Here is a 115343-nt window from a genome sequence, read left to right on the forward strand (position 1 = left end):
GACCTACCTGAAGCGGGCAGCCGTCAAGCTCGGCTTCGGCGGGCGCCATGGTCTCACGCGCTGGATGCTCGACGAGGCGGCAGGGGCCGCGGGCGAGGCCGCGGCTGGAGCACGCCGAGACGGCACGAGAAGCGTGCGGCGCGACTGCGCATCGCCGTACGTCGGCACCTGAAGCGTCGGCACCCGAAGGCTAGCGGTCCGAAAGCGCGTGCCGGTGCCCGCGGCGCGCCAGCAATCCCGGCACGCCGGCCGGCGACGCTGGTCGCGCGTCGGGTATCGGCGCCCGCACCCGGCGTGACGGCATCACGCCGCCGACGCGCACGGCACGTAATCGTCGATCATCCATTTCGTGAGCCCGTGCCGGCCGCTGATGCCGAGCTTCACCGCGGCGCGCTTGATGTACGTCTCGACCGTACTCTCCTTCACACCGAGCTCGCCGGCCAGTTCTCGCAGCATCTTGCCCGCGAGCAGGCCGAGGCACACTTCGCTTTCGCGCGCCGACAGCACGACCGCCGCGCGCGCAAGCCGCGATTCGAACTCCTGGCGCAGCGCCTCGACGGCGGGCATCGTCGTGCCTTCGAGGTCGCCGTGCCGGCGCGTCGACGCATGCCACTCGACGAGCGGCAGCAGCGTATCGGCGAAATTCTTCAGGAACGACATCTCCTGCAACGAGAAGTCGCAATGCGACACTGTTCGATGCAGCGAGATCACGTAGCGGCGATTCGCCTTGGACGACACGAGATGGCACTGAAATCCCCCCTCCGGTCCACGCGGCGGCGCGACTTCGCCGCCATTGCCGCTCCGCATCAGCGGATTGATGTGAATCAGCTGCCGGTCGCAAGCAGCCACGATCCGGTTCAACAGCGGATGCGCTGCCGGCTGCCGCTCGCCATGCGCGGCCGGCCCGCTGCTGCGCCCGTCGTCACCCGGCGCGCCGAACGCGCCGAGCGATTGCACGTGGACGACTTCGCCCGCCGGCTCGTCGAGCGTCCATTCAGTCATCCGGGTGATCGCGAGCGGAATCGATTCGACCAGCAATGCATGCATGTCGGATGCGAACCGCTCACTGCCGGCGCTCGAAATCACCTTCCCGAGCTTCGAGAACATCGCGAACATCTGACTCTCCTTGTTTCCTTGTTGTGCGTGCTTGAGGACGGCGGCGCAACGCCGGCTCGGGCGAGCCGGCGCGGTTTGCGCGGCGCGCGTTTCGGCGCGCGTCGTCATGCGTTCTCGCGTTGCGTCGCGCGCCGATGTGTCCGGCTCACGCGAAACGGCGGCGCGCCGTGCTCTGTTCAGTTCGATGCGAGATCGCCCCCGCAAGAAGCTGAAACGCCCATTTCAGTCATTGAGCGCTGCTGATTGAAAATGGGCTGCCGCCGGACGCGCTGAAGGCCTGAATCGGAAAACCCTGCGCCGGCCCGGAGCGGGTGCGTTCCCGGCGGATTCAACGAAAAATCATGAACAAAAACCGAGATAATCCCTTCCATTGAATTTGATCCACGAATACCCCAGCTGCGTATGATAGCGACGATTTAAAATATCCGCAGTTAGCATGACATTCGTTTTTTAATCACCGCCGCTTGCAGACAAAAAATCGATCAACTCGCAAGCCACTCATGAGCAAAATTATGGTAGATCAATAGAAATCGATATTTATTTACCCCGAAATTTTGTAATAGTCATCCGGGAACCGCCTACCATGGATTTTCGTCCAAGAGGTCTTATTCGAGAGAAGAATCGGCGAATTTCATCACATCGCTCCCGCTCACCACGCAGCCCAAAGCACTTTTCTCCGAACATTGTTTCGATTCGATCAACGATTGATTCAATCTGCGCGATGGAAAAGCATAATTTTTTTGCTGTCTACTTGAGGCAGCGCTGTCGATTACACCTTCATGCGATAAAAATCGCCGCAATCAACGTACGCAGCACCGTGGATACGGGCGTTGCAAAATATCAACAAATGGCGAAATCATTGTCCGTCACAAAATATCCATATTTAATCGCACGCAATTTACCCGCCCCACCGCTTGCCGACAGAAAAATAAATTGCTACGCTTTTCCAGCGAAATAAACGATAAAACGCTACCCGATTTTGAATGGCAAGCGGGTTTATTTAAAAAAATGAAACATGGAAATTAATATGCACGTGCAATCATCTTTTATCGATCGTCGCGGCTAGCGCTTCGTCACACGCCATTCAGCCGAATCTCCATATCCACCTGCCGGCAGGACAGGCCGACGGCCAGTTGCAAAAATCGCCGGCGGTTTTTCGATTCTCTTCCAGACGTCCGTGATGACGCTCGGCCGCGCATTGTCGAATGCACCGTCCTTTTTTCAATCCCGGCCCGCCAACGCGCAATGCTTCCCGCGCGTCACGCCTGCTCGAATTACCACATTGGCTTCAACACGTCATTTGTCGTCTTTCCAATCTGTAAAACCATTCCGAGAAATTGGAGCACACCATGAGTCACGACTTTCGAGACGAACCTGCGCCGCGTCGCGCCTTCCTGGCCAACATGGCGAAACTCGCGGCGGCCGGCGTCGTCACCGGCTGGACACCGGTCTACCAGATTGCGGCGCACGCGCTGACGGCCGGCGCGACACCGCCCGGCTTCCCGGCCGACATCCCGCTTTACAAGCAGGCGTTCCAGAACTGGAGCGGCGAGATCGCCGTGCAGGACGTATGGACCGCCGCGCCACGCTCCGCCGACGACGTCGTTGCGACGGTCAACTGGGCCCGCGCGAACGGCTATCGGGTACGTCCGCGCGGCTACATGCACAACTGGTCGCCCCTGACGCTGGACCCAAGCGCCGGCGCCGCGAACCTCGTGCTGCTCGATACGACGAAGTCGTTGACGGCCGTCTCCGTCGACACGTCGGCGAGCCCGGCGCGCGTCACCGCGCAGACGGGCGTCTCGCTGGAGTCGCTGCTCGCGACGCTCGAGCAATCTGGCCTCGGCATGGTCGCCGTGCCTGCGCCGGGCGGCATCACGCTCGGCGGTGCGCTTGCGATCGACGCGCACGGCACCGCCGTACCGGCGGCCGGTGAAACCTTGCAACCGGGCCACACCTACGGCTCGCTAAGCAATCTCGTGGTCGCGCTGACCGCCATCGTGTTCGATCCGGCCCGGCAGCAATACGTGCTGCGCCGGTTCGAGCGCAGCGATCCCGAGATCGGCGCGTTCCTCGCGCACATCGGGATGGCGTTCGTCGTCGAAGTGACGCTGACGGCAGGCCCGAACCAGCGGCTGCGCTGCCAGAGCTTCGTCGACATTCCGTCTTCCGAACTATTTGCGCCGGCCGGCACGCCCGGCCGAACGATCGCGTCGTTTCTCGATCGAGCGGGCCGGATGGAAGCGATCTGGTTCCCGTTCACGACGTGCCCGTGGCTCAAGGTCTGGACGCCGACGCCCGGCAAGCCGTTCCTGTCGCGCACCGTCACGCAGCCGTACAACTATCCGTTCTCCGATTCGATCTCGCAGTCCATCTCGGATCTCGTCAAGCGGATCGTGATCAACGGCGAAGGCGCATTGACGCCGTTGTTCGGCCAGACGCAGCTGGCGATCACGACCGCCGGCCTCGCGCTCACGCTCAGCGGGGACATCTGGGGCTGGTCGCGCAACGTACTGCAGTACATTCGGCCGACGACGCTGCGCGTCACCGCGAACGGCTACGCGGTACTGGCGCGGCGTGCCGACGTGCAACGCGTGATCAGCGAATTCGTGCAGTTCTATCAGAATCGCATCGACGCATACAAGGCACGCGGCGAGTACCCGATCAACGGTCCCGTCGAGATCCGGGTCACCGGTCTCGACAAGCCGGCCGATGCCGGCGCCGGCGCGGTCGTTCCCACGCTGTCCGCGCTCAAGCCGCGCCCCGATCACCCGGAATGGGAAATCGCCGTATGGTTCGATATCCTGACGTTACCGGGCACGCCTGGCGCCGATCGCTTCTATCGCGAGATCGAGCAATGGATGCTCGCGAACTACACCGGTTCGTATGCGACGCTGCGTCCCGAATGGTCGAAGGGCTGGGGCTATACCGACACGGCCGCCTGGCAGGATGGCACCATGCTCGCCACCACGATCCCGAATCTGCATCGTGAAGGCCAGCCGCCGTCGAGCAGCTGGGATGCGGCGCGCGCGACCCTCGAACGCTACGACCCGCACCGAATCTTCCGGTCGCCGCTGCTCGATCGGCTGATGCCGTAGCAATCCCGGTGGAAGCCTGCGCGGCGCGCTGCCATGCGCGCCGCGCGCGAGAACTCTTTTGAACATGGCGGAAAGATTCCGAGCCCCTCTCGACCGGTTCAGGTATCTGTCGGTGCATCGTTTCCGTCCCCTACCGGGGTTGCACCGATTCTTTCCGTACCTGTCTTCGCCTTCCCGCGGCAGGCGGACCATCAGCCGCCTCTTCTCCACTTCCTTCGAACCGGCAGCCCGAATTGCCTGAGCAGGCATCCGGGCCGCTCGTCGCAGCAGCACGCCCCCGCGCACCGCCATTTCCTGCCGAACCCGCTCACACACCGCCGACAAACGGCGATTCGTGACTGCGGAGTACAAGTTCTTATGCCGTTTTGTCCGTTTATCGGCCGCTCGCCACACACGATACTGCGCACCATCCGGCGCGTGGCGCCTCACTCGACAATTCGCACGAATATGAACCGATACCCAGGATTGAAGCGCGTCGCTCGACGGGCCGTGCTTGCCGCCGTTCCGATGGCCGCGCTCCTCGCGTTGTCCGGCTGCCAGTCGGACGACAAGGCGGCGGCCGCGACGCCGAGCGTGATCGTCAGCCCGCCCGTCGCCCGCGACGTCAACGACGTCGACGTCTATACCGGACGCTTCGAAGCCGTCGATACCGTCGACGTGCGCCCGCGGGTGAGCGGCTATCTCGACAAGGTAGCGTTCCAGGACGGTGCGAACGTTCGGAAGGGCGACCTTCTGTTCGTCATCGATCCGCGCCCGTATCAGACGGCCGTCACGGCCGCGCAAGGCGCACTCGAACGCGCGCAGTCGCAACTGAAGCTGAGCCGGCAAGATTTCGAACGGGCCAGCGTCCTGATCAGGACCGACACGATCGCACAGAGCCTCTACGACCAACGCCGCCAGGCCGTGCAAAGCGCACAGGCCGAGGTAACGAGCGCACAAGGCGCGCTCGAGCGCGCACGGCTCGACCTGTCCTTCACGCGCATCGTCGCACCGATGTCCGGCCGCATCAGCCGCAAGCTCGTCAGCGAAGGCAACCTCGTGAAAGGCGGCGACAGCGACGCGACCGTGCTGACGACGATCGTGTCGCAGGATCCGATCGATATCTACTTCGACGTCGATGAACAAAGCTACCTGCGCTACACGCGCGAAGCGCAGAAAAGCGGTAGCAATGCGTCGTCGCGGCGAGTTGCGATCGCGCTGCCGGGCGACGCACAACCGTCGCTGACGGGCACGATGGATTTCGTCGACAACCGCCTCGACAATTCGACCGGCACGCTGCGGCAACGCGCGCGCGTCTCGAACCCGGACCGGCGCCTGAGCCCCGGACAGTTCGGCCGCGTCTACCTGTCGAGCCGTGTCGCGCATCATGCGCTGCTGGTACCCGATTCGGCCGTCGCGACCGACGCGACGCATCGCGTGCTGTATTTCGTCGACGCGAAGGGCACGGTCGCGATCCGCCCGGTGACCCCCGGCCGCCTGCACGGCAACCTGCGCGAAATCGACGCCGGGCTGAACGCCGGCGACCGCGTGATCGTCGACGGTTTCCAGCGCGTGCAGGCCGGCGACAAGGTCAAGGCCGTGCCGCGCGCGATCGATGCAACGAATACGGCCACGTTGGCCCAGGCAACCGACAAGGCCAGCGGCACGACCGGGAGCGCGCAATGAACCTCGGCCGCTTGTCCGTCCAGCAGCCGGTGCTCGCGATCGTCCTGTCGATCGTAGTGACGATCGCCGGTGCGTTGGCCTATTTCTCGCTCGCGGTGTCCGAGTACCCGGACATCGCGCCGCCTACCGTCGTCATCCAGGCAACCTATCCTGGCGCGTCTGCGGAAACCGTGTCGCAAACGGTATCGACACCGATCGAGCTCGAAGTGAACGGTGTCGAGGACATGCTGTACATGTACAGTCAGGCAACGTCGGACGGCAGCCTCAACATCACCGCGACGTTCAAGCCGGGCACGGATGTCGACAAGGCGCAGGTGCTCGTGCAGAACCGCGTCGCGCTGGCGACGCCGCGCCTGCCGGAGCCGGTGCAGCGTAGCGGCGTGTCGGTGCGAAAATCGTCGCCGACGCAGCTCGGCACGATCTTCCTGTACTCGCCGGACCAGCGCTACGACCCGCTGTACGTGTCGAACTACGCAATCCGCAACGTCGCGGACGTGCTGAAGCGTATCGACGGCGTCGGCGACATCAACCCGCTCGGCGCGCGCGAATACTCGATGCGCATCTGGCTCGATCCCGAGCGCGTCGCGTCGTTCGGCCTGAGCCCGAGCGACCTGATCGCCGCGGTGCGCGCGCAAAACACTCAACTCGCGGGCGGCGTGATCGCACAGGCGCCGATCACGAACCAGGCATTCCAGCCGAACCTGATCTTCGAAGGGCGGCTCAAGCGCCCCGAGGACTTCAGCAGCATCGTCGTCAAACAAGGCAAGGACGGGCGGCTCGTGCGGCTGAAGGACGTCGCGCGCGTGGAAGTCGGCGCACTCGCATACGCGACCGACAGCTACATGCTGCGCCACCCGACGATCGCGCTGCAAGTGCTGCAGCAGCCCGGCGCGAACGCGGTCGCGACGATGGACGCGGTCGAGAAGAAGATGGCGGAACTGAGCAAGGACTTCCCCAAGGGCATCGTCTACAACATCGGCTACAACCCGACCGCGTTCATCGGCGACAGCATCCACGAACTGGTCAAGACCATCTACGAGGCCGTCGTGCTCGTCGTATTCGTCGTGCTGCTGTTCCTGCAGGGCTGGCGGCCGTCCATCATCCCGATCCTGTCGATTCCGGTGTCGCTCGTCGGCACATTCGCGGCAATGGCCGCGCTCGGTTATTCGATCAACAACCTGACGCTGTTCGGCCTCGTGCTCGCGGTGGGGATCGTCGTCGACAATGCGATCGTCGTCGTCGAGAACGTCGAGCGACACCTGTCGACCGGTGCAGGGCCGCGCGACGCGACGTTGTTGACGATGAAGGAAGTCGGCGGCGCCCTGTTCGCGATCACGCTCGTGCTTTGCGCGGTGTTCGTGCCGACCTCGTTCATTCCCGGCATCTCGGGCCAGTTCTTCCGCCAGTTCGGCGTGACGATTGCCGTGTCGACAGCGATCTCGTTCTTCACATCGGTGACGCTCGCGCCTGCGCTATCGGCCATGATCCTGAAAGCGCATGCCGACGAACACGATTCGGCCGCGCCCGTGTCGCGGATTGCCGCGTTGTTCGCGCCTGCCATGCGCGTCGTGCAGCGCTTCGCGAACGCGTTCAATCGCGTGTTCCAGCGCCTGTCCGATGCGTATGGCAGGCTGGTCCGGAAAGTTGTGCGAATTATCCCTGCGATGGCCGCACTGTACGTCGTACTGATCGCCGCGACCGGCTATCTGCTCGTATCGAGCCCGAAGGGCTTCATTCCGGCTCAGGATCGCGGCTACCTGGTCGTGCTCGTGCGGATGCCCGACGGTGCGACGCTCGAACGCACGAGCGCGGTCGCGCGCAAGATCGAGGACATCGCACTGTCAGTGCCGGGGGTCGCCCGCGTGCCGGTTTTTTCCGGCGTCAATGCGGCGACCGGTACGAATTCGTCGAACAGTGCCGGGTTGTTCCCTGTATTCAAGCCGTGGCCGGAACGCAAGACGCAGGGACTGACGATCGAGAAGATTGCAGCCGAGATGCGTCAACGGCTGGCAAGCGTCACGGAAGCGTCGATCGTCGTCGCGATGCCGCCGCCGGTGCAGGGCCTCGGCAGCACAGGCGGCTTCGCGATGCGACTCGAAGACCGCAACGGCCTCGGCACCGCCGCGCTCGCCAAGGCGACGCAGGAGCTCGTCGCCGCCGCCAACCGCACGCCCGGCATGGTCGGCGTCTATACGCCCTACTCCGCAACGAGCCCGCAGGTGCATGTCGAACTCGATCGCGAGAAGGCCGAGATGCTCGGCGTGCCGAGCCAGGAAATCAACGACGCGGTCGAAACGTATTTCGGCTCGACCTACGTCAACGACTTCAACATCGTCGGGCGCACCTATCGCGTCACCGCGCAGGCCGACCTGCCGTTCCGCGTCGACGCATCCGATCTCGCTCGGCTGAAGGTGCGCAACCGCGACGGTGACATGGTGCCGATCGGCAGCGTGACACGCATCGACGATATGCTCGGCGTCGATCGCGCGCCGCGCTACAACCTGTACCCCGCCACGGAAATCAATGGCGATACGGCACCGGGCCTCGGCTCCGGCTTCGCGATCAAGACGATGGAGACGCTCGCCAAACAGGTGCTGCCGCCCGGCATCTCGTTCGAATGGACCGATCTGTCGTACCAGGAGACCACGGCCGGCAACACGGGGCTGCTCGTGTTTCCGCTGTGCGTGCTGCTCGTGTATCTGGTGCTCGCCGCGCAGTACGGCAGCTGGAGCCTGCCCGCATCGATCCTGCTGATCGTGCCGATGTGCCTGCTTGCCGCATCGCTCGGCGTGCGCGGGCTCGGCCAGGACGTGAACATCCTCACGCAGATCGGCTTCATCGTGCTGGTCGGGCTTGCCGCCAAGAACGCAATCCTGATCGTCGAGGTCGCGCGGCAGCTGGAGGCCGACGGCATCGAACTCGTCGACGCCATCGTCGAAGCGTGCGTGCAGCGGCTGCGCCCGATCGTGATGACGTCGCTTGCGTTCATTCTCGGCGTCCTGCCGCTCGTGATCTCCGAAGGTGCCGGCGCAGAAATGCGGCAGGCGGTCGGCGCGGCCGTGTTCTTCGGCATGATCGGCGTGACGTTCTTCGGGCTGCTGTTTACGCCCGTCTTCTATGTAATGGTTCGCCGGCTCGCGATGCGCAAGACCGCTGTCGCGGCCGTCGCGACGGAGGTGGTGCAATGAAGTTCATTCGACTAGTGGCCGTGCTGTCCGCGGCGGCCGTCCTGACCGCGTGCACCAGCGCGCCGGTCGCCGACGTCACACCGCCGCCGCTGGCTTCGACGTATGCGAATGCGGATCTGTCGGCCGGCGGCCCGGCGGCCGACACCGTCGCATGGTGGCACGGTTTTCACGATCCGATTCTCGACCGGCTGGTCGACATGGCGCTCGCGAACAACCTTGACCTGAAGGTCGCGGTCGCACGCATTGACGCGGCGCGCGCGGTACGGATCGGCGCGGCGTCGCAGTGGCTCCCGTCACTCGACCTGAATGCGAGCGCCGGCCGCCAGCGGCAATCGGCATCGCAAGCGTTCCCGACCGATACGCCGACGATCGGCAACGCGTTCGATCTCAATGCAAGCCTTGCATGGGACATCGATATCTTCGGGCGCATCCGTCAGGGTGTGTCGGCCGCCGACGCGGACATCGCGTCCGCGCAGAACGATGCGGCGGCCGTGCGGATCGCGACGATCGACGAGACCGTGCGTACGTACGTGACGGTGCGCGGCCTCGAGCAGCGCCTGGCACTGGTCGAGGCCAACGCGCTGAGCCAGCGCAGCACCGAGGAATCGACGCGGCGCCTGTTCGACGCGGGCGTCGTACCGATTGCCGACGTCGACCGCGCCGCCGCGCAGACGGAGACGACGCTGGCCGAACTGCCCTCGCTGCAACTGCAGCGACAGGCAGCGATCCACCGGCTGTCGATCATCAGCGCATCGACGGTACAGGACACCTACGCGCAACTCGATCCGCCCGCGCCATGGCCAACATGGTCGGCTCCCGCGCCGGGCATCGGCACGCCAGCCGACCTGCTGCGCCGGCGACCGGACGTCCGCGCAGCCGAGGCGCGCGTCGTCGCGGCCTATGCGCGGATCGGCGTGGCCGAGGCCGACCTGAAACCGCACTTGCAGCTGATCGGCGTGATCGGTGCGGCAATCGATGGCTTCTCGGGTGCCACGCTCGCGCGTTCGCTGGCATGGATGGCCGGCGCCGGCGCCAGCGCGCCGCTGTTCGACGGCGGGCGGCGGCGCAGCGTGGTCGCGTTACGCCGCGCAGAGGCCGATCAAGCGGTCGCCGCCTATCGCACGGCGGTGCTGACGGCAGTCAGCGACGTCGAGACGTCCGTCGCGGCGACCGCCCGCAATCACGGTCGCACCGAACGCCTCGAACGCGCGGTGGCGAATGCGCGCGGTGCTTATACGCAGATCAACCGGTCGTGGCGCAGCGGTGAATCGGCGTTCATCGATACGCTGGAAGTGCAGCGCTCGCTGCTCACGGCCGAGGATGCGCTCGCGCAGGCACGGACCGACGAAATGCTCAGCAAGGTCAGGCTGATGAGCGCGCTGGGGCAATAAGTGCATGCGTCCGGATCGATCGATGCCGCACATTGACCGATATACGCAAAGGGCGACGGATTCGATCGAAGCCGAACCCGTCACCCTTTGTTTCCTGCGTGACCGATCACGCACGGGCCATGCTCAGTCGATGTCGCCGACGTCCTTCAACTGCGCGCTGACGTAGTCGAGAAAGCTGACGATCCGCGACGATAGCGTCGCGTTGCGATAGAAGACTGCATGGATCGGCTGGCGGAATTCGATGGTGTCGTCGGCGAGCAATTCGACGAGGCTACCGTCGCGGCGATGGGCGCCGGTCATGTAGTCTGCCAGGCACACGATACCGGTGCCATTAAGCGCCAGCGTCAGCAGCGTCTCTCCGCTCGATGCCTGCAACGCCGGCTGAACTCGATACACGTTGCCGTCCGCGTTACGCAACGGCCAGTGGTTCAGCACCTCCGGCTGCACGAAACCGAGCACGGTATGGTTCGCGAGGTCAGCCACGCCGGCAGGCACGCCGGCCTTCTCCAGATAGCCCGGGCTGGCGAGAATGCGTAACCGGCTGCCGCCGAGCTTCCGCGCGTGCAGCGTCGAATCGCGCAACTCTCCGATCCGGATCGCGACATCAGTGCGCTGTTCGAGCAGGTCGATGATCTCGTCGCTGGTATGAAGTTCAACCTCGATCGCCGGATACGCGTCGCGAAACCCCGGCATCATCGGTGCGATCACGTGCTGCATGAATGGCATCGCAGCATTGATCCGCAGACGGCCCGCCGGCATTTCGTGCTGCCGCGCGATTTGGTCCTCGGCAAACTCGACCGATGCAATGATGTCTCGCGCATGGTCGAGAAAAACGTTGCCCTCTTCCGTCAATTCCAGCCGGCGTGTCGTGCGTCTGATCAGCGTCGTATCCAGTTTATCTTCGAGGCGCCGCAGGACGCGGCTCATCACAGAGGTCGGCTGATGCAATCGGTCCGCTGCACCTGTCAGCGAACCAATGTCCGCGATCGTCACGAACGCGAGCATTTCGTCTAGTGTGGTCTTCATGGGAACAGAATCAGGCACCAATCGCAAACCGCTACGATAGTGTGGCTTTGTTCCGCTGATAACCATAAGTCGAAGCGAATCACATTTGATTTCCAGTCAACAAACTCGATGAAACCCGGATGTCCGAGGTGTATGGAGTTTGTGATCGGCGTGCATGCCTTCGCGTTCCACCAGGGCGTGCAGGCGGAGGTACCCGTACCGACGACGCTCGTACGCCGGCTCCACCAGACGCGGCGCCAGCAATTCGTTCTCGTGGTCCGGCTGCTTGTTGTCGTGCAATACGCTGCGAGAAAGCCCGGCGGGCCGGCGGCGCGGCGCTCGGAGATGTCGACCTTCTCCCGAATCGCCGCGACCGCCTCCCCTTTGACCTGCGGGCTCGGTGCTTTCCCTTGACGACTCCGGCTGGCCCTGTTTGCCGGGGCCAGGTCACTAGGCGTCCAGCCCCTTCTGTACGTAGCGCGATAACGGGAGTGTCAGCAGAAGGATTGACGCCAAGGCGAGCAGCGCGGTTGGGACACCCGCAATGTCGCCCAGACGGCCGAACAGGACCGGCGACAGAGCGCCACCGCCGATAGTGCCCGTATAGAACAACGCGAACGCCTGCTCGCGCTTGCCGGCCCCCGCCAGTTCAGGCACGACCCCGTAGAGCACCGACGACGTCCCGTTCAGCGCGAGTCCCAGCAGCGGCAGAATCGCCATCATTGCGAAGAGTGGCGAGAACACCGCGACCACGATCAGCAGCGACGTGGCGGACTCCGTGAGCCACACTGTCTTCATCATCCCGATCCGCACGCCCAGATAGCCGCAGAACAGCTTTCCGAATGCACCGCCCACGAACAGCAACGTCAGCGCGAGACCGATACCGGCGGTGCCGGCACCCTTGCTTTTCAGCAGGAACGGCAGGAACGTCAGAAAGCCCATCCGCACGGCACTGTCGAGGGTGCCGGTCGCGAGCAGCGCGCGCAAGCCGCCGGACGAACCGCTGTCGATGGCCGCTTTCGGTATCGTCTCGCGCGCCGCATGCGGCGCGCCGCGCGACGGAATCAGCCACCACAGCAGGCCTGCTGAAACCACGCCAAGCACACCGATCAGCGTCGCGCCTGTGCGCCACGTCACGACCGTCAACAGAAGGCCGATCAGGCCTGGTATCAGCGTCTTGCCGATGTCGCCGGAGAAGTTGTACTGGGCCAGCGCCTCCTTCACGCCCCCGCCTGCCTCGTAAGAATCGGTGACCATCGAGGACGCGAGCGGGTGCTGCGTGCTCGCGCCCAGTCCGCCCAGCAGCAGCGCGACCAGCAGCACCGCCAGCCCGGCGGCCTGACCGGCGATCAGGTAGGCAACGCCTGCGAGCGCGGTCCCCGCCACCAGCATGCGCTCCCGCCCCCATCGCCGCGCTGCCCGACTCGCGAGCAACTGGAAACCCGCCATCACGCCGGAATAGAGCCCGCGTAATAGGCCGATCTGCACGTAATTGATAGCGAACTGCACTTGCCAGATCGGCAGCAGCACGTAGATGACGTCCGTCAATCCGTCGTGTACGGCGTGCGCGACGCATGCGGCCACCAGCGAGCGGCGACGGGACGCATCGGGGTGATGCTGGATCCCCAAAGAGGCTTCGCTTTTCAAATCGCTCATTTCGTCTATTGTTGTGCGCAATGTCGGTTGCGTGCGCTGTAACTCGTGGGGGTGATCTGCTTGAACAATACTGCTGCTTGAACGGGTCGGGCGTCAGGTATGACAGACTCGCATGCCGTCTTGCCTTCGGCGGTCCAGCACAGCACTTCGCGTTCCCGCGCCGTCAGCACGACGCTTGCCGCCGACGCGAGCTTCGGCACCATGAGGCCGCTCATCAGCGAATGTGACAGGTTCGCGAGCCAGTGGGTCTGCAGCGTGAGCACGTTGATTTCGGCAGGCGTGAGGCGATCCGCTTGGCGCGCGATGCTCAGCAGGCCGAACGCGCCGCGCGCGGCCCAGCTCGACTGCGCGATGCCGACCGACAACCCGGCCTCACGCGCATCTTCCCACAAAGGGCATGGCGCGACCTCGTCAACGTCCGGCCAGACGACTTCGACACGGATTCCGTAACAGCAGGACTCGCAAGGGCAACGCCACGCCAAGCGCTCATCGGCAATTATCGCGGAATCCGGCGCGGCGATCGCCAGGCCTGACTGCCTCACATGGATATTCCAGATATCTCGGCGAACGATATTTACCAGCCCATCACTTTCTTACAAAAAATAAATGAAAAATCCTTTAATGGTATAAATTTTACGATACGAAAAGGATAGACGGCGCCTCTCTTTTAAGAGTATCGCGATTTTTTTATAACAAGCAGGTGGCTCATTATGCAGCGCTGCACAACCGTGCAGTTGACCATAAGGAGCTTAAAGTGTACGAACATTACGAAGGGAAATCCAAGTCGAGCGTTGGCGAAGTCTCGCTTCCGGCATTCGTTGCCGAACGTGTCACACGCTATTATCGCGAACGCGTTCAAGGGAACTGGAACGGTGGCCATATTATGCGAGGGCGTATGCCTGGCCCCGACGCGTTGCATTTGTCGAGCAACGATTATTTGTCGATCGCCCGACACCCCGATATCCTCGAATCGATGTGCGCAAGCATAAAGTCGGAGGGCAATGGGATGCTGATGTCCGGCATATTTCTGCACGGGGCATGTCCGTTGCTTGAGCTCGAAGACAGGTTCGCCCGCTTCATGGGCTCGGAATCAGCCATACTTTGTCAATCCGGCTATGCAGCGAATACCGGCTTGCTTCAGTCAATCGCTTCCGCTGAAACACCCGTATACCTCGACATGATGGCCCATATGTCGCTATGGGAAGGCGTGCAAAGTTCAGGCGCGAAAGCTGTCGCCTTTGCCCACAACGATGCTGACCATCTCGCGCGGCAAATCCGTCGTCATGGACCTGGCATCGTAGTCGTCGACTCGATCTACAGTACGAACGGCAGCGTTTGTCCGTTGGCCGACGTCGTCGACGTGGCGACAACGGCCGGCTGCGTGCTAGTCGTCGACGAATCACATTCGCTCGGCACGCATGGGCCGGATGGCGCAGGGCTCGTCGTCGAGTTGGGGCTGACCGATCGTGTGCACTTCCGCACGGCGAGTCTCGCAAAAGCGTTCGCTGGCCGCGCGGGCGTGATCAGTTGCTCGAGCCGATTTCAGGAGTATTTCAAGTTTGAATCGCGTCCGGCGATCTTTAGTTCGACATTGCTTCCGCATGAAGCCGCCGCCCTGGAGGCCACGATCCTCGTGATCGAAAAGGAAGCGTGGCGGCGCACGCAGGTCGCAGAAAATGCACGGTACCTGCGCGAGCAACTCACGCGACTCGGTTATAACCTTAATGGGAGTGAAACTCAAATCATCGCACTCGAGTCCGGCACGGAACAACGGACGATCAAACTACGCGACGCGCTCGAGTCGCATGGCATTTTCGGCTCGGTCTTCTGCGCGCCTGCCACGGCGAAAAACCGCGCGCTAATCCGGCTCTCCGTTCATGCGGCACTTACTCACGACGAGTTGCGGCGGATCGTCCAGGTCTGCGAAGCGATTCGCGATGAGGTCGAGCTCGATGACTGGCCGTCAACACAGCGGATGTACGCCAGCGCACGCGCGATCGACCGGATAGCGGCCGTCAGGCAAGCAGTGTAAGCGACATAAACGCCTAAGCGTCAATCACATTGATGCGGGGGATTCACGCCCGTGAATCCCCTTTTTCATCCATATGTCGATCAAGGCGGTCGAGATAGTCGTCGTAGGAAACGACGGAACCCAGCTCGAGGCCAGGCGGATTCTTGATGACGCTGCACGTATAGACTTGCTGGCCTCGCACGACCGTCGCGGAATGCATGTACGGCTGCCACGACGCGCACCCGATCGGATAGTACCCTTCCGAATCCGGAAAGTAAGGCGCACGATGGCCATTGTCGAGCTCGGCGAGAAACGCGGCGGGCGCGCCGCGCTCGACGGCGATTTCGCGGGTCGCGCGCAGCGCATCCTCGGTGTGCACGAGAAGCAGATAAGGTGTGCCTGCACTATCGAGCATCACGAGCCCCGTCGGGCGCGTTGACAGGTAATGCTCGACAATGCCGAGCTCGCGAAAGATTTCCGTCGCCTTCGCGGCGAATGCCGGATCAGCCAGAAACCGGTACTCGGACAAGCCGAGCGCTTCGATGACCGTGCGTTGCGTCTGGTGCAGATACGCGCGCTTCAGCTCGTCGATCGCTTCATTGAGGACGGGAACGACGTGAACATCCTGTTTGCGAATGAACCGGTCGATGAGGCCTTCGTTGAAGCTCTTGACGGCCAGCTGTTCATTGGCCTTCCCGGTAAGAATGATCTTCTTGATGGCCGGATTGACGATGCGCCGGCAGACTTCCAGGCCGTTCATGCCCGGCATGTCATAGTCGACGACGACAACCGACGTCCTCTCGAATCGTCGCGCGTTGTGCATTTGGCGTCGGATCGAGTCGATCCGAATTGCGATCACCTCGTGGGCGTCACTCTGTTCCATCCGATCGTGATAGCGGCAGAGGAAGTCTTCGGCGGCGAGCGGCTGGATCGCTTCGTCGTTGATAACGCTGATCGCGCGCTTTGCCGAATGGAAGAAGCGAAATGCCAATTGTGTGTCGAGCTGCAAGCTCAGATTGGCGAGAAAGGATGCACTGTCGTCAATGAAGCCGACCGTGGTCGGGAATGCGAAGGGTTCGATCATGATCATTAGGGCAACGGAAAGGTCAGTACAAACTGTGTGTACGCGTTCTTTGTCGACGTGCACTCGATCGTCCCGCCGATTGCCCGCATCACATCACGACAGAAGGCCAATCCGATCCCGGCACCGAGCGAGACATCATCGTTGATCACCGAAGAGGTGCAAAAACGCGTAAAGATGTGGGGCAGCGCGTCGGGCTCGATTCCCGACCCGTTATCGCGAAACACTAGACGGTTCGCTCGCTCCGAGCGGTGGAGCCGAATCGAAATGTTGCCATTGTCGATGCCGCTCAACGAGCGCAGCGCATTTTTGATGAGATTGAACAGCACGTGTACGATCAGCGTCTCCGAACCGTGAAATTCGAAGTCGTCAGCGAGATCACAGCGGATTTGGTCGCGCTCGACTCCGCGGAACGGGTAGCGATGCAGGGTCGTTTCAACACAGCGCGCGATTGAGCAGCGCTCGGCCCCTTGATTGAAGCCGCCGGTAAAACGCGCATTGACGAGTAACATGTCGATCACCGAATTCGACAGCAAAGCCTCTTGTTCGATCCGTTCAAGCACGCCGTGCATCGACGACAGATGCGCGAAGCGGATTTTCGGAATGTGAAGGCCGCTGCGCTGCGCGAGGTCGTAGCTGGCGAGCAGCTGAGGCAGAAAGCGGCTTAGTCCCGCTGCGCCGGCACGGATCGCCAGGAGCGGCGTGCGAAGCTCATGCGCGACGCTGCCCGCGGTGGCGACCATCGCGCGCTCTTGCTCGAATCGAATGCGTGCCGTGTCGTAGTTGGCTACGGCACCGATGAGGATCGCGAACGCAAGGATAGCGAGATGCGAGAAATATGGCGTATCGAGATGAACCGGCGTCGTAGTTAGGCAATAGGCGACGACGGCCAAGCCGACGCCCGCGACGAAGCTAAGCAGCAGCATGAGCCAGTCAAGCAGCAGCACCGCCACGAACGCGGCGATCAAGCTGCTCTCGACCCAAACCTGCGAGCCATCATTTTTCAACAACATGAACGTGAAGAAAAATGGTAGCGCATAGAGAATAATCGCGTACCAATAGTAGGGCAGAAACCCGCGCACGACAGCCGGCCAGCGGTGATGAAACAAGACGGGCAGAAAGAGTATCGATCCGATGAGCCGCAGCGATAGATTCTCGTAGCGTTGCGGAAAGACTTCGTGCCAGATGTAGTAATAGAGCGGGAAGCCGATAATGGCGACGATCGCGAACGGACGCAGGCGCCCCTCGACATATTGCATATTGCGCAATGCCGGTTCAAACGCCTTATGGATGCTGCGCTGCAGCGAATTGCTTCGGCGCTGAACGTGCATGCTGCTTCTCTCTCCAAATTTGTGTTTTTGATATGCCTTCAGCCCCATTCGCCCCTCGTCGAAATTTGAAGAATTCAGGCATTGGCAAATATACTGGCTTCCTGCAGTTCCCTCGCCAGCATGCTATCAGCAAAACCTCGCAACAAACGCCCCTCGCGGCTGATTAGTCGGCACCGGCAGAGCTTCTGCCTCGGCCGACGAGTGTTGTTGCCGATTGATTTTAGAAGCCAGCGGCGTTTTTACCCTTCGACCCATTTTAGCGTGGGTATCTCGATGGTCGACAGGTTACGCCACGGTCCCGGCGAATGCCAAGCTGCGTGAGGATTAGTTAACACACTCGTATTGACATAGATCGGCAGCTTCGCGGCCAGGCTTGCCACACGTGGCCACGATGGCGCTACCCGGTCAGCTTCGTTTCCTTGTCCGCATACTCGCCCGGCAGGCAGGCGCAGCCGCGTTGCGCTTGCCAGTGCGCTTGCCAGTGCGCGTGTCCGCGATCGTCTGCAGGCGCTCATGAATATGCGAAGCTTCGCAGATTGCAGAGGTTTTTTTGGTTAGCGGTCGCGGCAACACTCGAAGTAGCTGAAGGTCGATTCGGTCTGCGTGAAGTGCAGCATCATCAGTCGGATCGTCGTGTCGTCCACATACACCAGCAGCGTGCAGGCAGGCGTCCGTTCCTCGAACCATCGATGATCGCTGCCAGTCGATCTGGCTCAACTCGCCCGGGCACGCCCGGCGCGCCCTCGGCTGGAAACCTTGGATGGACGCTGCCGGCGCGGAATCCACAGGCCGGAAGCCATCACCAGCGTACGAATCGATCATTGCGCATCCAAAGACACTCGCCGTCACAAATGATAAACACATCGCCATTAATCAATGGCATTACAACAAAAACGACAGCAACAATCAAATCGAATATTTAATAAAGTAAATTATGGCCGTCGTTGTCGCTCCGCTCCACATCGCCCGTTCCGCTCGAGCAGCGCTCCGCCCCGTTCCCCCTCTCTCCCCAAGCGCACTCCGCCAGCGCGATGTCACCGATACCGCCCAATCGACCGACAAGATCATTTCATATTTCTCACCAAACCCCGGCTTGATTAACATCGAAATAATAAAAAATTAATCCATCAGAAAATATCTTGTAATTATAAAAACGACCTTCTAGCATGCCCCTGCGGTTCGCGACATGTCTCATATCAAAGTTTGTCCTTGATGCATTCCTCGAAAATCACGCTTTTATTCATAATCTGGGGGATTACATGAAGAAACTGTCTCGTCTGCTGTCCATCACCGCGATTACCCTCGCCAGTCTCAGCGCTTTTGCCCAAGCCGGCGACCAGCCGGCCGCGGTCGACAGGGCGCTGCAACTGATCCAGCAGAACCCGTCCGCCTTCAGCCTGGCTACCGGCAGCGCCGCTCGCACCTTGAAGTTCGCGGCGCCGCAGGCGAGCGCGCCGACGGACGGCGACCAGTTCCAGGTACGCGACGTGATCGTCGATCCCGACGGCACCGAACACGTGCGCTTCGACCGCTTCTACGCGGGTCTGCCCGTGATCGGCGGCGACGTCGTCGTCCATTCGAACCAGGGGCAGCTGAAGCAAGCGAGCCTGACCCAGCCCGCGCCGATCGATCTCGCCGGCAAGATCGGCAAGGTCGGCGACCGCTTCGTGGTGCGCAACGCGCCCGACGTGGGCGCCGCCAGGGTCAAGCGCATCGCGGCCGCGCGTTTCAACTCGGACGTGCGTCGAGTCGATGACGCGGAGCTCGTCGTGTTCGCGCGCGACGTCACGCCGACGCTGGCCTACGCGGTGCGCGTATACGGCAAGGCGACCGACGCGCACGGCGACGCCGTGCTGTACTACGTCGACGCGCGCACGGGCACCGTGCTCGACGCGCAGGACCTGATCAAGACCGCCGCCGCGACCGGCACCGGCCGCTCGCTGTACTACGGCAACCTGACGCTGACCACCGACCAGACCGGCACGAACGCGTACCGGATGCTCGATCCGACCCGCGGCAGCGGCTCCGTCTACGACGGCCGCGGGCTGATCGCGGAGGACGTCGAGCAAGCGACCGACCTGCCGATCTTCACGAGCAGCACGAACGTGTGGGGCAACAGTTCGACCACCGACCGGCAAACCGTCGCCGCCGACATCGACTACGGCCTCGCGTTGACTTGGGACTACTACAGGACTACGCACAACCGTAACGGCATCTTCAACGACGGGCGCGGCGTGAAGAGTTTCGCGCACGTGGTGTTCGACACCGGCAGCGGCACGACCGGCGCGAACGCGGCATGGATGCCGTCGCACATCATGGTGTACGGCGACGGCCAGTCGGGCACGAGCCTGCCGAAGCCGGTCGTATCGGTCGACGTGGCCGGGCACGAGATGAGCCACGGCGTGACCGAGGCCACCGCCAACCTGAACTATTCGAGCGACGCGGGCGGCCTGAACGAATCGACGTCCGACATCTTCGGCACGCTCGTGAAGTTCTACGCGAACAATCCGAACGATCCCGGCAACTACGTGATCGGCGCGCGCGTGGTGAGCGGCGGCCTGCGCAAGATGTACAAGCAGGATCTCGATGGCCGCTCGTTCAGCTGCTATCCGTCCGGCGGTTTCTCGTGGTCGAATCCGCGTCACGATCCGCACTTCACGTCGGGCGTGGGCAACCGCTTCTTCTACCTGCTGTCGGAAGGCCCGGCGGTGCCGTCGACCGACACCGGCCTGTCGAGGACGCAACTGGTCTGCAACGGCGACACGACCTTCAGCGGCCTGGGCCGCGAGAAGGCCGGCAAGATCTGGTACCGGACGCTGACCGTGTACCTGAACGCCAACTCGAGCTACCCGAGCGCGCGGCGCGCGTCGATCCAGGCGGCGAACGACCTGTATGGCGCGAACTCGGCCGAGAGCGCAACGGTCGCGCGCGCATGGAGTGCGGTCGGGGTGAATTGATCGCGCTTGGGTGGGCGTATTGAACGCCGGAAGGTCGCGTGGCGGTCCTTCGCTTCGGAGGAAAGCGAACCGATCGAGTTCACGCGGCGCTCGGGCATGAGCAAGGCACGTGTCGATCAGCCGCCTGCGATTGCAGGCGGCCGATCGGCTTCGGACTCGGCCCGACGCTGATTGCGCTCGTCGCCGATCGCGTGTTCGGCCATCCGATGATGATCGGCAACGCGAGCGGCATCATCTGCATGATCGCGGCCGCGCTCGCCATCGAAGCTGCGGTTGACGAAATTCGGCGCACAAGCCGAAACGGTGCACCGTCGAAGGCAACGCACCCCAAACGGGAAGCCATATAACGAAAAGCTTTCCATCAAACCCTATGCACGGATTCGAACAGGTTCAGTCCAAATTTGCATGCTGTTTGTGAGCGGAATTACGGCTGAATACTTTCGTGTCTGACCGTGCCCCTCGCCGTTGCCGGCGAGCCGCGACCAGGATGCCCGACGTGTCTCCACGCGTCGTGGTCGCAGGTGCCGGTGGGTCCTGATCGTCACGCGATCCGGATGAAAGCGATCACGCAAATGCAAGAGGGTGCAGCCATGGCATCGATTCCTGAACCGTCGCCGACCGGCGAAACCAACAACCGCAGCTGGCTCGAATCCCACGAGGCCGGCTATCACAAGACGCTCGGCAATCGACAGGTACAGATGATCGCGATCGGCGGTGCGATCGGCACGGGGCTTTTCCTCGGGGCCGGCGCGCGACTGCAGGCTGCGGGGCCGTCGCTCGCCATCGTCTACCTGGTGTGCGGCGTGTTTTCGTTCCTGATCCTGCGTGCGCTCGGCGAGCTGGTGATGCACCGGCCGAGCAGCGGCAGCTTCGTGTCGTACGCACGCGAATTCCTCGGCGAGAAAGCGTCTTTCGTCGCGGGCTGGATGTATTTCCTGAACTGGGCAATGACCGGCATCGTCGACATCACCGCGGTCGCGCTCTACATGCATTACTGGACGCCGTTCGCCGGTATTCCGCAATGGATCTTCGCGTTGATCGCGCTCTGCATCGTCGCCACCATGAATCTGATCGGCGTGAAGTGGTTCGCCGAAATGGAGTTCTGGTTTGCGTTGATCAAGGTCGCCGCGATCGTGCTGTTTCTCGGCATCGGCTCCGTGATCCTGGGCACCGGCGGACACGTCGCGGGCCATGACACGGGCATGCACCTGATCACCGACAACGGCGGTTTCTTCCCGCACGGACTGATGCCGGCGCTCGTGCTGGTGCAGGGCGTGGTGTTCGCGTTCGCGGGCGTCGAACTGGTCGGCACGGCCGCAGGCGAATGCAAGGATGCGCGCAAGGTGCTGCCGCGCGCGATCAACAGCGTGATTTGGCGCATTGCGATCTTTTACGTCGCGTCGGTCGTCCTGCTCGTCTGCCTGCTGCCCTGGAGCGCGTACAAGGCAGGGCAAAGCCCGTTCGTCACGTTCTTCGGTGCGCTCGGCGTTCCCGGTATCGGCTCGGTGATGAATCTGGTGGTTTTGACGGCGGCGCTGTCGAGTCTCAACTCGGGGCTGTATTCGACCGGGCGCGTGCTGCGTTCGCTGTCGATGGGCGGCTCGGCGCCTGCGTTCCTCGGGCGGATGAGCGCGCAATCCGTGCCGTACGCGGGCATTCTCGTGACGGTCGCGATCTACGTGATCGGCGTGCTGCTCAACTATCTCGTGCCGTCGAGCGTGTTCGAGATCGTGCTGAACATCGCATCGCTCGGCATCATCAGCACGTGGGGGTTCATCATCGTCTGCCAGATGAAATTCCGGGCAGCCGTCAAACGCGGCGAAGTGGACGACGTGCCGTTCAGGATGCCCGGCGCGCCGGTGACGTCGTGGCTCACGCTGCTGTTCCTGCTCGGCGTGCTGGTATTGATGGCATTCGACTACCCGAACGGCACGTGGACGATCGCGTCGATTCCGCTGGTCGCACTGCTGCTCGTCGCCGGCTGGAAGTGGTTAAGCGGCCGCGCGCGCCGTGCGTCGCTCAAACCGACGATTCCGTCGGTCACGCTCACGCAGAGCGTCCTCGAAAAGGGCGACGACTAGGCGACGCCCGATGCGGAACCGAAACGCGTCGGTGGAGCCCGGCACAGCGACTCCGCCCTCCTGCGACACCAACATTTATTGTCCGCACTACACTGCACTTAGCCCCTGCCGCCGTTCAACGCCGCCATGTCCGCCACCGCCCTGCAATTCGCGCTGCTCGCCAAGCAGCAGGAAATCGCGTCGCTGCGCCGCGTGGCCGAACAGATCGAGCTGATCGACCTGCTCGGCCGCCTGATCCACGCGCTGCAGCGCGAGCGCGGCGCGACCAGCATCTATCTGGCGTCGCTCGGCAAGCGTTTTGTCGCGGAACGCGCGGCGGCACGCGACGAATCCGCACCGCTCGTCGCGCAGCTGCGCGAGCGCCTGGATCTGGAACTCGCGCCCGCGCGCGGCTCGACGTCGCGCCTGCTGTCGCTGATCGCATGGGTGCTGCTCGACCTGGAATCGCTGGATGCGCTGCGGGAACGGATCGACCGCATCGCGCTGTCCGCGCCGGACTCCGTCCAGGCGTTCAGCACCGTGATCGGCGGCCTGGTGGAGCTGATTTTCCAGCTCGCCGACAGCGCGGCGGATCCGTCGGTATCGCGCATGCTGATCGCGCTCGTCCACGTCGTCGAAGGCAAGGAGGAAGCGGGGCAGGAACGCGCCGTCGGCGCGCACATGTTCGCGGCGGGCGCGTTTTCGGCGGACCAGCAGCAGCGCCTGCTGTATCTGATCGCGGCGCAGGAGCGCAGTCTCGAAGTCTTTGCGAATTTCGCGAGCGCCGAGCAAAACGCATGGCGGGAGACGCGCATGACGGGGCCGCACGTGGCGGCGCTCGAGAAGCTGCGACGCATACTGTGCACGGCGCAGGCCGGCGACACGCTCGATGCGGGCCTGAGCGAAGCCTGGTTCGACGCCGCAAGCGCCCGCATCGACGATCTCTGGCACCTTCAGATCGCGCTGACGCTGCAGGTGCAGGAAACGTGCGACGCGCGGATCGACGACGCGCATCGGACGCTGCGCGACTCCGAGCGCCTGATGGCGCAATTGCGGAACAACCCGCCGCCGCATATCCAGGCGCTCGCCCATTTCTTCGCCGGCGATCCGCTGTCGGCGCGCGCGGCGGTTCACGAACTGCCGGAGCGCCTCTCCGGCGCCGATCCGTCGACGCTCGCCAGCCTCAAATCCCTGCTGGAATCGCAATCGGCGCGACTGGCCGGCGCGGAGGTCGAACTCGACGCCGCACGTCGCGCACTATACGAACGCAACCTCGTGCAGCGCGCGAAAAACACGCTGATGACACGCTTCAAGCTGCGGGAGGACGAGGCGTACCGGATGCTGCAGAAAGCGTCGATGGACCGCAACCGGCCGCTTGCCGATATCGCGGAAGACGCGCTGACGTCGCCCGAGCGATTCGTCGACGAGCACGCGCAGCCCGCCGCGCGGCGACGTGCGCAGCGAAGCGCGCCGAAGGCACCGCGCGACGACGGCACGACCTGACCTGTCCGGAGCGCGCGCCGCGCCACGCACCGCGGTAGCGCCCACGGCGCGTGCAGGAGGCGCGAATTGCACCGCGCGAGTGCGATTCGCGGCGATCGGCTCGCGAGCGCCGCCCCCGGCATGTCGCGCCCCGCCTGCCTGCATCGCGATTTCCCCGCCACTGGTATGAAAGTTGCGAACAACACGTTCGTCGGGCTAATGGCGGCCTGACGGTCGCGCCATGTCGAACCATGGCGGACGATCCCGTGGATAACAGCGTCCGCGCCGGGCACTCGCATGTCGAGCGAGTGCCCGGCGCGGTTTTTTTTTGCCCGCCCAACCTTACGAGCGCACACCATGGCCTACCTCACGCCCAACGAGTTCGTCACCAAGATGGTCGACGCCGGCGAATCGAAACTGTCGATGTCGACCCGCGATACGCTGATCCGCGCGTACATGGCGGGCGCGATCCTCGCGCTCGCGGCCGCATTCGCGGTCAGCATCACGATCAACACCGGCAACGCGCTGGTCGGTTCGCTGCTGTTTCCGGTCGGATTCTGCATGCTGTACCTGCTCGGCTTCGACCTGCTTACCGGCGTCTTCACGCTCGCGCCGCTCGCGGTGATCGACCGCCGGCCCGGCGCGACCTGGGGCGGCGTGTTCCGCAACTGGACGCTGGTGTTCTTCGGCAATTTCGCGGGCGCGCTGACGGTCGCGCTGTTCATGGCGATCATCTTCACGTTCGGTTTTTCGGAAGCGCCGAACGCGATCGGACAGAAGATCGGCGGCATCGGCGAAGCGCGCACGCTCGGCTATGCGGCGCATGGCGCCGCCGGCATGCTCACGCTGTTCGTGCGCGGCGTGATGTGCAACTGGATGGTATCGACCGGCGTGGTCGCCGCGATGATGTCGACGTCCGTTCCCGGCAAGGTGATCGCGATGTGGATGCCGATCCTCGTGTTCTTCTACATGGGCTTCGAGCACTCGGTCGTGAACATGTTCCTGTTCCCGTCCGGCCTGATGCTCGGCGCCCACTTCACGATCGTCGACTATCTGCTGTGGAACGAGATCCCGACGGTGCTCGGCAACCTGGTCGGCGGGCTGCTGTTCGTCGGCGCCGCGCTGTACAGCACGCACTACAAGACCGCGCCGAAACGCGTGCCCGCTTCGCCGGTAGGCGTCGTCGCGCGCAAGGCCTGATCCACCCACGGCCCCGCGGCAACCCGTGACAGGCCGCCCCGCTGCGTTCGTCGCGCAGCGGGGCGGCGGACGTCATTCGACGTTGTCCGCGACGTCCGTCATCCGGATCATGTGCGGGCGCACCGCGTCTTCGTCCGGCGCCTCGTCCGTCGGCTCCGGATGGATCAGCGCTTCGAGCCGCGCCTTGGTCGCGATGAATTCCGGCGTGTTGAACTGCGAATAACCACGCGGGCGCGGCACCGGCACCTCGATCAGCTCCTGCACTTTGCCCGGATTGGCCTTCAGCACGAGAATCCGGTCCGCGAGCAAAATCGCCTCGTCGAGATCGTGCGTGATGAACAGCACCGTCACGTCGATGTTGCGCCAGATGTCGAGCAGGTGCGCCTGCATCTTCGCGCGGGTCTGCGCATCGAGCGCGCCGAACGGTTCGTCCATCAGCAGGATGCGCGGCCGGTTCGCGAGCGCGCGGGCAATCGCGACGCGCTGCTTCATGCCGCCCGACAACTGGTGCGGATACACGTCCGCGAAACGCGTGAGCCCGACGAGATCGAGCCACTGCAGCGCCTCGCGCTCCGCCTCGCCGCTGCTGCTGCCGTTGCGCTTCAGGCCGAACATCACGTTCTTCTTCACGGTCAGCCACGGAAACAGCGTATAGCCCTGGAACACCATCCCGCGATCGGCGCCGGGGCCCTGCACGGGCTCGCCGTCGAGCAGCACGTCGCCGCTCGTCTGCGACTCGAGCCCGGCCAGGATGCGGATCAGCGTCGACTTGCCGCAACCGGACGGCCCGATCACGCAGACGAACTCGCGCCGGTGAGTGCGGAAGCTGATGTCGTCGAGCGCGACCACTTCGCCCTGCGGCGACCGGAAGCGCTTGCCGAGATGGCGCACGTCGAGGATCACGTCGCGCGCCTTCAGGCGTGCGAAGCGTTCGCTCACGGCGTCTGACTGGAGCAGGTAGTCGGGAAGGCTGTGCGGATTCTGCATGATCGTTTCTTCCGAAAGGATGCGGTAGGTCATCGTCTTCAGCCGTCACGCCTTCAGCGTGCGGTCCCATGGAAACAGCCTGCGGCCGAGCAGCGCGAGCACGATGTCGGTCCCGAGGCCGATGATCCCGATCATCAGGATCGCTGCATAGACGTTGTCGAAATGCTGGTAGCGCGCCTGCTGGCTGATGTACCACGTGATGCCCGAACTGGTGCCGACCAGCTCGGCGACGATCAGGTAGGTCCACGCCCAGCCGAGCAGGATCCGCTGGTCGCGATACAGGTCGGGCAGGATGCCCGGCACGACGACGTGCGCGATCAGCCCCGGCTTCTTCGTACCGAGCGTCAGCGCCGCCTCGAACAGCCCGTACTCGAGCTTGCGCGTGGTGTTCGCGACGATCAGCACCTGCTGGAAGAACGTCCCGATCACGATGATCGCGATCTTCGGCGCATCGTAGATGCCGAGAATCGCCACCATCAGCGCGCCGAATGCCGGTGCGGGCAGATAGCGGAAGAACTCGAAGAACGGCTCCTGTAGCCGCGCGAGCGCGCTGAAAGTGCCGCACACGATGCCGATCGGCACGCCGATCGCCGACGAAATCACGAAGCCCCAGAAGATGATGCGGATGCTGTGCCACAGGCTTTCGTGAAGCCATACGCCGTCGCGCGAAGCCGGCGGCGTCGTGAACGCCGTGTAGAACGCGCGCAGCACCTGATGCGGCGCGGGCAGGTACACAGGGTTCGCGCGCTCGCCTTCGGGCACGGCCGCATGCGTCGCGCGCGCGTGCGCGAGTTCGTCGTCGAACACGTCGCGGTCGATCTGCATGCCGGGCTGGAAATAATCGACGCTGCCGGGGTTCGTGATGCGCACCTGCGGATGCCAGACGAACGGCACGTAGCTGAGCACGCACCAGACGGCGAGCGGCAGCAGGAAGGACGCGACGCCGAGCGTCCACTTGCCGCGGGTCGACAGCTCGCGGCGCACCGCGAGCCAGTCGGTCGTATTGCGGGTCACTGACATGGTGAATCTCCGTATCGTGTTGCTTGCCGGTCGCGGGCGACCGGGCGTTCAGCGCGGCGCGCCGTTCGCACGGTAGGCACGCCAGCCGCCGAAGCGCGTGATGTCCACGGCGCCGTCGAGCGCAGCGGGTTCGCAGAGAAAGCCCTGCACCTGCGCGCCGTCCGCGAGCGTCAGCGTGCCGATGCCGAGCGGCGCGCCGATGCCGGCGACGAAGCTGCCGTAGGCCGCGACCGGCATCTCCCAGATCTCGACCGCGATCGCCGCGCCGTCTTCCGGCACGCGCACGAGGCCCGGCTTCGCGACGCCGCCCGACACGGCCGCGCTCAGCGCGTAGAGGCGATAGGCGGGCGCGGTGGTCGTCGCGGCGACGAAGCGCGCGCCGCGCTGCGTGAGCTGCCCGTTCAGCGGTTCGCCACGCAGATGCGCGCCGACCACGGCCACGCGCACGACGCCCGCCGGCGCGGCGAGCGGGAGCGTGGTGGTGACGTCGCCCTCGCCAGCCTGCGCAGCACCCCACGCGTCGGCCAGATCGAGCAGCATCGCGTCGTCGTGCGCGCGGCCGACGAACGTGATGCCGAACGGCAAACCCGCATGCGGCCCGGTTTCGCAGACGCCCGCCGGCACCGCGATCGCGGACAGGTCGAGCAGGTTCACGAAGTTCGTGTAATAGCCGAATCGCGCGTTGACGCCGATCGGATCGGCTTCCAGTTCGTCGACGGTCGCGGTCGTCGCCGACGTCGGCATCACGATCGCGTCGATATCGTCCCAGGCGCGGGCCGCGTCGACGCGCAGCGCGGCGAGCCGGTCGAACGCCGCGAACGCGTCGGCGGCGCTGAACCGCGCCGCGCCGCCGACGATCTCGCGTATCACCGGATGCAGCGCGTCGGGCCGCTCCGCGAAGAACGCGCCGATCGCAGCGAGCCGCTCGGCGACCCACGGCCCTTCGTACAGCAGCCGCGCGGTCGCGAGGAATGCATTGAAATCGATCTCGACGATTCGTGCGCCGGTCGCCCGCAGGCGTTCGATGGCCGTCTGCCACGCGGCCCGATACGACGCGTCGCCGAAGAACTCGAGCTGATCGGCGCGCGGCATGCCGAAGCGCATGCCGGCGAGCGGCCGAGCGTGCCGCGCATGGCTGCCGTCCGCGTCGAGCAACGGCTGCCACGCGCGTCCGTACGGATCGCCGTCCGTCACGCCGTGCGCAACGGCGAACACCGCGCGCGCGTCGCCCGGCGCATGCGCGAACAGCGACACGCAGTCGAGCGACCGGCAGGCCGGCACCACGCCGAGCGTGCTCAGCACGCCCTTGGTCGGCTTGAGCCCGACGAGCCCGTGAAACGCGGCCGGCACGCGGCCCGATCCGGCCGTGTCGGTGCCGAGTGCGAACGCGGCGACGCCGAGCGCGACGGCCACGGCCGATCCCGAACTCGATCCGCCCGACGCATAACGCGGGTCGAGCGCATTGCGGCACGCGCCGTACGGCGAGCGCTGCCCGGACAGCCCCGTCGCGAACTGGTCGAGATTGGTCTTGCCGATCGGGATCGCGCCGGCGGCGATCAATCGCTCGACGACCGGCGCGCTGCGCGACGGCACATACGCGTAAGCAGGACACGCCGCCGTCGTCGGGATGCCGGCCAGGTCGATGTTGTCCTTGATCGCGAACGGCACGCCATACAGCGGCAACGCGGCGATGTCGCGTCCAGCCAGCGCATCCGCGTAGCGCGTCATTTCGTCGTGCGTCAGCGGCCGGATCCACGCATGGTGCGGATCGCCCGCGTCGAAGTGCGCGGCGATCGCATCGACGAGCGCATGCGGCGTCAGGCCGCCGGCCTCGTACCGCGCGCGCAGCGCGGCGATCGAGCGCAGGTCGGGTAGCGGATGACGATCGAAGGGCTTCATGCGACCTCCTCGGCCGCGCCGGCCTTCATCACCATCAGCCGCTGCCCGGCGACAACCGCCGCGCCCGGCACGCAATCGACCGTCTCGATCACGCCGTCTTCCATCGCCACCACGGACACCTCCATCTTCATCGATTCGAGAATCGCGACGACCTGCCCCTCGGTCACCCGCGCGCCGGCTTCGACCAGCACCTTCCATACGCTGCCCGACACGTCGGCGGTAATGCCGCGCTGTACGTCGGCGAGCGTGTCGCCGGCCGGCGGCGTACCGGCATCGCCCTGCCCGGCTTCGCCCGCATACTCGGCGTGGCCGGCGGCCCGCCAGCGCTCGCGCTCGTCATCGAACGCGGCCTGCTGCATCGTCTTGAACGCGGCGATCGATTCGGCCTCGTCGCGCAGGAAGCGGTTGTACGCGCCGAGATCGAACACGGATTCCTCGATCTTCAGTTCGGCACGGCCCGCGATGAAATCCGCGCGCAGTTCGGCCAGCTCGGCTTCGCCGACCTCGTAGAAACGGATTTCGTCGAAGAAGCGCAGCAGCCACGGCTTGCCGGGCTCGAACGCGCGCGTCGTCCGGTGACGGCTCCACATCTGCACCGTGCGGCCGACGAACTGATAGCCGCCGGGCCCCTCCATTCCGTACACGCACAGGTACGCGCCGCCGATGCCGACCGCGTTCTCCGGCGTCCACGTGCGCGCCGGGTTGTACTTGGTCGTCACGAGCCGGTGCCGAGGATCGAGCGGCGTCGCGACGGGCGCGCCGAGATAGACGTCGCCGAGCCCCATCACCAGATAACGCGCGTCGAACACGATGCGCTTCACGTCGTCGATGCTGTCGAGGCCGTTGATCCGGCGGATGAACTCGATATTGCTCGGGCACCACGGCGCGTCCGGCCGCACCGACTGCATGTAGCGCTCGATCGCGACGCGCGTCGACGGGTCGTCCCACGACAACGGCAGATGCACGATCCGGTTCGGCACGCGCATGTCGGCGACGTCGGGCAGCTCGCGCTCGGCTGCCTGCAGATGCGCGAGCAGCACATCGAGCGGCAGCGTGTGCGCATCGAAATGCACCTGCAGCGAACGAATGCCGGGCGTGAGGTCGAGCATGCCGGGCAGCCGGTGCGCATCGAGCCAGCACATCAGCGCGTGCACGCGAAAACGCAGATTCAGGTCGAGCACGAGCGGGCCGTATTCGATCAGCACGTTGCGGTCGCCCGAACGCCGGTAGACGACGCCGATGCCGTTGCCGGCCGCCGGATCGCGGTACAGCACGCAGTCGTCCGGCGCAGCCGCGTTCGACGACGCAACCGTTGACGGCAATGTGTGCGCCGGCGATGCAACCACGCGCGCGAACTGCACGGTGTCGCCCGGCCGCAACTGCCCGAGCTTCCACAGCTCGTCGCGCACGACCGTCACCGGGCACACGAAGCCGCCGAGGCTCGGCCCGTCGGGCCCGAGTATCACCGGCATGTCGCCGGTGAAATCGACCGCGCCGATCGCATACGCGTTGTCGTGGATGTTCGACGGATGCAGGCCCGCCTCGCCGCCGTCCGCGCGCGCCCATTGCGGCTTCGGGCCGATCAGCCGCACGCCCGTGCGGCTCGAGTTGTAATGGACCGTCCAGCGCGTGTCGTACAGCATCGCGATGTCGTCCGCCGTGAAGAAATCCGGCGCGCCGTGCGGACCGTCGAGCACGCCGAGCGTCCACGCGTGCGTCAGCGCGGGCCGGTCGGCTTCGGCCAGCGTCTTGCCGGCTTCACCGCGCCCCGCGTCCGCATGAAGGTGCAGCACGTCGCCCTTGCGCAGCGCGCGGCCCGCGTGGCCGCCGAACTGGCCGAGCGTGAAGGTCGCCTTGCTGCCCAGATAGTCGGGCACCTGCAGCCCGCCCTTCACCGCGAGACACGCGCGCACGCCGGCGCCCGTCACGCCGCCCAGCTTCAGCACCGCGCCGGGCGCCGCGCGCAGCACCTGCCAGAACGGCGCGGGTGCGCCGTCGAGCGTCGCCGCGAGCGGCGCGCCGCCGAGCACGAACAGCGTGTCGGCATTGAAGCGCAGCGTCGCGCCGACCATCGTGAACTCGAGGCCGGCGGCGTCGCGCGGATTGCCGAGCAGCGCATTCGCGAGATCAAACGCGCGGTCGTCCATCGGACCGGACGGCGGCACGCCGACGGCCCAGTAGCCGACACGGCCCGGCGTCTGCTGCACGGTCGTCTGCACGCCGCCGTCGAGCACGTCGATCGTGTGCGGCGCGAACGCGAAACGCGACAGGAACGCGGTGGTCTGCGCACCGCGCGCGAACGTGTCGGAACCGGCGATCGCGCGCAGGTAGTCGAGATTGGTCTCGATCCCGTACAACTCGGTGGCGGCCAGCGCGTCGCGCAGTGCCGCGAGCGCGTCGCGGCGCGTGTCGCCGCGCACGATCAGTTTCGCGAGCAGCGGATCGTAATACGCGCTGACCTCGGTGCCCGCATCGATCCACGTATCGACGCGCACCGCGTCCGGAAACGCGACATGCGTGAGCACGCCCGCGCTGGGCCGGAACTGCTGGTGCGGGTCTTCCGCATAGAGCCGCACCTGGATGCTCGCGCCGCGCGGCGCGACGGCGAGCGTATCGAGCGGCGGCAGGTCGCCTTCGGCCTGCAGGATCATCCATTCGACGAGATCGATGCCGGTCACGGCTTCCGTCACGCAATGCTCGACCTGCAGCCGCGTATTCACCTCGAGAAAATAGCAGCGGCGCTCGCGCGCATCGAACACGAACTCGACCGTGCCGGCCGACGCATAGGCGACCGCGCGCGCGAGCCGCACCGCGCTCGCGTGCAGCGCGGCGCGCTCGCCGTCGGCGAGATCCGGCGCGGGCGTTTCCTCGATCACCTTCTGGTTGCGCCGCTGCACCGAGCAGTCGCGCTCGCCGAGCGCAATCACGCCGCCGCGCCCGTCGCCGAAGATCTGCACCTCGATGTGCCGCGCCTGCTCGACGAACTTCTCGAGATAGACGCCCGCATGCGCGAAGTTCGCGCTGCCGAGCCGCACGACGGATTCGAACGCCGCCGCGAGCTGCGCGGCGTCGCGGCACAGCGACATGCCGATGCCGCCGCCGCCCGCCGTGCTCTTCAGCATCACCGGATAGCCGATCGCATCGGCTTCGGCGAGCGCCGTCGAGACGTCCGCGAGCAGCCCGGTGCCCGGCAGCAGCGCGACGTCGTGCTCGCGTGCCAGTTCGCGCGCGGTATGCTTGAGGCCGAACGCGCGCATCTGCGCGCCGCTCGGCCCGATGAAGCGCAGGCCGGCGGCCTCGCATGCGTCGGCAAACTCGGCGTTCTCCGACAGGAAGCCGTAGCCGGGATGCACCGCCTGCGCACCGGTCGCGCGCGCCGCGGCGAGGATCGCGGCGACGTTCAGGTAGCTGTCGGCCGCCGGCGCGGCGCCGACGCAGACGGCTTCGTCGGCGAGCGTCACGTGGCGCGCATCGCGATCGGCATCCGAGTAGATCGCGACCGACGCGATGCCGAGCCGCTTCAGCGTGCGGATCACGCGGCAGGCGATTTCGCCGCGGTTCGCGACGAGGACTTTTGCGAATCTCATTGCGGTCCCCAGATCGTCAGCCGCACCGGCGTCGGGTTATAGCCGTTGCACGGGTTGTTGAGCTGCGGGCAGTTCGAGATCAGCACCGTGACGTCCATCTCCGCGCGCATCTCGACATACTTGCCGGGCGCGGAAATGCCGTCCTCGAACGTCAGCCCGCCGAGCGGCGTGACCGGCACGTTCATGAAGAAATTGACGTTGCCGACGAGATCGCGCTTGGTCAGCCGCGCGCCGGTGCCGCATGCGCAATGCGCGATCGCGTTGAGGAAGCTGTCGCGGCAGTTGTGCATGTGGCGCTTGTCGAGCGCGTAGCGCACCGTGTTGCTCTCGGCCGCGCACGCGCCGCCGAGCGTGTCGTGGCGGCCGCAGGTGTCCGCAACGATCGTCACCATCGGGTTGCCGAGACTGGACAGCAGCACGCTGCCCGCGCTCAGGTACAGGTTGCGCTGCTCGCGGATCGTGTCCTGCGCGCTATAGCGCTCGTCGGGCGCGTCGGTGCGATAGAACAGCGTATCGACGGCCTGGTTGCCTTCGAGATCGAGGATGCGCAGCACCTGCCCGCGCTTCACGTCGTGCAGCCATGGTTCGCCGGCGTTCAGCGTGGTGTCGTAGATCGCGTGCCGCGGGTCGAGGCGGCTTTCGATGATCGGCATGTCGGGCTCCTTACGCGAACAGTCGGTCGGTGTTGACGAAGCCGCGCGTGTTCTCCGCGCACGCGGTGCGGCACGGATCGTCGTCCGGCGCGGCGCCGTCGGCGGGATACGCGCGGTATGCGATCAGCTTCACGGGTTTCGGCGCATAGGCCGGCTGCGGATCGAGCGGATGCGGCGCGGTCGAAAACGCGGCGAGCGTGTTCATCTCGAAGCGCAGGTCGAACGCACTGCCGGCCGGCGAGTGGCCCGCGACGAAGTCGAGCGACCCATCGTCGCGCGGCGCGAGCTTGCTGAAGAAATTGACGTTCGCGACGAGATCGCGCGCGGACAGCCCGTATTTCGCGAGTTCGAGCACGAGGCTGTCGCGGCCGTTGCGGATCATCGCGTTGCGATCGGCCTGATACGACGACGGGCCGTACTTGCGCGCGAACAGCCGCGCATCGCCGATGCCGCCGAGCGGATCGTGCCAGCCGAGCGTATCGGCCGTGATCGATGCGATCACGCGGCCCATGTCCGTATACAGCGCGTGGCCCCGCGTCAGGTGCGCGGTGTGCTGCGCCTTCAGCGTATCGGCCATGTTGTAGCGTTCGAGCGGATCTTCGTGACGATGAAACACGGCGGACAGGTTCGCGCCGCCGTCGAGATCGACGATGCGCAGCGCGAGGCCGCGGCGCAGGATGCCGGACCAGTGGGTTCCGGCGGGAACGACCGTTTCCCACACGACGTGCGGCAACGGGGCAAGCGGGGCTTGGGGGCTCGGCGACATGGCGGCTCCTCGGATCGGTTGGACAAAAGGCGTGAGAGGGCGACCGAACGACATCGCGACCTCCCGGGCTTTTGTCCCTCCGTGGAGCCTCGCCGGATCCTCGCAACAAGGCAGGCGGCAAGACCGGATTGCTCTCGGACCAGGCATCGCACGGCGTGTGACGCCGCGCGACCGGAACCCTAGCGATCCTGAAGATGATGCAAATTGCTTCGCACCTCTCGGACGGTGAATAAGCGAGTTGCATGCCAGCGCGTGCATCCGGGCACGCGCGGCCCCGTTCGGCGGGGCATGGGACGGCGAACGGCACGCCATGCACGCGCTTCGGCCCGCCCTCCCGTTGGGCAGCCTGCGCACCACTCGAACGCGGCCGGCACCAGCGCGGGGCAGCGATACGCACGCGCACCGCGTGCGATCGCAATGGCACGGCCATTGCTGAATACGCACACCGTCACTCTGTCCACCGATCGCTCATGAACAAACTCGACCTGCTTCGGCGCGCGCTGGCCGCGCTCTTCTCAGCGCGTTTCATCGAACTGCAGCGTGCCGCGCGCCGTCGCTGAGGGGTGCGTTTCCGACACACGTCAGCCGCCGGATCACACCGCTGGCATGCTTCTCGCTCGCTCCGGTGCCGAGAGGTGCGGCGGTGTCGCATCTTAGGGATGCTAGGGTTCCGGTTCGTCGAACGTCTGGTCCGAGAGCAGCCCGGCGTCGGGGCGTACGGTCGTCGGACCGCGCGCGCATGGCGCTACACGGCGGGACAAAAGCCCGGGAGATTGGCGATGGCGACGGCCGTCGCGCCTCTCCGTGGCCGGTCGTTCGTCCCGCATCCGCAGGAACCGGTCACGCGGCCGGATCGCGCATGGGCGCGACCCGTGCCGACGATCCCGATCCCGGTCTCCTGGAGAAAACGATGACCCGCCTCGCCTCGCCGTTCCGCCGCCTGCTGTCCTCCCGGCACCTCCGTTCCGTCCGCCATGCGCTCGCCGCCGTCGCCGTCACGACGTCGCTGTTCGCCGCGCCCGCCGCGCATGCGGCCCCGCCGCTGAAAATCGGCTACAGCGACTGGCCCGGCTGGGTCGCGTTCCAGGTCGCGCTCGACAAGGGCTGGTTCAAGGAAGCCGGCGTCGACGTCGATTTCGAATGGTTCGATTACTCGGCGTCGCTCGACGCGTTCTCCGCCGGCAAGCTCGATGCAGTCGCGGTCACCAACGGCGATGCGCTCGTCACGGGCGCATCCGGCGCGAAGAACGTGATGATCCTGCTCACCGACTATTCGGCGGGCAACGACATGATCATCGCGAAACCGCCGCTGCGGACCGTCGAAGGCCTGAAGGGCAGGAAGGTCGGCGTCGAGCTCGGGCTCGTCGATCACCTGCTGCTCGAAACCGCGCTGCAGAAGCACGGACTGAAGGACGGCGACGTCACGCTCGTCAACGCGAAGACCAACGAACTGCCGCAGGTGCTCGGCGCGTCGTCCGACATCGCGGCGGTCGCGGCGTGGCAGCCGAACGCCGGCGAGGCTCTGAAACGCGCGCCGGGTGCGCGCGCGATCTTCACGTCGGCGGATGCGCCGGGGCTGATCTACGACGCGATCACGGTGACGCCGACCAGCCTCGCCGCGCGCCGGGCCGACTGGGCGAAGGTCGTCAAGGTCTGGTATCGCTGCGTGGCCTACATCAACGATCCGAAGACGCAGGCCGACGCGGTGAAGATCATGTCCGCTCGCGTGGGCCTCACGCCGGCGCAATATCTGCCGCTGCTGAAGGGCACGCACCTGCTCGATGCCGCTGCAGCGAAGCAGGCGTTCCGCAAGGGCGACGGGCTCGACTCGATCTACGGATCGACCCGCAACGCGAACGCATTCAACGTGCGCAACGCGGTCTACAAGCAGTCGCAGGATATCGACGCATATATCGATCCGCGTCTCGTCGAATCGCACTGACGGCGGCGGGCGGGACCCGCCCGGAACGATGTCGTTTGTCGATATCGAGCGACAGCCGCCGGGGTTCGAAAGATGCCGAGGATCCCGGCGCAAGCGTGAAGGCGGTGTTCACGCTTGAACGCGGCTTCCGGCCGAATGAAGACACGCTTGTCGCGACGATTCAACGCCCAATGCTTGCGCGTCGACAACGGATTCACCGGATTGAATATCTGCGATACGGGTAACGATGGACAGCGGCAATTGCGCCGCGATCGGATGCCGCACCGTCGCGGCATCCCTCTGTCGAGACTGACGCGGCGATCAATGCCCCTTCTTCGCCTGCTTCCTGACCGCTTCCTTGGCGTCACCGTATTTCTTCTGTACTTCGCCGGCTACCTGCTGGGCATCGCCTTTGATTTCCTGCTTCACGTTACCCGTGGCCCGGCCAATCACCTCGTTGACCTTGCCCTTTGCCTTTTTCGCGACACCCTTGACTTGATCCTTGTTCATGATGAATGCTCCGGTCACACCTGCTGGCTGGATAACCTGCCGCCCGTCGAGATCGGCGCGTTGACCGATGCACGCGATACGGCAGAATCTGAAAAAGCAGCAATCGCTCACCGCATACCGCAGTCACGCTGACGCGTGCATGGCGGAAAGCCGGCCGAGCCTCCTGCTGACGTGTCACTACATCGGCGGCGTGTTACCCGAATGAAGCGCCCACCCCCATTGCGAATCCGCCATCGCAGGCCAATGGTCCTTGTCGAATCCGGAGGCGCTCTTCATCCGCTCTTCCGTGGCGTCGAGCCGGAAGCATTTCTCGTCGGTATCCAAGGTGAACGCTCCCCAAGGCACGGCAAAAAGTTTGTCGCCCATCCCGAGAAAGCCGCCACACGACAGCACGACGTACGCAATCCGGCCGCTGCATACGTCCAGCATGATGTCGATAACCTTTCCGATCTCCTTGCCATCGGACGATAGAACCTTGTCGCCAGTCAGCGTGGTGGCCGCCATGACGTTGGGGCCGGCCCCGCCTGTGCTGGTTGCGTGACCGATGATCCGGGCGCCGCTGCTGTTGCTCGGCGGCTGATTGCTGGGAGAAACGAGTGTCATGACCTGCTCCTGTGTTCATTGACCGAAATGCCGGCGCGCGGCGCCGGCTAGCGTGACGGTGCGACGCTCGCGCCGATCCGGCTCTGTTTCGAGCCAGCGCGCCGCGCGCTTCGCCTGCAATCGCCCGCCGTCATGCGGGCCGAAAGACATGCTCGATTCGAGTGTTTCGTGCCGGCATGCGCGCGGGTTGCCGTGACATGCTCACTGCCTGAGCATCGCTTTGAGCGCCATCGTTTCGCGGCCGCGGTATCCGTTGCTGTCGAGGCGATGACATTGGAAGCGCGGCGCATCAACGATGCTCGTCGAGGTGCCCTGCCGAGGGGGCTCGGCGCCGATGCGTGCTCTGTTCGCATAGCGCGCATGAGGCAGGAGGGCACTTCCGAACGGGCGCGACATGCGTTCCTGTCAGGTCAACCAACCCTATGCGCGACCAGCCCTGAAGTCGGTACGCTGCCGTACCCATGCGGGAGCGGCTGTGAGGCGATCGCGGCCGCCTGTGGCGGGCGCTGTCGCGACCTCAAGCGTCGATTGCAAATGGCAAGCCGATTTTCGAAGCATGCGGGCATCGAGAATGGCGAACACACCTCTGCCCGTCGAATGCCGGAGTCTCTCCAAATATGTCGGGAACGGTAAATCGGTGACTTAACTGAAGCGATTCAGCGATCCGGGGCTGGAAATCGTGTTGCCAGTCAGCCCCTGTCGATGCACATCGCGAGAAATCATGCCGTCCTCCACGACCGCGCACATCGCGACGAACAACATGATCGCGATTGCCATAAGGCCGGCGTAGCCGATGATCCTGAGCGTCTTCATTTCGCCTCCTGCCATAAGCGATGGCTGTCGCGATCCGGATCATCTTGCGGCTTCACTGCCGCGGATGAGATCAGCGTCGTTGACCAGCCATCGCGTGACCAGCACGTGAACGAGACGCCCTATCTCAATCCGAAATAGCCGAGGACGAACAGAACGATGACCACGGCTCCAACGAGCCAGACTATGTTGTACATGACAACTCTCCTCAAGCGAGACACTGACCTGCTCAGTTGCGCGACCGGTGGGCCACTGGGCCACACGGACGGAACTTGCAGCGAAACCCGGCGTTCTGCCGCAACAAAGGCTTGCTCGGTCGCGCCAGTTATCGGTTCGAATGCGCGCCTCGCGACCGAGATCCGGGAATCCCGGTGCGCGAAGGACACGCCGTCACGTTCTCGCATGCGGCAGCGCATGTCTGTACGGTAGTAGCCGAAGTGAGGTCCCGATGCGTTCCGTGCGATATGCATTCGCCAACTCCGCTTGAGGGCATCCGTCGCTAGGTATACGAATCCAAGTGGCCGTGACCGCCGGCCGGCTGCGTCAATAGAGCATGCGGCGCTCGTCGACGAGGCACATTCGCGAGGGATGCCTGGTCCCGCTGCCGTTGCCGTGCCAGGGCTTCCATTTTTATTCTTCCGATTCGCGTCGCGATGTCCGATCGCACACCGCCGACCCCATGTCAGTTAGATGTAACCCGTTGCATGAAGCACGGTGCGAGGGGGAATGGCCCCCCGTGAAGCCTCCGTGTTCAATCAGGTTTTTTTGACAGATTCCTTCGCGTCGCCAAGACTCTTTCGGGCCTGGCCGGCCGCTTGCTGGAGATCGCCTTTGACTTCCTGTTTCGTGTTGTGCGTGGCCCGGCCAATGGCTTCATTCACCTTGCCTTTTACCTTCTCCGCAGTTCCCTTGACTTGATCCTTGTTCATGGTAGAGCTCCAATACGTAACTGGTTCGTGGATGACGCAGCGATCTTTTGCCGTCAGGTGATGACACGGTCCGACCGATGGATCGGTATTTGATGAAAATCCTCTGTTGTTCAGATCGTTCGCCCGGCTTGGCGAGTGCGCTTCAGTGTTCCGGCGGACGATTCGTGACAACGTCGCGCGTCGCCAGCCAGTACGGCTGCCGATTGTAGAACTGGTGAAGCGACGACCCCCACTGCTCATCCGCCATCGAGGGCCAATGGTCCTTGTCGAACGCGGGGGCATTTTTTACGTGGTCCGCGGTAACGTCGAGCCGGAAGCATTTTTCGTCCGTATCCAGGGTCAGCGCACTCCACGGGATGGCGTAAAGTTTGCCGCCAATGCCGAGAAAGCCCCCGCTTGACAGCACGGCATAGGCGATCCGACCGCTGCGTACGTCCAGCATGATCTCTGAAATCTTCCCGATGTCCACCCGGTCAGACGTGAAGAGCTTATTGCCCTTGAGCGTATCGGCCTCCATCACGTTGGGGCCTGGTCCCTCGCCGGTCCCGCTGCCGACGATCGAGGCACCTGTATCGCTGGTCGATGGCCGATGGGTCTGGTCTGGTATCGTCATGATTCCCTCCTGGTTCGTTTCTCGGGACGCCGGCGCGGATCGCCGGCTCGCCGTGATGGACGGCACATACACCGGTCACGCGATATGCATCGCATGACCGCCGTTCGCGTCGCCCGCCAAATGCCCGCCACTACACGGGCAAAGTCGAGTGTTACGTTCAAGCAGCCTTTCCGCAGCGGCACGCGCTACCGGAGCAGTCGTTGCCCTCCGCCCGGTTCGCAGACCTGTCGTTGACGACGGCATCAGAATTCGCCAGCTGCCGCGGCCGTGATGGCGTCGGGTACACATAATGCCGACGGTTACGTGTCGTACAGGCATCGCATCTCGCCGCTTATCCGTTGCGCGCCCGCCGTTCACGCGGGAGATTCAGGACATTGAAGATGGAGAGCGAACTTGCTCCGGAGGCCTATTTCCCCGCGACAAAGAGTTCTCCGGTATTCACATGTCTGACGCCCTTCACGCTTCGGGCAATATTCCTGACATGATCGATCGCATGCTGGCTCGCCAACGAGCCTTTCAGCGTCACCACGCCGTGTGTCGTCATCACGCTCACATCGAAGCCCTTGCTGACGCTGTCCGAAAGAATCCTCGATTTCACCTTGGTGGTGATCCAGCTATCGGACACCGCGCGCTCCGTCTTCGCGACGGCGCCATGTTTGACCGGTGTGCCAGCACCCGTCGGCACCTCGAGGTTGTCACTGACACGCTGAACCCCGTCGACCGACCGGGCCGCCGATTCGGCCACCGACTTCGCATGCAAGCTGCTTACCACCCCGTCGAGTGTGACCACGCCGTCGGCGGTGGTGACGCTGATATCGGATTTTCCGAGACCCTCTTCACCCATCAGCTTGGCTTTAACCTTCGCCGTGATAGCGGTGTCATCGATCGTGGTGCCGACGTTGCTGGCAGTTTTGGATATCGAACTGTCGCCTGTGGCGAAGCAGGTCGTGCCGATGCCCAACCCGGCCACCAGCCCGATCGCAATCAGTGCGGTGCGAATCGACGTATGACTCGACAAGATTCTTTTCATTCGCTTTCTCCAATGCGTCGTATGAACGACTTGATCTGAACAACGTGCGCGATCCCGGTATCGAAACGTATGGTTCAATCGGCATCCGATGTGCAACGATGCCGCGGCCCGTTGGTGGGCGACGAAATCTTCGCGAATCTCCTGACGACAGAATCGCATCATTGCCCGCCAATCTCGGCCCGGTCGGGTAGTTATGCACGGGATGTACGGGCTCAGTCTGTCCGATGCCGGACGGTTTGCTCGCGCGCGTGGCACGCGGAACCGGAGCGGCCTCCGTACTCGCTCGGGCCGGCCAGTCTCAGGGCCTTGCACAGACGACGGCAGTGAGGATGAACGGAATGACCTGATGCGCGACGGCCTTGCTGCCCGCTAACCGAGAATGGGCTTCGACCGAATCGATCGGCGCCTTGACGACGACGCCGTAAATCGAGCCCGGCAAAGGTTGGCCGGTCCCCGGCCTGAACAGCGCGTCATACTGCGCATAGGCGAACACGGCATAGACGTTGAAGCCAAACACCGTGAGCGCGGCGTTGCGGGTAGGCCGGAACGCGTTGACCGAATTCTGTTCGACCCGCATCGGATCGCGATCGATATAGCCGTGATTGAACAGGCGCACGATGAACGCGTGCGCATCGGTTTTGCAGTCGAACTGCGCGTCCAGCGCATAGGCGTGGCTCGGCGCGGGGGCAAGCCCGACTCCGCCTGCGAAGAATGCGGCCAGCATATTGAGGAGGGTTTTTCTCATGTCAGTTTGCGCGGACCTGATAAGTCCGCCATGCTCGTTACCCGTACCACCTGCCCGGCCGCCTTGCATCGGAATCGATTGCGGGCGATCTGCGCAAGGCGGCGCTTGCCGCGTCATACCAGGCAACCGCAAGCGCGAGCGCCGGATTCAGGTTCTCCACCTTCGACCTCGGGATCAGGATCGTCGCGCCGCGCGCCTTCGTCGTTTCATGGGCAATGTTCATCGCCCGCAGCTGAAGCGCGCCTACCCGGTCTCACGGATGCGCGCCGGTCGCCCGTTTCGAGATGCAACGGTACGGCAACGATGATCCACGAAGGGGCCTTTCCTGACAGGATTCTCGAGCCTATATCCGCCCCAGGAGGAGGAGCACAACTACGACGATCAGCACCACGCCCAGCAAGCCGCTGGGCATATAGCCCCACGAACGGCTGTGCGGCCAGGTCGGTATCGCACCGATCAATACGAGCACCAGCACGACAATCAGTATTGTTCCCAACATGGACCTTCTCCTTTCGACTGAGTGTTTCAACGAACCCGTCGCCGCCCGCGCTTGGGACCCGGAACCTTCCGGGCCTTGCGCGAGGTATCGCCGCACAGTTCAACTTGATGTCGTTGGACATCTGCAATGTGTGTGAGAAACCTGCCCGGCAAAGTGAAATTGACATTGATCAGCCACGCAGTCGGTACGGTGGAGGACATCGAGATATCCGTTTTGCCGCCCCGAGATCTGGAGCGCCGCAGAGCGAACTCGACTCCTCGCGTCGTCAGCGTGCCCTTGGCATGCCTGTGTCGTTGGCGCAGCTTGATTTGAATCGCAGGTCAGGCCGCCGCCGCGCTGACGAAAAGGGGAACTTTGCGAAGCCGGGTACGGCACCGTACCGACTTCAATCCAGACGGCGAGCAACGTAGGCCGCACGCTCGAAATGTCTGCTTTAGCGCGTTCGATACGGATCGTCCCGTTTTACTTTCATCGTTCCCGCCGCGCCGCATGACATGCACGGGAGCAATCGCTGACACAACGCGCCGATTGCCCGTCGCAGTACCTGAATCGACCGGCTGATCGCCAATGGGGTCGGCACGTCGAGTTTTTCGGCTTGCATGGGACGCATCCGCACCGGTCCGAAGCACCCACCAGAATGGACGATATCGCGGGCATTAGCCGTCATGTTCGATTTCAAGGAATCGCGCCCCGCGAGACCAGCGGCGCGCATCGAGCCTCCTGAAACACCCGGCGTGCAGGGTTTGATTACGCTTGCCGTTGGCGTCACGGTCGTCGCGGCCCTCTATTTTGCGCGCGAGATCCTGATCCCGGTCACGCTCGCGATTCTGCTCAGCTTCCTGGTCGCTCCGCTGGCCAATCTTCTTGGCCGCATCAAGCTCGGCCATGTGGTCTCGGTTCTCCTTGCGGTGACGATGTCGCTCTCGGTGATCGTCGTCCTTGGGGGAGTGATCGCCGCCCAAATCACGGATCTCGCCGTTGGCATCCCGCGCTATCAGGCGAGTATCGACAACAAGATCTCTGCCGTGCATGGATTCACGATTGAAAAATTGAACCGGCTGGCGGGTGCCGCTGGCCAGGCGCTTCAACGAGCCATCGTGGATCAGCCGCAAGCGACGCGCGAATCGGCGCCATCCGCGTCCGGCGTCCAACAGCCCGCGGTGCTTCCCGTCAAGGTGCGCGAGCCATCCCAGACACCATTCCAGCTTGCACGGCGCATACTATCTCCCGTCGTCCGTCCGCTCGAGACGGCTTTCATCGTATTTGTCGTCACCATCGTCATTCTGTTGCAGCGCGATGATCTTCGGGACCGCGCTATCCGGTTGTTTGGTTCGCGAGATCTCCATCGGACCACCACCGCAATGGACGAAGCCGCGCGGCGCCTCAGTCGATATTTCGTTTCGCAACTCGGCGTAAACGCCGGCGTGGGCATCGTGATCGGGACCGGGTTGTTCATCATCGGCGTACCCAGCCCGGTGCTGTGGGGAATTCTGGCCGCGCTGTTGCGCCTTGTCCCCTATGTCGGAATCTGGATCTCTGCCATTCTGGCTACCGCGCTCGCCGCAGCCGTCAGTCCGGAATGGTCGATGGCGGTCTGGTCGCTGGTGCTTTTCGTGACCGTCGAGCTGCTGGCCGGTCAGGCCGTCGAGCCACTCCTATACGGCCATAGCACCGGCCTTTCCCCGTTTTCGGTCGTCGTCGCCGCGATTTTCTGGAGCTGGATATGGGGGCCGATCGGGCTCATCCTGTCCACTCCGCTGACACTTTGCCTGCTGGTCCTCGGTCGCCACGTTACGCGGCTCGAATTTCTCGACGTGCTGCTTGGCGACCAGCCCGCGCTGACGCCAGTCGAAAACTTTTATCAGCGAGCGCTCGCCGGCGACCCCGACGACGCAGTAGAGCAAGCCGGGGTACTGCTTCGCGACCGGCCGCTCTCCTCGTATTACGATGAAATCGTCCTCAAGGGCTTGCAGCTTGCGGCCGACGACGTCTTGCGCGGTGGCGTAACGCCCGCACAACTGACGCGAATCGAGACCACGGTCAACGACCTCATCGAGGGCCTGGATGGCTTCGCGGATACCGATCCGGCTGTCGACGCAGCAGCGCCCGACTGGGGCGCACTGGCTCCGAGTGCTGCCGGACAAAAAGCATCGAGCCAATCGGCTTCGAATGCTTCTTCGCCCAGCATCGAAACACCCCCGGTTCGGCGTGCTGACAATCAGGTCCTTTGCATAGCAGGCCGAGGGCCCCTCGACGAGCTGGCATCGGCCATTCTCGTCCAGCTTCTCGGCAAGCACGATCTCGATTGCCGGGTGGTCAACCATGACGCGGCCTCGCGCGTCCGGATCGACGGTCTGGACGTCACCGCAGTGACAACGGTGTGCATTTTTTATCTACGCATCAATGGAATCCCGTCCCACCTGCGTTACCTTTTGCGACGCGTGCGGCAACGCTTGCCGGACGCGTTGATCGTCGTCGGCCTCTGGCCGGCAGGCGATACCGATCAGTGGGGCAAAGATCTCCAGAGTGCGATCGGCGCCGATCACTATGCCACTTCGATCAGGGACATGGTCAACGCATGCATTGTCTCGACCGGCACGGCAAGCGCGTTCGGCCCTGAGCCGAAGCCTGACGCCGTTTCAGCGTAACGGGCATACGGCGACAAGGACGTGCGGGTGCTTGCATTTGCAGCACGGGCACCGTCCTCGAGTTGGGTCACTTGCTGCTCCCTCGATTCAGTAGTGCAACGCCCGCGCGCAAGCGTCCGGCACCGGACAGACGTCGATCGGGAGTCAGCGCACAGATGATCCATTCGATCGAACTCGGCCGCAATGACGGCAATCCCCTCGTGAGTCCGTCGAATTCCTTTGGAGATCGATCATGAGACGCATTGCCCCTCCATCCCGACCGCGAGTTGCACCGGCACTCGCGATAGCGGTTTTTCTCGCGATAACGGCACTCGCCAATCCTGCGAGCGCTGCCTCCCCCGCGCAGACTCGAGCACCTGCAAGCGCGATGACCGTTGCGACCCACGACCCGATCGAGACGCGCATCAACAACCTTCACGACAGGCTTCAGATCACCGCTGCGCAGGAAGGACTTTGGCACAAGGTCGCGCAAGTCATGCGCGACAATGCGGCCTCGATGGACTCGCTCAGACAGGCGCGAACCAGTCATGCAAACAGCATGAGCGCCGTCGATGATCTCAAGTCCTACGGCCAGGTCGCCGACGCTCATGCGGACGGCATCAGAAAGCTCACTCCTGCGTTTCAGACGCTGTACGACAGCATGTCCGACGCCCAGAAGAAGAATGCCGATCTGATTTTCCGGACTGACCATCACCACTCCGCAAAGAAGGGGTGATCTCGAGACACCCGCGGCAGAAAGCAGACCGGTGCCGCACGCAGGTCCCGGATCTCGGACAGGAGAACATCATGAAAACCCCAGAAGTACGCGCCGCGTTCATAGGCTCGATAATGACCAGCATCACGACGATGGTCAGCTTGGCCTTGGCTATCGGCGGCATGTCCATGGCGCCGGCTTTCGGCGCAGACTACGGCAATTACGAGAGCCAACAGCAGCATGGCGCGAACGATGGCTATCGGCCTTACGAAAGCTATCCACAGCAACATCGCATGGGTAACGGCTATCTGCAGAACCACAGGCATCAGTGGGATCACGGCAATCGGCAGGCTTATCGACATCCGGGCAATGACTACCGTCGCGGCGACTACTACGACAATCAGGACTATGTGTATGCGCCACCACCCGTGGTCTATGCTCCTCAGTCGACGCCAGGCATCAACCTGTTCATACCGCTTCAGTTCCGATAGGGTGCGAGATCGCACGGGGCTTTGTCCGCTGGGTTGGATGGCAACGAAACCGGGAGAGGCCGCTGTTCGGGCTGTTTCGGTTTCGTTGCTTCGCGATTGTTGCGCAACCAGCTTTTTTCATGACCTTACCGAGGTTCTATTCTGTTCTGATTGTGCGACCGCGCGCGGAGGGCAGCATGCATAAACCTGCGGAGCTTGCCGAAAAATTCTTTGGCATACCCTATGAATCATTGGACGAGCGCACGAAGAAGGTTGCACGTCTCGTCTCGGAACGAAAGCACATAGCGAGAGACGCCACGAAAGAGCTGGATGCGGCGGCGACGCGCGGCCAGCGCGCAGCAGATGCCGTTGCCGCCTTCGGCGGGTCGTGGATATTCATCACGTGCTTCATTGTCATCATGGTCGTCTGGGTCAGCCTGAATTCGCTGATTCTGGCAACGTACAGCAAAGCCTTTGATCCTTACCCGTATATCTTGCTCAACCTGTTTCTCTCGATGCTGGCAGCTATCCAGGCACCCATTATCCTGATGGCGCAGAACCGGCAGTCATACAAGGATCGGGTCTCTGCCGAGCACGACTACGAAATCAATCTGAAGGCCGAACTCGAAATCATGTTGCTCCATGAAAAGCTGGACGGGTTGCGCGAGGAGCAATGGAATGAATTGCTGAACATGCAGAAGGAACAGATGGCGGCGCTGAAGAACCTGCTCGAGTCTGGCAGGACGTAAGCGACGGGGCATCAGGGTCGCCAGCTTCGCGAAACGACGCGATCGAATCACGATGACGTGTGCCGGAAGGACGCTGACCGGACATTTTCATGTGATGACCGCAGCCGACTTACCATCCTTCCCGTTGCCCCGGCCTATGCGCCCCCTGGTCATCGGGATGCCAGGAACGATTCATGTGATCACGGGACGTGTCGTCTCGATTCCATCCGCTTTCGTGACCACCGCCATACGCGCCGCCATACCCCCCGTTTCGATCACCACGATAGCCGTCGCCGGGCACCCAAAGGCATCCGGCAAGCACGGTCGCAATAGCCGCAAGACAGACATAAATAGACGCACGCATGTTGCTCTCCTTGCCAGTCGCATTCGAGTGCGGTGCTTCGTTCGATCGACCGGAGACGAATGACGGAATCATTCACCACTGATGTAAACCACATCGATGTTCGTGAAAAGATCACGCACAACTGGATGGTTGCAGGAGACATGCTCGTTTCAACGAGATTGCGTGTCTGTACGGTGAAAGACGGTTGTCGAAGCGGACAGGTGCAGGATCCTGGTCGCCATCGTGAATCTCTGCAATTTGATTTTGCATACGTTGTCGGACCGGCTGCGTGGCATCGACGGGTTGAGTCCGCAACCCATACAAGACGCACGTGCAGCGAAGCTGAGCGAGACACGGGCCGAGGGCTGATGTCGCGTCTTTGTACGCTGTCGTACCGCGTCCGCGGCCGGCCTGGCGTAGCTTCGAAAGCTCCACGAACAACCAGGAGACGATGATGCTGCGAAGAACATTTCTGTGGGGGACGCCGGGATCCATCCTTGCCATTTCCCTCGCGGTTTCAGGTTGCACGATGACCGGAACATCCGATGCCAGCGGCCACCAGATCGACAAGCGCCACACTATCGACGCAGGTGTCGACTCGACCCTCGCGCGTCTTTACTCCAGCGCCAACGGCTCGCGTGAACTCGTCGGCAAGGCGCGCGGCGTGCTGGTGTTCCCGTCGGTCATCGCGGCCGGCTTCTGGATTGGCGGCCAATACGGCGAAGGCTCGCTACGCGTTGCCGGCAACACGGTCGGGTACTACAGCACCACGACCGGCTCGATCGGGCTGCAGATCGGCGCGCAATCGAAAGCCATCATTTTCCTGTTCATGACCCAGGACGCGCTTGACCGGTTCCGTAGCAGCGAAGGCTGGTCGGTGGGCGGCGATGCATCGGTGGCAGTACTGAAAGTGGGCGCGAACGGCAATGTCGACACCAGCACCGCGACCGCGCCGATCGAAGCGTTCGTGCTGACGAACAGCGGGTTGATGGCGGGTGTGACGCTTGAAGGAACGAAGATCACGAAGCTGACGACGCTGTAGTGCTCGAAGCCGGCCGGGCGAGCAAGTCGGCCAACGCGGCGATCCGACGGCGCGGTGGCGGATCTGAACTAAACTCGCCTGATCCGCACGTCGGCGTGCCCGTGCCCGGCGCTTGTCCGCCAACGTACCGAACGCACGCGAATCATCGCTTCGCATCATTCAGTGGTCGACGCCGCGCAGGCCTGGCCACCTCGATTTCCCGTCAATAGCGCCGTGAGATATCGGCTCCGTATCGAGCGCGCGCGATTGCGCACACCTTGATGAGACATGTGCCGGCACTATAATTTTTGAAGGATGATTCGCATTCGAACGGTCATTCCGAAGTCATTGGGAAAAAGGGACATATTGCCGCCCCCCTTCCGTCCGGTCGTCGGATCGGTAAGGTATGATGGTTGCCCATTCCGCCGATTCCCGCTGCGCCCACATCGGCCGAATTCTCCATCGTCAGCCGAGCGCAAGCGTAGGAGCCATGCATGCAGGACAACCCGCCCCTTACCGAAAATCACCTGCTTGCCGCGCTGCCGGAAAACGAGCGCGCGCACGTCGCTGCGCACCTGACGCTCGTCGAGATGCCGCTGGGAAAAGTGCTGTACGAGTCGGGCGGCCAGCTTCATCACGTCTATTTTCCGACCACGTCGATCGTTTCCCTGCTTTATGTGATGGAGGACGGCTCGTCCGCCGAAATCGCGATCGTCGGGCATGAAGGCATGATCGGCGTATCGCTGTTCATGGGCGGCGAGACGACACCGAGTCGGGCCGTCGTGCAAAGCGCGGGGCATGCCTATCGGCTCGACGCGAGCATCCTGAAAGAGGAATTCCGGCGCGGCAACGCGATGCAGCGCCTGTTGTTGCGCTATACCCAGGCGCTGATCACGCAGATGGCTCAGACCGCGGTGTGCAACCGGCATCACTCGATCGATCAGCAACTGTGCCGCTGGCTGCTGCTCAGCCTCGACCGCCTGCCTTCGAACCAGCTGCGCATGACGCAGGAGCTGATCGCCAACATGCTGGGCGTGCGCCGATCGGGCGTGACGGAAGCGGCATTAAAGCTGCAGGACGCGGGCCTCATCCGCTACAACTACGGCCATATCGAGGTGCTGGATCGGCCGGGGCTCGAAAAACGCGTGTGCGAATGCTACAGCGTGGTCAAACGTGAATTCGATCGCCTGCTTCCCGATCTGAAGCGGCTCTAGCCGCTACCGCGCCGCATCGTACCGGCCTTTGCCGCAGATGCCCTTGACGCCTGCGAAGGCGTGCAAGCGGCGGGTCGACATGTATTGGCCGGCACTCGATCTGACAGGTAGTCGGGCCTACAAAGAACGAGCCGTCAACGGCGGATGAGTTTCTCCTTGGACAAGATCCGGGAATATCCATCTCGTGCACGGTCTCGACATCGAAAACGGTCCTCGGCGCACGATAAAACGCTGCGCGCACCGGCATTGGAAATCGGTGCGGTTCCATACCTGGGCACGTCGGAAATATCGTCTTGCCTTCGCTCCGATCGATACCCCGGCGTTCAGCGATATCGCCGAATACCGGCGAAGACTCGATGGATCGCGGTCACTCAGGGCACTGACCCGCGCCGCGCAACCTGCGCTAACGGTGCTTGATGTGCGACGACCTCCGGTGATGCTTTCGGTGGGCCGGTCTGGAAATCATCCTGGTGACACCGCCGATCGACGGCGGATCGCTGGCGGGGAACGTCCCCTCCACCGCGTCGTCGACATTGCGCTCGCTCTTGCCGCCGTTCGTATGCTGCTCCCGATACCTGCTGCGCATAACCGCCTCCATGGAGCTGAAGATCAGACCGGACTGGCCCGGATTCGACTGTCCGGCGTGTGTACGGCACGCCAGCGTATAAGGCCGTCGGTCACGACCAGCATAGACCCGATTCGGACATCCCGCCGGGCACGAGCGTGATTCGCCGCAAAACGCCGGACATCGCGCGACGAGCACGCCGATGACGTCGAAATCAAGGTCGGGACCAGGGCAATCCCGCGCGCATGACGCATCAGGGCGGTCGCCACTACGACCATTACCGGTATGGAAGCAACGGCTATTGCGGTGGCGAGGAGGATGCCTATGGCGCGCCTCCGATGGTGTACGCGCCGGCACCGGTGCCGGGCCTGTCGCCGTTCATACCACTGCGACTGCATTGAGGCGCGAACCGAATCCGGCCGCCCCGTGTACCCGGCAGCCCGTCGACAGGGGCGGTCCACACTGCTTCGCGATCCTGATGACGATGCTCGGGAGGATGTCTCGCGACATGCCGGGAGGGGGGCCGCCCGATCGCCCCCTTGCGCGCTTTGTACGGTTTCGTACCGCATCGGCCGTTCGTCGCGTGTAGCGTCTCAAACATGCCGGCCGTCCGAGGGGACGCGATCGGCAGGAATCGTTCCGCATCGGCGGACGAACGGCTGGATGCCACCGCACGGCAGGCATGTCAGCAGAATCACCGACGTGCCGGGCATGGATCTGGCGAGGACATCATGTTGCGAAGCATCCGAAGGTTGCATGGAGACACGGTTCGAGCGAAGGACGGCGATATCGGGCGCATCCATCAGGCTTACTTCGACGACGACAACTGGTGCATCCGTTACCTCGTCGTCGAGACGGGGGACTGGCTGCACGACAGGCAGGTACTGATCTCGCCGTATTCCGTCACGCATGCCGATCCCGAAACGCGCACGCTATACGTCAGCCTCACGCAACAGCAGGTGAGGGACAGCCCGAATCTGGACACGCACAAGCCGGTATCGCGCCAGCACGAGATCGAGTATCTGCGGTACTACAACTACCCGACTTACTGGGGCGGCCCGAACCTTTGGGGGATGGGCGCGTACCCGGCTTTCGATCCCGCGGGGCCGTCGCAGGACCCTGAAGCAGGCGACCCGCTTTTCTCGCACACCGCGCCGGCCAGCGCACCGGCGGATACGCATCTGCGCAGCACCGGCGAGGTCGACGGATATCGGCTCGAAGCCACGGACGGGCATATCGGTCACGTGTCCGACTTCATTTACGACGATGAAGCATGGGTGATCCGCTATCTGGCGATCGACACGTCGAGCTGGTGGTCGACCGGCAAGGAAGTGCTGATCGCGACTCACTGGCTCGACCAGGTGGACTGGTCGACGAAAACGGTATCGACCACGCTCGCGCGCGATGCAATCCGCCGGAGCCCTCTATACGACGACTCGCAGCTCGTTCATCGAAGCTACGAAATCGAGTTGCACGAGTTCTACGGCAAGCACGGATATTGGAACGGAGACCGATAACGGAAACCGATAACGGAAACCGATAACGCAGCCCCGCGCAATCGGCAGCCAACGCAACCCGATCCCGTGCGGGATATGGCGTGACCGGACGCCAAGGAGCATCCGCATGACCTCAACCTGTTTCCCGTCGACCGAAGATTCGACACTCGATGCGCTCTGTGTCAATACGCTGCGCTTCCTGTCGATCGATGCCGTGCAGAAAGCGGCGAGCGGCCATCCGGGCTTGCCGCTCGGCGCCGCGCCGATGGCCTATGCGTTATGGACGCGCCATCTCAAGCATCACCCCGCCAATCCGGCATGGCTCGATCGCGATCGCTTCATCCTGTCGGCCGGACATGGTTCGATGCTGTTGTACAGCCTGCTTCACCTGACTGGCTACGATCTGGCACTCGACCAGATCGAGCACTTCCGACAATCGGGCAGCCTCACGCCCGGTCATCCGGACCGCGGCCTCACGCCGGGTGTCGAGACGACGACCGGCCCGCTCGGCCAGGGCTTCGCCAACGCCGTCGGCATGGCGATAGCGGAAGCGCAACTCGCCGCGCGCTACAACCGTCCCGGCTTCGAGATCGTGGATCACCACACCTATGCACTCGTCAGCGATGGCGACCTGATGGAAGGCGTCGCGGCGGAGGCGGCATCGCTTGCCGGCCATCTGCAGCTCGGCAAGCTGATCTGCCTGTACGACGACAATCGGGTCACGCTGTCCGCCGGCACCGCGATCACCTTTACCGAAGATCGCGCGCGGCGGTTCGACGCCTACGGCTGGCATACCGAAACGGTCGACGACGGCAACGACCTGGCCGCCATCGACGCGGCGCTGGTCAACGCACGTGCCGAGCAGTTGCGTCCATCGTTGATCCTCGTGCGCACGCATCTCGGCTATGGCTCGCCCAACCGGCAAGACACGTACCAGGCACACGGATCGCCGCTCGGCGACGCCGAGGTGCGCCTGACCAAGCACAACCTCGGCTGGCCGCCCGACCCCGCGTTTCATATCCCCGCACCGGCGCTCGCGCATTTTCGTCGCGCGCTGACGGAGGGACGAGTACGGGAAGAGCACTGGAACGCGCGGTTCGCAGCCTATGCGCGCGCGTTTCCCGAGCTGGCGGAGATGCTGCTGAATAAGGCGCGCGGCACGCTGCCCGACAGGTGGGACCGCGATATCCCGGTCTTTCCGGCCGATCCGAAAGGCATGGCGACACGGGTCGCATCCGGCAAGGTGCTGAATGCCCTCGCCTCCCGCGTACCTTCGCTGGTCGGCGGATCAGCCGATCTGAATCCATCCACTTTCACCGCACTGATCGGGCTCGGCGATTTCGAGGCCGCCGGCATGAACGCGCTTGATCGGCAAGGCTCCGAAGGCGGAGGCTGGAGCCGCAGCGGCCGCAATCTGCATTTCGGCGCGCGCGAGCATGCGATGGGCGCGATCCTGAACGGCCTGGCAACCCACGGCGGCATCCTGCCGTTCGGCGCGACCTTCCTGATCTTTTCCGACTACATGCGTCCGCCGATCCGGCTTGCCGCGTTGATGCGCCTGCAGGTGATCTATGTGTTCACGCACGACAGCCTCGCGGTCGGCGAGGACGGTGCGACGCATCAGCCGGTAGAGCAGCTCGCCGGCCTGCGCGCAATCCCGGGCCTGCTGGTGATTCGACCGGCGGATGCCAACGAGACGGCCGTCGCGTGGCGTGTGGCGCTCGAAGCCCGCGAGCGGCCGACGGCGCTGGTCCTGACTCGCCAGGACGTGCCGACCATCGATCGCCTCCGGTTCGCGCCGGCCGAAGGCTTGCAGCGCGGCGGCTACGTGCTGGCCGATGCCCCCGATGGACGCCCCACGCTGATCCTGATCGCGACGGGCTCGGAAGTCGGGCTCGCGCTGGCGGCGCACGCCGAGCTGCTCGCGCGCGGCGTGGCGGTTCGGGTCGTGTCGCTGCCCTGCTGGAGATTATTCGACGCTCAGCCGCAGCCGTATCAGGATGCCGTGCTGCCGCCGTCGGTCGGTGCGCGGCTGGCGATCGAAGCGGGCGTGTCGCAGGGCTGGCACCGCTATGTCGGCGATCGTGGCGACATGCTCGGCGTCGCATGCTTCGGTGCGTCGTCCCCGGGCGCCGAGCTGATGCGCGACTTCGGCTTCACCGTCGAGAACGTCTGCGACCGCGCGCTGAAACTGCACGCGTGATCCGCGGGCGGCCGGTGCGCATATCAGGCGCTCGGGTCGCCGCCGGCACGCACCCCTGCCAGGGACGATCGGCGCGATACTAGGCGATGAATGCGGGGGCGTGTCGACGCCACATGGCGACCTGCGCTCGACACGCGGCGAGCGCGACGTTATCCATGCAAGGGATACAACGTGACCGAAACCATCGGATGCCTCATCTTCGGAGCCCTGCTGATTTTCATGGGACTCATCGGATCGTCGCTCAAGCGCCTGCCGCTGAGCGCGGCCATGGTGTATCTCGGGATCGGCTTTCTGATCGGACCGGCCGGTACCGGTTTCCTGTCGATGACATCGCCGGATGACGTCACGCACTTGCGCATCGCCGCCGAAATCGGCTTGCTGATCTCGCTGTTCGCGATCGGCCTGAAGCTGCGTGTCCCGCCCGCCGATCCCCGCTGGATGCTGCCGCTGCGGCTCGGCGTCGTCGCGATGATCTTCACCGTCGCGTCGATCGCCGTGCTCGGCGTGCTGGTGTTGCATTTGAGTCTCGGCGTCGCGGTACTGTTGGGCGCGATGATCGCGCCGACGGACCCGGTACTTGCTCATGACGTCGGCGTGCGCGACGCGGGCGATGTCGAGCTGGTGCGTTTTTCGTTGTCCGGCGAAGGGGGGATCAACGACGGCACGGCCTACCCGTGCGCGGTGCTCGGCCTGCTTTTGTGCGGCTCCGGCACGACGTCGGAGCTTCACTGGAGCATGGTCGGCGGCATTGCATGGGGCATCGCATCCGGCGTGGGCACCGGCTGGCTGTTCGGCTTCGTCACAGCCCGGCTCGTCGCATTCCTGCGCAGTCATCACGGACAGGCCCTCGGCTTCGAAGGGTTCTTCGCGCTGGGTCTGATCATGCTGTCGTACGGCGTGACGCTCGCCATTCATGGCTACGGGTTCCTGGCCGTATTCGCCGCGGGCGTCGCGATGCGGCGCGTCGAACATCGAACGAGCGGCCGGAAGACGCCGAAGGAGACGGTCGGCGTCGTGGACAGCGAGGATGTCGAGGCCACCGCCACCGATCCCGACAAAGCCCATGCCTTCGTCGCGGAATCGGTCATGGGGTTCACGGCCGAGCTGGAACACATCGCCGAAGCCGTGCTGATCCTGCTGATCGGCGCGCTCGTCTCCCGCTATTGGGCCGATATGCTCACCTGGACGGGCGCGGCCGTGGTCGCGACACTGCTGTTCGTCATCCGGCCGGCAGCCATCCAGCTCGCGCTGATCGGCTCCCGCGCGTCGCACCGCCAGCGCCGGCTGATCAGCTGGTTCGGCATTCGCGGCGTGGGTTCCCTGTATTACCTGATGCTGGCGCTCGAGCAAGGGCCGCGTGCGGAACTGTTGCCGCTGGTTTCGTGGGTACTGGCCATCATCGCCGTGTCGATCGTGCTGCACGGCATTTCGGCAGCGCCGCTCATGCGTCGTTATGCGTGAGATCCATCGCGGGCGCAGTGGCACGATGCGTGCCTCGGTCGAACGGTTTGGCGCGATGCCCCCCCGACACGCAAGGTGCCGGGCGGCCGTCTTTCCATGAACCTGCAGCATCGATGATGTCCCGCGTCACCGCCTGCCCAGCAGCATCAGGATGAGCAACACGACCAATACCAAGGACGGACGCGGGCGTGGAGTCTGTCCGCCAACGTACCGGACGCACGCGGGCCCGCGCGGACATCGCCGCAAATCTCCTGCCTGCCGATCTGGAGTGACGCCAACCGCCACTGCACGGCATCGTACCGACTTCCCCCTTTCGCTCGCCCATTCTGTGTCGGCACGCATTCGCGGCATTGGTCGATATCGATACGCAGTACGCTCCAGTCAGGAGGATCTATGAAACATCATTCAGGCACGACACTTGATCAACGCGATCAGGCTACCCGGCAAAAGCAGCGGGAAGATCTCGCCCGCGCCGACATCGAACGGTCCGAAAAGCGCACCCGCGATGCCGCCGGCATCAACTCCAACGCGAGCAAGTGGCGTTATTCGCGTCCCGACAATCGGGCGAGATAAGCGGCGCGCGCAACGCGCCTCACGGCCTCCACGAGGCCAGGCCGGCGTTCAGCCGCCATATCGCGAACCGTGCGTGGCCAGTGGGCTAGCTCGTCACGTTGTGCAGCACGTTGCCGCCCGCCACTCGACCTGTCAACGGGCCGATGATCGCGGGTGCTGCGTGCAATGTTCGCCACCCTGCTTTTTCGTGAGGGGCCCGGTTCAGTGGAGATGTCCTCCGAACAGCCCGAGCAACCCGATGACGATCAGGTAGATCGCAACGATGTAATTCAACAGACGTGGCACCACCAGAATCAGAATGCCGGCAATCAGCGAAACCAGCGGGCCCGCGCTCGTGAGAATGTTCATACGCCCTCCGCAAGATTGAAAACAACACACGAATACAAAACCGCCCGGCCTCCGCCGCTGATTACAGCGACCTGAGCCGGGTGACCTTCGTGCCTTCGAGCGTCACGCCGGCCATTCACCCGTTGTGCGTCAGCCCGATCGAACCGGTCGTGGTGCTGTCTTACCCCACGGTACTGCCGCCGACGCGCAGCGAGCCTTCACCCTACCGGCCGCCGACGAAAAAACCGGCTGCGATGACTGATGGGAATACCAGCACGTTGCGTGCCTTGCCGGCGAGTTCGCACGAGTCTTTGGCTGTCGTGTAAGGCGAGCAAGGGTCGATGCGACGCCTGCATCAATGGTGCGACGTTTGTCGATCTGGTGGCCACGAGCGTCGGATGCGTCGCCGGTCAGACCGATAGCCAGGAACGATCCCGGCGTACATCCCATAGAAATATTCGTCACACCATGATTCGCCCCGGGTGGCTCGTGAATACCCTGATGCCGTACATAGGCGAATACGGGACGAAAGCGTACCAAGCGTGTAAAAAAGACAATATGGACAACCCATCTTCGCGGCGATTCGCGTACGGCATCGTACCGACTTCCGTCACGATGGCGCGCAGGGTGTCTTCGGGCACCCTGCTTCTCCGGCGCTAAAGCGCCCGATACGAAGCTTCGATGGTTCCGGGTTTCGTACCGGTGAAACAGGCGACCAATGTCAAGGAGCAGTGTCATGAACAGGGATCAGGTGAGAGGCCGCATCGCGGAAGCAAAAGGCAAACTGAGGGAAGTGGTCGGCAAGGTCATGGGAAATCGAGTGACCAGAATGCAGGGCAAGGTCCAGCAGGTCGTCGGAAAGACACAAGCGTCGTTCGGCGACGCGAAAGAGCAATTCAAGAAGCGGCCGTAGGGTGTTGGCGCGAACCGCTCCGAAGCGCCGCTCGATCGAGCAAGGTGCCGCGGACTCGCCGGGTGTCGATGACGCACGTACGCATCCGGCGAGATCCGTTTCCCAGCCGACCGTCACGATCCTTCAGTGGGTCGGGTATCGTCGCTGTGCGCGGCGGCAAGTGGTTTGTGCTGCTCTGCTCCCACGCCGGGAAAGAACGCATCCCACGCATCTCGGACACCTTTCGCTGCGGTCGCATCCGCGGCAATCGTCTCCTGGTCGCCCGACTTGGCCGGATCGGAGCGCAAGCCTCGCCAATGCGTAAAGGTGAGCACCGGCTTTTCCGTCCATTCGCCGGCGCCAAACTTCGCAAATGCCGTGTCTCCGCTCACCAGCCGCACCTCATACCATCCGTCGCGAACAGGCGCATATCGGTTCAGCGTAAACCATCGTGTAGATTGGATTTTCATCATTGCCTCACTTGTCCATGGAGCGTTGTACGCGACAAAACTCCCGTCTCGTCCGGTCGACGCGCGCGCTTCTTAATAATCGGCGCACCGATTCAGCCACAGCCGGCCTGCGGCCGTCATATTGATCGAACCGCCGGTGCGCGACTCGTATGCGAGCCCGTGATTCAACAGTTCATTGGCTATGGCGCGTGGTATATCGGCTTGGGAATCCGGAATTCGATCAAGCGATTTGAGGGTCTCGACGACCTCGGGTGAAAGTGGGATGCACATGGCGGCCTCCTCGGTATCGAGTTCATCTTGAACCGGACGACACGCGCGGGTCTGTACGGTATCGACTATTTGGAAGTCGCACTCTTCAGAAACCGCATTGCAGCCGGGCGATTTTCCCGCATCGCAAATATGATTCGGTATCCGATGTTTTTATTGCGTAACCGGTATCGGACGCGCACACTACAGATACATGCCCGTTTTTTTCGAAGCATCGGCGCCCTTGAATCCTTCGGCGCCAACGATTGCTCTGTCAGGAGCACATCATGACCATCCCCACTCTCGAATATCGCGGACGTGAACTCCGTGTCTATTCGCAAATCCTGTTCCCGCCGTTCGGCGATCCCCACGCCCCCGGTCCGAAGCGCTTCGGTTCGATCGTGCGCATCGATACGATCCCGGCGACCTCGGCAACGGCGCCGCGTTACTCGACCATTTTCGAGCATGGCGCTCCGCAGACGGCGGGGCTGGCACTCGACCTGGCGATGCAATTCGGCAAGGACATCGTGGATGGCAAGATCGCTCCCGCAGCGATCTGATTCGTCCGCCGCATCCGGCTCGACGCCGCGTCTCGCGACGCGAGCACACCTAGCACACCTCACTCCGGAGGATCCATGAAATATCATTCAGGCACCTCGATCGATCGGCGCGATGACGCGACCCGGCAAAAGCAGCGGGACGATCTGGCCCGTGCCGACGTCGAACGCGCCGAGAAGCGCATCCGCCAGAATGCCGGCATCAATTCCAACGCGAGCAAGTGGCGTTATTCGCGTCCCGACAATCGGGCGAGATGAGCGGCAGATGCGCACCGCGCACTGTTGCACGTCGGTCGCGCATGGCAGGCCACCGGCGTGCCGGGATCACGCATACCGGCGCAGGCGCATCGAGAAATCGGCGATCGCCTTGATGCCGCTCTGCTCCGCGCAACGGCACCAATCCTGCAACTGAACCAGCAATTGCTCGTGCGATGCGTGCGACCACGTCCATAGCTCGAGCAATGTCTCGTACATATCCACGTACACGCGTATTCGCCGGTTGGCACTGGTGCTCGTCAGCGCACGCAGATCGGGCTTGTCCCGATGGCCCCAGGCCTGGCGCAGCCAGCGTTTCATGCCGAGCGCAAACGCGCGCTTGTCATCGCGGCTCATGTCCTTGATGCGGCGCAGCTCCCGCCGGCAGGCGGGTTCGAGCATGCGCGCATAGGCGGCCATCACCGCATGCCGGTTGCGGATGACCGCTTGCAGCGTGGCGTCGTCGGGCACTGCCTTGTTCGGGAGCAGCCGCGGCTTCGTCGCGACTCGCCGAATCGTCGCCAGTCTCAACGCCGCCAGAAGGAGGATGTACAGCCAGCCGATGTCGAACTCGAACCAGCGGTTCGACAGCCTGGCGGACGTCACGTATGCGTGGTGATTGTTATGCAGCTCTTCTCCGCCGATCAGGATGCCCAGCGGGAACAGGTTGGTGCTCGCATCGGACGTCGCGAAATTCCGATAACCGCTGAAATGGCCGCAACCATTGACCACGCCGCCGGCCCAGAACGGAATCCATATCATCTGGATCGCCCACGCCGCGACGCCGGGCAACCCGAACAGCGCGACGTCGATCACGGCCAGCAGCCCGACGCCGAGATTCGGATAGCGGGCATAGACATGGCGTTCCAGCCAGTCGTCCGGCGTGCCCGATCCGTATCGGCGCAGCGTTTCCTCGTTCCGCACTTCCGCACGGTACAGTTCCGCGCCGCGAAGCAGCACGGTCGCGAGGCCACGGGTTCGCGGGCTATGCGGATCTTCCGGGGTCTCGCTCCTCGCGTGATGCTTGCGATGCACCGCGACCCACTGCGTGGTCAGCATGCCGGTCGTCAACCACAGCCAGAACCGGAAGAAGTGACTGACGCCCGGGTGCAGATCGAGCGCCCGGTGCGCCTGACAGCGGTGCAGGTACACGGTCACGCTGATGATGGTGACATGCGTGAGCGCGAGCACGACCCACGCAAGCTGCCACCAGGACAGCCTCAGCTCACCGTTCAGGAGAAATGCCGACATACCGGTCGCACTCCCGGGTCACGCTCGTATCCGCACGCGCTTCGTCGTGACGGCGCGTGCGCGTGCCGATTCCCTGCCCTTCGGCCGGCCTATTTCCCGACCTGATTGCCGACCACCCCGCCGACGGCCGCGCCGCCAACCGTGCCCAACGCACTGCCGCCCGTCAGGACCGCACCGGCGACGCCGCCGACACCCGCCCCGATCACCGTATCCGTTCCGCGGCGAGACATACCGCCGCAACCTGCCAGCACGACAATCGCCATCGTGACTATCGCCATCTCGACTGCCACTGAATGTAGCTTTCTCATGATCATCTCCTCGGGTTGCCGCTGCGCCGTCCGATCCGGCCCGACGCATGGAAGCCCATGCGCTGACGTCTCGATGGAATTCGAAACATCGGTTCATGATCGGACGTAATTCGCGCGCAGTCCGTCCGCTAACGTACCGGCCCGAGCGCCAACCTGCCGCCTCACAGCAGCACCGCCTGTGCGGCCCCCAGCGTCACGACCACGCTGTGACGCCGACCGTCGTCCACGAGCCGCACTGCCGCTTCGCCGGCGGCGAGCCGCGCGCCATCCACGACGAGACGGGACACGCCGCTGCTGACGTTGCCCGGATTCTCGACGACGATGTCGTAGTGCGACGCCCCATGGCGCAACGTTGCCCTGAAGCCCGGCCAGGATCGCGGGATGCACGGTTGAATGGATAGCCTGTCGCCATGCCTGCGCAGGCCGAGCAGGCCTTCGACGCCCGCGCGATACAGCCAGCCTGCCGAACCGGTGTACCAGGTCCATCCGCCGCGACCGACATGCGGCGCGACCGAATAGACGTCCGCGGCGGCCACGTACGGCTCCACCCGATAGCGATTCGCGCCGCTGCGCGTGCGGCTGCGATTGACCGGATTGAGCATCGCGAACAGATTCGCGGCGCGATCGCCGTCGCCCATTTGCGCGAACGCAAGCACCGACCACGTGGCGGCATGCGTGTACTGGCCGCCGTTTTCCCGGATGCCCGGCGGATAGCCCTTGATATAGCCGGGATCGACCGGCGAACGATCGAACGGCGGCGCGAACAGCAACGCCAGGCCATCGTCGCGGCGGATCAGCCGCGCTTCCAGCGCGTCCATCGCCTGCGCGGCGCGCGCCGGGTCCGCCGCGCCCGACAGCACGCTCCACGACTGCGCGATCGCGTCGATCGAACATTCGGCGCTGCCGGCCGAGCCGAGCGGCGTACCGTCGTCGAAGTAGCCGCGCCGATACCACTCGCCATCCCATCCCGCATCGGCGAGCGCATCGCGCAACGCGCCGGCGCGCGTCAGCCAGCGCGCCGCCAGTTCGCCCAAGCCGCGCGCCGTGGCGAGCGGGGCGAACGCCGTGAGCGTTGCATGCAGGAACCACCCGAGCCAGACGCTTTCGCCCCGCCCGGCCTCGCCGACCCGGTTCATGCCGTCGTTCCAGTCTCCCGTGCCGATCAACGGCAGGCCATGCTCGCCGACATGCGCGAGGCTGGACTCCAGCCCGCGCGCGCAATGCTCGAACAGCGACGCGCTCGTTTCCGAGATGCGCGGGACGAAGAACGCGTCCTGCTCGTCGGCGGCCAGCGGTCGCCCGTCGATGAACGGGATCGACGCATCGAGAATCGCCCGGTCGCCGCTGACGTCGACGTAGTGCGCGACCGCATGGGCGAGCCAGACGCGATCGTCGGAGATCCGCGTGCGTACGCCGCTGCCGCTTTCCGGCAGCCACCAGTGCTGCATGTCGCCGTCCGGAAACTGGCGCGCCGCCGCCCGCAGCAGATGCTCGCGCGTCAGCGCCGGACGGGCGGCCGCGAGCGCCATGCCGTCCTGCAGCTGGTCGCGAAAGCCGTACGCGCCGCTGGCCTGATAGAAGCCCGCGCGCGCCCAGATCCGGCTCGACAGCGTCTGGTACAGCAGCCAGCGGTTCAGCATCAGATCCATCGCGCGGTCCGGCGTCTCGACCTGGAGCGCGCCGAGCGTCTCGTCCCAGAACGCCGTCACGGCAGCGAATATCGCATCGAGATCCGCCTGACGGTAATGCTCGATCAACTGTCGCGCCGCCGCAGCATCGGCGCCTTCGCCGAGCAGCAAGACGATTTCGACGCTATCGCCGGGTTCGAGATCGACCGTGGTCTGCAACGCGGCACACGGGTCGAGCCCGGCGCCGACGCGGCCCGACAGCGGCGACGCGCCGACGCGGCCCGGGAAACCGGCGGGATCGCCCAGGACGCCATTGCGGCCGATGAACTCGCGCCGGTCCGCGCTCCAGGAAGTTTGCAGGCCGCACAGATCGGCGAACGCCACCCTGCCGCGATACGCCTGGCTCCAGTCGTTGCGGGCAAACAGCGCGCCGGTGGGCGGATCGATCTCGCTCGCGGTGTGCGGCGCCGCGACGCTGCGCGACGCGCCCAGCGCCCACTCCGCATAGGTCGCGACAGACAGCCGGCGGGGCCGGTCCGACAGGTTGCGCAAGGTCAGGCGGGAAATCTTGACGGGATCGGCCAGCGGCACGAACTGCAGCAATTCGACGGCGACCTCGGCGGCGGTATGCGCAAACCGGCTGTAGCCCTGGCCGTGACTCGCCACGAACGGGGTCGCACCCGGCACATCGTCGCCGATCGAGTTCGCCTGCGGCCCCCAGCGCATGCCGGTTTCGTCGTCGCGGACATAGAACACCTCGCCGGGCGGATCGGTGACCGGGTCGTTCGACCACGGCGTCAGCGGATGCTCGCGGCTGTTCGTCACCCAGGTATAGCCGCCCCCTTCCGCCGAGCTCAGGAAGCCGCACGACGGGTTCGCGACGACGTTGACCCACGGCATCGGCGTGCATTGACCGGGCTGCAGGATCACGACGTATTCGCGCCCGCCGCGCGCGAAACCGCCGATGCCGTTGAAGTATTCGAGACCGGCGCCGGCCTGCGCCCCCTTCGGCGGCAGTAACGCGGGCGGCGGCAGCGACGGGCGCGCGGCATCCGCGCGGGCGGGCAGCGGTGAACCCGCGAGCCGTCGCAACTGGTCCACCAGCCGGCCGTTGCGCGCGGCGAGCACGGCTCGCGCGACCGACGGAAACAGCGCGCGCGCCGCCGCCGCCATCAGGTCGTCGCGCAGCACGAAAATACTGCCGCGCCCGGCTTCGCCCGGCTGCTGCCGGGCCCGCACCAACCCCTCGAGCGCCGCCTGCAAATCCTGAACATACGACGACGCGCGCTGGTTGACGATGACCAGGTCGACCTCGAGCCGCTTCGTCCGCCAATACTCGTGCGCGCGGATCAGCTGCCGCACCATGGCGATGTGCTCGATGTCGTCGATCCGCACCAGCAGGATCGGCAGATCCCCCGATACGCCATGCGTCCATAGCGGCGACGCGCCCACGCCGCCCGCCGCCGACACCGCCGCCGCATGGCGCAGCAGTGCGGCGGAACCCGGCCGCATCGACGCATCGCTGTAGAGCATGTATCCGGCCAGCTGCTGGAACAACGCGGCCTCGTCGAGGCTCACCGCGCTATGCCGCAATTGCACCTGCGCCTGGGTCCACGCGAGCATCGCCGCACGCGCGAACGATTCGCCGTCGCGATGCTTGTCGACCAGGTCGAGCAGCTGCGCGCGCGAATCCGCGACGATGGTCCAGTAGACGACGCTCGCCTTCGCGCCCGGCTCGATGCGCAGACGCCGCCGCAACGTGAACGCCGCGTCCAGCACCGCGCCTTCGCAAGCGCCCAGCGCACGCCGTTCGGTCAGCGCAAGCGGCAGTCGAACGCCGCGTCCGCGCCCGATGAAGCGCAATCGATCGGTGTCGAATTCTTCCGCGCCGACGGTTTCGCCGGAAGTCACCGCCAGATGGGCGGCCCAGACCTCCGCCTCGTTCGGCGCGCGCTTGCGCCGCGTCGCCAGAATCGCGCCGGACGCCGGCACGTACTCGGTCTCGATGAACAGTTTCGAGAACGCGGGATGGGCGTGATCGGCGGCGGGCGGCGCGAGCACGATTTCCGCGTAGGACGTGAATTCGATCACGCGGGCCCGGGCGCCCGCATTGGCCACCGACACCCGCCGCACCTCCGCGTCGTCCTCGGCGGACACCACCACCTCGAGCGACGTCGTCAAGGTGCCGTCGCGACGAACGAACTCGGCGCGATCCTCGGTAAACGTCACTTCGTAGCTGTCCGGCACCACGCCGGTGGGCTGCCATGCGGCCGACCAGACGTCGCCGCTGTCGACGTCGCGCAGATACAGGTAGCTGCCCCAATCGTCGCGCGTCGCGTCTTCCCGCCAACGCGTGACGGCCAGATCGTCGCGGCGGCTGTAGCCGGAACCCGCGGCCGTGAGCATCACGGCGTAGCGGCCGTTGGACAGCAGATGCGTGACGGGCGCGGGATCGTCCGCCGACAGCACGCGCCGCGCGACGCCGGCATCGATGCCGTGCATCCTGCCGGCCGGGCTCGCGTCGGCCCGCGGCCGCCCGGCCGCGACCCGGCCCGGTACCCGCTCCTGCAACAGCAGCTCGGTGGCGCGGACGGCCGGCTCGCCGTGGAAGAACGCGCGAATGCGCCCGCCCAGCAGCGCATTGGCGATCGACACGATCGACATGCCCTGGTGATGCGCCATGAACGCCCGCACGATGGCCACCGGCATGCCTTCCGGCACGCGCGCGGGCGTGTAGTCGAGCGCTTCGTAGAAGCCGAAGCGCCCGCACGCGCCGGCCGCGCGCAGCCGCTCGAAGTTGCTCGCGGCGGCGTCCGGCGCGACCATCGCCGCGAGCGCGGTCGCATAGGGCGCGACCACCAGATTCTGGTCGAGATCGCGCTTGAGCCCCAACTCCGGTACGCCGAAGCTCGAATACTGATAGGTCAGCTCGATATCGCGCGTGTTGTACGCCGATTCCGACATGCCCCACGGCAGGCGCAGCCCGTCGCCATAGGCGATCTGCCGACGCACCACCAGGTGATTGGTACGCGCGAGCAGGCTGCTGTCCGGCGCGCGCATCACCAGCGACGGCATCAGGTATTCGAACATCGATCCCGACCACGAGATCAGCGCCGCGCCGTGCCCGATCGGCGTCGCCAGGCGGCCGAGCCGGAACCAGTGCCGCGCCGGGACATCGCCCTTCGCGATCGCGACGAAACTCGCCAGGCGGGCCTCCGACGCCAGCAGATCGTAGTTGCCCGGATCGAGCCGTCCGTCGGCCACCGCATAGCCGATCGACAGCAGATTCCGCACCGGGTCGAGCAGAAAGCCGAACTCCATCGCATAGGCCATCTGCAACGCGGTATCGGCCAGCGCATGAAGACGCTTGTTCAGCACGTCCGCTTCGTCCGGCGTGCGCGTCGCGTCGCGGCAATGCCCTTGCACCGCGTGCTCCAGCGCCTGCGCCCAGAACAGCACGTCGTCGACGTCGCCGCCCCGCACCCGGCCGACCTCGTCCATCAGCGCGCGCGCGACATCGGCGACCGTCGCGGCGAGGATCGTGATCGCAGGCCATTCCGTCGCGGCGCGGCCGTCCGCTGCACCGTCGTCTCCGGCCGGTGCGGCGAGCGTCTCCTCCAGCTCGGTCGCGGCCCGCTCGAATTCGCCGTGCAAGGCCGTCCGGGCGTCGCCATCCCGACACACGGCCCTGCGCAACAGCGCCAGCGTATCGCCGACTCCTTCGTGCGCGGCCTGCCGCCCCACGCCGGCGGGCTGATTCGCCCACGCGCGGCAACCGTTGCCGAGCGCGATCAGGTGGCCGGCGAGATTGCCGCTGTCGACCGACGACACGTACCGCGGCTCGAGCGGCCGCAGGTCGCGGGTGTCGTACCAGTTATAGAAATGGCCGCGATAGCGCGACATCAGCCGCATCGTCGCGAGGGTCGCCTCCAGCCGCGACACCGCGTCCAGCGTGCCGAGCCAGCCGAACTCGCGGGCGCTGACGGCGGACAGCAGGTACAGCCCGATATTGGTGGGCGAAGTCCGGTGCGCGCCAACGGGCTTCGGGTCCTCCTGGAAATTGTCCAGCGGCAGCATCTGATCGTCGGCCGTCACGAAGGTCTCGAAATAGCGCCAGGTCCGGCGCGCGTCGCGCCGCAGCTGGCGCGCATCGTGCGGCGCCACCGCCAGCTCGCCCGCCGGCCGCGGCGCGCGACTCAGCCAGTAGGCGATCGCGGGCGCCGCGAACCAGACCAGCGCGAACGGAGCGGCCAGCCAGCCCGCATGACGATCGAAGCGCCAGCCCGCCAGCAGGTTGGCGGCCGCGGCAAGCAGCGCGAGCGTCACGCCGCCGCGCATTTGCAGATAGGTGAGCGCCAGGGTCCGCCGGTCGCGCGCGCCGGCTTCGGCCGCCGTGGTCCATTCGAGCAGATGGCGACGGCTGATCCCCACGCGAAACAGCGTGCGCGCGATCGCGTCGCCCATCGACCATGCCTGCTGCGGCAGCATGACGATCGACAGGCCGAACCGCGTCAACGCGAACTGCAGCTCCGTCGACCACGCATGGAGCACGCTGCGCGTGGTCATCTTGACGTGCGTGCGCCGCCAGCGCGGCACCAGCCCGCTCAAGACGGGCAACAGGAACGGCAGCGCGATCGTCACCAGCACGAACGCGCTCCACGCGAGCGACACGGGCAGCGGCAGCATCCATCCGGCCAGCAGCGCGACCAGCATGGCGGGCGCTGTGAGCGTGCGGCGCAGGTTGTCCAGCATCTTCCAGCGGCCGACCGCCGTCAGCGGTTCGCGGCCGAAAATCAACCACGGCAGGAGTTGCCAGTCGCCGCGCGCCCATCGGTGCAGGCGTCCCGCCGCGACGTCGTAGCGGGACGGCGATGCTTCGACGACCTCGATATCCGACGCCAGCCCGGCCCGCGCGAATATGCCTTCGAACAGATCGTGACTGAGCACCGTGTTCTCCGGCACGCGGCCGGCGAGCACCGCCTCGAACGCATCGACGTCGTAGATGCCCTTGCCCGCATACGAGCCTTCGTCGAACAGGTCCTGATAGACATCCGATACGGCCGACACGTAAGGATCGATGCCGTGCGCGCTCGACGACACGCGCTGGAACAGCGAGCCCTCGTCGCCGCTCGCGAGGGACGACGTCACGCGCGGCTGGAGCACGCCGTAGCCCTCGACGATGCGACGGCTCGCCGAGTCGAATACCGGCCGGTTGAGCGGGTGCGCCATCTTGCCGACCAGGCGGCGCACGGTATCGCGCAGCAGCCGCGTATCGGCATCGAGCGTGATCACGTAGCGCACGTCCGGCGGCACGTGCGGCGGCCGGCCTTCCGGCGCGATGAACGACGTGTCGGACGCCCCGCGCAGCAACCGGTTCAGCTCGTGCAGCTTGCCGCGCTTGCGCTCCCAGCCCATCCAGCACCGTTCGCCGTCGTTCCACACGCGCTTGCGGTGCAGCAGCAGAAAACGCTCGCCTTCGCCCGGCGCCGCCGGATAGAGGCCATTCAACCGGTCGATGCCCGCCGCCGCGGATGCCAGCAGCCCGTCGTCGCTGTCGGCGTGCGGAGTGGGCGCGTCCACCCAGTCGGAGAGCAATGCGAAGTACAGCGCGCCGTTGGGGCTCGCCAGATGATGAATTTCCAGTTGCTCGATCTGCTCGGCGAGCGCCGCTTCCGTCGTCAGCAGCACCGGCACGGCGACCATCGTGCGCAGGCCCGGCGGGATGCCGTCGAGCAACGCGAGGCCGGGCAGGATGTTCGCGCCGACATCGCGCATCACGCTGCGATTGACGAGCGCGAGCGCGGCATCGAGCGCGGGCAGCAGGCCGGCCAGGCCGAGCCAGATCAGCCAGTGGCCGGGCGGTTCGACGCGCGCGAGCCACGCCATCATGCCTGCCAGCAGCAGTGCGGCGATCAGCCCGGTACGGCCGAGATAACCGCCGAGACCGGCGTGGCGGGTCAGGCGCCGCAACCACAGCGCAACAGGCGGCCGATAGCCGATCTCCGCTTCGAGCGCGGCGCGGCCGTCGGCCAGCAGGTAGTAACCGGGGTCGGTCTCGCGGCCCGGTACCGCGCCGGCGGCCGGTGCGCGGGCTGCCGCATCGGCGACGACGCGCCGCGCAATCTCGAGCTCGCTGACCGGCGCGCCGCGGGCAAGCGCTTCGACCGCGTCGCGATACAGGTTGCGCGTGGGGAAATCCATCTCCGCGAAGCCCGGGTGGCTGCGCAGCACCTGATCGACCAGACTGATGCGCTCGAACAGATCGGTCCAGTCCACCTCCGAAATCAGCCGCATGCTGGTGATCACGTTGCGCACGGTCAGGCTGGCGGCGCCCTGCTGATGGTTGACGGACGCAACGATCTGGTCCGGCGTCGCGCCGCGCGCCGCCAGGTGCCGATGCAGCCACGCCAGTGCCGGCGCGACGGCCGGATCGGGATCATGCAGCCGCTGAATCAGCTGCACCGCGAACGTATCGTGCAATACGGCCTGCTCATAACGGGCGACGAGCGGCGCCGTCTCCACCCGCGCCTGCCCGCCTTCGCCGAGCAGGCGATCCGCGAGCGCGTCGGCGTCGAGCCGCGCGCGCCGGTCGTCGATGATCTGATCCGCGAGCCGCCGCAGGTTTTCGATCAGCACGATCCGCAGCGTGATCGCCACCGCCCACAGTTCGCCGATCGTCAGCGGTTCCACGGCCTGATAGGCAAGCATGAAACGGCATAGCGCATCGGGATCGAAACGGCTGTCGGTATGGGCGACGAATGACCAGTTGATCCCGAACACGCGCGGATAACCGGCGAACGGGCCGTTGCTCAGTTTGGGCAGTTGCCGGTAATAGCGAGGGGAAAGATCGTCGCGGATCTGCCGCACCTGTTCCGCGACAAGATAGTAGTTGTCGAGCAGCCACTCCGCCGCGGGCGTGATTTCTTCTCCGCGCGCGTCCGCGGCCACCGTGTTCCGGTAGGCCTTCAGCAGATGATCCGCGTTGTCCTTCAGCCGTGCGGCCAGCGAGGGGCCCGACGCCGCACCGGTCAACACCTTCTGCGCGCGAGCCAGGCTGCCCGCATGCTGCGCGAGTCGCTCGTCGCCGAAGAACTCCTCGCGAATCGGCCGGGCATTGCTCCATGGCGAGGTCCGGCGTCGCGAAACGCGCGCAACATGAATCTTCAAGAGACGTCCTCCCAGATGGCCGCACCGCTCGGCCACGCGCGCCCGGGCCGTCAAACCGCTTCCGACAGCGATGTCGCGACGGGTTCGCCACGCAACCCGCCGTGCTGCGCGGACCGGTCGGCGGCGTGCTCGCACGCCATCGACACGAACGCATCGCGTGTCGTATGCAGCGCGCCCGCCGTCCGATCGATGTCGTGCACGATGCGCTTCGGCAGGCACAGCTCGATCCGCACGGAACTCGACGTCATCCGGGTCAGGTCGATGTCGAAGAAGCGCCAGATCCCGTCGCCGGCATCGACCGCCGACGCCTGCAATACGGACATGTCCGTGGTCGGCGGCGGAACGAGACGCGCGGACCGGTCATAAAGGGCCATGACCCGTTGCGCGACGGCCGCCTGCAACTCGCCATACGAGTCGCCCTCCACATCGACTTCGGGAAAATCCTGAAGCGCGCCGCGATAGCGGGGATTCCCGTGCCGCGTGATATAGATCGGATATTTCATGGACCGCTCCAGACAGAAGAATGCGCCGAACGTCATCGTGCATCGCGACGGCCCGATGAGTCGGTACGCTGAAGAACAGTCTTCGGGGCAGGTTTCGTGGTGACTTGCCCGCCGCGCACGCACCGGGTCGCCGGATGCCGCGCGATCCGCGCGTGGCAAGCGCAACACGCCCGATCCACGTACGGCACCGTACCGATGATTTGCACGGCGATCGAGCACGTTGCTCGCATCAGGCGCGCCGGCCTCGTCCGTTGCCAGCACGCCCGGGACGCCCCGGATGCGGCGCGCTCCATCGAAGCGGAGCGTCACCGTGAATCCCGTCACACTCGTTCGATCTGCCGCGCTCATCCTCGCGGCATTCTCCGTCGGCGCGTGGGGCTGCCTGTGTCTCGCGGCCCCAACGCGTCATCGACGCGGTCCTCGTCGCGCTCGTGCTGTCCATGCGGGTCGCCAACGTCCGGCATAAGTTCGCAATCCTTCGGATTGGCAAGATGCAGAGCGACTTGCCGGAACCTATCGCGGGGCGTATGGTTTATTTCTCTGTCGCCCTTTTCCGGGAGATATCAAAATGGCTGCCATGCAATCCGCGGCCACGCCCCTCTCCGACGAGGAAGCCCGGCGCCAGTTGCGCCGCGCCGTCATAGCCAGCACGATCGGCACCACGATCGAATGGTATGACTTTTTCCTCTACAGCACGGTCACCGGCCTGGTCTTCGCAAAGCTGTATTTCCCGCAGTCCCATCCTCTCGTCGGCACGCTGCAGGCGTTCCTGATCTATGCCGTCGGCTTTGTCGCGCGACCGGTCGGCGCCGCGATCTTCGGCCACTACGGCGACCGCATCGGACGCAAGGCCACCCTGATCGTGACCCTGCTGCTGATGGGGCTCGCCACGTTCGCCGTGGCCTTCGTCCCGACCTACGCGACGATCGGCATCTGGGGCGCCGTTCTCCTCACGGTGCTGCGCTTCATTCAGGGCGTCGGCGTCGGCGGCGAATGGGGCGGCTCGGTCCTGATGTCGATGGAGTGGGCGCGCACCAATGCGCATCGCGGCTTCGTCGCGTCGTGGCCGCAGTTCGGCGTGCCGGCGGGATTGTTCCTCGCCAACCTCGCCGTGCTCGCCATGAGCTGGTTGTCCGGCAGCAGTTTCCTCGCGTGGGGCTGGCGCGTGCCGTTTTTCCTCAGCATCCTGCTGGTCGCGATCGGGCTCTATATCCGCCTGAATATTCTCGAGACGCCGATCTTCGCGAAGCTGCTGGCCGAGCGCCGGATCGAGAAGACGCCGATGCTCGAAGTGCTGCGCAAGCAGCCGAGGGATATCGTGCTGTCGGCGTTTGCGCGGATGGCCGAGCAGGCGCCGTTCTATATCTTTACGGCGTTCGTGTTCACTTACGGGATCACGGCACTCGGCGTCACGCGCGAACTGCTGCTGACGGCGGTGCTGGTTGCATCCGTGGTCGAATTCGTCACCATCCCGCTGTTCGGGCACGTGTCGGATCTGATCGGGCGGCGGCGGATGTACATGATCGGTGCGGCTGCCGTCGGTGTGTTCGGATTCCTCTACTTCGCGATGGTCGACAGCCGGAATCCGGTATGGATCTTCGCGGCCATCGTGCTGTCGCTGGTCCCGCATTCGATGATGTACGGGCCGCAGGCTGCGTTGATTGCCGAGTCGTTTACCGGGCGGTTGCGATACAGCGGTGCGTCGATGGGTTATCAGCTCGCTTCGGTCATCGCAGGCGGCCCGGCACCGCTGATCGCGACGGCGCTGTTTGCCTACTACCACTCGGGGTATGCGATCGCGGTGTACGTGCTGGTATGTGCGGTGCTGAGCCTGGTCGCCGCATCGAAGCTCGGGGACTACACGAACAAGGATATTTCGCGGGAATACGACGAGGCGCGGGATCTGGGGGATCATGGGCACGCGCCGCCGGTGACCTGACGGCTCGGCCGCGCGCCAATCACTTCTTGTTGTCCGCGCGAACGGCGCCCAGCGCTTCGAGCAACGGCCGGAGCGCATCGAGTTCCGCGCCGAAGCCGGCCCAGTCCCCCGCCTTCATCCGCTCGATCGCGCGGTCGTAATGGGCCAGCGCTTCGCGGGCGCGCGCATCCGCCGCGCCGCGGGCCGGCGCCGCCACCGGCCCCGGCCCCGTCTCCTTGAAGAGCGCTGCGAGTGCTTCGCTCAGGTTTTCCTCCATCACGACGCGATCGCCGTAGGCCGCGATCACCCGCTTCAGCTCCGGCAATTGACCCGACGCCGCGCGCAGATAAAGCGGCGACACGTAAAGTATCGAGTTCTCGATCGGCACGACCACGAGATGGCCGCGGATCACGCGCGAGCCCATCTGGTTCCACAGCGAGATCTGCTGCGAGATGTCCGTGCTCTGCTGGATGCGCGCCTCGATCTGGTACGGCCCGTAGATCAGCTTGTCCTTGGGGAACGCGTAGACGATCAGCTTGCCGTACCCGGGCGGATCGCAACGCGCGGCCAGCCACGCGATCATGTTCTCGCGCTGGCTCGGCACCATCGGCAGCATCAGTACGAAGCCGGCCTGCGCATCGCCGGGCAGTCTCATGATCGTGTAGTACGGCGCCATCTGCGCGTTCGCTGCGTCGCCCCCGTCGATATCGCCCAGCGCGCGAGGAAACTGCCAGAGGTCCTCGCGGTTATAGAACACTTCCGGCGCATCCATGTGATAAGCGCGGTAGAGGTTCGCCTGGATCAGGAACAGATCCTCGGGGTAGCGGATATGCCGTCGAAGATCCGGCGGCATCGCGTCGAGCGGCTTGAACATGCCGGGGAAGATGCGCGCGTAAGTCCGAACCAGCGGATCGGAAGGATCGCTGACGTAGAAGTCGACCGTGCCGTTGTACGCGTCGACCACCACCTTGACCGCGTTGCGAATGTAGTTGGCGCCGTCGCCGACACCGGGCGGCGCATACGGAAACCAGCGGCTGGTCGTATAGGCGTCCTGCATCCAGAACAGGCGTCCGTTGCTTGCCACGACATACGGGTCGTGGTCGAGCGCGAGAAACGGCGCAATCGTGCGTATCCGGTCCCGGATGTTGCGGTGAAACAGGATCCTGCTGTCGTCCGTGATGTAGTGCGTCAGCAGGATGTTGGGATCGCCGAACTGCCATGCGAAGAGGCTGCGCCGCGCCGCGCCGCCGATCGCGACACCGTCGCGCCCGCTGTAGGACGTGTAGACGTTGCTGTCGCCCTTCGGGTAGTCGAATTCGGGCACGCTGCCCTTCACGATCACATAACCCTGCCCGCCTTCGCCGAAGTAGATGCGCGGTTCGTGGATCGCCGGCCCGCCGTCCGCGGCAGGCGGAATGTCGCGCAGATACAGCGACGGCAGGCCTTCCGTGGATTTCTCGGTGACCGGCGACATCACGACGCCGTTGCCGTGGGTAAACAGCAGATGCAGGTTCACCCACGTTCGGGCGTTCTCCGGCAGCATCGTCTGCTCCAGTTCGCGCGCCGACAGCATGACCTGCCGGTAGCCGGAGTCGAGCCGGTAGCGATCGATATCCACGGAGAAGAACTTGTAGTAAGTCCTGATCTCCTGCAACTGCGCATAGGTATCCATCAGCGGCTGCACATCCCACAGGCGGATGTTGTCGACGGTCGCGCGATTGGCCTGCAGCGCCGCGAGATTCAGGCCCTGCCCCGCCGCAAACGGCTTGACCTCGATCTGCGCGAGACCGTAAGCCTGCCTCGTCAACGCGATGTTGTGCTGGATATAGGGCGTCTCGAGCTGCAGCTCGCTCGGCTTGACGTAGAAGCGCTGGAACAGCGCGGGATAGACGATACCGAGCGCAAACGAAGTGCCGAACACCAGCAGCACCGCAGCGGCCGGCAGCCGATAGCCGGGCCGGCGCAGGTTGACCAGCATCGCAACGGCCGACGCAACGGCGAGGCCGACGAGCAGCCACAGCACCGGCAGCATCACGTGGACATCCGTATAGCCGGCGCCAACCACGACACCGTTGTTGTCGTAGAGCAGCAGAAAGCGTTCGAGCCACCAGGACCAGGCTTTCAGCAGGAAGAACAGCGCCAGCAGCGCCGAACCGTGAACGGCGGCAGCCGACGAAAGCCCCTTCCGCGGGCGCAGCATGATGTCGCCGCGCAGCCAGTAGACGCTGGCCGCGACGATCGCGCAGCAGACGACCACTTGCAGCAGCAGGTTCTTCAGCCCGATCCAGACGGGCAGCGCGAACAGATAGAAGCCGATGTCCTTGCCGAAGATCGGATCGCGCGCGCCGAACGGCACCCGATGCAGAAAGCGCAGCGCGACATCCCAACTCGACATCGCACCGGCGGCGATCGCAAGCCCGAGGAAGACGGCACCCGCGGCGATGACCGCGCGCCATGGAACGCGCGATGCGACCTCCGCTGCGAGCGCTCGAAGGACATCCTCCGCACGCGTCGACGAAGCTTCCTCTACCTGCCAGACATCGACGGACCTTGCAAAACGATGCGCGAGCAACCCCGACGCGCCGATCGCGGCCGCCGACACGGCGAGCACCGCGACAAACAGCAGCACCCTCGCGGACAGGATCGTCCAGAAGACGCCGGCATAGCCGATCGACGAGAACCAGAGCCAGTCGACCAGGATACCGGTGATGCGCCCGATGACGATCAGGCACGCGACGACGACCGCAGCCATGATCCCATAGCGCCTCAGGCGCGAGACGGACGTTGCTTGCGAGCGCATCGAGGCTCCTTTGCCGGGCCGTCATGCGAGGCCGGCTGCGGCCGGATCGGGGTGTGCCGCCGATCCGTCGGTCGGGATCGCGGCCGGCCGCATGTCTGAATGCTACGCCGGTTGCCGGCACGTCGCCATCCAACGGCATGCGCGACGTCACTTGCGGGCGATCGATCGCAGTGCACTGCACTGCAGCAAATCCGATCGCTCCCACTCGCGGGACGCGATGCGAAGCCGGGTGAGCACACGGTCAACGGGGCGTTTGCACACCATCCGGGTCACGCTCACAATGAGCGCTCGGGCGGCTTGCCGCTCCGGAACGGACGGAGGGCGAAATGGACGATCCCCATGATCTTCAGCGCTTTGTCGACGCACAGGATCCGGTGTATGCGCAGGTATGTGACGAGCTGAAGAACGGACACAAGCGAAGCCACTGGATGTGGTTCGTGTTTCCGCAGATCGAAGGGCTTGGCGACAGCGCGATGGCGCAACGGTATGCGATCACGACACTGGCCGAAGCCGTCGCGTATCTTCAGCATCCGCTGCTCGGCGAAAGGCTGCGGGAATGCACGCGGCTGGTCAATCAGGTCGAAGGCAGTTCGATCCAGACGATTTTCGGGTATCCGGATTACCTGAAATTCCGGTCGTCGGTCACGTTGTTCGCGCATGCGACTGCCGATAACGCGGTGTTCGTGGAGGCGCTCGAGAAATATTTCGGCGGTGAGGCCGATCACAGCACGCTCGCGAGAATCTAGGCGGTGTCGGGCCGAATAAACCTCCACGCCACGACGGGTCGTTGGTCTTCCGCCCGTGTGTATCCGTTGAGGAGATTCGGTATTTCCCGATGCCTTGATTTTAAGCACCACGTCGAACATCGATGGCCCGAGGTCAGCCGACTGACCCCGGGCCAAGGATTTCCCGCTGGTACCAGGCATCACAATCGCTGCCCGGCCCCCCCGGCCATTCGACGCTGCGCGACCTGCGTCAGAACTGATACCCCGCGCCCACCACCGCGCCGAAATCCGACCGGCTGTTGCCCGTCACCGACGCCTTGACGACCCAGCGATTGCTCTCCGTCACGTACGAGTAACCGGCGGCAAACCCCTGCTGACCGTGATAGTTCGAGGTCGCCGCCGACACCATCGAGCGGCCCGCGCCCGTCGGCTGCGGCAGGCCGGCCACCGCCATCGCCGACGCGACGCCGCCGTACATGTCCTTCTTCAGGTCGTTGAACGAGTTGTACACCTGCCCGATGCGCTGGTCGGTGTAGCTCTTCGCCTGCGTCGAAGCGGCCGTGAGGTTGTCGTTCAGCTGCTGCACGTTCACCGCGTCGGTCGGCGCAGTCCCGGCCGCGACGTTCGTGATCTGGCGCTCGCTGCCCTTCGCGCCGACCGAGAACGAATTGTCGCGATCGGCGACGGAGCCCTGGCCGACCGCCACCGCGTTCTTGCCGGTCGCGGTCGCCGTCGATCCGATCGAACCCGCATCGGCACGCGCGATCCACGTCGTGTTCGCATCGGTCGCCGCCGTGCGGATCCTGTCGTTGGCCGCCACGCTCTTCATCGCGTTGTTGAACTGGCCGACGTTGACCGCGTCGTTGTCGTTCACGCCCGCCGCGACACCGGTCAGCGTGCGGTCGCCCGCCGTGCCCGAGAAATTCACGCTGGTGCCGCCCGTGTCCTTCCCGACCGTGATCGCGCCGTTCGGGTCCTGCTGCTGCACGAGGCCGGCCTTGCCGTTCGCGATGTTGGTCACGCTGCCCTGCAGGTTCGAGATGTCGGTCGTGTTCTTCGACACCTGCTGGTTGGTCGCGTAGAGCTGCGAGCCGTTCACCGCGTCCGTGCTGGTGGCGCTGAGGGTGCCGGCCTGCACGTTGGTGATGCGCGTGCCGCCGGCGCCGCCGAGCGTGATCGTGCTCTTCGAGCTGTCGTCGTACTGCACCGCGAGTGCGCCGAGCTGGTTCAGATTCGACTGCACGTCCTTCAGTTGCTTCACGTTCACCGCGTCGGTATCGCTGGTGCCCGCCGCGACGTTCTTGAGCACGACGGCCGAGTTCGTGTCGCCGCCGACGAGCGAAACCGAATTCAACCGGTTGCCGTTCGCGTCGACATCGTATTTGACGACGTTCTTCACCGCCTCGCCGGTCTGACTGGACACCTGCGTGATCTGCTGTTCGAGAGCGGATTTCACGCCCGACAGCTGGCCGCCGTTCACCGCGTCCGTGCTGCCCGAGGCGACGTTGCCGTCGGCCACGTTCGTCAGCTTCGTCGGCGCGCCGGCGCGCGCCGCGCTGTAGGCGCCGAGTTTCGGGTCGAACTGCAGTGCGTCCTGCTGCAGCCCGGCGATCGCGGCCGTATTGCCGGCGATGTTGGTTTCGGCATTGCCGAGGCGCGTTTCGTGATTCTCGAGCGTCGTCGTGTTGCTGCCGACGCGGCCGTCGAGGTTCGTCAGCGCGTCGCCGACGTTGTTGAACGAGCCGCCGCCGACCTTGTAAGCCGGCGCGCCGATCGAGCCGTCCGGATTCGCCGTCGCGCCGCCGCCTAGCGCGGCCGCGGTGCCGTCGATCGCGCGGCGCAACTGCGCGCCGTTCACCGCGTCCGTGCTGCCGGACGCCACGTTGCCTTCCGCGACGTTGGTCACGCGCACCGGGCTGCCGCCGTTGCCCGCGCCGAGCGAAACCTGCCGCTTGCTCGCATCGTCGTACTTCACGGCCAGCGCATCGAGCTGGCTCGTGCCGTCGTGAATCGCCGCGGTCAACTGATCGACGTTGACCGCGTCGGTTCCGTTCTTGCCGGCCGCGACGTTGCTGATGAGTTGCGGGCCGTTGCCGCCGTGGCTCGCATCGTACGCGCCGAGGCCCGCGTTCCACTGGAGCGCATCCTGCTGGAGCGCGGCGATGTTGCCCGTGTTCGTCGTCACCTGGTTGCCGACGGTCGCGATCGACTGATTGAGCGTGTCGGTCGCCTTGCCGAGCTGGCCGACGTTCACCGCGTCGCCCGCGGCAATACCGTCCGCGACGTTGTGCAGGCCGACCGGCGCCTGCGCGCCCTGGCCGCCGAGCGTGACGCCGCCGTGCGCGTCGTCGTCGTACTGCACGGCGTTCTTCGTCGCAGCGCCGATCTGGCTGGTGATCGACGTGCTCAGGTTGCCGAGCGTCGTGCTGAGGTTGTTCGTCACGCTCGTGCTGAGCGATGCGAGGCCGCCGTTCAGTTGCCCGACGTTGACCGCGTCATGCACGTCCTTGCCGTCCGCGACGTTGTGCAGCGTGGTCCCGTTGGTGCCGGCGAACGTCACCGAGTCGAACCCGCTCGCGCCGTCGTACTTCACGTTGCGCGTATCGGCCGCCTGCAGGTTGCCGATGTCCGAGGCCGCCGTGCTCAGCGACGTGTTGATGCCGGAGACGCTGTTCTGCAGGTTCGCGATGTTCGAAGCCGCCGTCGAGATGGACGTTTGCAGCGGCGCGACGCTGCCCTTCAACTGGCCGACGTTCACCGCGTCGGTATCGGCCACGCCGGCCGCGACGCCGCCGATCGTGGTGCCTTTGCTGCCGTCGAGCGCGATCGCCGCATGCGAATCGTCCGTGTATTTCACGACGTTCTGCGTTGCCGACACGATGCTCGTGCTGAGGCTGTTGCCCACATTGGTCACACGCTGGTCGACGTTCGTGATCGACGTCGACAACGAATTGCCGACCGACGTCACGCGCGCGTCGACGTTGCCGATGCCCGTGCTGAGGGTACTGTTCACGTTCTTCAACTGCTGGACGTTGACGGCGTCCGTATCGGCCGCACCGGCCGCGACGTTCCTGAGCTGGCGTTCGTTGCCGAGCGCGCCGAACGACACCGCGCCGCCGACCGGCGCGGCCGTGCCGCCGAATACCGGCGTGCCGCCGTTGTTCGCGCCGACGCTGCCCGAGCCGATCGCCACCTGGTTGTTGTCGTTCGTCTGCGCGCCCGCGCCGATCGCCACGGATTGCGTGCCGCCGGCGCGCGTCTGCGTCGCCGCGTCGTACGCGGCGCCGTTCGATACGCCGTCGCTCGACGTCGGGTTGGCGCCGCCGATCGCGATCGAGCGATCGCCGCTGGCCAGCGCCGAGTGGCCGAGCGCGATCGAGCTCGTGCCGTGCGCATCCGCGACGTTGCCGAGCGCCATCGAGAAATCGCCGACCGCGGCCGACTGGCGGCCGACCGCGAGCGACGTATTGCCTTGCGCGACCGCCACCGTGCCGATCGCCGTGGCCGAGTTCGCCAGCGCCTGCGAGCCGACGCCGATCGCAATCGCGCCGCCGCTGCTGGTGCCGCCCTTGCTGCTTGCATTCGACTGATCGCCGATCGCGATACCGCTGGTGCCGGCCCTGGCATTCGTTCCCTGCGTCACGTTCGAGGTGCTCACCGCCACGTAGCTCCCGCTCTTCGTTGCCACGCAGAGCGGGTTGGTCCCGTCGATGCACTGGCCGTTCAGCGCGTTGTCCGGGTTGCCGCGGTCGACGAAATTGTCCGCGTGCGCGACTCCCGCGATCAGCACACCTGCACCCGTGAACATGGCGGCGGCAAGCGCCGAAATCTGATTCCTCTTCATGCTGTTCTGCTCCGTTTTGTAGCGTCTGGTTTGAATACGGACTACTTACTTTTATTGACAGCTTCGACTTCGACTGCGATTGCGACTTCAGTGCGGAACCTGTTCCCGATGCCCGGCCCGGGCGTGTCGAACGCGACACGCACCGACCGCGCAAATCGACAGGGCGTCCGATAGCCCGGGCACGCCGTCTCTTTGCGGCCCGTTCCGTTAATTCGTTACGTACATTAGGAATACGGAGTGTTATTTATGGACGAGCTCTCCCCCGACTGAATCCGGAGATTCAACCCGTCTTTATAACTACCCCGAATCCGACGTCGCGCCGACCGCGACCAACCTCGTCTCTTTTATTTCATTCCCGGTAACCGGATTTCCGCTTCGATGCCCGGACATTCGCTCGGACATGCATCGACCGATGCTTCGGACTTGAATCGCGCAACGTCCATCGCGGTTCGCCGAGCCTTCGGTTGTTCCGTGCCATCCGGCGCCCAAAGTTCGGACGAATTATGAGACACGAACGATGATTATCAAAGGCGACATTGTTTATAGATTGCAAAATCCAATATATTCAATGAGTTACTTAAAATATTTCCGCTTCGCAAACGATTGCGTGCCATTGCGATTAATGGGAATGTTTTTTGCAGCAGATAAATACTTTGCCGAAGCGGATTTGAATTAAATGCAATCGAACGACTCGCGACCACGGAGTCGACTCGACCGAACCATTGCGTGCCGGACACACATGGAGTCAGCGCGCTTTGACGAACATCAACATGGCGACACTGCAGGCAAAAACCACATCACATCCTGAAAATGCGTAAAACGACATGACGCGAATATCGACAAGCCATCTGGCGGGATTCGAAATATGCTCCTACAATTCCGCTCGCATCGATACCGGCAGCCGCGACCATTCACGACGCGACCACGGCAATCCTCCGCGCCTTTACCGGCTCAGCGATCAAAACAACGAACGCCGGGTATTGCGCCGAGCGGTTGCCTGCCGCGCAGTCCGGCCCATTCCGATTGTCGATGCGAGCGTGCGATGCGTTTTGCGCGTCGTCATAGAGCGGCTTCCGACGATTCCCCGCACCGGGCAGGCCACCCGCGGGATCACAGCCAGCCGCCTTTCCAGAACAGGTGCACGATGCCCCCATCGATCTCCGCATTGAGCGACGCCCATCTCCTGATCGTCGACGATCAGCCCGACCAGCTGCGTTTGCTGATCGACATCCTGCGCAGCACCGGCTGCCGGATCAGCATCGCATTCGACGGGGCGCAGGCGTGCGAGCGCGCGCAGGCGCTGATACCCGACCTGATCCTGATGGATGTCCGCATGCCGCGCATGGACGGTTTTACCGCGTGCCGGCTGCTGGCCGCCGATCCGCTGACGAGCGCGATTCCGGTCATCTTCCTGACCGTGGCCGGCGAATTGCACGAACGCCTCGAGGGGCTGGAGATTGGCGGCGTCGACTATGTGGTGAAGCCGTTCGAGCCTGCCGAAGTGCTCGCGCGAATTCGCGTGCAGCTCGCACGGACCCGGCGTGAGCGGCCTGTCGACACGGAGAGTCCGTTACCGGACGGCAAGGACGACGACATCATCGTGCGCGCGGCCATTCGCCACCTGTCGCGTACATTGAACGATCCGCCGACGGTCGAGCAACTGGCGCGCGCGGTCGGCACGCATGAAAAGCGGCTGTCACGCGCGTTTCGCGACAATCTCGGCCAGACGGTGTTCGAATATCTGCGGCACGAGCGGCTGCGGATCGCGCAGAATCTGCTGGATTCGACGTCGCTCAGCATCGCCAGCATCGCGAAGGAAATCGGCTTTGCCACGCCGGCGAACTTCGCGACCGCCTTCCGCGAACGTTTCGGCATCACACCGACCGAATGGCGGCGCCAGCGCCACGCGGGCCGGCGCGCCGCGACCCGCGAACCGCAACGCGGCGCATAGGCCGGGGCGGCGCGAGCGCGATTACCAGTTGTATTTCGCGCTGGCCAGCACGGTCCGCTCGTTGCCGAACACGCACACCGTGTACGACGTGCAGCCGCTGACGTAACGCCGGTCGAACAGGTTCGCGACGTTCAGCGCGAACCGCCAGTGGCGCATCTCGTAGTGCATCGCCAGGTCGTACAGCGTCGTGCTCGGCACCGTCAGCGAGTTGTCGGGTGCACCGGCCGACGCGCTCTGGTAGCGCACGCCGGCGCCGATCCCGAGGCCCGACAGCGCGCCCGTATGCCAGGTCCAGTCGGCCCACATCGACGCCATCTGCCGCGGCAGCGGCACGGACACCGGCCAGTGGTTCAGCGACGCGTCGTTCGCCCGCACGTTCTTGACGTCCTGATACATATACGACGCGACGACCGACAGCTCGCGTGTCACCTTGCCGACCGCGCTCAGTTCGATGCCGCGCGAGCGCACCTTGCCGGTCTGCACGGATGTCGTGCCGGTGGGATCGAGATTCACCGGTGCCGGGGTCACGACGTTGGTCTGGTCGATCTGGTAAATGGCCGCGTTCAGCATCAGGTTCTGGCCGGGCGGTTGCCAGCGCAGCCCGGCTTCCGTCTGCGTGCCGCGCGTCGGCTTCGGCAAACCGCCGCCGGCCATCCGCACGCCGATGACCGGATCGAACGACGTCGAATAACCCACATACGGCGACAGCCCCGCATCACCCTGATAGGTGAGCCCGACGCGCCCGGAGAACGCACTGACGTCCTGCCGCGTCTGCGTGCCGGCCGTCCGGTCGTCGAACCGCGCATTCACGCGGTCCTCGCGGCCGCCGAGCGTCAGCGTCCAGCGCTGCCAGCGAATCTGGTCCTGCGCGTACACGCCGACCGCGTTCATCGCCGTGTACTGGTCGACGTGGCCGAGCGACGTCGGGCCGGAGAAGATCGCGGCCGTCACGGGCCGATAGACGGGGTGGTACAGGTTCAGCGACGGCGCCAGCGCGAGCCACACGCTGTTGGTCGTCGTCTGCCGGTCGAACTGCAGGCCGAACAGCAGCGTGTGTTCGAACGGCCCCGTGCCGAAGCGCGCCTGCGCGCGGTTGTCGATATCGAGCCGGCTGTAGTTGAGCTGGAACAGCCCCGCGAAACGCATCATGTTGGTCGTGCTGCGGGGCGCCAGGCCGATGCCGAACACAGTCGCGTCGTCGAGCGACAGGTGCGACCAGCGCACGTCCTGGTGCAGCGTCCAGATCGCATTCACGCGATGCTCCAGCGCGTAGCCGAGCGACCATTGCTTCTTCCGGTAGTCGTTGAACGCAGGGTCGCCCATGTAGATGTCCTGCGACAGGCGGCCGTTCGGGTTCGGCAGCACCGTGCCCGACGCGGGCAGGAAGTTCGACGAGATGTCGCCGCCGTCCTGCAGGAACGACGCGGAAAACGTCAGCGACGTATCGGCGTTCGGCCGCCATCGGAACGACGGCGCCAGCGCGACGCGCCGGTCGCCGTTCGGGCCGGTCACCGCATTGCCGTCGCGCGCAACGCCGACGAAGCGATACGCATACCGGCCGTCCGGGTCGAGCCGGTCGCCGACGTCGAACATGAACTGCTTGCGCGCATCGTTGCCGATCTGCACGCCGGCTTCGCGCACGCGCTCGCCGTCGGCGAGTTTCGTGTGCGCGTCGACGATCGCGCCGGGCTCGCCCGCGCCGTACAGCACCGACGTCGGCCCGCGCAGCACCGCGATCGAGTCGATCGTGTACGGGTCGACGCGCCAGTTCGCGATCACGGCCGTATTCGGCGTCGGCACGCCGTCGACGTACAGCGTCGGCGTGAAGCCGCGCAGCGCCGCATACCAGTCGGTCCGGCTGTCGGCGCCGAACGTCGCGAAACCCGGCACGTAGCGCAGCGCCTGGTTCAGGTCGGCCGCGCCGGTCATCTCGATCTGCTGCGCGGTCACGATGTTGGTCGTCTGCGGGATCTCGGCCACCGGCGTGTCGGTCTTCGTGCCGGCCGTGGTGCGCAGCCCGACGAGCCCGACGGACGATCCGCCGGCCGTTCCACCGGCCGTTCCTTTCACGTCGATCGGCGGTAGCACGGCCACCGCCGCTGCGCCGGCCTGCTGCGGCGCCGCTGCGTTCGACGCCTGCGCGTGCGCGCCGCCCGCTGCGGCCACGCACAACGCTCCCCCGGCAGCGATCGCCCATGCGCGTCGCGCCGCCCCTGTCTCCGTCAACATCGTTCAATACTCCGTCGTGCTGTCTTGGCCCGTTCGGCCGGATCGAGGCACGGTGCGCCGCCGGCGTCCGTCCTGCGCTGTCTTGATGGTCGTGCTGGTGATGTCGGTCGCGCGCGAGTCGCCCTGCACTGGCCGGCACTGGCCGATGGCGCAATTCGCGAGCGCAGCGATCATACCGGTCGAACGTGGCGCGGTCTTTAAAAAAAAATGCGCTTCCAGGCGAATCACGGGTTCGACGCGTTGGGGGGCAGGCGAGGAAACGCCGACGCGTGACGGATCGTCCGCCGTTCGGCAGCAGGCCGACGCAACGGATACCGGCCTCGGACGCGCAGGCTTCGCTAAAGCGGTGAAGGGAGAAGGTTCGGGGGCCGACCGCGCTGCATCGCGTTCTGGCGGTCGTGCCGGCCGGCTGCGCACCGTGCCGGGGGCAACTTGTCGTCAGGCGACCCGGTAACGTCCGGGGAGCCGCACGGCGCGTGCGCGCCGGCAGTTCACTACGGGTTCAATTCCGCACGCGCCGCAACCTGAGCGTTGCCGACGGCGACTCGCCGAACGCCCGCTTGTACTCGATCGCGAAGCGCCCGAGGTGCGCGAATCCCCATTTCAGCGCGATGTCGGTGACCGACGCGAGCCCCGGCGTGTCGTCGGCCAGCAGCGCCTCGCGCACATGCTGCAGCCGCAACTGCCGCACGAAGCCCATCGGCGTGATCCCGTGGCGATTGCGGAAACCGGCGAACAACGTGCTCGGGCTGACACCGGCGAGCTCGGCGAGCCGTTCGATCGTCAGCGGCTCGTCGAGATGCGCACGGATGTATTCCTCGACGCGCCGCACGTAGAACGGCGCGAGCGCCATCGGCACGTGCCGCGTGCCGTTGCGCGCGCTGTTCGGGTGGCCGTGCAGCAGCAGGTTGAGCAACGTCGATTCGAGCTGCTCGAACGCGAGCGGGTGACGCAGCGGATGCGTATCAGTCGCGATCGCACCGGCGAGGATCGGCAGCATCTGGGCCAGACACGTCCCCTGCTGCGACGACAGGCTGAATTCAGGTTCGAATTCGACCGGCGCGCGCCGATCGTCGCCGAAATGCCGCTGCGCGTGGCGCTCCATCACCTCGCGCTCGATGCGCAGGATGACTTGCGGGCATGCATCGCCCCACCGCATCTTGAGCGGCAGCGTCGGCGAGATCAGCGACGCGGTGCCCGGCGACGACACGAAGCGCGTCGAGCCGCACTCGATCTCGGCGTCGCCGCGCAGCGGGATCTGCAACAGGAAGAAGTGTTCGAGCGGCCCCGGCTCGATGCTGACGCCGCCGCCGTAATCGAGCAGGTTCAACGACAGGTTGCCCCAGCGCGCATGGTGCATGCAGCTGTGCAACGCGCGCGACTGGCCGATAGGCGTGAGGCGGTGCGGCTTGAACACATCGGCGACGCGTGCGCGCACCTCGTCGACATCGTCCGACTGCAGCAGCAGGTTGTCGTGATTGAAACAGGCGGCGTCGGCAAGCCAGCCGGTTTCGCAAATTTGCGCCATCGAAGTTCTCCCGTCATGCTCGATCGCACTCGCGCCGTGCATGTGTTCCCGGTATTGGGGAATCCCGCTGCACGATCCGGATAGCGCCCGGAGTATCCGGACAGTCCGGCCATCCGAACCCGCAACTCCCGCGCAAACGACGCAAGAATCGGACCGTTCGCGCATCGTAGAAAACTGTGCGGGGCTTCCGTATCCGCACATACCCGCAGTCGGCCGCGCGCCCGCCCTGGCGCGGCGGCCGGATCGTCAGGTTTCCGGAGTTCACGGATACCGGCCGAAGAAAGCGGATAGAAGCGCGCGTTTCGTCCGCCAATACTGGGCCCGTCACTGAAACGAACAGCATGGAGGGACACATGAAAGGACGTTACATCGAGATTCCGTCGCCGGAAGGCGGGACGTTTCGCGCATACCTGAGCACGCCGGCCTGCGGCAGCGGGCCGGGCATCGTGCTGTGTCACGAGATCTTCGGCGCGAACGCGACGATGCGGGAAACGGCCGACTACTACGCGGAGGAAGGCTACGCAGTGCTCGTGCCCGACCTGTTCTGGCGCCAGTCGCCGGGGATCGAGCTCGGAGATTCCCCTGCCGATTTCGAGCGCGCGATGGCGCTTTATCGCGAGTACGACGAGAACAAGGGCGTCGAGGACGTCGGCGCCGCGCTGCGCGTGCTCACGCAACGGCCGGAATGCACGGGCGAAGCCGGCGTGCTCGGCTACTGCCTAGGCGGCAAGCTCGCGTATCTCGCCGCATGCCGGCTGCCGGGCGTGGCCGCCGCGGTCAGCTACTACGGCGTCGGCATCGAGCACGCGCTGGACGAGGCCGCGCACCTGCGCGGGCGGCTCGTGCTGCAGATCGCGGCGCAGGACCGCTTCTGCCCGCCCGACGCGCAGCAGCGCATCGCCGAAGCTCTGTCGGGGCGCGAAGGTGTCGAGGTGTATGTCTATCCGGGCGTCGATCACGCGTTCGCCCGCATCGGCGGCGACCATTTCGACAAGGCCGCCGCGATCATGGCGCATCAGCGCTCGATCGCCGCGTTCCGCGCCGCGCTCGGGCCGCGCTACGACCTCTCCGCGCTGTGGGAAGCGCATCTCCTGCACGAGTTCGACACGCGCAACGTCGACGCGACGATGGCCACGATGGTGGCCGAGCCGTACGTCAACCATATTCCGACGCTGACGGGCGGCGTCGGCTACGACGAGCTCAAGCGTTTCTACACGCATCACTTCGTGCATGTGAATCCGCCCGACACCACGATCACGCCGATCTCGCGCACGATCGGCGCGAGCCAGATCGTCGACGAACTGCTGTTCTGCTTCACGCACACCACCGAGATCGACTGGATGCTGCCGGGCGTCGCGCCGACCGGCAGACGCGTCGAGATCCCGCTCGTCGCGATCGTGAAGTTTCGCGGCGACAAGCTCTATCACGAACACATCTACTGGGATCAGGCGAGCGTGCTCGTGCAGGTCGGCCTGCTCGATCCGGCCGGCCTGCCGGTCGCGGGCGTCGAAACGGCGCGCAAGCTGCTCGACGAAACCGAGCCGTCTAACGGCCTGATGCGCCGCTGGCAGGACAGCGAACCGTCGCCGGACGCGCGTTGACGCGGCCCTTCCGTCACCCTTCGATTCCGGGAGATACCCCATGACTACCCTTGCTGGCAAAGTCGCGATCGTCACCGGCGGCGCCACGCTGATCGGCGCCGCGGTCGCGCAGGACCTGACCCGTGGCGGCGCGTGCGTCGCGATACTCGATCTCGATACCGAGAACGGCTCGCGCGTCGCCGATTCGCTCGGCGAACGCGCGATGTTCGTCGCGATCGACATCACCGACGACCGTGCGATCGAGCGCGCGGTGTCGGCCATCGCCGAACGGTTCGGCGCGATCGACATGCTCGTCAACCTCGCGTGCAGCTATGTCGACAACGGCATCCAGGCGACCCGCAACGACTGGCTCGCCGCGATGGACGTGAACGTCGTGTCGGCGGCGATGCTGGCGAAGGCCGTTCATCCGCACATGGTCCGGCGCGGCGGCGGCGCGATCGTGAACTTCAGCTCGATCTCGGCCCAGTGCGCGCAAACCGGCCGCTGGCTGTATCCGACCTCCAAGGCGGCGATCCGCCAGCTCACGCGCAGCATGGCGATGGATCTCGCGCCCGACCGGATTCGCGTCAACTCGGTGTCGCCGGGATGGACATGGTCGCGCGTGATGGACGAGATGACGCGCGGCGACCGTGCGAAGACCGATCGCGTCGCCGCGCCGTTTCACCTGCTCGGCCGGGTCGGCGATCCGTCGGAGGTCGCGCAGGTCGTGACGTTCCTGTGCAGCGATGCGGCGAGCTTCGTGACGGGCGCCGACTACGCGGTGGACGGCGGTTATTCCGCGATGGGCCCCGAACAGGCGGTGCCGGCCATTCCGCGCCTGGCGGAATGACCGCCCGCCGCCGCTCCCCGCATCCATTCCGGCCGGCATCCGGCCATCCAAGGACATTCTCATGAGACGCATCGCTATCGTCGGCGCCGGCCAGTCCGGCCTGCAACTCGCCTTCGCCCTGCTCGACCAGGGCTACCACGTCACGCTCGCGACCAATCGCGACGCGGACCAGATCCGCGCCGGCAAGGTCATGTCGAGCCAGTGCATGTTCCATACCGCGCTGCAGATCGAGCGCGATCTCGGCCTGAACACCTGGGAGGAAGCGTGCCCGTCCGTCGAAGGCATCGGCATCGCGGTGCCGCACCCGGACGGCAACGGCCGCAAGGCGATCGAGTGGTCGTCGCGGCTGACCCGCTATGCACAGTCCGTCGACCAGCGCCTGAAGATGGCCGACTGGCTCGACGGCGTTCGGCGCCGCGGCGCGGACGTGCGTATCTGCGACGTCGGCGTGCCCGAACTCGAGGAACTGGCGCGCAGCCACGATCTCGTGCTGCTCGCCGCCGGCAAGGGCGAAATCGTCAACCTGCTCGGCCGCGACGACGCGCGCAGCGCGTTCGACCGCCCGCAACGCGCGCTCGCCCTCACCTACGTGAAAGGGATGGCGCCGAGCCAGCCGTATTCGCGGGTGCGCTTCAACCTGCTGCCCGGCATCGGCGAGTACTTCGTGTTCCCCGCGCTGACCACGACGGGCCCGTGCGAAATCATGGTGTTCGAGGGCATTCCGGGCGGCCCGCTCGACTGCTGGGCCGACGTGAAGACACCCGAGCAGCACCTCGATCGAAGCCTGTCGTTCCTGCGGCAGTATGTGCCGTGGGAATTCGAGCGCTGCCGCGACGTCGAGCTGACCGATCCGAACGGCACGCTGTCCGGGCGCTTTGCGCCGACGGTGCGCAAACCGTTCTTCCGGCTGCCGTCGGGCCGCACGGTGTTCGGGATGGCCGATGCGGTGGTGGTCAACGATCCGATCACAGGCCAAGGATCGAACAACGCCGCGAAATGCGCGAACGCCTATTTCGACGCGATCGTCGCGCGCGATGCCGCGCCGTTCGGCGAGGACTGGATGCAGCAGACGTTCGAAGGCTACTGGGCCTACGCGCAGCATGTCGTGCGCTGGACCAACTCGCTGCTCACGCCGCCGCCGCCGCACATTCTCGAACTGCTCGGCGCGGCCGGCCAGTTGCCGTCGCTCGCCGCGGCGATCGTCGACGGCTTCGACGATCCGCGCCGGTTCTCCCCGTGGTGGTTCGAGCCGTCGGCGTGCGCGGCGCTGATCCGCGAACACAGTACCCGTTCGGAGTAACCGACATGGAAACGACCGTTAACTGCAGCCCAAGCGTCGACCCGATGCAATTGCGTGCCGCGTTCGGGCAGTTCCCGACCGGCGTCACCGTGATCACCACGTGCGCGGCCGACGGACGCAAGGTGGGCCTCACCGCCAATTCGTTCTCGTCGCTGTCGCTGGATCCGCCGCTCGTGCTGTGGAGCCTTCGCAAGGTCGCGCCGAGCCGGCCCGATTTCGTCGCGGCCACCCACTTCGCGATCAACATCCTCGCGCACGACCAGATCGACCTGTCGCGCCGCTTCGCGACGCCCAGTGCCGACAAGTTCGACGGCGTGCTTCACGTGGATTCGGACAGCGGCGGCGTGCCCTGCCTCGACGGTGCGAGCGCGCGCTTCGTGTGCCGCAACGTCGGCCATTACGAAGGCGGCGATCACCTGCTCTTCATCGGCCAGATCGAGCAGTTCGACGCGTTCGGCAAGGCACCGCTCGTGTTCCATGCCGGCCAGTATCGTGCGATTGCCGACCACCCCGATCTTTCACACGCCGTTTGATTAGTTATACAAATAAATATCCAGGAGGTGATGAACATGAAACTCGGCTCTCGCTTGCTCGTCGCCGCAGGCCTCGCGATCTCCGGCCTGGCCGGCCAGGCGTCGGCCAACGCGGCCGACCTGCCGCCGGTCAACCTCGGCATGACCAGTTTTCTCGACGGGATGCCGCCGGCTGGCTCCGGCTGGTACGGCACGCAGTACCTGCAGTACTACACGGCCGGCCGCATCAACGACAATGCCGGCAACAAGGTCGGCCTGCCGAAGCAGGACATCGACCTGTTCGCGGGCCTGAGCCAGCTCGTCTATCAATCGCCGCTGACGTTCGCCGGCATGCATCCGGGCCTCGACGTGATCCTGCCGTGGATTGCATCGGCGCGTACCGACGACGGCATCGGCAACGTCGCGCTGAATTCGCGGGCCGGGTTCGGCGATCTGCTGATCGGCCCGTTCATCCAGTTCGACCCGGTGATGGGCGCGCAGGGCCCGCGCTTCGCGCAGCGCGTGGAATTCCAGTTCATCGCGCCGACCGGCGCGTATGATCCGTCGCGCGCGATCAACCCGGGCAGCCATTTCTGGTCGTTCGACCCGTACTGGGCGGCGACGCTGTGGCTGACGCCGAAATGGACCGTGTCATGGCGCCTGCACTATCTGTGGAACGCGACCAACCATCAGCCGGCCGCGTCGCTCGGCCCCGACGTGACGTCGACCCGGGCCGGCCAGGCGATCCATGCGAACTTCGCGACCGAGTATGAAGTGCGCCCGGGCCTGCGGCTGGGACTCAACGGCTACTGGCTGCGCCAGACCACCGACATGAAGGAAAACGGGCAGGACGTGCCCGGTACGCGCGAGGCCGTGCTGGCAATCGGCCCGGGCGCCATGGTCAGCTTCTCGCCGCACGATCACCTGCTGTTCAATACGTACTTCGAGTTCCAAGCGCGAAACCGGCCGCAGGGGACGCGGATGGTGCTGCGTTATGTGCATCACTTCCAGTGATGCGGTGGCGCGGCGGGCACGCAAACCGGCTTGCGCGAGCGGCGCGATTCGTTCGGCCCGCGCACCGGCCGGGTGGCCGGCAACGGCCTTCAGGGGTAGCAGTAGGGGGCAGCCGACGAAGGCGGTGGACTACGGCTTGCTCCATGGCCGACCATGGGTCCAGGATGCGTTGACGCCGCTATGGTCGACCTGTCTCGCGGCGCCGCCTGGGGAGGGAGCCTCCATGAAGCCTGTTGCCGTGCCGGCCGGCGCGTGTGTCGGGGCCGGCACGCAAAACCTTTGGGGCGCTACGCTCGAAGCCGCGCGTGCCCGCCGCTCACGGCGCTCACGGCGCTCACGGCGCGATGGTGACGAACGTCGGCAGCAGCACGCGATAGACGTGAATCATCGCCGGCCCGAGCAGCACCAGCATCAGCGCGGGAAAGATGCAGAAGATCAGCGGGAACAGCAGCTTCAGCGCGATCTTCGCCGCGCGCTCTTCCGCGCGCATCCGCCGCCGCGTGCGCAGCATGTCCGACAGCACGCGCAGCGATTCGCTGATGCTCGTGCCGAAGCGATCGGCCTGGATCAGCATCGCGCAGAACGATTCGATGTCCTCGACACCGGTGCGCAGCGCGAGATTGCGCAGCGCCGTCTCCTTCGTGAAGCCGGAGCGCATCTCGAGCAGCAGCAGGTCGAGTTCGCTCGCGACCACCTCGCTGCGGAACCGCAGCTCCTCGCTCACCCTCATCAGCCCCGCGTCGAGCCCGAGCCCCGCTTCGACGCACACCGTCAGCAGGTCGAGCGCGTCCGGAAAATCCTCGAAGATCTTCTGCTGGCGCACCTTGATCCGCTTCGACAGCACGACGTTCGGAATGTAGTAGCCGATCCCGGCAAGCGCCACGAGGATGACCGACAACAGCGCGCGCTCGTCGCCGAGCTTGGTCGTGATCAGCCCCAGCAGCGCCGCGCACGGCAACGCGAGCGCGAGCAACGTCTTCGCGGTGAAATAGAGTGCGGCAGCGCTCTGGTTGCGCCATCCGGCATTCATGAGCCGGATGCGCAGCGGCGAATTCTCCCAGCCCTCTTTCGGCACCGACAGCTTCGAGATCGGGGTGGACAGCTCGACCAGCTTCGCGACCCAGCGCGACGCCAGGTCGTCGCCCGGGCCCGCGGCGGCACCCGCATCGGCGCCACCGGCCTGCTGGAGCCGGCGCTGGATACTGCGCGGCGCGAACAGCAGCATCGCGACGAGCACGCCGCCGACCACGAAGACGAACAAGCCGCCCAGCATCACGGCCTGGACCACGTTCAGATTTTGCATGACAGCCTCGCAACGGTTCGTTATTCGACTCGCGCGTCAGACGCGAATGCGGACAATGCGACGGATCCAGAACAGGCCGAAGAGCATCGACACCAGCATCCCGCCGACCATCTTGATCCCTGCCGGATCCTCCCAGAGCACCGACAGGAACTCGCGGTTCAGCAGCGCCATCGCCGCGGCGGTACCGAACGGCAGCAGCCCGAGAATCCACGCCGACAGCCGCCCTTCCGCCGACAGCACGCGCACCTTGTCGAACAGCTTGAAGCGCTCGCGGATCAGCGCGGCGATGCTGTCGAGCAGCTCGGCCAGGTTGCCGCCCGTCTCGCGCTGGATCAGCACCGCGATCACGAAGTAGCGCAGGTCCTGCACCGGCACGCGCGTCGCGAGGTTCATCAGCGCGTCGTGCAGCGACACGCCGTAGTTGACTTCGTCGAACGTGATCCGGAACTCGCCGCCCATCGGATCGGGAAACTCTTCGCCGACCATCCCGAGCGTGCCCGTGAACGAATGACCGGAGCGCAGCGCGCGCGCGATCATGTCGCAGATGTCCGGCAGCTGCCGCTCGAGCTTGAGCATCCGGCGCGCACGGCGGCGCATCACGTACATCGTCGGCAAGCACGCGGCAAACAGCGCGCCCGGCAGCGCGGCCAGTTGCGGCAACGTGGCGAGGCTCAGCGCGAGCCACGTGAACGCCGCGAACACCACGCTGAGCACGATCAGCTTCGGCAGCGTCCAGTCGAGGCCCGATTGCTGGATCAGGAGATCGAGCGAGTGCACGCGCGGCAAGCTCAACAGCAGCCGGTCGAACGGCTTCGAATCGTCGAGCATCCGCTTCTTCAGGATCGACAGCCGCTCCTGCTGCACGTTGCCGCCGGCCGACATCGCGCGAATGCGCGATTCGATCCGGCGCGCGGCGGCACCGTGCCGCGCGTTCCACCATTGATAGGCACCTTCGATCGCGAGCACGACCGCGACGAAGGTGAGAATCACAAAACCGTAAAAGATCGTGTTCATGAAGCCTCCCCGGCAGCAAACGGCGCCATGTCGTCAGTTCGTCTCGTAACGCTGGGACGGGTCGTACAGCGAATCCGGCAGGTTGATGCCGAATGCCTGCAGCCGCTCGACGAACTTCGGCCGTACGCCGGTCGCGCAGAAGTGGCCGCGTACCGTGCCGTCGCGATCCACGCCCGTGCGCTTGAACGTGAAGATCTCCTGCATGTTGATGATGTCGCCTTCCATCCCGGTCAGCTCCTGGATGCTGACGATCTTGCGCTTGCCGTCCGTCAGCCGCGCCGCCTGCACGACCACCGAGATCGCCGACGCGATCTGCTGGCGCATCGTCTTCGGCGGCAGCGACAGGCCGGAGACGCTGATCATGTTCTCGAGCCGCGTCAGCGCATCGCGCGGCGTGTTCGCGTGGATCGTCGCGAGCGAGCCTTCGTGGCCGGTGTTCATCGCGTTGAGCATGTCGAGGGCTTCAGCGCCGCGCACTTCGCCGAGGATGATCCGGTCCGGCCGCATCCGCAGCGCGTTGCGCACCAGCGTGCGCTGCGTGATCTCGCCCTTGCCCTCGATGTTCGGCGGGCGCGTTTCGAGCCGCAGCACGTGCGGCTGCTGGAGTTGCAGCTCGGCGGCGTCCTCGATCGTCACGATCCGCTCGTTGCGCGGGATGAAGCCGGACAGGATGTTGAGCAGCGTCGTCTTGCCGCTGCCCGTGCCGCCCGACACGAGCACGTTCACCTTCGCGCGCGACAGCGCATCGAGCAGCTCGGCCATCGGCGGCGTCAGGCTCTGGTAGCGCACCAGGTCGTCAATCTTCAGCGGGCTGACCGCGAAGCGCCGGATTGACATCAGCGGCCCGTCGATCGCCGACGGCGGGATGATCGCGTTCACGCGCGAACCGTCCGGCAGCCGCGCATCGACCATCGGGCTCGATTCGTCGATGCGTCGCCCGACGCGCGACACGATCTTCTCGATCACCTTCATCAGGTGCGCGTCGTCGTAGAACGTCACGTCGGTCAGTTCGAGCTGGCCGCAGCGTTCGACATAGACCTGCCGGCACGTGTTCACGAGGATGTCGGAGATGCCGGGGTCACGCAGCAGCGCTTCGAGCGGGCCGAAGCCGAACATCTCGTCGTACACGTCGATCGCGAGCTGCCGCCGCTCGATGTCGTTCGCGGGCGTTCGCTCGTCGTCGAGGATGCGCGAGATCAGCGCGGAGATTTCCTGGCGGACCTGCTCCTGCGGCATCCGCGACAGGTGCTCCAGCTCGACGCGTTCGAGCACGGCCTGGTGAATTTCGCGGCGCAGCTTCTGGTATGCGTCGCGTACCGACGAATGCGCCGGGCCGGCCGGTTCGCTGCCCGCCGCCAGCGGCTGGGCCCGGTGCAAGGACATCTGTTCGCGCAATGACATGATGGTTCCCCGAAAGATTTACATGGACTTGAGCTTCGGCGTGGCCTTGCGGCCGAACAGCCGGGACATCAGCGGTTCGCTGCGCGTCGCGCTGCGTCCGACGCGCACTTCTCCGTCGACGAGATGTTTCGCGCAACCCTGCAATGCCCGCGCGACCGCAGTGCCGCGCCCGAGCCGTGATACCGGATGCCCCTGGTTGATCGCTTCGAGCACGGTGTCGGCGTCGTCGGGAATCATGCAGGCGGCCTGCAGGCCGAGCACTTCCTCGAGCGCGGTGCGGGTCCGGTCGCTCGCGCGCGTCGCGCGGTTCACGATCAGACGCATCTGGTCGGTCGAGTAGCCGAGCGACACGAGGATCTCGAGCAGCCGGCGCCCCGCTCGCACGTGCGGCATCGCGGGCTGCAGCACGATCTGGATCTGGTCGCTGCGATCGAGCGCGACCATCGACAGCGGATTGATGCCGACGCCGATGTCGAAGATCACGAAGTCGTAGCGCGGCGCGGCGACGCCGAGGATCCATTCGAGCGCATCCTCGCGCATCTCGGCGGCCTTGACCGGGTCGCCGGCGCCCGCGAGCACGTGGAAGTTCTCGGTCACGTGCGCGACGCTCGCGTCGAGAAACGCGCTGTCGAGCCGCTCGATCTGCGCGCAGAGCTGCGGCAGCGTCGACGGCGGGGTTTCGTCGCTGACGAGGAACGCCGCGTCGGCGAACTGCTGGTTCAGGTCGATCAGCAGCACGCGGCGCTTGAAGCCCTCCGCGATCTCGAACGCGACGTTGCTGGCGACGAAGCTCGTGCCGGCGCCACCCTTGCACGACATGAACGACACGATCCGCGTATCGTCGGTGTCGCTCCGCGTGCTTTGCGCCGCGGCACGCTCGAGCGCGTTGCCGAGCGCCTGCCGATCGAGCGGCCACTGCAGCACGTCGCGCGCGCCCGCGCGCATCGCATCCAGCAGCACGTGCGGCGATGCATCCGCGGTCACGAGGATGCAGGTCAGGCCCGCGTGCGCGCGGCAGATCCGCTCGATCGCCGACAGCTCCGACGGATCGGTCGAGGTGCCGTCGATCAGCAGGATGTCGAACGCGTCGAGCCCGTCGGTGCGGTGCTCGATCTGCGAAGGGCGGCCGGTTGCGCGCGTCGCGCGATAGCGTCCGCAGTCGGTGACGAGTCGCGCGATCTGCGTGAGCCGCGCGGTGTCGTCGGAAGCTACGAGGATGTTGATCATGTCGTGTGCCTCGTCTGTTCGATTAATTGCAGGCAGTGCCGCCGGTCGCGGAGGTCAGGCTTTCGCGCGGCAGCGTTGTCGTGAACGGCGGCATCCTGACCGTGACGTTCACGAAAGGGATCATCGTCTTGACCGTGACGTTCGTCACGCTCACGGTCACGAACGAGCAGGTGTTCACGTCGCAGCTCGCCGGCGAGTAGTTCACCGACACGTTCGCGCTCGACAGCAGCGGCAGCAGCGCCGTCACGCGCTTCGCGACGCCGGCGGCATTCACGTCGCAGACCACCGCCGTACGCGCGCCGAGACGCACGGCCTCGCTCGCGGTGTTCCAGTAGAACAGCACGCGGCCGAATTCGAAGATACCGATCAGCAGCATGATCAGCACCGACGCGATGAGCGCGAACTCGACGATCGTCGAGCCTCGCTCGCCGCGTCGGCGCGACAGGGGTAGATGGCGCGCGCTCATGACACTTGCCTCATCACGGTGACGATGTTGCCGAAGGTGATCGACGTCAGCCCCGGGTACGCGGGGATCGGCTGGTACTGGTAGCCCTTGATCTTCACTTCGACGACGTTGATGCTGCCCGTCGCCGTGCCGCTCGCCGCGTTGTTGTCCGCGTCGTAGGTCGGCAGGTTCGAAAACTGCGCGGGGTCGGACGCGTCGCCGCAGCCGGTCGTGTGCGACGCATCGCAGATGGTCACCATCGACGTGGTGAGCCCCGGCACCAGCTCGGTGCCGGCCGAGCCGCAGTTCGTGCTGCCGTATACGACGAGGCACTGCGCCGCCGCCACCGGATACGCGCTGTCGGTCGGCAGCCAGACCGACAGGTAGCGCGCGGCGTCGCGCGTTGCCTTGGTCAGCGTCTCGTACTGGTAGATCGCGCGGCCGAACTCGGCCACGCCGGTCGCGAGCACGATCATCGGCATCAGCACGAGCGCGAACTCGACGGCGGCGACGCCACGGGTGCGGGAACGGCGAAACGGGGGCCTTTTCATGATCGCCTCTCTCTATTGAACCAGCATCGGTACCTGGACCCCGGACGCGCTGCCGCTGCCGGGCAAGCCGTGCGTCGCGCACGGATTGTTGCCGGAGACCGACGAGCCGAGGTATTCGAGGTGCGCCACGACACCGCCGCTGCCGGGGCTGAACGGCAACGGATCGAGCATCAGCACGCAATCCCATTGCGTGACGTGCACCTTGCCGCTGCTTCCGCTCAGCGTGGAGCAGTCGCCTTCCGGCGCGAGCGCGACACGGCGGTCGCTGCCATAGGTCTGGTAGTTGCTCGCCGTCGAGGTGCCGTTGGTGGATATCCCGCTGCCCGCCGGCGGCGTGCCGTCGCCCTGATAGGGCTTGAAGTTCGCGCGGTCGATCACGAACTGCGTGTACGCGTCGCCCTTGATGCCCGGCGTTCCGGGCGGCCCGTAGTTCGGGCCGACATACGCGTAGCCGGTGAAGTCGGGCTGGCCGCTCGAGCCGTTCGCGCCGTTCGTATAAACGCCGAAGCGCGTATTCCAGGCGCGCAGCGACGCCGACTTCAGGCCGGTGCTGCCGAGGTCGGGCGGGCTCTTGATATTGCAGGTGTTGCCCGACAGTTCGCCCGCGATGGTCGGTTCGTTCGTCGAGCCGTCGAGCGCCGCCCAGCCGAAGTTGCCGGGCCCGTAGGTCGAACCGGACGGCGACGTGAGCCAGTCGCCGACCTTGTAGGGCGGCGCTCCCGTCGCGCGGCACACGAACACCGGGATCGCGCAGGTGGTCTGCCCGCCGCCGACCGTCGCGATCGCGCTCGCCGACACTTGGGCCGCGTTCGCGACCGTGGTGCCCGGCAGCACGTTCAGCACCTCGATGAACCAGTGCGCGATGTTGCTCAGCGACGCGAAGCACTTCACGTACTTCATGTTCGCCGGCGTCGTGACCGAGTTCTTCGTCAGGAACGGATTGGACAGCGAATCGCTGAACGTGACGTTCGAATTCGTCAGCATCTGCACCGACTTGTTCTGGAAGAACACGAAATTCAGGTGGCCGGCGGCGATGCCGTCGGCCTCGGCGACGGACAGGCTGATGGCCGAAGTCAGGTCGCGCGCGGCGGACAGCGCGCACGCATCGGCGCTGTTCTGCAGTTCGCTGCGCGTGACGTACAGCTTGCCGAGGTCCAGCGCGAGACCGACGAACCCGATCATCACCGCCAGTGCGAGACCGACGATGATCGCGACGGCGCCGCGCTGGCGATGGAGGCCGCGACGCGTGACTTTCGGATAGCGAGCTGCGCTGGACATGGCGTTCTCCCTGAGCGTGCTGTCGTTATTGCGCGGACTTGCCGATGCCGATCACGAACGCATTGGCAGGCGGCTGGATCTGCTTGAACGACTTGTCGTAGTTGTCGAGCGCGGCCGCGGCGGCGGCGCCGTCGATGCCCGACGCCGCCGATGCCGCGTGTTCGGCGGCATGCGGGTCGATGATCTGGGCCTGCATCACGGTGCGGACCGAATCGCCGAAGCGGCTGTCCCACACCGGGGTCGACGACATGCAGCCGGCAAGCGCGAACGCGAGCGGTGCGGCGAGCGCCGCGCGGCGCACGAATACGAGGTAGGCGGATTTCATGGAGCTTCCCCTTGGATAGCTTCAACGATCGGTGGAATGGGGTTCCGAGCGCGCAACCTGCGCCCGGGCAACCGCGGGCACCCGTTGCTTCGGTCGCGCCGCCGGCTGGGCCGGCGTGCCGGGGCCGGCTGCCGCGAGGCGCGCGGCGGCGGCTTCGATACGCGCGACGCGGGCCGCGTTTGCCGCGTCTGGCTGCGGCGCGGTGGCCGCTACCGGCGCGGGCGTCTTCTGCTGCTCGGCCGGCACCGGCGGCTGTGCGTCCGTGCCCTGCGGCGCGCGCGGCGCGGGCAGTGCGGCGGCCGCAGCGGCTGGCGCTTCCGATTGCGGTGCCGGTGCCGGTGCCGGAGTCTGGGCCGGCGCCTGGGCCGGTGCTTCCTGCGGTGCAGCCGCGGCGCCGTTCGACGGTTGTGCGCCCGGCTTGCGGACCCCGCGGCGACCTTCCATGTTGCCCGTCGCGTACACGTCGAGTTCGTTCGGCTTCGAGAAGCTGTCGGTCGGCAGCGGCACGTCCGCGGTCTGCAGCGGCTTCACGAGGTGCGGCGTGATCAGGAAGATCAGCTCGGTGCGGTCCTGCTGGAACGACGTGCTGCGGAACAGCGCGCCGAGCACCGGCACTTCGCCCACACCCGGGATCGCCTTCAGCGCGCCGCTCGCGTTGTCCTTGATCAGCCCGCCGATCGCGAACGATTCGCCGTCGCTCATCTGGACCGTCGTCGACGCACGCCGCGTCGTGATCAGCGGCAGGATCGACGTGCCGCCGATGTTGGACGCACTCAGCGTGACGCCCGTCTGCGACAGCTCCGACACTTCCGGTGCGACCTTCAGGCTGATCCGGCCGTTCGCCAGCACCGTCGGCGTGAACTTCAGCGCGACGCCGAACTCTTCTTCCTGCAGCGTGATCGACGAGATGCCGTTGCCGCTGCTTTGCGGGATCGGGATGAAGATCTTGCCGCCGGCGAGGAACGTCGCTTCCTGGCCGCTGATCGTCACGAGATTCGGCTCCGCGAGGATCTTGACGAGGTTGTCGGTGTTCTGCGCATCGGCCGCGATGTTGAACGGCTTGTTGTTCGCCTTGCTGAAGGCGACCGCGCTCGAGACGCCCGCGAGCAGGCTGCTGACCAGCGCGCCGCTCCACGAGCCGAACCCGCCCTGGATGTTGAGCGCGCTGCCCATCTGGTTGATCAGCGTCTTCGACACCTCGGCCACCTTCACCTCGAGCATCACCTGCTGCGGCGACGTGACGCTCAGCATGTTCAGCACGCCGCCGCCCTGCTTGCCGCCCCCGGCGACATCGCCGGCGCTGTCGCCGTACGCGCGTGCGATCTGCATGGCCTGCTGCGCGGCCTGCGAGTTCGACACGCTGCCCGCCAGCACGATCGTGCCTGCGGCGGTCGACACATGGATGTCGCGTTCTCCCGGCAGCAGTTGCTGCAGCGATACCTGCAGGCCGGCGGCATCCGCGCCGACCGCGACGTCGATCACGCGGCATGCGCCGCTCTTGCCCTGCACGATCATGTTCGTCGTGCCGACCGACAGCCCGAGGATGTACAGCGTCTGCGGCGACACCATCGTCGCCTGCGCGACGGCCGGGTTGCCGATCGTCCGATTGCGGACCGGCTCCGGCATCGGCACCAGCAGCGACTTGCCGAGCGGCACGCTGACGCTGGTGGACTCGCGCACGGCACCGATGCAGTTCGGCCCGCGCAGCGGCCCGGCCGTTGCGGCGGCCGCGGCGGCCGGCGCCGGCGCCATGCTGATCGTCATCTGCACGGGCCCCTTGCCGACCGCGGCCGGCGCGCTGGCGCCGCCCTTCGTCAGCACGCCCGCCTCGATGCCTTCCTGGGCCAGTGCGCCATAAACGGTCAGCCATCCTGAACAGAGGATCGCGGCCATCATCGTGCCCCGTGCGACGCGCGTCCGCAGTGGGCCGGTACCTGTACGTTGCGGTTTGAGCTTCATTTTGTCTGATCCCCCGAGATACCGGCGCCGTGCCGGTTGTCGACTTCCGAGGCCGCCGTACGCTGCTGGCGGCCGATCTGTTTATCTGGCTGTGTTGATCTGCTTCAGAAACATTCGACGCTGCCCTTCACGCCCGCGAGCACGCCGACGCAGTCGCGCCGCGCTGCCGGCGCCGCGTGCGACGCGACGTGCACGCGCACCGTCCGCACTTGTGCGGGAGCGGGAAGCGGCGGCAAATCGGGTACGGGCGGCTTGCCGAGCAGCGTCATCTTGGTCGCGCCATCCGTGTTCAGCGTCTTCTGGTCGACCTGGTTACGCAGCACGAGCGACAGCGTGCCGACGCTGCGCGCGAGGTCGAGCCGTTCGGCCTGGTCGGGCGTGACTTCCAGCGTGACCGCGTTGACGACCTTCGGTGCGGTGTCGTCGCGGCTGACCTGCTGCGCGACGGCGAGCACGAGGATGTGCTCGAGCACGATCTTGGAGATGCTCTGGCCGTCGGTCTTGCCCTGCTGCTCCTGCGTGTTGACGATCACGTCGACGTAGGTGCCCGGCAGCGCGAAGCCCGCGACGCCGACCACGTCGTTCACGCGCACCGTGATCGCGCGGCTGCCGTCGGCGATCACCGCGGACAGCCCGCCCTTCGTGCCGAGCGGCGCCAGCTTCGACTCGATCACCGGCTCGCCGCGCGCCAGGCTGGTGCGCACCACCCGCCCTTCGAGCACCTTCGTATCGGTGAACGCGCCGGGCGGCACGCTGCTCGACGGCCAGCTCACCATGTGGATCTGGTTCTGCCCGAGCGGCTCGCCCAGGTTCAGGTCGGCGGCCGCCACCGCGACGGGCGTGACCGAGTTCGCGGATGTCTGCACCAGCCAGTGGGACGCGAACACGACCGCGGCAAGACCCGCGACCATCGCGACGGCCAGCATCATGAGCGCTCGACTGTTTTTCATGGCAATGCTCCTCGACGATTCGTGAAAAAAAACGGTTCAACCGGTGATGAACGTACGTCCGCCTCGCTCGATGGGCGGCGTATGGCTGCCGTCCCGTTCGGGCGCTGCGCCGAAATAGCTCGCCCACGCGTCGTACAGCGCGTCGTGCGTCACCTCGAGCGGATCGCCGCGATAACGCGCGCCGGCGGCGACAAGGCGCAGCAGGTCCGCCGGAAAACACGCGAGAAACGCCTTGCCGGTCGGCAGATGCAGCCGGTGCAGCAGGAACTCGAAGGCATCGTGCGCCGATACGAGGCCGAGCGATTCGCAGGCCGCGTCGTACACCGAGCGGTAGTCGTCGATCGACAGCGCCCCCACGTGAAGCTTCGAGCCGAGGCGGCGCATGAACGCGTCGTCGCAGAACTGCTCCGGCGCCAGGTTGCTCGAGAACACCGGCCACACGTCGAACGGCAGCACGAAGCGGTTGCCGGATTCGAGCGTCAGGAAATCGACGCCGCGATCGAGCGGGCGCAGCCAGCGATTGAGCAGGTCGCGCGGCTCGACGCGCTGGCGGCCAAGATCGTCGACGACATACATGCCCATGTTCGCCTTCATGTGCGGCGGCGCCTGATAGAAGCCGGCCGCATCGTCGCGGCGCAGGTCGAGCTCGTCGAGCGTCAGCTCGCCGCCGGACATCACGACCGGCCGCTTGCACAGGCGCCAGCGGCGATCGACCGACTGGCCGCCGGATTGCGGTTCCGCGTCGACATGCACGAGCGGGTCGTAGATCTGGATCACTTCACCGGCCGCGCAGATCGCGTGCGGCACCGGCACGCGGCCGTGCATCAGCGCGCCGAGCCGCTCGGCGAGAAACGTCTTGCCGCTGCCGGCCGGGCCGTAGATCAGCAGCGGACGGCCCGCGTTCAGCGCCGCGGCCGCCGCGTCGAGGACCGACGTGTCGATCACGAAGCCTTCGAACGCGGCCCACACATCGCTCTGGCCGATATGCAGCTTGCGTACCGAATGCGCGCTCACGCATTCGAGATACGCGTCGAGCGTGACCGGCGCGGGCCCGCTGTAGCCGCTGCGCGCGCGTTCCTCGAACGCGAGCACGCGGCCCGCGTCCGTCAGGCGGAACGTCACGTCGAGATCGGTCGCGCCCCGATGGGTGAGCTCGACGAGATGCTCCCGCACCAGGAACGCGAAGACATCGTCGAGCACCGCGAGCGGCAGGCAATGCCGCTCGACCAGGTCGCCGTATGACGGGCGGCCGAGCATCAGCGTCGACTTCAGCACGAGCCCGGCGACGAACGTCATGCTCAGCCCGGTTTCGCCGAGCGAGCGCGGCGCCGCCGGCAACTGCGCGCCCGGCTTCGTATTGGCCTCCCGCGACGGCAACGGATCGGGCAGTTTGGATACCTGCGCGTCGCGTCTCGGTTCGGTGTGGTTCGTGTTCATGTTCGTTTCGTCCTCGTTGCGGGCTCGTCGCGCTATGCGCACGTCGCGAACAGCATGCCCAGCGTGCCGGCCGCGATTGCCACGCCGTACGGCAGCGTGCCGACCGACGCGATCTCCGCGGGGCCGTCGGCTGCCCCTGCGCGCGCCCCTTGCGAACGGCGCACGATCAGCGCGCGGACGTTCGCCCACATCTGGCGCATCCGCCCGCGCAACAGCGCGAACGCGATGGCACCGATCCCGCCGGCCACGAAGGTCGCCAGCACGATGTAAAACGTCATTTCCGCGCCGACCCATGCGCCGATCGCGAGCATCAGCTTCACGTCGCCGGCCGCCATCCCGCGCAACAGGTAGAACGGCAGCAGCAGGCCGAAGCCGGTCGCTGCTCCCGCGAGCCATCCGAGTGCGCCTGCCAGGACGCCGTGCAGCATGCACTGGGCGACCAGCGCGCCGGCAAGGCCGACCGCGACGAGGCGGTTCGGGATGCGGCGGGCCGCGATGTCCGTGCTGGCCGCGGCGACCGCGAGCAGTGTCACGCACAACGGAACCGGGTAAGGCGGCGCAACAGGTAACATGGCGAACCTCGCAGAGCGAATCGATGAATCAGGAAACCATGGCCAGCGCGGTGGTCACGGCAGCCGTCACGGCCGTTGCGATCACCTCGTATGTATCGTCCAGCGAGCCTTTCAGCGTGACGACGCTGCCCAGCACCGCGACGGCGAACATCGCCCCGAGCAACGCATACTCGATCGACGTCACGCCCTGCTCGTCGCCGATCCAGCGGCGACATACGGCACGCACCCTGGCTTGCATGTTGGTCTCCGGTTCCGGTTGATCAGATGAGCGGGACGGCTCGTACACTGCACCGGCCGAGCCGTCCGCGCTCTGCTTCTCAAAGGCGTCAAATGGCAGAGTTCAGATCGTCAGCGATCGTGTTGAACACGGTCTGCAGATCCTTGCCGACCGTCGACAGCGCGGCGATGATGCCGACGGCGATCAGTGCGGCGATCAGGCCGTATTCGATTGCGGTAACGCCGTCTTCATCGCGGACGAAACGGCTGGCTTGTTGAATGAACTTGGACATGGTTATCTCCTTGCTGGTGACTTTCAAAGCCCTCGCGTGTCGGCTGGATCGATTGACCTGGCGTCGATACGTCGAGGAAAGTTGTTAATGCCGTGTGGTGACGACGAACGATTCGGATGAGCCGTTCCCCGTACCGTCCATCAAATGCCTGCTACTACCGATTGCATATCGTCCGCGACCGTGTTGAATACGGTCTGGAGATCCGCACCGACCGTCGCCAACGCGGCGACGATGCCGACCGCGATCAGCGCGGCGATCAGGCCATATTCAATGGCCGTCACGCCGCGCTGATCCCGAGTGAACCAGGCGATCCTTTCGATGATTCTTGACATTAGCATTCTCCTTTCGGACTGCTATTAAATTCCCTTCGTCGATCATGACGTCGGGGACGGGCACCACCGGCACTACGAGAAAATCGAAACGTGACGCTCAGCTGCGAAGACAGGGATGCGCACACCTGTCCGCGTGAACGGATTTCAGAGAGAGGGAACACGAGAGATGCGCGTACGGTTCGACCAGCCGGATAAACCAGGCAGGCCGATCGACCGGAACGGCGCGACTGCCGTTCGGCGCATGGAATCCAGTTGAACGAGAGACAAACTCCCGGCGATGCGGTAATTCGTTTTCAACGCGGCCAGCCGGCCGCGATGTGCTGTGGTCTTTCATTTTTATTCCCCATGTGCTGCGATGCCGATCTTCTTGTTGCCCTGACGCTATCGGGTCTCATCGGTCGATCGACGACGATTCTCGCGGTTCATCGACCTGGAGCTGCGTGTTCCCCGACGCGCTCCGGCCCTCTTCTCCGCAGGTGATTCCGAAGCAGGTTCCGTCTGTCTGTTCCCGGAACCGCCCGGTCGTCACGTCGTCGACTGCCGTGCCAACGCTGACGCAAAGAGCAGGCCACCTCGAGCGAAATCCATGCGCATCAAGGGTTCCGGCGATCCCAGAGTTCCCGGGTCAATGGTGCGACGAACGAAATGTTTCAACTTTGATATATGCATTCCCGCGAGCGAGTTACGCCGGAACGCTCGCCGCCGCGCCGCACAAAGGGTCCAAAAAATTTTCTCGGGATTTTCCCGGACGCGGGCAGCCGGTTGCATTTCACAGCATCGGCGGGACGCGACACCGCTCGAAACCGCGGAATGTTTCAAGCCAGCAACATGAAACCCGGCCGGGTCGTTTTCTCATACCTAAAAACGCGGCTTTCACGCCTGTCACTGATTAATCGGGATCCCGGCTTCCAGTGCTCGGTTTGCAACACGCGATTTTTTCTTCAACAATGCATTCACCGGACAACGCCATTCAGAGCGACTCGATCCGGCGGCACGACAACATGAAACGGCTGCGACAGACCAAGCAGCCTTCACCACAAACGGGGCATCATGTACACAGCCAATCGTGGAACGCGCGATCGCGCCATACGCCGGGTTCAATGGCTGACAGCCGACCGGATCGTTCCGTACAGCTGCATCATGCTGATGCTCTTCACCGCGCTGCTGGCCGTCTGGGGCGTCGTGACGGACGGCTTCACGTTGAATGCCACCGCCCGCCCGGGCACCGACTTCTCGGTCTTCTGGACCGCATCGCATCTGGTGTTGCAAGGCCATGCCGCAGCGGCCTACGACACTTCGTCATTCCTGCAGGCCGAGTTCGCGGACTTCGGTGCGTACCTGCAACACCAGCCGCTTCCCTGGCTCTATCCGCCGACGATGTTGCTGTTCATCGCGCCGGTTGCCCTTGTGCCTTTCCTGCCCGCATATTTCCTTTTTTTCGCGGGCAGTCTTTTATGCTACGCGTTCGCCGTCTCGCGGTTGTCGGGATTGCGCGCGCATCTTCCGCACCCGCGTGCCGCGGCGCTCGTCGTGGCCGCGTATTCGGCGGTGTGCATGTCCGCACTGTTCGGTCAGAACAGCGTCCTGACCGCCGGCCTCGCCGCGCTCGCACTGCATCTGCTCGGCAAGCGCCCGGTCGCGGCCGGCGTGCTGATCGGGCTGCTCGCGATCAAGCCGCAACTCGCCGTCGTGTTTCCGTTCGTGCTGATCTCGGCACGGGCGTGGCGCACGTTCGCGGCGGCGGCGATCAGCGCAACGCTGTTCGCCGCCGCCGGGTTTGCGCTGGCTGGCCCCGGCGCGCTGCACGGGTTGAGCCACGCCATGCAGACGGTACGCGACCAGCATTTCATGCTCGCGTCGTACTGGCTCGCGTCGCCGACACCGTTCGCCGCGTTGCGGCTCGCGGGTGCGCCGGTGGCGGCCGCGCTGGCCGCGCAAGCGGCGATCGCGCTACTGGCGATCGCCGCGGCCGTCGACGTATGGCGCCGCACGCGCGACATGCGCCTGCGCGCCGCGGTGCTGGCAGTCGCCACGCTGCTGACGACACCGTATCTGTGGCACTACGAACTGACCTGGCTCGGCATCGCGATCTTCTGCCTGATCGCGCATGGTCTCGACGAGGGCTGGCTGCCCGGCGACCAGGGTGTCCTCGTGCTAGCGTGGCTGCTGCCGATCTTCGAGATGTTCAACCGGCTGATGAAGCTGCCGCAGATCGGGCCGGTCGTGCTGCTCGCGGTGCTGTTCGTCGTCGTGCGCCGCACGGCACTCATGTCACGGAGCACGCAATGAAAGCGCCTTCGTTCGCCCGACATGCGCATTCCGCCGTCGATCTGCATCCGGAACTCCCGATCGCGGGCCCGCGCCGCTATCCGCACTGGCTCAATCGCGATCGCGTGCGTCTCTATGCGGCCGCCGCGCTGCTGGCCGAGCTGCTGTTCATCGGCATCTACGTGATCCGCGTGTTCTTGTCGCACAACGGTGTACCGGAGCCGCTGTCGCAGGATTTCTCGCCGATCTGGAGCGCCGCATGGCTCGCCGCGCACGGGCAAGGCGCCGATGCATGGCGTTTCCCCGCGCTGTTCGCGATCCAGCAGCTCGCGATCCCGACGATAAGCATCGCGGACGGCACGCTGCCGTGGCTCTATCCGCCCACCACGCTGCTGTTCGTGTTGCCGCTCGGCTGGCTGCCGTACATGGTCGCGCTCGTGCTGTGCCTCGGAGTCACCTACGTGTTGTTCGCCTCGACGATCCGCGCGACCGTGCAGCGCGATGCCGCATGGCTGTGCGCGCTCGCGTTCCCCGGCGCGTTCCTCACCGTGATCGTCGGCCAGACCAGCCTGCTTACCACGACACTCGCCGGCGTCGGCCTGCTCGCGCTGAACCGCCGCCCGGTATGCGCCGGGATCTGCTTCGGCTTGCTGACGATGAAGCCGCAGCTCGCGGTGCTGTTCCCGCTCGCGCTGCTGTGCGCGGGCCAGTGGCGCGCGCTGGCCGCGTGGGCCGCGACGATCGCCGGCAGCGCCGCGCTCGCGACACTCGCGTTCGGTGTCGGCCCGTGGGTCACGTTCGTGCATGTGATCGGCAACGTCTACGCGATCGTCGGCACCGGTCACGCCAAGCTCGCGCGCATGCCAACCATGTTCGCACTTGCGACGATGGCCGGCTGGCCCGCGATCGTCGCGCGCGGCCTTCAGCTGCTGTCGGCCGCGGCCGCCGCGGTCGCCGTCGTCTACGCGTGGCGCGGCGCGTGTTCCTACGCGCTGCGCGCCGCGACCCTCGCATGCGCATGCCTGCTCGTCAGCCCTTATCTGTACGACTACGACCTGACCTGGTACGGCATCGTGATCGCGTGGTACGCGCGTTATGCGTGGACGCACGGCTGGCGGCGCTTCGATCGCGAATGGCTGATGCTGCTGTGGGCGATGCCGCTCGCGGGCCTCGCGGTCGTCTCGCATCTGTCGTTCCAGTTCATGCCGCTCGTGACGCTGGCATCGCTCGCGCTGCTCGTCAGCCGGATCGCGCAGGAAAGACACGACGTGCCGTCGATGCCCGACGCGCGCGACGACTCGACCGAGACCGGCTTCGCACATCCGGTCCGACCGCACCACCGCCCGGCGCACGGAATGCGCCGCACCGGCCGCCCGACGCTCGGCGCAGGCCGGTGAAGCGACATCACAAGGGGAATCATCATGCGGGAACCACTCTACACGCCGCTCGTTTCGCTGGTCGTGCCGTTCTATAACGAAGGCGAGGCCGTCGAGCGCTTCTTCGACGTCGTGATTCCGTTGCTGACGGCCATCGACGCGATCCGCTTCGAGATCGTCTGCGTGAACGACGGCAGCCGCGACGACACGCTCGAACGCCTGATCCGGATCAGCACCGGCGAGCGGCGCGTGCGCGTGATCGATCTCACCCGCAACTTCGGCAAGGAAGCGGCGCTGACGGCCGGCCTCGACGAAGCCACCGGCGACGCGGTGATCCCGCTCGACGCCGACCTGCAGGATCCGCCGAGCCTGATTCCGGTGATGATCGAACACTGGCGCGCCGGCGCGGAAGTCGTGGCGGCGAAGCGCAGCAACCGCGCGTGCGATTCGTTCGCGAAGCGCACCGCGGCCGCGATCTACTACCGCGTGCACAACCTGCTGTCGGACGTGAAGCTGCCGGAGAACGTCGGCGATTTCCGGCTGATGGACCGCAAGGTCGTGAACGCGCTGCGCAACCTGCCCGAGCGGCATCGCTTCATGAAGGGGCTGTTCGCGTGGGTCGGCTTCAAGACCGTGATCGTCGAATACCAGCGCGACCCGCGCAGTGCCGGGCACTCGAAGTTCTCCGGCTGGAAGCTGTGGAATTTCGCGCTGGAAGGGATCACCAGCTTCAGCACGGTGCCGCTGCGCAGCTGGACCTACATCGGCGTCGGCATCGCCGCGCTCGCGTTCCTGTACGGCTCGTTCATCATCTTCCGCACGCTGCTGTTCGGCAATCCGGTGCTCGGTTACGCGTCGCTGATCTCGGTCACGCTGTTCATCGGCGGCATCGAACTGATCGGGATCGGTGTCGTCGGCGAATACATCGGGCGGATCTACGACGAGTCGAAACAACGGCCCGTCTACCTGATCCGCCGCCGCTACCAGGCACACGGCAAGGTGATCGAACTTCCGGTCGCGCGCGATGCGCGCCGCCAGATCGCACGTCGGCGCGTGCAGTTGCCGGGCCGTGCGCGGATCGACGTACGCTGAACGCGCGCAGACGGCCATGATCGACCTGCTCCATGCCGAGCGCACGCGGCTCGTGCGCTTCGGTTTGTCCGGGCTCGGTTCGACCGCGCTCCATACGCTGGTCGCGTCCGCGCTGTTCGCGCTGTTCGATGCGACGCTGGTCGCCGCGAACGCGGCCGCATTCCTGTGCGCGACGGCGTTCTCGTATCTCGCGAATACGCTGTGGAGCTTCTCGTCGACGGTACACACGCGCAACGCGCTGCGTTTTCTCGTCGTCACGCTGGCCGGCTTCGTCGAAACGCTGCTGCTCGCGCGTGCCGCCGAAATGCTCGACGTGTCGCGCGCGATGAGCATCGTCGCGATCGCACTGCTGATCCCGCCGACGACGTTCGTGCTGCATCGGCTCTGGACCTACCGGTAAGCGCGCGATCGCCTGCCGCCCGGCCAGCGGCTACCTGCCGCGAATCACTCCTTTCCGCTCCCGAATCGTCATGCCGCCACGGCGACGGTCGCTCGCGATCGCGCCGGCTATCCACCCCTTTCTCCGGTCAAAAATAATCGGTAAATCGATTAACAGATTCAATTTTCTTCTATTTATGTAACGCATCCATCCGATTGAATCCGATTTTCAAATTAATTCACTATAATCATTTTTATAACCCTGTTTACTCTTACAGCTTCCAGAATTAACCGAACGGGATAATCTGCATTCGCCATCGCACCCGCACGTGCCAGACATCGAACAAAGCCTTACAGGGAAAGGCGATGGCAGATGCACGAAGCAATTCGCGCAACGATGAGTCCCATTACTTCAAACGGGAGCTTCTATGTCACGCGTTACCGATGTGCTCGTCTCGATCGATACCGAAACCATTCTCAAAAATTATCCGAATCCCAGCAGGGATCCGAAAAGCCCGACGCTGATCGACTGGAAGCACGTGTACATGGTCACCAACCAGGACAACGTGGTTTCCGGGCAGGCGGGCGGCGAACTCGACCTGAAGGCGCAGGTCGGCGACCTGATCCGCTGGCGCGAAACGAGCCTGTCGCTGGGCTTCGAGAAACAGGTGGTCTTCTACGGCTTCATCGCCAACCAGGGCAAGGACCTGATTTCGACGCCCACGCCGCGCAAGGCCACCGCATCGGTTCCGATTCCGAACCCGAGCTCGCCGTCGACGCCGACCTGCCAGAAGATCGACAACTATTACTGGTCGTCGGAAACGCTGTCGGAAGGGCGCGTCACCTACCACTTCTACTTCCAGATCATCGACCGCAACTGCCAGTCGCTGGGCTGCTATCAGTGGGATCCGTTCATCTCGATCCACAACTGATCGCGGCAGGCGGGCGGCCGCGCGGCGGTCGCCCGCGTCATTCCCTTGTTGCGGAGGAAGCGCTCATGTCTGGTCTTCGTTGCGATGTGCTCGCGATCGTCGACGCCGTCACGCTGCTGTCGACCTACCCCGATGCGAGCCGGAACGCCGACGCGCCGACCGTGATCGACGGCCGGCACATCTATGTGGTGAGCCCCGGCGACAACGGGCAGCTCGGCCACAACGACAGCCGGCTCTTCGCCGGCCTGTCGCCGGGCGACCAGCTTCGCCTGCGCGAAACCGCGCTCGCGCTGCGCGCCGAGGTGAGCGTGCTGTTCATCCGGTTCGCATTGAAGGACGCCGGCATCGTCGCGCCGATCGAACCGGAAGTGCGCGACGCCGCGACGCCGGTGCCGGATGCCGACGACCTGCTTCATCCGCCGTGCCGGCCGATGAAAGACCACTACTGGCGCAGCGACGTGCTGGCCGCGGGCACCACCACGTGCACGGCCGACTTCGCCGTGCTCGATCGCGACGGTGCCGTGTCGGGCTATTTCCGCTGGGAAACGACGGTCGAGATCGCCGGCAGCCGGCCGAATACGAAACAGCCCGGTTTCCAGCCGTCGTCGGACCGCGACGGCAACTTCAACCTGCCGCCGAATACCGATTTCAAGGCGATCTTCTACGCGAATGCCGCCGACCGGCAGGACCTGAAGCTGTTCATCGACGATGCGCCCGAACCGGCCGCGTCGTTCGCCGGCAACGGCAACGACGGCGTCAGGCAGTTCACGCTGAACTCGAAAGGCGGCAAGATCCGGATCGACGCATCGGCCAACGGCAGGAAGTCCGCGACCGATGCGCGCCTCGCGCCGCTGTCCGCGGGCGATCAAGTGTGGCTCGGCTGGCTCGGCGCCGAGGACGGCGCCGACCGCGACTACAACGACGGGATCGTCATTCTTCAGTGGCCGATCACCTGAGCGGCGTCGCGTTCACACGCGCGCCGTACCGCGCTCAGGTGCGCGGCCAGCCGTCGCCAACGGCACCGATGAGCTTCGCGTTGCCGCGCAGCGACACCTGGTACGCGAGCATCGAATTCATGCCGAATCGCGTACGCGCTTCCCGCACACGCACGGTAGTCACGATCGCATCCTCACGCCCGTTGCTCCAGCTCCGCCGCGTCCGCGTTGTCGCGAGCCCGCCGGACCGGCAGCCGCACGCAGAACGTCGTGCCGCGCCCGGGTTCGCTCGTCACGTCGATTGTGCCGCGATGGCGCTCGACGATGCCGTGCGATACCGACAAGCCAAGCCCGGTTCCCTGCCCGACCGGTTTCGTCGTGAAGAACGGATCGAAGATCCGCCGGACGACGTCGGGCGTCATGCCCGTTCCGGTATCGCTGATCGCGATCGACACCTGCTCGCCATCGCTCGACGTGCGGATCGTGATCACGCCGCGCTCGGGAATCGCCTGCGCCGCGTTGACCAGCAGGTTCATGAACACCTGGTTCAACTGCGACGGCAGGCATTCGACCTGCGGCAGGTCGCCGTAATCGCGCACGATGTCGGCCTTGTATTTCAGTTCGTTATGGACGACGTTGAGCGTGCTCTCGAGGCCCGCATGGAGATCGACCACGCTCCACTCGTCGCTGACCGGGCGCGAGAAATCGCGCAGGTCCTGCACGATGCGCCGCACCCGCACCGCGCCATCGATCGATTCGTCGATCAGCGTCAAGATCTCGTCGCGGACGTAGTCCAGATCCGCGGCGCGGCCCATCGCCGTCAGCGCATCGCGCGCGGCCGGGTCGAGCTGCGGCAGCGCCGCTTCATGCGCCGCGACCACATCGAGCAGGCTTCGCACCCATGTCCTCAACGTATTGAGGTTCGCACTGACGAAGCCGATCGGATTGTTGATCTCGTGCGCGACGCCCGCCGCGAGCTGGCCGATCGACGCGAGCTTTTCCGACTGCAGCAACTGCACGTGGGTTTCCTCGAGCACATGCAGAAGGCGCCGCTGCTCTTCCTTCTCCTGTTCGAGCCGTGCCTGCGCGGCCTTGCGCTCGTCGATCTCGGTCGCCATGTTCTCGCGCGTGCGCTGCAACATCTCCGTCGTCTGCTCGTAGCGGTGCAACGCACGTTCGAGTTCCGCGGTGCGCATTCGCACGAGCCGCTCGAGCGTGTCGGCCATCCCGCGCAGAAAGGTTGTGCGCGCATCGAAGCGGCTGAGCAGCAGCGTGACGATCAGCGTCGCCATCGTAAACAGCGCGACGGTCGTCGCGAGCCACGGCGCGTCGATCCCGTTCGCGGTGCCGCATCGCGCGTCCGGCACGAAATGGGCCGCCGCCATCCCCGTATAGTGCATGCCGGTAATGGCGATGCCCATGATGAAGGCCGCGCCGACGCGTTGCGCGGTCGCATGACGCGCCTGCCGCACGCGCAGCGCCTGCGCGATCCATAGCGCGGCAGTCGACGCGATCACCGCGATGCCGATCGACGCGGCGAACAGTGCGGGATCGTAGCGAATGCCGGGCTGCATGTGCATCGCGGCCATCCCCGTGTAATGCATGCCGGCAATCCCGCCGCCCATCAGCGCACCGCCCGCGAACAGCCGCCGCCAGCCCAGCCGTGCTCGTGTGACGACGTTCAGCGCGAAATACGACACGAGCACGGCGATCGCCAGCGACGCGCCGGTATCCGGCAGTGCATAACCGAGCGGGATCGGCAGTGAAAACGCGAGCATGCCGACGAAATGCATCGACCAGATCCCGGTTCCCATCGCGGCCGCGCCGCCGCTCAGCCACGCACGCTTGAGCTTCGGGTTGTCGAGCAGCGAAATGAACGCGGCCAGGTCGAGCGTCGTATAGGACGCCAGCGTCGCGATGGCGAGCGACAGCAGGACGAGCGGGATGTCATAGGTGCCGTGCATGATCGAGCGCCCCGATCGATGTGAATGCATTGTCGCCGCATGCGGCCGAGCGCGCGCGGCGGCCATCAGGCCATGTGTTCTTCGTCAGCCGGGAGGCGCACCCGCGTTGTGCGCCGGCATCGATGCGGCCGAGCCGGCCAGAACGAGGATGTCGAACGGCGTCCCTTCCCGCGTCTCGAAACGGCGCACGAGCTCGATCTGGTGCGCCGACATCACGCTGCCCTTCGTCATCAACAGCACGCCGCGATGCGTGCGCAGATCGTCGGCGAGCTGCATCCCTTCGCGCAGCTGCGCGGACTTGATCTCCGTGACGGACGCCGCGATACCGAGACTCGCCGGGTCACGCATCAGCTCGATGCAACGTTCGACGATCTGCGGGTCGTATCGCACGCTGGCCTGCGAGCGCAACGCATCGAGCGCCTGTTCGACCGAATGCGGCACACCGATTTCGCCGTTGCGCAGCCCTTCGAAATCGCGTGCGATCGCAACGATCCGCGAGCCGAGCGGAATCGCGTCGCCGGTCAGCCCGTCCGGCGTGCCGCGTCCGTTGAAGCGCTCGTACTGGTGCAGCACGATCGACGCGACCTTGTGCAATTGCGCGACCGGCGTCAGCACCATCTGCGCGCGCAGCGGATGCTGCTGGAACAGCCGGTGTTCGTCCGTCGTCATTCGCGCCAGCGGCTTGTGCAGCAATTCGTCGGGCAGCGACAACTTGCCGATGCCGTGCAGCAGCCCCGCGAAATAGACGTCCTGCGCGTGCAGCTCGCTCATCCCCGACGCCAGCGCGAGCCGGCGCGCGATCTCGCCCACGCGCATCGCGTGTCCGCCGGCGGTCCCGCAACGCAGCTCGATCATGCTCGCGCAGACCTGGACCATTGCCGTGAAACTGCTTTTCAGGTCGCGCTGCGCCGCTTCGAGGAACATCACGGTCTGGCCGAGTTCCTCGGTGCGTGCACGCACCTGCGTTTCGAGTTCCGTGTTGAAACGGCGCAGCGCCTCGTTCTGCGCTTCCGTCAGCGCGGTCAGCCGGGCCGCTTCGTGGCGCAAGCGCCGCTGCTCCAGCGCCTGTTCGATGGTCATCAACAGATCGTGATCGTCCCACGGCTTGTTCAGGTAGCGATACACGCCGCCTTCGTTGACGGCCTGCACGACCGATGCGATATCCGCATAGCCGGTCAGCAGGATACGCATCGTGTCCGGGAACAGCGCCCGCGCGCGGGCCAGAAATTCCGCACCGCTCATGCGCGGCATCCGCATGTCGGACACGATCAGGTCGACCTCGGTCGACGCCAGTATCTCGAGCGCGGCCTCGCCGCTGTCGGCGGTCAGGATGTCGTAGCCCGCGGGCCGGAACACGCGCTTGAGCGCCGACAGCACGTTCGGCTCGTCGTCGACCAGCAGGATCGACGGTGCGCGACACGCGTCGTCGGATGCCGTTGCCGCTTCGGGCGTTTCAGGCAATGCCTCGTTCGGCCCGTTTGTTGCAGATGTCGTCATAATTGCCCCGGATCGATTATTCACACCATATCTCTCTGCAACATCGGCTTGTACGGCGCTTTCCTATATCGGGGGAAACGCTAATACGTCCTTTCGTGAACGCGAATGAAGAACGTCAAATACATAATCCGGTTCTTGCCAACCATGCGTTTCGCGCATGGTCGACGTAACACGCCGGCGCACCATCGCACTGCGGTGGGCGAACCATCGCCGCCATTTACGCGTCGTCGCTGCGGTGTTATAACGCGGTGTCGGAAAAGGCAGACTTGGTTTGGTAAGCCCAAGTCCTTTCGTTGGCGAAAGCTCTGGTCTTTGCCCCGTGCATGAGACCCCCACGACGAACATCCGACGCCGATCAGGCGTCCAAACGTTCGTCCGTGTGGCGCTCAACCTGAGAAACGCTCCGGTCGAACATCGACACAGGAGTGGTTCATGCACGAGCACCATCAGGATATTTACGACGTCGTGATTGCCGGGGCTGGCCCCGTCGGTCTGTTTCTCGCCTGCGAGCTTCGCCTGTTCAAGCTGTCGGTCCTCGTGCTCGAGCGCGCCGAAACACCGCACTCTCCGTTGAAGTGCCTGCCGTTCGGCATGCGCGGCCTTTCGGCCCCCACCCTCGAAACGCTTGACAGGCGCGGGCTGCTGGACGAGGTAATCGAGGCCGGGCGTGCCGACCCCATCGCGGACAAGACTGCGACGATCGCGCACTGGATGCGGCAGCCGCGCCGGCCCGCCGGTCATTTCGCCGGCATTCCGTTCCATCACGACGACATCGATACCTCGAAGTGGCCGTATCGCCTGTCAGGCTCGGCCGACACCAGCATGGCAGTCGCAGTGGAGACGCTCGAAACGGTCCTGGCTCGTCGAGCCGGCGCGACGGGATGCGAGATCCGGCGAGGCCTGAGCGCCGACGCATTCCACGAGTCGGATGGAGCGGTGACCGTTCATGCGGGTGGGAACACTTTTCGCGGGCGCTGGCTCATCGGCTGCGACGGCGGCCGCAGTGCGATCCGCAAAGCCGGCTGCTTTGATTTCGTCGGTACTGGTCCGGAGTTCACCGGCTACTCCGTCGAAGTCGACATGGCTGAGCCGGACGCACTTCCCCCCGGCCGACACTACACATCGACGGGCATGTACACCTATGCGCGGCCCGGCACGATTGCGATGGTGGAATTCGACGGCGGCGCGTTTCACCGCCTTCACCCCGTCACGCTGGAGCATGTGCAGGCGGTGCTGCGCCGCGTGTCCGGCACTGAAATCACGCTGACCAGGCTCAGGCTGGCTACCACGTGGACGGATCGTGCCTTCCAGGCAACGACCTATCGGAACGGACGAGTGCTGCTCGCGGGCGATGCGGCGCACATCCACTCCCCTTTGGGCGGTCAAGGGCTCAATCTTGGACTCGGAGACGCGATGAACCTCGGCTGGAAACTGGCAGCCACCATCCGTGGCGATGCGCCGGCCGGTCTGCTCGACAGCTATCAACAAGAGCGGCATCCGATAGGGGCACGCGTTCTCGATTGGTCGCGTGCGCAAGTCGCTCTTATGCGACCTACCCCCGGCACGCGCGCGCTGGAAGCGATCGTTCGCGATCTCATCGAGACCCGGGATGGCGCAACGTATTTCGCCGAGCGCGTCTGGGGTGTTTCGCTCCGCTACGATCTTGGCAGCCCTCATCCGCTGGTGGGCCGCAGCGTACCCGATTTCGAACTGGTCGACGGAACGAAGGCAGGCCGCCTGTTGCGCGACGGGCGGGGACTCCTGCTGGACTTCGATTCAGGCGCATCGCTTCAGGCGCTTGCGAACCGTTGGCGCGAGCGCCTCGCCTATGTCGCAGCCGACGCCAAGGATCGGTTAGGTGTGCGCGCTATATTGGTGCGTCCGGACGGGATCGTCGCGTGGGCATGCGAAGCCGATCCCGACCATGAAGAAGCCGCCCATGCCATCTCGCGATGGTTCGGCGAAACCGGGCGTGCAGGTGATTCGCCTCGTCGATAGCAACGCCAGATAACCTTTTGGCATGCTTATCTCTCTTTCAGTGGGCGCATTCGGACAACCGCCCTATGGGTGTGCGGTAACCGGTTCTAATTCGACGCAACGGGCCTGAACGGCAACGGACGCCTGCTCGCGTCCTGGCGATCGATCATCCAGCCGGGATAACAACTAGGCAGCGCACTCACGGCTTCAAGACGCGCAAGCTCGTCGTCGGTGAGAACGACATCGACCGCGCCGAGATTGTCTTCGAGCTGTTCGACCCGTTTGACGCCGATAATGACGCTCGTGACATGCGGCCTGGCGAGCAGCCAGGCGAGCGCTATCCGGGCGACCGAGATACCGCGCGCGTCGGAGATGGCGCGCATCTCCGCAACGCACGGCCAGGCCCGATCAAGATCAACCGGCGGAAAATCGAAATGGCTGCGCCGCGAACCGTCTTCGGTTGGTGCCCCGGGACCGAACTTCCCGGAAAGCAAGCCGCCCGCGAGGGGCGACCAGACAAGCAGCCCCATCTGCTCG

The 115343-nt window shown here is 65.3% G+C and carries 90 protein-coding genes, 5 pseudogenes and 2 riboswitches (2 of these 97 running past the window's edge); of the genes and pseudogenes, 41 read left to right on the plus strand and 54 right to left on the minus strand.

Annotation, left to right across the window (positions count from 1 at the left end):
* On the plus strand, nt 1-172 hold the 3' portion of the coding sequence (locus BT264_RS18730; protein ID WP_256260668.1) for a helix-turn-helix transcriptional regulator. 665 nt of this gene lie to the left of the window's left edge; only the last 172 of its 837 coding nucleotides appear in the window; its start codon lies off the left edge, out of view; it ends in the stop codon at nt 170-172.
* A gap of 131 nt (nt 173-303) precedes the next feature.
* Here BT264_RS18730 and BT264_RS18735 read toward each other — a convergent pair whose 3' ends face one another.
* On the minus strand, nt 304-1116 hold the full coding sequence (locus BT264_RS18735; RefSeq protein ID WP_072439870.1) for a helix-turn-helix transcriptional regulator: 813 nt from the start codon (nt 1114-1116) through the stop codon (nt 304-306).
* 583 nt (nt 1117-1699) lie between these two features.
* Between BT264_RS18735 and BT264_RS39605 the strand changes: the two genes are divergently transcribed.
* The 5 genes from BT264_RS39605 (at nt 1700) to BT264_RS18755 (ending at nt 10458) form a co-directional block, all read left to right on the plus strand.
* The gene (locus BT264_RS39605; RefSeq protein ID WP_218173349.1) at nt 1700-2074 is read left to right on the plus strand and encodes a hypothetical protein; all 375 of its coding nucleotides are present in this window, start codon (nt 1700-1702) and stop codon (nt 2072-2074) included.
* Nucleotides 2075-2465: 391 nt separating this feature from the next.
* Entirely contained in the window at nt 2466-4214 is a 1749-nt protein-coding gene (locus BT264_RS18740; protein ID WP_072439709.1) for a cholesterol oxidase substrate-binding domain-containing protein, read from the plus strand.
* A gap of 489 nt (nt 4215-4703) precedes the next feature.
* Nucleotides 4704-5879 (plus strand): efflux RND transporter periplasmic adaptor subunit, encoded by a 1176-nt coding sequence (locus tag BT264_RS18745; RefSeq protein ID WP_256260669.1) that lies wholly within the window; start codon nt 4704-4706, stop codon nt 5877-5879.
* A complete protein-coding gene (locus tag BT264_RS18750) occupies nt 5876-9067 on the plus strand; it encodes an efflux RND transporter permease subunit (protein ID WP_072439705.1) in 3192 nt (1063 codons plus the stop codon). Before BT264_RS18745 ends, BT264_RS18750 begins: the two co-directional genes overlap by 4 nt.
* Entirely contained in the window at nt 9064-10458 is a 1395-nt protein-coding gene (locus BT264_RS18755) for an efflux transporter outer membrane subunit (RefSeq protein WP_072439703.1), read from the plus strand. The genes BT264_RS18750 and BT264_RS18755 overlap by 4 nt, the downstream gene beginning before the upstream one ends.
* Before the next feature lie 123 nt (nt 10459-10581).
* Here the strand turns inward: BT264_RS18755 and BT264_RS18760 are convergent, their stop codons facing one another.
* The 4 genes and pseudogenes from BT264_RS18760 to BT264_RS37485 form a co-directional block, all read right to left on the minus strand.
* Entirely contained in the window at nt 10582-11484 is a 903-nt protein-coding gene (locus BT264_RS18760; protein WP_072439701.1) for a LysR substrate-binding domain-containing protein, read from the minus strand.
* Nucleotides 11485-11745: 261 nt separating this feature from the next.
* Nucleotides 11746-11876: pseudogene (locus tag BT264_RS38385) on the minus strand (IS3 family transposase); the annotation flags it as partial.
* A gap of 37 nt (nt 11877-11913) precedes the next feature.
* A complete protein-coding gene (locus BT264_RS18770) occupies nt 11914-13119 on the minus strand; it encodes an MFS transporter (RefSeq protein ID WP_072439699.1) in 1206 nt (401 codons plus the stop codon).
* Between the two features lie 107 nt (nt 13120-13226).
* Nucleotides 13227-13601: pseudogene (locus BT264_RS37485) on the minus strand (autoinducer binding domain-containing protein); the annotation flags it as partial.
* A gap of 272 nt (nt 13602-13873) precedes the next feature.
* Between BT264_RS37485 and cqsA the strand changes: the two are divergent.
* Nucleotides 13874-15151: an alpha-hydroxyketone-type quorum-sensing autoinducer synthase gene (gene cqsA, locus BT264_RS18780; RefSeq protein ID WP_072439868.1), complete on the plus strand. Its 1278-nt coding sequence runs from the start codon at nt 13874-13876 to the stop codon at nt 15149-15151.
* A gap of 43 nt (nt 15152-15194) precedes the next feature.
* On the opposite strand, the gene BT264_RS18785 is transcribed toward cqsA, so the two are convergent.
* From BT264_RS18785 to BT264_RS39995, 3 genes and pseudogenes are all read right to left on the minus strand, one after another.
* The gene (locus BT264_RS18785) at nt 15195-16220 is read right to left on the minus strand and encodes a response regulator (protein WP_072439696.1); all 1026 of its coding nucleotides are present in this window, start codon (nt 16218-16220) and stop codon (nt 15195-15197) included.
* On the minus strand, nt 16220-17590 hold the full coding sequence (locus tag BT264_RS18790) for a sensor histidine kinase (RefSeq protein WP_256260670.1): 1371 nt from the start codon (nt 17588-17590) through the stop codon (nt 16220-16222). Before BT264_RS18790 ends, BT264_RS18785 begins: the two co-directional genes overlap by 1 nt.
* Before the next feature lie 515 nt (nt 17591-18105).
* Nucleotides 18106-18336 (minus strand): annotated as a pseudogene (locus BT264_RS39995) (ISNCY family transposase); the annotation flags it as partial.
* A gap of 465 nt (nt 18337-18801) precedes the next feature.
* Between BT264_RS39995 and BT264_RS18800 the strand changes: the two are divergent.
* The 5 genes from BT264_RS18800 to BT264_RS18820 all read left to right on the plus strand — a co-directional run bounded on the left by BT264_RS18800 (nt 18802) and on the right by BT264_RS18820 (nt 25241).
* Nucleotides 18802-20499, plus strand: coding sequence for a M4 family metallopeptidase (locus BT264_RS18800; RefSeq protein WP_072439694.1), 1698 nt, complete (start codon nt 18802-18804; stop codon nt 20497-20499).
* Between the two features lie 38 nt (nt 20500-20537).
* On the plus strand, nt 20538-20846 hold the full coding sequence (locus BT264_RS18805) for a hypothetical protein (protein WP_072439692.1): 309 nt from the start codon (nt 20538-20540) through the stop codon (nt 20844-20846).
* Nucleotides 20847-21089: 243 nt separating this feature from the next.
* Nucleotides 21090-22580, plus strand: a complete 1491-nt coding sequence (gene ansP / locus BT264_RS18810; RefSeq protein ID WP_072439691.1) for an L-asparagine permease — start codon at nt 21090-21092, stop codon at nt 22578-22580.
* Nucleotides 22581-22706: 126 nt separating this feature from the next.
* Nucleotides 22707-24062 (plus strand): nitrate regulatory protein, encoded by a 1356-nt coding sequence (locus BT264_RS18815; RefSeq protein WP_072439689.1) that lies wholly within the window; start codon nt 22707-22709, stop codon nt 24060-24062.
* A gap of 336 nt (nt 24063-24398) precedes the next feature.
* The gene (locus BT264_RS18820) at nt 24399-25241 is read left to right on the plus strand and encodes a formate/nitrite transporter family protein (RefSeq protein WP_072439687.1); all 843 of its coding nucleotides are present in this window, start codon (nt 24399-24401) and stop codon (nt 25239-25241) included.
* Between the two features lie 72 nt (nt 25242-25313).
* Here BT264_RS18820 and BT264_RS18825 read toward each other — a convergent pair whose 3' ends face one another.
* From BT264_RS18825 to BT264_RS18850, 6 genes are read right to left on the minus strand one after another with little or no spacing between them, the layout of a single operon-like run.
* Nucleotides 25314-26228 carry an ABC transporter ATP-binding protein gene (locus BT264_RS18825; protein WP_072439864.1) on the minus strand — a complete coding sequence of 305 codons (915 nt, stop codon included), beginning with the start codon at nt 26226-26228 and terminating at the stop codon, nt 25314-25316.
* 45 nt (nt 26229-26273) lie between these two features.
* On the minus strand, nt 26274-27248 hold the full coding sequence (locus tag BT264_RS18830; RefSeq protein ID WP_034182273.1) for an ABC transporter permease: 975 nt from the start codon (nt 27246-27248) through the stop codon (nt 26274-26276).
* Nucleotides 27249-27296: 48 nt separating this feature from the next.
* Nucleotides 27297-29147, minus strand: a complete 1851-nt coding sequence (atzF, locus tag BT264_RS18835; RefSeq protein ID WP_072439685.1) for an allophanate hydrolase — start codon at nt 29145-29147, stop codon at nt 27297-27299.
* Nucleotides 29144-32734 carry an urea carboxylase gene (gene uca, locus BT264_RS18840; RefSeq protein WP_072439683.1) on the minus strand — a complete coding sequence of 1197 codons (3591 nt, stop codon included), beginning with the start codon at nt 32732-32734 and terminating at the stop codon, nt 29144-29146. The genes atzF and uca overlap by 4 nt, the downstream gene beginning before the upstream one ends.
* Nucleotides 32731-33387 (minus strand): urea amidolyase associated protein UAAP2, encoded by a 657-nt coding sequence (locus BT264_RS18845; RefSeq protein ID WP_072439681.1) that lies wholly within the window; start codon nt 33385-33387, stop codon nt 32731-32733. The genes uca and BT264_RS18845 overlap by 4 nt, the downstream gene beginning before the upstream one ends.
* A 10-nt stretch (nt 33388-33397) precedes the next feature.
* Nucleotides 33398-34153: an urea amidolyase associated protein UAAP1 gene (locus BT264_RS18850; protein WP_072439679.1), complete on the minus strand. Its 756-nt coding sequence runs from the start codon at nt 34151-34153 to the stop codon at nt 33398-33400.
* A 58-nt stretch (nt 34154-34211) separates the two neighbouring features.
* A riboswitch (guanidine-I (ykkC/yxkD leader) is annotated at nt 34212-34347 on the minus strand.
* A 457-nt stretch (nt 34348-34804) separates the two neighbouring features.
* A riboswitch (guanidine-I (ykkC/yxkD leader) is annotated at nt 34805-34927 on the plus strand.
* A gap of 136 nt (nt 34928-35063) precedes the next feature.
* Here BT264_RS18850 and BT264_RS18855 point away from each other — a divergent pair.
* Nucleotides 35064-36095 (plus strand): ABC transporter substrate-binding protein, encoded by a 1032-nt coding sequence (locus BT264_RS18855; RefSeq protein WP_072439862.1) that lies wholly within the window; start codon nt 35064-35066, stop codon nt 36093-36095.
* A 300-nt stretch (nt 36096-36395) separates the two neighbouring features.
* Here the strand turns inward: BT264_RS18855 and BT264_RS18860 are convergent, their stop codons facing one another.
* The 9 genes and pseudogenes from BT264_RS18860 to BT264_RS18895 form a co-directional block, all read right to left on the minus strand.
* Nucleotides 36396-36584, minus strand: coding sequence for a CsbD family protein (locus BT264_RS18860; protein ID WP_072439677.1), 189 nt, complete (start codon nt 36582-36584; stop codon nt 36396-36398).
* Between the two features lie 177 nt (nt 36585-36761).
* Complete coding sequence (locus BT264_RS18865; protein ID WP_072439675.1) at nt 36762-37187, minus strand: PRC-barrel domain-containing protein; 426 nt, start codon at nt 37185-37187, stop codon at nt 36762-36764.
* A gap of 642 nt (nt 37188-37829) precedes the next feature.
* Nucleotides 37830-38000 carry a hypothetical protein gene (locus BT264_RS39250; protein WP_177318385.1) on the minus strand — a complete coding sequence of 57 codons (171 nt, stop codon included), beginning with the start codon at nt 37998-38000 and terminating at the stop codon, nt 37830-37832.
* Nucleotides 38001-38752: 752 nt separating this feature from the next.
* On the minus strand, nt 38753-38926 hold the full coding sequence (locus tag BT264_RS18870; RefSeq protein WP_072439673.1) for a CsbD family protein: 174 nt from the start codon (nt 38924-38926) through the stop codon (nt 38753-38755).
* A gap of 142 nt (nt 38927-39068) precedes the next feature.
* Nucleotides 39069-39539 carry a PRC-barrel domain-containing protein gene (locus tag BT264_RS18875; RefSeq protein WP_072439860.1) on the minus strand — a complete coding sequence of 157 codons (471 nt, stop codon included), beginning with the start codon at nt 39537-39539 and terminating at the stop codon, nt 39069-39071.
* 406 nt (nt 39540-39945) lie between these two features.
* Nucleotides 39946-40569, minus strand: coding sequence for a BON domain-containing protein (locus BT264_RS18880; protein WP_072439671.1), 624 nt, complete (start codon nt 40567-40569; stop codon nt 39946-39948).
* Between the two features lie 298 nt (nt 40570-40867).
* Complete coding sequence (locus BT264_RS18885; RefSeq protein ID WP_072439669.1) at nt 40868-41314, minus strand: hypothetical protein; 447 nt, start codon at nt 41312-41314, stop codon at nt 40868-40870.
* Between the two features lie 37 nt (nt 41315-41351).
* Nucleotides 41352-41558: pseudogene (locus BT264_RS40000) on the minus strand (hypothetical protein); the annotation flags it as partial.
* A 99-nt stretch (nt 41559-41657) separates the two neighbouring features.
* Nucleotides 41658-41813: a DUF3309 family protein gene (locus tag BT264_RS18895; protein ID WP_072439665.1), complete on the minus strand. Its 156-nt coding sequence runs from the start codon at nt 41811-41813 to the stop codon at nt 41658-41660.
* 665 nt (nt 41814-42478) lie between these two features.
* Here BT264_RS18895 and BT264_RS18900 point away from each other — a divergent pair.
* From BT264_RS18900 to BT264_RS18955, 10 genes are all read left to right on the plus strand, one after another.
* Nucleotides 42479-44461, plus strand: a complete 1983-nt coding sequence (locus BT264_RS18900) for an AI-2E family transporter (RefSeq protein ID WP_072439663.1) — start codon at nt 42479-42481, stop codon at nt 44459-44461.
* A 367-nt stretch (nt 44462-44828) separates the two neighbouring features.
* A complete protein-coding gene (locus tag BT264_RS18905; protein ID WP_072439661.1) occupies nt 44829-45176 on the plus strand; it encodes a Spy/CpxP family protein refolding chaperone in 348 nt (115 codons plus the stop codon).
* A 71-nt stretch (nt 45177-45247) separates the two neighbouring features.
* Entirely contained in the window at nt 45248-45646 is a 399-nt protein-coding gene (locus BT264_RS18910; protein ID WP_072439858.1) for a hypothetical protein, read from the plus strand.
* A 176-nt stretch (nt 45647-45822) separates the two neighbouring features.
* Nucleotides 45823-46374, plus strand: coding sequence for a DUF1003 domain-containing protein (locus BT264_RS18915; protein ID WP_072439856.1), 552 nt, complete (start codon nt 45823-45825; stop codon nt 46372-46374).
* Between the two features lie 776 nt (nt 46375-47150).
* Nucleotides 47151-47738 (plus strand): BPSL1445 family SYLF domain-containing lipoprotein, encoded by a 588-nt coding sequence (locus BT264_RS18920; protein ID WP_072439854.1) that lies wholly within the window; start codon nt 47151-47153, stop codon nt 47736-47738.
* A 473-nt stretch (nt 47739-48211) separates the two neighbouring features.
* Nucleotides 48212-48931, plus strand: coding sequence for a Crp/Fnr family transcriptional regulator (locus BT264_RS18925; RefSeq protein WP_072439659.1), 720 nt, complete (start codon nt 48212-48214; stop codon nt 48929-48931).
* Between the two features lie 1296 nt (nt 48932-50227).
* A complete protein-coding gene (locus tag BT264_RS18940; RefSeq protein WP_072439656.1) occupies nt 50228-51013 on the plus strand; it encodes a PRC-barrel domain-containing protein in 786 nt (261 codons plus the stop codon).
* Between the two features lie 106 nt (nt 51014-51119).
* Entirely contained in the window at nt 51120-53195 is a 2076-nt protein-coding gene (gene tkt, locus BT264_RS18945) for a transketolase (RefSeq protein WP_072439654.1), read from the plus strand.
* Nucleotides 53196-53366: 171 nt separating this feature from the next.
* The gene (locus tag BT264_RS18950; protein WP_072439652.1) at nt 53367-54656 is read left to right on the plus strand and encodes a cation:proton antiporter; all 1290 of its coding nucleotides are present in this window, start codon (nt 53367-53369) and stop codon (nt 54654-54656) included.
* Nucleotides 54657-55049: 393 nt separating this feature from the next.
* Entirely contained in the window at nt 55050-55229 is a 180-nt protein-coding gene (locus BT264_RS18955) for a hypothetical protein (protein ID WP_072439650.1), read from the plus strand.
* 201 nt (nt 55230-55430) lie between these two features.
* Here BT264_RS18955 and BT264_RS18960 read toward each other — a convergent pair whose 3' ends face one another.
* Nucleotides 55431-55577 carry a DUF3096 domain-containing protein gene (locus BT264_RS18960; protein ID WP_072439647.1) on the minus strand — a complete coding sequence of 49 codons (147 nt, stop codon included), beginning with the start codon at nt 55575-55577 and terminating at the stop codon, nt 55431-55433.
* 163 nt (nt 55578-55740) lie between these two features.
* A pseudogene (locus BT264_RS40515) lies at nt 55741-56014 on the minus strand (twin-arginine translocation pathway signal); the annotation flags it as partial.
* A gap of 278 nt (nt 56015-56292) precedes the next feature.
* Here BT264_RS40515 and BT264_RS18970 point away from each other — a divergent pair.
* Nucleotides 56293-56469, plus strand: coding sequence for a CsbD family protein (locus tag BT264_RS18970; RefSeq protein ID WP_072439850.1), 177 nt, complete (start codon nt 56293-56295; stop codon nt 56467-56469).
* Between the two features lie 113 nt (nt 56470-56582).
* Here the strand turns inward: BT264_RS18970 and BT264_RS18975 are convergent, their stop codons facing one another.
* Nucleotides 56583-56918 carry a hypothetical protein gene (locus tag BT264_RS18975; protein WP_072439848.1) on the minus strand — a complete coding sequence of 112 codons (336 nt, stop codon included), beginning with the start codon at nt 56916-56918 and terminating at the stop codon, nt 56583-56585.
* A 72-nt stretch (nt 56919-56990) separates the two neighbouring features.
* On the minus strand, nt 56991-57188 hold the full coding sequence (locus tag BT264_RS18980) for a hypothetical protein (RefSeq protein ID WP_072439645.1): 198 nt from the start codon (nt 57186-57188) through the stop codon (nt 56991-56993).
* A 263-nt stretch (nt 57189-57451) separates the two neighbouring features.
* Here BT264_RS18980 and BT264_RS18985 point away from each other — a divergent pair, with 263 nt between their 5' ends.
* Together BT264_RS18985 and BT264_RS18990 are read left to right on the plus strand one after the other, a co-directional pair.
* Nucleotides 57452-57724, plus strand: a complete 273-nt coding sequence (locus tag BT264_RS18985) for a hypothetical protein (RefSeq protein WP_072439643.1) — start codon at nt 57452-57454, stop codon at nt 57722-57724.
* Between the two features lie 75 nt (nt 57725-57799).
* Complete coding sequence (locus tag BT264_RS18990) at nt 57800-57979, plus strand: hypothetical protein (protein ID WP_072439641.1); 180 nt, start codon at nt 57800-57802, stop codon at nt 57977-57979.
* Between the two features lie 66 nt (nt 57980-58045).
* On the opposite strand, the gene BT264_RS18995 is transcribed toward BT264_RS18990, so the two are convergent.
* The 4 genes from BT264_RS18995 to BT264_RS40520 form a co-directional block, all read right to left on the minus strand.
* Entirely contained in the window at nt 58046-59227 is a 1182-nt protein-coding gene (locus BT264_RS18995) for a DesA family fatty acid desaturase (RefSeq protein WP_072439639.1), read from the minus strand.
* Between the two features lie 89 nt (nt 59228-59316).
* Nucleotides 59317-59535 (minus strand): glycine zipper 2TM domain-containing protein, encoded by a 219-nt coding sequence (locus tag BT264_RS19000; RefSeq protein WP_072439846.1) that lies wholly within the window; start codon nt 59533-59535, stop codon nt 59317-59319.
* 161 nt (nt 59536-59696) lie between these two features.
* Nucleotides 59697-68330, minus strand: a complete 8634-nt coding sequence (locus BT264_RS19005) for a GH36-type glycosyl hydrolase domain-containing protein (protein WP_072439638.1) — start codon at nt 68328-68330, stop codon at nt 59697-59699.
* 50 nt (nt 68331-68380) lie between these two features.
* Complete coding sequence (locus BT264_RS40520; RefSeq protein WP_072439844.1) at nt 68381-68833, minus strand: type II toxin-antitoxin system HicB family antitoxin; 453 nt, start codon at nt 68831-68833, stop codon at nt 68381-68383.
* A gap of 568 nt (nt 68834-69401) precedes the next feature.
* Here BT264_RS40520 and BT264_RS19015 point away from each other — a divergent pair.
* Nucleotides 69402-70772 carry an MFS transporter gene (locus BT264_RS19015; protein WP_034182297.1) on the plus strand — a complete coding sequence of 457 codons (1371 nt, stop codon included), beginning with the start codon at nt 69402-69404 and terminating at the stop codon, nt 70770-70772.
* Nucleotides 70773-70791: 19 nt separating this feature from the next.
* Here the strand turns inward: BT264_RS19015 and BT264_RS19020 are convergent, their stop codons facing one another.
* Nucleotides 70792-73551 carry a UPF0182 family membrane protein gene (locus BT264_RS19020; protein ID WP_072439637.1) on the minus strand — a complete coding sequence of 920 codons (2760 nt, stop codon included), beginning with the start codon at nt 73549-73551 and terminating at the stop codon, nt 70792-70794.
* 326 nt (nt 73552-73877) lie between these two features.
* Between BT264_RS19020 and BT264_RS19025 the strand changes: the two genes are divergently transcribed.
* On the plus strand, nt 73878-74297 hold the full coding sequence (locus BT264_RS19025) for a DUF1810 domain-containing protein (protein ID WP_072439636.1): 420 nt from the start codon (nt 73878-73880) through the stop codon (nt 74295-74297).
* A 229-nt stretch (nt 74298-74526) separates the two neighbouring features.
* On the opposite strand, the gene BT264_RS19030 is transcribed toward BT264_RS19025, so the two are convergent.
* On the minus strand, nt 74527-78120 hold the full coding sequence (locus BT264_RS19030) for a YadA family autotransporter adhesin (RefSeq protein WP_072439634.1): 3594 nt from the start codon (nt 78118-78120) through the stop codon (nt 74527-74529).
* 1144 nt (nt 78121-79264) lie between these two features.
* Between BT264_RS19030 and BT264_RS19035 the strand changes: the two genes are divergently transcribed.
* Complete coding sequence (locus tag BT264_RS19035) at nt 79265-80071, plus strand: response regulator transcription factor (RefSeq protein WP_072439632.1); 807 nt, start codon at nt 79265-79267, stop codon at nt 80069-80071.
* 21 nt (nt 80072-80092) lie between these two features.
* Here the strand turns inward: BT264_RS19035 and BT264_RS19040 are convergent, their stop codons facing one another.
* On the minus strand, nt 80093-82300 hold the full coding sequence (locus tag BT264_RS19040) for a TonB-dependent siderophore receptor (protein WP_072439630.1): 2208 nt from the start codon (nt 82298-82300) through the stop codon (nt 80093-80095).
* A gap of 502 nt (nt 82301-82802) precedes the next feature.
* Nucleotides 82803-83828: an AraC family transcriptional regulator gene (locus BT264_RS19045; RefSeq protein WP_072439627.1), complete on the minus strand. Its 1026-nt coding sequence runs from the start codon at nt 83826-83828 to the stop codon at nt 82803-82805.
* A 353-nt stretch (nt 83829-84181) separates the two neighbouring features.
* Here BT264_RS19045 and BT264_RS19050 point away from each other — a divergent pair, with 353 nt between their 5' ends.
* The 5 genes from BT264_RS19050 (at nt 84182) to BT264_RS19070 (ending at nt 89084) form a co-directional block, all read left to right on the plus strand.
* Complete coding sequence (locus BT264_RS19050; RefSeq protein ID WP_072439625.1) at nt 84182-85429, plus strand: dienelactone hydrolase family protein; 1248 nt, start codon at nt 84182-84184, stop codon at nt 85427-85429.
* A 40-nt stretch (nt 85430-85469) separates the two neighbouring features.
* Complete coding sequence (locus BT264_RS19055) at nt 85470-86258, plus strand: SDR family oxidoreductase (RefSeq protein WP_072439623.1); 789 nt, start codon at nt 85470-85472, stop codon at nt 86256-86258.
* A 61-nt stretch (nt 86259-86319) separates the two neighbouring features.
* The gene (locus BT264_RS19060; protein ID WP_072439621.1) at nt 86320-87558 is read left to right on the plus strand and encodes a styrene monooxygenase/indole monooxygenase family protein; all 1239 of its coding nucleotides are present in this window, start codon (nt 86320-86322) and stop codon (nt 87556-87558) included.
* Nucleotides 87559-87563: 5 nt separating this feature from the next.
* On the plus strand, nt 87564-88091 hold the full coding sequence (locus BT264_RS19065; RefSeq protein WP_072439619.1) for a flavin reductase family protein: 528 nt from the start codon (nt 87564-87566) through the stop codon (nt 88089-88091).
* 36 nt (nt 88092-88127) lie between these two features.
* Nucleotides 88128-89084 (plus strand): SphA family protein, encoded by a 957-nt coding sequence (locus tag BT264_RS19070; RefSeq protein WP_072439841.1) that lies wholly within the window; start codon nt 88128-88130, stop codon nt 89082-89084.
* A gap of 334 nt (nt 89085-89418) precedes the next feature.
* Here BT264_RS19070 and BT264_RS19075 read toward each other — a convergent pair whose 3' ends face one another.
* The 15 genes from BT264_RS19075 to BT264_RS19145 all read right to left on the minus strand — a co-directional run bounded on the left by BT264_RS19075 (nt 89419) and on the right by BT264_RS19145 (nt 102387).
* Nucleotides 89419-90387, minus strand: coding sequence for a type II secretion system F family protein (locus tag BT264_RS19075; RefSeq protein WP_072439617.1), 969 nt, complete (start codon nt 90385-90387; stop codon nt 89419-89421).
* Between the two features lie 36 nt (nt 90388-90423).
* Nucleotides 90424-91401 (minus strand): type II secretion system F family protein, encoded by a 978-nt coding sequence (locus BT264_RS19080; RefSeq protein WP_072439615.1) that lies wholly within the window; start codon nt 91399-91401, stop codon nt 90424-90426.
* A gap of 33 nt (nt 91402-91434) precedes the next feature.
* Entirely contained in the window at nt 91435-92802 is a 1368-nt protein-coding gene (locus BT264_RS19085; protein ID WP_072439613.1) for a TadA family conjugal transfer-associated ATPase, read from the minus strand.
* An 18-nt stretch (nt 92803-92820) separates the two neighbouring features.
* Complete coding sequence (locus tag BT264_RS19090) at nt 92821-94029, minus strand: CpaE/TadZ family protein (RefSeq protein ID WP_072439611.1); 1209 nt, start codon at nt 94027-94029, stop codon at nt 92821-92823.
* 22 nt (nt 94030-94051) lie between these two features.
* On the minus strand, nt 94052-94495 hold the full coding sequence (locus tag BT264_RS19095) for a TadE/TadG family type IV pilus assembly protein (protein WP_072439609.1): 444 nt from the start codon (nt 94493-94495) through the stop codon (nt 94052-94054).
* On the minus strand, nt 94492-95025 hold the full coding sequence (locus tag BT264_RS19100; RefSeq protein WP_072439607.1) for a TadE/TadG family type IV pilus assembly protein: 534 nt from the start codon (nt 95023-95025) through the stop codon (nt 94492-94494). The genes BT264_RS19095 and BT264_RS19100 overlap by 4 nt, the downstream gene beginning before the upstream one ends.
* A gap of 12 nt (nt 95026-95037) precedes the next feature.
* Nucleotides 95038-96303 (minus strand): pilus assembly protein TadG-related protein, encoded by a 1266-nt coding sequence (locus tag BT264_RS19105; RefSeq protein WP_072439605.1) that lies wholly within the window; start codon nt 96301-96303, stop codon nt 95038-95040.
* A 25-nt stretch (nt 96304-96328) separates the two neighbouring features.
* A complete protein-coding gene (locus tag BT264_RS19110) occupies nt 96329-96628 on the minus strand; it encodes a hypothetical protein (RefSeq protein ID WP_072439603.1) in 300 nt (99 codons plus the stop codon).
* Nucleotides 96629-96649: 21 nt separating this feature from the next.
* The gene (locus BT264_RS19115) at nt 96650-98587 is read right to left on the minus strand and encodes a type II and III secretion system protein family protein (RefSeq protein ID WP_072439601.1); all 1938 of its coding nucleotides are present in this window, start codon (nt 98585-98587) and stop codon (nt 96650-96652) included.
* Between the two features lie 104 nt (nt 98588-98691).
* Nucleotides 98692-99537 (minus strand): Flp pilus assembly protein CpaB, encoded by an 846-nt coding sequence (gene cpaB / locus BT264_RS19120; protein WP_072439599.1) that lies wholly within the window; start codon nt 99535-99537, stop codon nt 98692-98694.
* Between the two features lie 36 nt (nt 99538-99573).
* The gene (locus tag BT264_RS19125; protein ID WP_072439597.1) at nt 99574-100974 is read right to left on the minus strand and encodes an ATPase; all 1401 of its coding nucleotides are present in this window, start codon (nt 100972-100974) and stop codon (nt 99574-99576) included.
* Between the two features lie 32 nt (nt 100975-101006).
* Nucleotides 101007-101546 carry an A24 family peptidase gene (locus tag BT264_RS19130; protein ID WP_072439595.1) on the minus strand — a complete coding sequence of 180 codons (540 nt, stop codon included), beginning with the start codon at nt 101544-101546 and terminating at the stop codon, nt 101007-101009.
* Nucleotides 101547-101574: 28 nt separating this feature from the next.
* A complete protein-coding gene (locus BT264_RS19135) occupies nt 101575-101784 on the minus strand; it encodes a Flp family type IVb pilin (RefSeq protein ID WP_072439593.1) in 210 nt (69 codons plus the stop codon).
* Nucleotides 101785-101872: 88 nt separating this feature from the next.
* Nucleotides 101873-102055, minus strand: a complete 183-nt coding sequence (locus tag BT264_RS19140) for a Flp family type IVb pilin (RefSeq protein WP_072439591.1) — start codon at nt 102053-102055, stop codon at nt 101873-101875.
* A 140-nt stretch (nt 102056-102195) separates the two neighbouring features.
* A complete protein-coding gene (locus BT264_RS19145; protein WP_072439839.1) occupies nt 102196-102387 on the minus strand; it encodes a Flp family type IVb pilin in 192 nt (63 codons plus the stop codon).
* A 1050-nt stretch (nt 102388-103437) separates the two neighbouring features.
* On the opposite strand from BT264_RS19145, the gene BT264_RS19150 reads away from it, so the two are divergent.
* The 6 genes from BT264_RS19150 (at nt 103438) to BT264_RS40010 (ending at nt 109389) form a co-directional block, all read left to right on the plus strand.
* Nucleotides 103438-104676 carry a glycosyltransferase family 87 protein gene (locus BT264_RS19150; RefSeq protein WP_072439589.1) on the plus strand — a complete coding sequence of 413 codons (1239 nt, stop codon included), beginning with the start codon at nt 103438-103440 and terminating at the stop codon, nt 104674-104676.
* A complete protein-coding gene (locus BT264_RS19155; protein ID WP_072439587.1) occupies nt 104673-106052 on the plus strand; it encodes a glycosyltransferase family 87 protein in 1380 nt (459 codons plus the stop codon). Before BT264_RS19150 ends, BT264_RS19155 begins: the two co-directional genes overlap by 4 nt.
* A gap of 24 nt (nt 106053-106076) precedes the next feature.
* Complete coding sequence (locus BT264_RS19160; protein ID WP_072439585.1) at nt 106077-107123, plus strand: glycosyltransferase family 2 protein; 1047 nt, start codon at nt 106077-106079, stop codon at nt 107121-107123.
* Between the two features lie 16 nt (nt 107124-107139).
* On the plus strand, nt 107140-107523 hold the full coding sequence (locus BT264_RS19165) for a GtrA family protein (protein ID WP_072439583.1): 384 nt from the start codon (nt 107140-107142) through the stop codon (nt 107521-107523).
* Between the two features lie 406 nt (nt 107524-107929).
* Nucleotides 107930-108433 carry an inclusion body family protein gene (locus tag BT264_RS19170; RefSeq protein WP_072439581.1) on the plus strand — a complete coding sequence of 168 codons (504 nt, stop codon included), beginning with the start codon at nt 107930-107932 and terminating at the stop codon, nt 108431-108433.
* A 65-nt stretch (nt 108434-108498) separates the two neighbouring features.
* Complete coding sequence (locus tag BT264_RS40010) at nt 108499-109389, plus strand: AidA/PixA family protein (protein WP_072439579.1); 891 nt, start codon at nt 108499-108501, stop codon at nt 109387-109389.
* 34 nt (nt 109390-109423) lie between these two features.
* Here BT264_RS40010 and BT264_RS38400 read toward each other — a convergent pair whose 3' ends face one another.
* From BT264_RS38400 to BT264_RS19185, 3 genes are all read right to left on the minus strand, one after another.
* Nucleotides 109424-109552, minus strand: a complete 129-nt coding sequence (locus tag BT264_RS38400) for a hypothetical protein (RefSeq protein ID WP_256260674.1) — start codon at nt 109550-109552, stop codon at nt 109424-109426.
* 10 nt (nt 109553-109562) lie between these two features.
* Nucleotides 109563-111332 (minus strand): histidine kinase, encoded by a 1770-nt coding sequence (locus BT264_RS19180; RefSeq protein ID WP_072439577.1) that lies wholly within the window; start codon nt 111330-111332, stop codon nt 109563-109565.
* Between the two features lie 84 nt (nt 111333-111416).
* On the minus strand, nt 111417-112829 hold the full coding sequence (locus BT264_RS19185) for a response regulator c-di-GMP phosphodiesterase, NosR family (RefSeq protein ID WP_072439575.1): 1413 nt from the start codon (nt 112827-112829) through the stop codon (nt 111417-111419).
* Between the two features lie 432 nt (nt 112830-113261).
* Here BT264_RS19185 and BT264_RS19190 point away from each other — a divergent pair, with 432 nt between their 5' ends.
* The gene (locus BT264_RS19190) at nt 113262-114827 is read left to right on the plus strand and encodes an FAD-dependent monooxygenase (RefSeq protein ID WP_072439573.1); all 1566 of its coding nucleotides are present in this window, start codon (nt 113262-113264) and stop codon (nt 114825-114827) included.
* Between the two features lie 86 nt (nt 114828-114913).
* Here BT264_RS19190 and BT264_RS19195 read toward each other — a convergent pair whose 3' ends face one another.
* Nucleotides 114914-115343, minus strand: partial view of an aldo/keto reductase gene (locus BT264_RS19195; protein ID WP_072439837.1) — the final stretch only. It continues 626 nt past the right edge of the window; 430 of the gene's 1056 nt are visible here — the last part of the coding sequence; its start codon lies off the right edge, out of view — the gene reads right to left on this strand; it ends in the stop codon at nt 114914-114916.

Origin of the sequence: Burkholderia sp. NFPP32, assembly GCF_900119325.1 — a bacterium.
Classification (GTDB): Bacteria; Pseudomonadota; Gammaproteobacteria; order Burkholderiales; family Burkholderiaceae; genus Burkholderia; species Burkholderia pyrrocinia_C.

Bases quoted from the DNA above. Each gene is read 5' to 3' on its own strand.
- BT264_RS18735 (WP_072439870.1), bottom strand. From the start codon at position 1,116: ATGTTCGCGATGTTCTCGAAGCTCGGGAAGGTGATTTCGAGCGCCGGC.
- BT264_RS39605 (WP_218173349.1), top strand. From the start codon at position 1,700: ATGGATTTTCGTCCAAGAGGTCTTATTCGAGAGAAGAATCGGCGAATT.
- BT264_RS18740 (WP_072439709.1), top strand. From the start codon at position 2,466: ATGAGTCACGACTTTCGAGACGAACCTGCGCCGCGTCGCGCCTTCCTG.
- BT264_RS18750 (WP_072439705.1), top strand. From the start codon at position 5,876: ATGAACCTCGGCCGCTTGTCCGTCCAGCAGCCGGTGCTCGCGATCGTC.
- BT264_RS18755 (WP_072439703.1), top strand. From the start codon at position 9,064: ATGAAGTTCATTCGACTAGTGGCCGTGCTGTCCGCGGCGGCCGTCCTG.
- BT264_RS18760 (WP_072439701.1), bottom strand. From the start codon at position 11,484: ATGAAGACCACACTAGACGAAATGCTCGCGTTCGTGACGATCGCGGAC.
- BT264_RS18770 (WP_072439699.1), bottom strand. From the start codon at position 13,119: ATGAGCGATTTGAAAAGCGAAGCCTCTTTGGGGATCCAGCATCACCCC.
- BT264_RS18785 (WP_072439696.1), bottom strand. From the start codon at position 16,220: ATGATCATGATCGAACCCTTCGCATTCCCGACCACGGTCGGCTTCATT.
- BT264_RS18790 (WP_256260670.1), bottom strand. From the start codon at position 17,590: ATGGGGCTGAAGGCATATCAAAAACACAAATTTGGAGAGAGAAGCAGC.
- BT264_RS18800 (WP_072439694.1), top strand. From the start codon at position 18,802: ATGAAGAAACTGTCTCGTCTGCTGTCCATCACCGCGATTACCCTCGCC.
- ansP (WP_072439691.1), top strand. From the start codon at position 21,090: ATGGCATCGATTCCTGAACCGTCGCCGACCGGCGAAACCAACAACCGC.
- BT264_RS18815 (WP_072439689.1), top strand. From the start codon at position 22,707: ATGTCCGCCACCGCCCTGCAATTCGCGCTGCTCGCCAAGCAGCAGGAA.
- BT264_RS18820 (WP_072439687.1), top strand. From the start codon at position 24,399: ATGGCCTACCTCACGCCCAACGAGTTCGTCACCAAGATGGTCGACGCC.
- BT264_RS18825 (WP_072439864.1), bottom strand. From the start codon at position 26,228: ATGCAGAATCCGCACAGCCTTCCCGACTACCTGCTCCAGTCAGACGCC.
- BT264_RS18830 (WP_034182273.1), bottom strand. From the start codon at position 27,248: ATGTCAGTGACCCGCAATACGACCGACTGGCTCGCGGTGCGCCGCGAG.
- atzF (WP_072439685.1), bottom strand. From the start codon at position 29,147: ATGAAGCCCTTCGATCGTCATCCGCTACCCGACCTGCGCTCGATCGCC.
- uca (WP_072439683.1), bottom strand. From the start codon at position 32,734: ATGAGATTCGCAAAAGTCCTCGTCGCGAACCGCGGCGAAATCGCCTGC.
- BT264_RS18845 (WP_072439681.1), bottom strand. From the start codon at position 33,387: ATGCCGATCATCGAAAGCCGCCTCGACCCGCGGCACGCGATCTACGAC.
- BT264_RS18850 (WP_072439679.1), bottom strand. From the start codon at position 34,153: ATGTCGCCGAGCCCCCAAGCCCCGCTTGCCCCGTTGCCGCACGTCGTG.
- BT264_RS18855 (WP_072439862.1), top strand. From the start codon at position 35,064: ATGACCCGCCTCGCCTCGCCGTTCCGCCGCCTGCTGTCCTCCCGGCAC.
- BT264_RS18860 (WP_072439677.1), bottom strand. From the start codon at position 36,584: ATGAACAAGGATCAAGTCAAGGGTGTCGCGAAAAAGGCAAAGGGCAAG.
- BT264_RS18865 (WP_072439675.1), bottom strand. From the start codon at position 37,187: ATGACACTCGTTTCTCCCAGCAATCAGCCGCCGAGCAACAGCAGCGGC.
- BT264_RS39250 (WP_177318385.1), bottom strand. From the start codon at position 38,000: ATGAAGACGCTCAGGATCATCGGCTACGCCGGCCTTATGGCAATCGCG.
- BT264_RS18870 (WP_072439673.1), bottom strand. From the start codon at position 38,926: ATGAACAAGGATCAAGTCAAGGGAACTGCGGAGAAGGTAAAAGGCAAG.
- BT264_RS18875 (WP_072439860.1), bottom strand. From the start codon at position 39,539: ATGACGATACCAGACCAGACCCATCGGCCATCGACCAGCGATACAGGT.
- BT264_RS18880 (WP_072439671.1), bottom strand. From the start codon at position 40,569: ATGAAAAGAATCTTGTCGAGTCATACGTCGATTCGCACCGCACTGATT.
- BT264_RS18885 (WP_072439669.1), bottom strand. From the start codon at position 41,314: ATGAGAAAAACCCTCCTCAATATGCTGGCCGCATTCTTCGCAGGCGGA.
- BT264_RS18895 (WP_072439665.1), bottom strand. From the start codon at position 41,813: ATGTTGGGAACAATACTGATTGTCGTGCTGGTGCTCGTATTGATCGGT.
- BT264_RS18900 (WP_072439663.1), top strand. From the start codon at position 42,479: ATGTTCGATTTCAAGGAATCGCGCCCCGCGAGACCAGCGGCGCGCATC.
- BT264_RS18905 (WP_072439661.1), top strand. From the start codon at position 44,829: ATGACCGTTGCGACCCACGACCCGATCGAGACGCGCATCAACAACCTT.
- BT264_RS18910 (WP_072439858.1), top strand. From the start codon at position 45,248: ATGAAAACCCCAGAAGTACGCGCCGCGTTCATAGGCTCGATAATGACC.
- BT264_RS18915 (WP_072439856.1), top strand. From the start codon at position 45,823: ATGCATAAACCTGCGGAGCTTGCCGAAAAATTCTTTGGCATACCCTAT.
- BT264_RS18920 (WP_072439854.1), top strand. From the start codon at position 47,151: ATGCTGCGAAGAACATTTCTGTGGGGGACGCCGGGATCCATCCTTGCC.
- BT264_RS18925 (WP_072439659.1), top strand. From the start codon at position 48,212: ATGCAGGACAACCCGCCCCTTACCGAAAATCACCTGCTTGCCGCGCTG.
- BT264_RS18940 (WP_072439656.1), top strand. From the start codon at position 50,228: ATGTTGCGAAGCATCCGAAGGTTGCATGGAGACACGGTTCGAGCGAAG.
- tkt (WP_072439654.1), top strand. From the start codon at position 51,120: ATGACCTCAACCTGTTTCCCGTCGACCGAAGATTCGACACTCGATGCG.
- BT264_RS18955 (WP_072439650.1), top strand. From the start codon at position 55,050: ATGAAACATCATTCAGGCACGACACTTGATCAACGCGATCAGGCTACC.
- BT264_RS18960 (WP_072439647.1), bottom strand. From the start codon at position 55,577: ATGAACATTCTCACGAGCGCGGGCCCGCTGGTTTCGCTGATTGCCGGC.
- BT264_RS18970 (WP_072439850.1), top strand. From the start codon at position 56,293: ATGAACAGGGATCAGGTGAGAGGCCGCATCGCGGAAGCAAAAGGCAAA.
- BT264_RS18975 (WP_072439848.1), bottom strand. From the start codon at position 56,918: ATGAAAATCCAATCTACACGATGGTTTACGCTGAACCGATATGCGCCT.
- BT264_RS18980 (WP_072439645.1), bottom strand. From the start codon at position 57,188: ATGTGCATCCCACTTTCACCCGAGGTCGTCGAGACCCTCAAATCGCTT.
- BT264_RS18985 (WP_072439643.1), top strand. From the start codon at position 57,452: ATGACCATCCCCACTCTCGAATATCGCGGACGTGAACTCCGTGTCTAT.
- BT264_RS18990 (WP_072439641.1), top strand. From the start codon at position 57,800: ATGAAATATCATTCAGGCACCTCGATCGATCGGCGCGATGACGCGACC.
- BT264_RS18995 (WP_072439639.1), bottom strand. From the start codon at position 59,227: ATGTCGGCATTTCTCCTGAACGGTGAGCTGAGGCTGTCCTGGTGGCAG.
- BT264_RS19000 (WP_072439846.1), bottom strand. From the start codon at position 59,535: ATGAGAAAGCTACATTCAGTGGCAGTCGAGATGGCGATAGTCACGATG.
- BT264_RS40520 (WP_072439844.1), bottom strand. From the start codon at position 68,833: ATGAAATATCCGATCTATATCACGCGGCACGGGAATCCCCGCTATCGC.
- BT264_RS19015 (WP_034182297.1), top strand. From the start codon at position 69,402: ATGGCTGCCATGCAATCCGCGGCCACGCCCCTCTCCGACGAGGAAGCC.
- BT264_RS19020 (WP_072439637.1), bottom strand. From the start codon at position 73,551: ATGCGCTCGCAAGCAACGTCCGTCTCGCGCCTGAGGCGCTATGGGATC.
- BT264_RS19025 (WP_072439636.1), top strand. From the start codon at position 73,878: ATGGACGATCCCCATGATCTTCAGCGCTTTGTCGACGCACAGGATCCG.
- BT264_RS19030 (WP_072439634.1), bottom strand. From the start codon at position 78,120: ATGAAGAGGAATCAGATTTCGGCGCTTGCCGCCGCCATGTTCACGGGT.
- BT264_RS19035 (WP_072439632.1), top strand. From the start codon at position 79,265: ATGCCCCCATCGATCTCCGCATTGAGCGACGCCCATCTCCTGATCGTC.
- BT264_RS19040 (WP_072439630.1), bottom strand. From the start codon at position 82,300: ATGTTGACGGAGACAGGGGCGGCGCGACGCGCATGGGCGATCGCTGCC.
- BT264_RS19045 (WP_072439627.1), bottom strand. From the start codon at position 83,828: ATGGCGCAAATTTGCGAAACCGGCTGGCTTGCCGACGCCGCCTGTTTC.
- BT264_RS19050 (WP_072439625.1), top strand. From the start codon at position 84,182: ATGAAAGGACGTTACATCGAGATTCCGTCGCCGGAAGGCGGGACGTTT.
- BT264_RS19055 (WP_072439623.1), top strand. From the start codon at position 85,470: ATGACTACCCTTGCTGGCAAAGTCGCGATCGTCACCGGCGGCGCCACG.
- BT264_RS19060 (WP_072439621.1), top strand. From the start codon at position 86,320: ATGAGACGCATCGCTATCGTCGGCGCCGGCCAGTCCGGCCTGCAACTC.
- BT264_RS19065 (WP_072439619.1), top strand. From the start codon at position 87,564: ATGGAAACGACCGTTAACTGCAGCCCAAGCGTCGACCCGATGCAATTG.
- BT264_RS19070 (WP_072439841.1), top strand. From the start codon at position 88,128: ATGAAACTCGGCTCTCGCTTGCTCGTCGCCGCAGGCCTCGCGATCTCC.
- BT264_RS19075 (WP_072439617.1), bottom strand. From the start codon at position 90,387: ATGCAAAATCTGAACGTGGTCCAGGCCGTGATGCTGGGCGGCTTGTTC.
- BT264_RS19080 (WP_072439615.1), bottom strand. From the start codon at position 91,401: ATGAACACGATCTTTTACGGTTTTGTGATTCTCACCTTCGTCGCGGTC.
- BT264_RS19085 (WP_072439613.1), bottom strand. From the start codon at position 92,802: ATGTCATTGCGCGAACAGATGTCCTTGCACCGGGCCCAGCCGCTGGCG.
- BT264_RS19090 (WP_072439611.1), bottom strand. From the start codon at position 94,029: ATGATCAACATCCTCGTAGCTTCCGACGACACCGCGCGGCTCACGCAG.
- BT264_RS19095 (WP_072439609.1), bottom strand. From the start codon at position 94,495: ATGAGCGCGCGCCATCTACCCCTGTCGCGCCGACGCGGCGAGCGAGGC.
- BT264_RS19100 (WP_072439607.1), bottom strand. From the start codon at position 95,025: ATGAAAAGGCCCCCGTTTCGCCGTTCCCGCACCCGTGGCGTCGCCGCC.
- BT264_RS19105 (WP_072439605.1), bottom strand. From the start codon at position 96,303: ATGTCCAGCGCAGCTCGCTATCCGAAAGTCACGCGTCGCGGCCTCCAT.
- BT264_RS19110 (WP_072439603.1), bottom strand. From the start codon at position 96,628: ATGAAATCCGCCTACCTCGTATTCGTGCGCCGCGCGGCGCTCGCCGCA.
- BT264_RS19115 (WP_072439601.1), bottom strand. From the start codon at position 98,587: ATGAAGCTCAAACCGCAACGTACAGGTACCGGCCCACTGCGGACGCGC.
- cpaB (WP_072439599.1), bottom strand. From the start codon at position 99,537: ATGAAAAACAGTCGAGCGCTCATGATGCTGGCCGTCGCGATGGTCGCG.
- BT264_RS19125 (WP_072439597.1), bottom strand. From the start codon at position 100,974: ATGAACACGAACCACACCGAACCGAGACGCGACGCGCAGGTATCCAAA.
- BT264_RS19130 (WP_072439595.1), bottom strand. From the start codon at position 101,546: ATGTTACCTGTTGCGCCGCCTTACCCGGTTCCGTTGTGCGTGACACTG.
- BT264_RS19135 (WP_072439593.1), bottom strand. From the start codon at position 101,784: ATGCAAGCCAGGGTGCGTGCCGTATGTCGCCGCTGGATCGGCGACGAG.
- BT264_RS19140 (WP_072439591.1), bottom strand. From the start codon at position 102,055: ATGTCCAAGTTCATTCAACAAGCCAGCCGTTTCGTCCGCGATGAAGAC.
- BT264_RS19145 (WP_072439839.1), bottom strand. From the start codon at position 102,387: ATGTCAAGAATCATCGAAAGGATCGCCTGGTTCACTCGGGATCAGCGC.
- BT264_RS19150 (WP_072439589.1), top strand. From the start codon at position 103,438: ATGTACACAGCCAATCGTGGAACGCGCGATCGCGCCATACGCCGGGTT.
- BT264_RS19155 (WP_072439587.1), top strand. From the start codon at position 104,673: ATGAAAGCGCCTTCGTTCGCCCGACATGCGCATTCCGCCGTCGATCTG.
- BT264_RS19160 (WP_072439585.1), top strand. From the start codon at position 106,077: ATGCGGGAACCACTCTACACGCCGCTCGTTTCGCTGGTCGTGCCGTTC.
- BT264_RS19165 (WP_072439583.1), top strand. From the start codon at position 107,140: ATGATCGACCTGCTCCATGCCGAGCGCACGCGGCTCGTGCGCTTCGGT.
- BT264_RS19170 (WP_072439581.1), top strand. From the start codon at position 107,930: ATGTCACGCGTTACCGATGTGCTCGTCTCGATCGATACCGAAACCATT.
- BT264_RS40010 (WP_072439579.1), top strand. From the start codon at position 108,499: ATGTCTGGTCTTCGTTGCGATGTGCTCGCGATCGTCGACGCCGTCACG.
- BT264_RS19180 (WP_072439577.1), bottom strand. From the start codon at position 111,332: ATGCACGGCACCTATGACATCCCGCTCGTCCTGCTGTCGCTCGCCATC.
- BT264_RS19185 (WP_072439575.1), bottom strand. From the start codon at position 112,829: ATGACGACATCTGCAACAAACGGGCCGAACGAGGCATTGCCTGAAACG.
- BT264_RS19190 (WP_072439573.1), top strand. From the start codon at position 113,262: ATGCACGAGCACCATCAGGATATTTACGACGTCGTGATTGCCGGGGCT.